General features: G+C 42.4%; 103 protein-coding genes, 1 tRNA gene, 1 other RNA gene, 4 pseudogenes and 2 riboswitches (1 of these 111 running past the window's edge). Of the genes and pseudogenes, 26 read left to right on the top strand and 83 right to left on the bottom strand.

The window, feature by feature from the left end; genetic code table 11:
* Together ACQYAD_RS00735 and ACQYAD_RS00730 are read right to left on the bottom strand one after the other, a co-directional pair.
* A protein-coding gene (locus ACQYAD_RS00735; protein ID WP_430234581.1) for a cation diffusion facilitator family transporter crosses the window boundary here: on the bottom strand, positions 1-536 show its 5' portion. Its footprint begins 385 nt before the window's first position; only the first 536 of its 921 coding nucleotides appear in the window; it begins with the start codon at positions 534-536; its stop codon lies off the left edge, out of view.
* Between the two features lie 218 nt (positions 537-754).
* A complete protein-coding gene (locus ACQYAD_RS00730) occupies positions 755-2,083 on the bottom strand; it encodes an MATE family efflux transporter (RefSeq protein WP_430234579.1) in 1,329 nt (442 codons plus the stop codon).
* A gap of 191 nt (positions 2,084-2,274) precedes the next feature.
* On the opposite strand from ACQYAD_RS00730, the gene ACQYAD_RS00725 reads away from it, so the two are divergent.
* Complete coding sequence (locus ACQYAD_RS00725) at positions 2,275-2,595, top strand: ArsR/SmtB family transcription factor (protein ID WP_430234577.1); 321 nt, start codon at positions 2,275-2,277, stop codon at positions 2,593-2,595.
* A gap of 193 nt (positions 2,596-2,788) precedes the next feature.
* Here ACQYAD_RS00725 and ACQYAD_RS00720 read toward each other — a convergent pair whose 3' ends face one another.
* Entirely contained in the window at positions 2,789-3,031 is a 243-nt protein-coding gene (locus ACQYAD_RS00720; protein WP_430234575.1) for a hypothetical protein, read from the bottom strand.
* Positions 3,032-3,335: 304 nt separating this feature from the next.
* On the opposite strand from ACQYAD_RS00720, the gene ACQYAD_RS00715 reads away from it, so the two are divergent.
* On the top strand, positions 3,336-5,747 hold the full coding sequence (locus ACQYAD_RS00715) for a heavy metal translocating P-type ATPase (RefSeq protein ID WP_430234573.1): 2,412 nt from the start codon (positions 3,336-3,338) through the stop codon (positions 5,745-5,747).
* A 98-nt stretch (positions 5,748-5,845) separates the two neighbouring features.
* Here ACQYAD_RS00715 and ACQYAD_RS00710 read toward each other — a convergent pair whose 3' ends face one another.
* The 7 genes from ACQYAD_RS00710 to tnpA form a co-directional block, all read right to left on the bottom strand.
* A complete protein-coding gene (locus tag ACQYAD_RS00710; protein ID WP_430234571.1) occupies positions 5,846-6,706 on the bottom strand; it encodes a COX15/CtaA family protein in 861 nt (286 codons plus the stop codon).
* Between the two features lie 79 nt (positions 6,707-6,785).
* The gene (locus ACQYAD_RS00705) at positions 6,786-7,136 is read right to left on the bottom strand and encodes a hypothetical protein (protein WP_430234569.1); all 351 of its coding nucleotides are present in this window, start codon (positions 7,134-7,136) and stop codon (positions 6,786-6,788) included.
* A gap of 99 nt (positions 7,137-7,235) precedes the next feature.
* Positions 7,236-7,535, bottom strand: a complete 300-nt coding sequence (locus ACQYAD_RS00700; protein ID WP_430234567.1) for a cytochrome o ubiquinol oxidase subunit IV — start codon at positions 7,533-7,535, stop codon at positions 7,236-7,238.
* 1 nt (position 7,536) lies between these two features.
* Positions 7,537-8,148: a cytochrome o ubiquinol oxidase subunit III gene (gene cyoC, locus ACQYAD_RS00695; RefSeq protein WP_430234565.1), complete on the bottom strand. Its 612-nt coding sequence runs from the start codon at positions 8,146-8,148 to the stop codon at positions 7,537-7,539.
* Positions 8,148-10,109: a cbb3-type cytochrome c oxidase subunit I gene (locus tag ACQYAD_RS00690; protein WP_430234563.1), complete on the bottom strand. Its 1,962-nt coding sequence runs from the start codon at positions 10,107-10,109 to the stop codon at positions 8,148-8,150. The genes cyoC and ACQYAD_RS00690 overlap by 1 nt, the downstream gene beginning before the upstream one ends.
* A 19-nt stretch (positions 10,110-10,128) precedes the next feature.
* Positions 10,129-11,022, bottom strand: a complete 894-nt coding sequence (gene qoxA / locus ACQYAD_RS00685; protein ID WP_430234561.1) for a cytochrome aa3 quinol oxidase subunit II — start codon at positions 11,020-11,022, stop codon at positions 10,129-10,131.
* Positions 11,023-11,600: 578 nt separating this feature from the next.
* Positions 11,601-12,032: an IS200/IS605 family transposase gene (gene tnpA / locus ACQYAD_RS00680; RefSeq protein ID WP_430234559.1), complete on the bottom strand. Its 432-nt coding sequence runs from the start codon at positions 12,030-12,032 to the stop codon at positions 11,601-11,603.
* Between the two features lie 92 nt (positions 12,033-12,124).
* On the opposite strand from tnpA, the pseudogene ACQYAD_RS00675 reads away from it, so the two are divergent.
* The 4 genes and pseudogenes from ACQYAD_RS00675 to ACQYAD_RS00660 all read left to right on the top strand — a co-directional run.
* Positions 12,125-12,475 (top strand): annotated as a pseudogene (locus tag ACQYAD_RS00675) (cation diffusion facilitator family transporter); the annotation flags it as partial.
* Positions 12,476-12,586: 111 nt separating this feature from the next.
* Positions 12,587-13,996, top strand: a complete 1,410-nt coding sequence (locus ACQYAD_RS00670; protein ID WP_430234557.1) for an ISLre2 family transposase — start codon at positions 12,587-12,589, stop codon at positions 13,994-13,996.
* Between the two features lie 144 nt (positions 13,997-14,140).
* Positions 14,141-14,641 (top strand): annotated as a pseudogene (locus tag ACQYAD_RS00665) (cation diffusion facilitator family transporter); the annotation flags it as partial.
* A gap of 84 nt (positions 14,642-14,725) precedes the next feature.
* A protein-coding gene (locus tag ACQYAD_RS00660) for an IS3 family transposase (protein ID WP_430234555.1) occupies positions 14,726-15,875 on the top strand; the annotation gives its coding sequence in 2 pieces (ribosomal slippage) (positions 14,726-15,000 and positions 14,999-15,875; 1,152 coding nt in all).
* Between the two features lie 512 nt (positions 15,876-16,387).
* On the opposite strand, the gene ACQYAD_RS00655 is transcribed toward ACQYAD_RS00660, so the two are convergent.
* A complete protein-coding gene (locus ACQYAD_RS00655; protein ID WP_430234553.1) occupies positions 16,388-18,523 on the bottom strand; it encodes a heavy metal translocating P-type ATPase in 2,136 nt (711 codons plus the stop codon).
* A complete protein-coding gene (locus tag ACQYAD_RS00650) occupies positions 18,516-18,884 on the bottom strand; it encodes an ArsR/SmtB family transcription factor (protein WP_430234551.1) in 369 nt (122 codons plus the stop codon). The genes ACQYAD_RS00655 and ACQYAD_RS00650 overlap by 8 nt, the downstream gene beginning before the upstream one ends.
* 161 nt (positions 18,885-19,045) lie before the next feature.
* Here ACQYAD_RS00650 and ACQYAD_RS00645 point away from each other — a divergent pair, with 161 nt between their 5' ends.
* The 5 genes from ACQYAD_RS00645 (at position 19,046) to ACQYAD_RS00625 (ending at position 23,565) form a co-directional block, all read left to right on the top strand.
* Positions 19,046-20,464, top strand: a complete 1,419-nt coding sequence (locus ACQYAD_RS00645) for a Na+/H+ antiporter NhaC family protein (protein ID WP_430234549.1) — start codon at positions 19,046-19,048, stop codon at positions 20,462-20,464.
* Between the two features lie 117 nt (positions 20,465-20,581).
* The gene (locus ACQYAD_RS00640; RefSeq protein WP_430234547.1) at positions 20,582-21,499 is read left to right on the top strand and encodes a YIEGIA domain-containing protein; all 918 of its coding nucleotides are present in this window, start codon (positions 20,582-20,584) and stop codon (positions 21,497-21,499) included.
* Positions 21,486-21,686 carry a capping complex subunit for YIEGIA gene (locus tag ACQYAD_RS00635; RefSeq protein WP_430234545.1) on the top strand — a complete coding sequence of 67 codons (201 nt, stop codon included), beginning with the start codon at positions 21,486-21,488 and terminating at the stop codon, positions 21,684-21,686. Before ACQYAD_RS00640 ends, ACQYAD_RS00635 begins: the two co-directional genes overlap by 14 nt.
* Before the next feature lie 181 nt (positions 21,687-21,867).
* Positions 21,868-22,788 (top strand): DUF1002 domain-containing protein, encoded by a 921-nt coding sequence (locus tag ACQYAD_RS00630; protein WP_430234543.1) that lies wholly within the window; start codon positions 21,868-21,870, stop codon positions 22,786-22,788.
* A gap of 126 nt (positions 22,789-22,914) precedes the next feature.
* Positions 22,915-23,565, top strand: a complete 651-nt coding sequence (locus tag ACQYAD_RS00625) for a spore coat protein (protein ID WP_430234541.1) — start codon at positions 22,915-22,917, stop codon at positions 23,563-23,565.
* 1,115 nt (positions 23,566-24,680) lie between these two features.
* Here the strand turns inward: ACQYAD_RS00625 and ssrA are convergent.
* The 14 genes from ssrA to ACQYAD_RS00555 all read right to left on the bottom strand — a co-directional run bounded on the left by ssrA (position 24,681) and on the right by ACQYAD_RS00555 (position 39,519).
* Positions 24,681-25,039, bottom strand: a transfer-messenger RNA (tmRNA) gene (gene ssrA / locus ACQYAD_RS00620).
* Between the two features lie 180 nt (positions 25,040-25,219).
* Positions 25,220-25,687 (bottom strand): SsrA-binding protein SmpB, encoded by a 468-nt coding sequence (smpB, locus tag ACQYAD_RS00615; protein WP_430234539.1) that lies wholly within the window; start codon positions 25,685-25,687, stop codon positions 25,220-25,222.
* 119 nt (positions 25,688-25,806) lie between these two features.
* Positions 25,807-28,104 (bottom strand): ribonuclease R, encoded by a 2,298-nt coding sequence (rnr, locus tag ACQYAD_RS00610; protein ID WP_430234673.1) that lies wholly within the window; start codon positions 28,102-28,104, stop codon positions 25,807-25,809.
* Between the two features lie 286 nt (positions 28,105-28,390).
* Complete coding sequence (locus tag ACQYAD_RS00605; protein WP_430234538.1) at positions 28,391-29,131, bottom strand: alpha/beta hydrolase; 741 nt, start codon at positions 29,129-29,131, stop codon at positions 28,391-28,393.
* Positions 29,132-29,276: 145 nt separating this feature from the next.
* The gene (gene secG, locus ACQYAD_RS00600) at positions 29,277-29,510 is read right to left on the bottom strand and encodes a preprotein translocase subunit SecG (protein ID WP_430234536.1); all 234 of its coding nucleotides are present in this window, start codon (positions 29,508-29,510) and stop codon (positions 29,277-29,279) included.
* 670 nt (positions 29,511-30,180) lie between these two features.
* Positions 30,181-31,476 carry a phosphopyruvate hydratase gene (gene eno, locus ACQYAD_RS00595; RefSeq protein ID WP_430234534.1) on the bottom strand — a complete coding sequence of 432 codons (1,296 nt, stop codon included), beginning with the start codon at positions 31,474-31,476 and terminating at the stop codon, positions 30,181-30,183.
* Between the two features lie 26 nt (positions 31,477-31,502).
* Positions 31,503-33,038, bottom strand: a complete 1,536-nt coding sequence (gene gpmI / locus ACQYAD_RS00590; protein WP_430234532.1) for a 2,3-bisphosphoglycerate-independent phosphoglycerate mutase — start codon at positions 33,036-33,038, stop codon at positions 31,503-31,505.
* On the bottom strand, positions 33,031-33,792 hold the full coding sequence (gene tpiA, locus ACQYAD_RS00585; RefSeq protein ID WP_430234530.1) for a triose-phosphate isomerase: 762 nt from the start codon (positions 33,790-33,792) through the stop codon (positions 33,031-33,033). The genes gpmI and tpiA overlap by 8 nt, the downstream gene beginning before the upstream one ends.
* Positions 33,793-33,816: 24 nt before the next feature.
* On the bottom strand, positions 33,817-35,001 hold the full coding sequence (locus tag ACQYAD_RS00580; protein WP_430234528.1) for a phosphoglycerate kinase: 1,185 nt from the start codon (positions 34,999-35,001) through the stop codon (positions 33,817-33,819).
* A 141-nt stretch (positions 35,002-35,142) separates the two neighbouring features.
* Complete coding sequence (gap, locus tag ACQYAD_RS00575) at positions 35,143-36,150, bottom strand: type I glyceraldehyde-3-phosphate dehydrogenase (protein WP_430234526.1); 1,008 nt, start codon at positions 36,148-36,150, stop codon at positions 35,143-35,145.
* Between the two features lie 53 nt (positions 36,151-36,203).
* Positions 36,204-37,226, bottom strand: a complete 1,023-nt coding sequence (locus ACQYAD_RS00570; RefSeq protein ID WP_430234524.1) for a sugar-binding transcriptional regulator — start codon at positions 37,224-37,226, stop codon at positions 36,204-36,206.
* A 151-nt stretch (positions 37,227-37,377) separates the two neighbouring features.
* A complete protein-coding gene (locus ACQYAD_RS00565; RefSeq protein ID WP_430234522.1) occupies positions 37,378-37,611 on the bottom strand; it encodes a glutaredoxin family protein in 234 nt (77 codons plus the stop codon).
* A gap of 21 nt (positions 37,612-37,632) precedes the next feature.
* Entirely contained in the window at positions 37,633-38,928 is a 1,296-nt protein-coding gene (rpoN, locus tag ACQYAD_RS00560) for an RNA polymerase factor sigma-54 (protein ID WP_430234521.1), read from the bottom strand.
* A gap of 519 nt (positions 38,929-39,447) precedes the next feature.
* Positions 39,448-39,519, bottom strand: a tRNA-Arg gene (locus ACQYAD_RS00555).
* A 227-nt stretch (positions 39,520-39,746) separates the two neighbouring features.
* Between ACQYAD_RS00555 and clpP the strand changes: the two genes are divergently transcribed.
* A complete protein-coding gene (clpP, locus tag ACQYAD_RS00550) occupies positions 39,747-40,406 on the top strand; it encodes an ATP-dependent Clp endopeptidase proteolytic subunit ClpP (protein WP_430234519.1) in 660 nt (219 codons plus the stop codon).
* A gap of 48 nt (positions 40,407-40,454) precedes the next feature.
* On the opposite strand, the gene ACQYAD_RS00545 is transcribed toward clpP, so the two are convergent.
* The 15 genes and pseudogenes from ACQYAD_RS00545 to ACQYAD_RS00475 form a co-directional block, all read right to left on the bottom strand.
* On the bottom strand, positions 40,455-40,712 hold the full coding sequence (locus tag ACQYAD_RS00545) for an HPr family phosphocarrier protein (protein ID WP_430234517.1): 258 nt from the start codon (positions 40,710-40,712) through the stop codon (positions 40,455-40,457).
* Between the two features lie 30 nt (positions 40,713-40,742).
* Complete coding sequence (whiA, locus tag ACQYAD_RS00540) at positions 40,743-41,693, bottom strand: DNA-binding protein WhiA (RefSeq protein ID WP_430234515.1); 951 nt, start codon at positions 41,691-41,693, stop codon at positions 40,743-40,745.
* Positions 41,694-41,778: 85 nt separating this feature from the next.
* Complete coding sequence (locus ACQYAD_RS00535; protein ID WP_430234513.1) at positions 41,779-42,765, bottom strand: gluconeogenesis factor YvcK family protein; 987 nt, start codon at positions 42,763-42,765, stop codon at positions 41,779-41,781.
* Complete coding sequence (rapZ, locus tag ACQYAD_RS00530) at positions 42,762-43,655, bottom strand: RNase adapter RapZ (protein WP_430234511.1); 894 nt, start codon at positions 43,653-43,655, stop codon at positions 42,762-42,764. Before rapZ ends, ACQYAD_RS00535 begins: the two co-directional genes overlap by 4 nt.
* A gap of 19 nt (positions 43,656-43,674) precedes the next feature.
* Positions 43,675-44,133 carry an NUDIX hydrolase gene (locus ACQYAD_RS00525; RefSeq protein ID WP_430234509.1) on the bottom strand — a complete coding sequence of 153 codons (459 nt, stop codon included), beginning with the start codon at positions 44,131-44,133 and terminating at the stop codon, positions 43,675-43,677.
* Positions 44,134-44,587: 454 nt separating this feature from the next.
* Positions 44,588-45,547 carry a thioredoxin-disulfide reductase gene (trxB, locus tag ACQYAD_RS00520; protein WP_430234507.1) on the bottom strand — a complete coding sequence of 320 codons (960 nt, stop codon included), beginning with the start codon at positions 45,545-45,547 and terminating at the stop codon, positions 44,588-44,590.
* Positions 45,548-45,630: 83 nt separating this feature from the next.
* Entirely contained in the window at positions 45,631-47,100 is a 1,470-nt protein-coding gene (locus ACQYAD_RS00515; RefSeq protein ID WP_430234505.1) for a tetratricopeptide repeat protein, read from the bottom strand.
* 202 nt (positions 47,101-47,302) lie between these two features.
* Positions 47,303-47,918 (bottom strand): annotated as a pseudogene (gene hisIE / locus ACQYAD_RS00510) (bifunctional phosphoribosyl-AMP cyclohydrolase/phosphoribosyl-ATP diphosphatase HisIE).
* Positions 47,915-48,673 (bottom strand): imidazole glycerol phosphate synthase subunit HisF, encoded by a 759-nt coding sequence (gene hisF / locus ACQYAD_RS00505; protein ID WP_430234503.1) that lies wholly within the window; start codon positions 48,671-48,673, stop codon positions 47,915-47,917. The pseudogene hisIE and the gene hisF overlap by 4 nt, the downstream one beginning before the upstream one ends.
* Positions 48,667-49,404 carry a 1-(5-phosphoribosyl)-5-[(5-phosphoribosylamino)methylideneamino]imidazole-4-carboxamide isomerase gene (gene hisA, locus ACQYAD_RS00500; RefSeq protein WP_430234501.1) on the bottom strand — a complete coding sequence of 246 codons (738 nt, stop codon included), beginning with the start codon at positions 49,402-49,404 and terminating at the stop codon, positions 48,667-48,669. Before hisA ends, hisF begins: the two co-directional genes overlap by 7 nt.
* Complete coding sequence (gene hisH / locus ACQYAD_RS00495) at positions 49,401-50,024, bottom strand: imidazole glycerol phosphate synthase subunit HisH (RefSeq protein ID WP_430234499.1); 624 nt, start codon at positions 50,022-50,024, stop codon at positions 49,401-49,403. The genes hisA and hisH overlap by 4 nt, the downstream gene beginning before the upstream one ends.
* Positions 50,025-50,062: 38 nt before the next feature.
* Positions 50,063-50,650, bottom strand: coding sequence for an imidazoleglycerol-phosphate dehydratase HisB (gene hisB, locus ACQYAD_RS00490; protein ID WP_430234497.1), 588 nt, complete (start codon positions 50,648-50,650; stop codon positions 50,063-50,065).
* A 13-nt stretch (positions 50,651-50,663) separates the two neighbouring features.
* The gene (hisD, locus tag ACQYAD_RS00485) at positions 50,664-51,932 is read right to left on the bottom strand and encodes a histidinol dehydrogenase (RefSeq protein WP_430234495.1); all 1,269 of its coding nucleotides are present in this window, start codon (positions 51,930-51,932) and stop codon (positions 50,664-50,666) included.
* A 4-nt stretch (positions 51,933-51,936) separates the two neighbouring features.
* Complete coding sequence (gene hisG / locus ACQYAD_RS00480; RefSeq protein WP_430234493.1) at positions 51,937-52,569, bottom strand: ATP phosphoribosyltransferase; 633 nt, start codon at positions 52,567-52,569, stop codon at positions 51,937-51,939.
* Complete coding sequence (locus tag ACQYAD_RS00475) at positions 52,562-53,746, bottom strand: ATP phosphoribosyltransferase regulatory subunit (RefSeq protein WP_430234491.1); 1,185 nt, start codon at positions 53,744-53,746, stop codon at positions 52,562-52,564. Before ACQYAD_RS00475 ends, hisG begins: the two co-directional genes overlap by 8 nt.
* A gap of 238 nt (positions 53,747-53,984) precedes the next feature.
* On the opposite strand from ACQYAD_RS00475, the gene ACQYAD_RS00470 reads away from it, so the two are divergent.
* Complete coding sequence (locus tag ACQYAD_RS00470) at positions 53,985-54,155, top strand: hypothetical protein (protein WP_430234489.1); 171 nt, start codon at positions 53,985-53,987, stop codon at positions 54,153-54,155.
* Positions 54,156-54,235: 80 nt separating this feature from the next.
* On the opposite strand, the gene ACQYAD_RS00465 is transcribed toward ACQYAD_RS00470, so the two are convergent.
* The 4 genes from ACQYAD_RS00465 to hprK all read right to left on the bottom strand — a co-directional run bounded on the left by ACQYAD_RS00465 (position 54,236) and on the right by hprK (position 57,365).
* Complete coding sequence (locus ACQYAD_RS00465; RefSeq protein WP_430234487.1) at positions 54,236-54,766, bottom strand: acyltransferase; 531 nt, start codon at positions 54,764-54,766, stop codon at positions 54,236-54,238.
* Positions 54,767-54,775: 9 nt separating this feature from the next.
* On the bottom strand, positions 54,776-55,420 hold the full coding sequence (gene ppaX, locus ACQYAD_RS00460; protein ID WP_430234485.1) for a pyrophosphatase PpaX: 645 nt from the start codon (positions 55,418-55,420) through the stop codon (positions 54,776-54,778).
* Positions 55,404-56,357 carry a nucleoside recognition domain-containing protein gene (locus ACQYAD_RS00455; protein ID WP_430234483.1) on the bottom strand — a complete coding sequence of 318 codons (954 nt, stop codon included), beginning with the start codon at positions 56,355-56,357 and terminating at the stop codon, positions 55,404-55,406. Before ACQYAD_RS00455 ends, ppaX begins: the two co-directional genes overlap by 17 nt.
* Before the next feature lie 72 nt (positions 56,358-56,429).
* Positions 56,430-57,365, bottom strand: a complete 936-nt coding sequence (hprK, locus tag ACQYAD_RS00450) for an HPr(Ser) kinase/phosphatase (RefSeq protein WP_430234481.1) — start codon at positions 57,363-57,365, stop codon at positions 56,430-56,432.
* A gap of 213 nt (positions 57,366-57,578) precedes the next feature.
* Between hprK and ACQYAD_RS00445 the strand changes: the two genes are divergently transcribed.
* On the top strand, positions 57,579-58,283 hold the full coding sequence (locus ACQYAD_RS00445) for an N-acetylmuramoyl-L-alanine amidase (protein WP_430234479.1): 705 nt from the start codon (positions 57,579-57,581) through the stop codon (positions 58,281-58,283).
* Between the two features lie 69 nt (positions 58,284-58,352).
* On the opposite strand, the gene ACQYAD_RS00440 is transcribed toward ACQYAD_RS00445, so the two are convergent.
* The 3 genes from ACQYAD_RS00440 to uvrB form a co-directional block, all read right to left on the bottom strand.
* Positions 58,353-59,474, bottom strand: a complete 1,122-nt coding sequence (locus ACQYAD_RS00440; protein WP_430234477.1) for a DUF4097 family beta strand repeat-containing protein — start codon at positions 59,472-59,474, stop codon at positions 58,353-58,355.
* Between the two features lie 102 nt (positions 59,475-59,576).
* Positions 59,577-62,453, bottom strand: coding sequence for an excinuclease ABC subunit UvrA (gene uvrA, locus ACQYAD_RS00435; RefSeq protein WP_430234475.1), 2,877 nt, complete (start codon positions 62,451-62,453; stop codon positions 59,577-59,579).
* A 7-nt stretch (positions 62,454-62,460) separates the two neighbouring features.
* Complete coding sequence (gene uvrB / locus ACQYAD_RS00430) at positions 62,461-64,440, bottom strand: excinuclease ABC subunit UvrB (RefSeq protein ID WP_430234473.1); 1,980 nt, start codon at positions 64,438-64,440, stop codon at positions 62,461-62,463.
* 391 nt (positions 64,441-64,831) lie between these two features.
* Here uvrB and ACQYAD_RS00425 point away from each other — a divergent pair, with 391 nt between their 5' ends.
* The gene (locus tag ACQYAD_RS00425; protein ID WP_430234471.1) at positions 64,832-65,767 is read left to right on the top strand and encodes a cation diffusion facilitator family transporter; all 936 of its coding nucleotides are present in this window, start codon (positions 64,832-64,834) and stop codon (positions 65,765-65,767) included.
* A 290-nt stretch (positions 65,768-66,057) separates the two neighbouring features.
* Here the strand turns inward: ACQYAD_RS00425 and ACQYAD_RS00420 are convergent, their stop codons facing one another.
* Positions 66,058-66,288, bottom strand: coding sequence for a DUF2198 family protein (locus ACQYAD_RS00420; protein WP_430234469.1), 231 nt, complete (start codon positions 66,286-66,288; stop codon positions 66,058-66,060).
* 187 nt (positions 66,289-66,475) lie between these two features.
* Here ACQYAD_RS00420 and ACQYAD_RS00415 point away from each other — a divergent pair, with 187 nt between their 5' ends.
* The 7 genes from ACQYAD_RS00415 to ACQYAD_RS00385 all read left to right on the top strand — a co-directional run bounded on the left by ACQYAD_RS00415 (position 66,476) and on the right by ACQYAD_RS00385 (position 73,568).
* Positions 66,476-67,207, top strand: coding sequence for a YqjF family protein (locus tag ACQYAD_RS00415; protein WP_430234467.1), 732 nt, complete (start codon positions 66,476-66,478; stop codon positions 67,205-67,207).
* A 212-nt stretch (positions 67,208-67,419) separates the two neighbouring features.
* Positions 67,420-68,520: a glycosyltransferase gene (locus tag ACQYAD_RS00410; RefSeq protein ID WP_430234465.1), complete on the top strand. Its 1,101-nt coding sequence runs from the start codon at positions 67,420-67,422 to the stop codon at positions 68,518-68,520.
* Positions 68,510-69,205 (top strand): lysophospholipid acyltransferase family protein, encoded by a 696-nt coding sequence (locus tag ACQYAD_RS00405; RefSeq protein ID WP_430234463.1) that lies wholly within the window; start codon positions 68,510-68,512, stop codon positions 69,203-69,205. The genes ACQYAD_RS00410 and ACQYAD_RS00405 overlap by 11 nt, the downstream gene beginning before the upstream one ends.
* A 192-nt stretch (positions 69,206-69,397) precedes the next feature.
* Positions 69,398-71,038, top strand: a complete 1,641-nt coding sequence (locus ACQYAD_RS00400) for a LytS/YhcK type 5TM receptor domain-containing protein (RefSeq protein ID WP_430234461.1) — start codon at positions 69,398-69,400, stop codon at positions 71,036-71,038.
* Positions 71,010-71,738: a LytR/AlgR family response regulator transcription factor gene (locus tag ACQYAD_RS00395; protein WP_430234459.1), complete on the top strand. Its 729-nt coding sequence runs from the start codon at positions 71,010-71,012 to the stop codon at positions 71,736-71,738. Before ACQYAD_RS00400 ends, ACQYAD_RS00395 begins: the two co-directional genes overlap by 29 nt.
* A gap of 103 nt (positions 71,739-71,841) precedes the next feature.
* On the top strand, positions 71,842-72,072 hold the full coding sequence (locus ACQYAD_RS00390; RefSeq protein WP_430234457.1) for a DUF3311 domain-containing protein: 231 nt from the start codon (positions 71,842-71,844) through the stop codon (positions 72,070-72,072).
* Positions 72,069-73,568: a sodium:solute symporter family protein gene (locus ACQYAD_RS00385; protein ID WP_430234455.1), complete on the top strand. Its 1,500-nt coding sequence runs from the start codon at positions 72,069-72,071 to the stop codon at positions 73,566-73,568. Before ACQYAD_RS00390 ends, ACQYAD_RS00385 begins: the two co-directional genes overlap by 4 nt.
* Positions 73,569-74,671: 1,103 nt before the next feature.
* Here ACQYAD_RS00385 and ACQYAD_RS00380 read toward each other — a convergent pair.
* From ACQYAD_RS00380 to selD, 9 genes are all read right to left on the bottom strand, one after another.
* Entirely contained in the window at positions 74,672-75,145 is a 474-nt protein-coding gene (locus ACQYAD_RS00380) for a divergent PAP2 family protein (protein ID WP_430234453.1), read from the bottom strand.
* A 36-nt stretch (positions 75,146-75,181) separates the two neighbouring features.
* Positions 75,182-76,903, bottom strand: coding sequence for a DUF6044 family protein (locus ACQYAD_RS00375; RefSeq protein WP_430234451.1), 1,722 nt, complete (start codon positions 76,901-76,903; stop codon positions 75,182-75,184).
* A gap of 302 nt (positions 76,904-77,205) precedes the next feature.
* Complete coding sequence (locus ACQYAD_RS00370; protein ID WP_430234449.1) at positions 77,206-78,432, bottom strand: MFS transporter; 1,227 nt, start codon at positions 78,430-78,432, stop codon at positions 77,206-77,208.
* Between the two features lie 48 nt (positions 78,433-78,480).
* Positions 78,481-79,134, bottom strand: coding sequence for an ArsR/SmtB family transcription factor (locus ACQYAD_RS00365; protein WP_430234447.1), 654 nt, complete (start codon positions 79,132-79,134; stop codon positions 78,481-78,483).
* A 133-nt stretch (positions 79,135-79,267) separates the two neighbouring features.
* A complete protein-coding gene (locus tag ACQYAD_RS00360; protein WP_430234445.1) occupies positions 79,268-80,404 on the bottom strand; it encodes a cysteine desulfurase family protein in 1,137 nt (378 codons plus the stop codon).
* Positions 80,358-81,086, bottom strand: a complete 729-nt coding sequence (locus ACQYAD_RS00355; RefSeq protein ID WP_430234443.1) for a class I SAM-dependent methyltransferase — start codon at positions 81,084-81,086, stop codon at positions 80,358-80,360. Before ACQYAD_RS00355 ends, ACQYAD_RS00360 begins: the two co-directional genes overlap by 47 nt.
* 85 nt (positions 81,087-81,171) lie before the next feature.
* Positions 81,172-81,522, bottom strand: coding sequence for a DsrE/DsrF/TusD sulfur relay family protein (locus ACQYAD_RS00350; protein WP_430234441.1), 351 nt, complete (start codon positions 81,520-81,522; stop codon positions 81,172-81,174).
* A gap of 29 nt (positions 81,523-81,551) precedes the next feature.
* Positions 81,552-82,709: a selenoprotein TsoY gene (gene tsoY / locus ACQYAD_RS00345; protein ID WP_430234439.1), complete on the bottom strand. Its 1,158-nt coding sequence runs from the start codon at positions 82,707-82,709 to the stop codon at positions 81,552-81,554.
* Positions 82,710-82,911: 202 nt separating this feature from the next.
* Positions 82,912-83,898 (bottom strand): selenide, water dikinase SelD, encoded by a 987-nt coding sequence (selD, locus tag ACQYAD_RS00340; RefSeq protein ID WP_430234671.1) that lies wholly within the window; start codon positions 83,896-83,898, stop codon positions 82,912-82,914.
* A gap of 113 nt (positions 83,899-84,011) precedes the next feature.
* On the opposite strand from selD, the gene ACQYAD_RS00335 reads away from it, so the two are divergent.
* The gene (locus tag ACQYAD_RS00335) at positions 84,012-84,899 is read left to right on the top strand and encodes a LysR family transcriptional regulator (protein WP_430234437.1); all 888 of its coding nucleotides are present in this window, start codon (positions 84,012-84,014) and stop codon (positions 84,897-84,899) included.
* 80 nt (positions 84,900-84,979) lie between these two features.
* Positions 84,980-85,068: riboswitch (cyclic di-GMP riboswitch) on the top strand.
* A 253-nt stretch (positions 85,069-85,321) separates the two neighbouring features.
* Here the strand turns inward: ACQYAD_RS00335 and ACQYAD_RS00330 are convergent.
* From ACQYAD_RS00330 to ACQYAD_RS00315, 4 genes are all read right to left on the bottom strand, one after another.
* Positions 85,322-86,521, bottom strand: coding sequence for a phenylacetate--CoA ligase family protein (locus ACQYAD_RS00330; protein ID WP_430234435.1), 1,200 nt, complete (start codon positions 86,519-86,521; stop codon positions 85,322-85,324).
* 28 nt (positions 86,522-86,549) lie between these two features.
* A complete protein-coding gene (locus tag ACQYAD_RS00325) occupies positions 86,550-87,632 on the bottom strand; it encodes a methyl-accepting chemotaxis protein (RefSeq protein WP_430234433.1) in 1,083 nt (360 codons plus the stop codon).
* 127 nt (positions 87,633-87,759) lie between these two features.
* A riboswitch (cyclic di-GMP riboswitch) is annotated at positions 87,760-87,852 on the bottom strand.
* Positions 87,853-87,981: 129 nt separating this feature from the next.
* Entirely contained in the window at positions 87,982-88,455 is a 474-nt protein-coding gene (locus ACQYAD_RS00320) for a DinB family protein (RefSeq protein WP_430234431.1), read from the bottom strand.
* A gap of 304 nt (positions 88,456-88,759) precedes the next feature.
* On the bottom strand, positions 88,760-89,239 hold the full coding sequence (locus ACQYAD_RS00315; RefSeq protein ID WP_430234429.1) for a hypothetical protein: 480 nt from the start codon (positions 89,237-89,239) through the stop codon (positions 88,760-88,762).
* Between the two features lie 168 nt (positions 89,240-89,407).
* Here ACQYAD_RS00315 and ACQYAD_RS00310 point away from each other — a divergent pair, with 168 nt between their 5' ends.
* The gene (locus ACQYAD_RS00310) at positions 89,408-89,845 is read left to right on the top strand and encodes a VOC family protein (protein WP_430234427.1); all 438 of its coding nucleotides are present in this window, start codon (positions 89,408-89,410) and stop codon (positions 89,843-89,845) included.
* A 91-nt stretch (positions 89,846-89,936) separates the two neighbouring features.
* Here the strand turns inward: ACQYAD_RS00310 and ACQYAD_RS00305 are convergent.
* Together ACQYAD_RS00305 and ACQYAD_RS00300 are read right to left on the bottom strand one after the other, a co-directional pair.
* Positions 89,937-90,215: pseudogene (locus ACQYAD_RS00305) on the bottom strand (SRPBCC family protein); the annotation flags it as partial.
* Between the two features lie 77 nt (positions 90,216-90,292).
* Positions 90,293-90,883, bottom strand: coding sequence for a TetR/AcrR family transcriptional regulator (locus ACQYAD_RS00300; protein WP_430234425.1), 591 nt, complete (start codon positions 90,881-90,883; stop codon positions 90,293-90,295).
* 145 nt (positions 90,884-91,028) lie between these two features.
* On the opposite strand from ACQYAD_RS00300, the gene ACQYAD_RS00295 reads away from it, so the two are divergent.
* Positions 91,029-91,916 carry an ABC transporter ATP-binding protein gene (locus ACQYAD_RS00295; RefSeq protein ID WP_430234423.1) on the top strand — a complete coding sequence of 296 codons (888 nt, stop codon included), beginning with the start codon at positions 91,029-91,031 and terminating at the stop codon, positions 91,914-91,916.
* Entirely contained in the window at positions 91,913-92,725 is an 813-nt protein-coding gene (locus tag ACQYAD_RS00290) for an ABC transporter permease subunit (RefSeq protein WP_430234421.1), read from the top strand. The genes ACQYAD_RS00295 and ACQYAD_RS00290 overlap by 4 nt, the downstream gene beginning before the upstream one ends.
* Before the next feature lie 556 nt (positions 92,726-93,281).
* Here ACQYAD_RS00290 and ACQYAD_RS00285 read toward each other — a convergent pair.
* The 19 genes from ACQYAD_RS00285 to ACQYAD_RS00195 all read right to left on the bottom strand — a co-directional run bounded on the left by ACQYAD_RS00285 (position 93,282) and on the right by ACQYAD_RS00195 (position 115,209).
* On the bottom strand, positions 93,282-94,475 hold the full coding sequence (locus ACQYAD_RS00285) for a PDZ domain-containing protein (protein ID WP_430234419.1): 1,194 nt from the start codon (positions 94,473-94,475) through the stop codon (positions 93,282-93,284).
* Positions 94,476-94,580: 105 nt separating this feature from the next.
* The gene (locus ACQYAD_RS00280) at positions 94,581-94,703 is read right to left on the bottom strand and encodes a hypothetical protein (RefSeq protein ID WP_430234417.1); all 123 of its coding nucleotides are present in this window, start codon (positions 94,701-94,703) and stop codon (positions 94,581-94,583) included.
* A 5-nt stretch (positions 94,704-94,708) separates the two neighbouring features.
* Entirely contained in the window at positions 94,709-96,169 is a 1,461-nt protein-coding gene (locus ACQYAD_RS00275; RefSeq protein WP_430234415.1) for a S41 family peptidase, read from the bottom strand.
* 240 nt (positions 96,170-96,409) lie between these two features.
* A complete protein-coding gene (locus tag ACQYAD_RS00270) occupies positions 96,410-97,702 on the bottom strand; it encodes a murein hydrolase activator EnvC family protein (protein ID WP_430234414.1) in 1,293 nt (430 codons plus the stop codon).
* A 109-nt stretch (positions 97,703-97,811) separates the two neighbouring features.
* Positions 97,812-98,705, bottom strand: a complete 894-nt coding sequence (ftsX, locus tag ACQYAD_RS00265; protein WP_430234412.1) for a permease-like cell division protein FtsX — start codon at positions 98,703-98,705, stop codon at positions 97,812-97,814.
* Positions 98,695-99,381 carry a cell division ATP-binding protein FtsE gene (ftsE, locus tag ACQYAD_RS00260; protein WP_430234410.1) on the bottom strand — a complete coding sequence of 229 codons (687 nt, stop codon included), beginning with the start codon at positions 99,379-99,381 and terminating at the stop codon, positions 98,695-98,697. Before ftsE ends, ftsX begins: the two co-directional genes overlap by 11 nt.
* Positions 99,382-99,611: 230 nt before the next feature.
* The gene (cccB, locus tag ACQYAD_RS00255; RefSeq protein WP_430234408.1) at positions 99,612-99,932 is read right to left on the bottom strand and encodes a cytochrome c551; all 321 of its coding nucleotides are present in this window, start codon (positions 99,930-99,932) and stop codon (positions 99,612-99,614) included.
* Positions 99,933-100,634: 702 nt separating this feature from the next.
* Positions 100,635-101,736, bottom strand: a protein-coding gene (gene prfB, locus ACQYAD_RS00250) for a peptide chain release factor 2 (RefSeq protein WP_430234406.1) whose coding sequence is annotated in 2 segments (ribosomal slippage) — positions 100,635-101,663 and positions 101,665-101,736 — 1,101 coding nt in all. Because the reading frame shifts where the segments join, the coding sequence is not laid out codon by codon here.
* A 219-nt stretch (positions 101,737-101,955) separates the two neighbouring features.
* A complete protein-coding gene (gene secA / locus ACQYAD_RS00245) occupies positions 101,956-104,466 on the bottom strand; it encodes a preprotein translocase subunit SecA (RefSeq protein ID WP_430234404.1) in 2,511 nt (836 codons plus the stop codon).
* Positions 104,467-104,802: 336 nt separating this feature from the next.
* The gene (locus ACQYAD_RS00240) at positions 104,803-106,737 is read right to left on the bottom strand and encodes an SEC-C metal-binding domain-containing protein (RefSeq protein ID WP_430234402.1); all 1,935 of its coding nucleotides are present in this window, start codon (positions 106,735-106,737) and stop codon (positions 104,803-104,805) included.
* Positions 106,734-107,132, bottom strand: a complete 399-nt coding sequence (locus ACQYAD_RS00235) for a UPF0158 family protein (protein WP_430234400.1) — start codon at positions 107,130-107,132, stop codon at positions 106,734-106,736. The genes ACQYAD_RS00240 and ACQYAD_RS00235 overlap by 4 nt, the downstream gene beginning before the upstream one ends.
* Before the next feature lie 81 nt (positions 107,133-107,213).
* Positions 107,214-107,789 carry a Uma2 family endonuclease gene (locus ACQYAD_RS00230; protein WP_430234398.1) on the bottom strand — a complete coding sequence of 192 codons (576 nt, stop codon included), beginning with the start codon at positions 107,787-107,789 and terminating at the stop codon, positions 107,214-107,216.
* Positions 107,790-107,878: 89 nt separating this feature from the next.
* A complete protein-coding gene (gene hpf, locus ACQYAD_RS00225; protein WP_430234396.1) occupies positions 107,879-108,424 on the bottom strand; it encodes a ribosome hibernation-promoting factor, HPF/YfiA family in 546 nt (181 codons plus the stop codon).
* Positions 108,425-108,955: 531 nt separating this feature from the next.
* On the bottom strand, positions 108,956-109,330 hold the full coding sequence (gene flaG / locus ACQYAD_RS00220; protein ID WP_430234395.1) for a flagellar protein FlaG: 375 nt from the start codon (positions 109,328-109,330) through the stop codon (positions 108,956-108,958).
* Between the two features lie 95 nt (positions 109,331-109,425).
* The gene (locus ACQYAD_RS00215) at positions 109,426-109,863 is read right to left on the bottom strand and encodes a YaaR family protein (RefSeq protein WP_430234393.1); all 438 of its coding nucleotides are present in this window, start codon (positions 109,861-109,863) and stop codon (positions 109,426-109,428) included.
* Positions 109,864-109,891: 28 nt separating this feature from the next.
* Positions 109,892-110,188, bottom strand: coding sequence for an EscU/YscU/HrcU family type III secretion system export apparatus switch protein (locus tag ACQYAD_RS00210; protein WP_430234391.1), 297 nt, complete (start codon positions 110,186-110,188; stop codon positions 109,892-109,894).
* Positions 110,185-111,921: a hypothetical protein gene (locus tag ACQYAD_RS00205; RefSeq protein WP_430234390.1), complete on the bottom strand. Its 1,737-nt coding sequence runs from the start codon at positions 111,919-111,921 to the stop codon at positions 110,185-110,187. Before ACQYAD_RS00205 ends, ACQYAD_RS00210 begins: the two co-directional genes overlap by 4 nt.
* Before the next feature lie 191 nt (positions 111,922-112,112).
* Positions 112,113-113,255, bottom strand: a complete 1,143-nt coding sequence (locus ACQYAD_RS00200) for an acyl-CoA dehydrogenase family protein (protein WP_430234388.1) — start codon at positions 113,253-113,255, stop codon at positions 112,113-112,115.
* Positions 113,256-113,769: 514 nt separating this feature from the next.
* Positions 113,770-115,209: an IS6 family transposase gene (locus ACQYAD_RS00195; protein WP_430234386.1), complete on the bottom strand. Its 1,440-nt coding sequence runs from the start codon at positions 115,207-115,209 to the stop codon at positions 113,770-113,772.
* Positions 115,210-115,343: the final 134 nt, after the last annotated feature.

Raw genomic sequence — 115,343 nt, 5'->3', positions numbered from 1 at the left:
ATGATAAATCCGGCTATAACGACCCCTAAAGAAACGAGTGCATCTGCAGCCATATGCAAAAAGGCACCACGAATATTTAAATCATTTTTCCTGCCAGCCATAAAAAGCACGGCTGTAAGAGAATTGATGAGGATTCCAATTAGAGCGACAAGAATAACCGTTTTACCAGCAACCGGCTGGGGAGAGGAAAAACGTTGAATCGCTTCCCAAGCAATTGCTCCAATCGCAACTAACAAGAATACAGCATTGAACAACGCTGCTAGAATAGAACTCCGTTTGAATCCATAAGTTCTTTTTTGGGATGGAGCTTTTTTCCCAAGCCAAACAGCAATCCATGCAATCACTAAACCGAGCACATCACTGATATTATGGCCGGCATCGGCTAAAAGCGCTAGGGAATCTGCAAGGATCCCATAAGTAATTTCAACGATAATAAAGATTGTGTTTAAAATAATGCCAAATCCAAAGGCAAAGCCATAATTTGCTGGGGCATGGCTGTGACCATGGCTATGGTTATGGCTATGATTATGTACCATGAAACCCTCTCCTTTTTGGTTGATTATAGACTACATGATCAATTACATTGGTTTATCTTTTAATACCTTATAAGATTGTTGATTTGATTTGACTCTGTACAATAGTTTTCCCTCTTCTTCTGTATTCATTTCTAAAAATAAATCATATGAAACATCTATAAGTTAATATATGATAATATATTCATATTGTCAATAAAACACTAAATCTTTAAAAAAGATTATGCTAATACTTCTACAATGTTTCGCTTTTTTCGATACCAAACAAATAAGCTTGCACGCAAAGCATTATCAGCCGCAATGGAAATCCATACCGCCGGCAAACCATAACCAAGTTTCCATGCGAAGAGATAAACTCCCAAAGTACGCACCACCCAAATGCCGGTTATTGTAACGAACATAGGGAATGTACTATTTCCCCCCGCCTGTACAGCTGAAGTATCAACTAATACTGAAGCCAAAAATGGTTGAGATACCATATCAATCATTAAAACAATCATCAATAAATGTAAGACAGTACCATCGGTTGTAAATAGTTTACCGATCCATGGACTTGAAAAAGCTAAAACAGCAGTTATTACCGTCATAGAAATGGCGGATTGAATATAACTCCATTTGCGGTATTCCTTTACATCTTCCATGTTTTTCTCACCAATAGCTTGCCCAATAAGAGTGCTTGCTGCTATTGCAAAACCACCACCAACAGTAGAGGCAAATGTCGTTAAAGTACCCGCAATATTATGTGCTGCATAGGATTCTGTTCCCATTCTTACAATTAATCCAAAATAAACGACTTGACCCAGCCTCATTGATAGTCTTTCTAACGTTGCAGGTACTGCAAATTTGGTCATACTACCTGCCAATTTCCCGTTTAGCGTAAAATCATCTAATTTAAGACTAATCGACGGGATATGTTGTGATTTTATGAATAGACGCACAAATCCATATATTCTGGCCAATATCATGGCAATAGCCGCTCCAGCCAATCCAAAACCAGGAAATAACCCTATTCCAAAGATTAAAACATAATCAAGAATGACATGAACAATATTCATCTCAATGCCAATTCGCAGGGGGGTTTTTGTATCTCCTATTGCACGAAAAGTTGCAGACTGTGCGGTGAATAGGGCAACGAATGGCGTTAGTCCAAGAACAACTTTAAAATAGATGATTGCCTGATCCTTCAGTTCCGCGTTTGCACCAACTAAATCTAACAATGGTTCCGCGAAAAGAACGGAAGCAACAGAAAATAGCAAGCCAACCAATATAGAGATGAAAAGACCATGAAAAATAACTGATTTACTTCTTTCCTTGTCCTTTGCTCCAAAGGCTCTTGATAAAAATACTGAAAGTGTAGCTGATAAAGCAGTAAATACTCCCACATATGTCATACTATAAATATTTGTAACACCTACAGCGTTAATTGCAAGCAATCCTAATTTAGCAATAAAGAATGAGTCTATTACCCCAAGTAAACTTTGCAAATAGGATTCACCTATAGCCGGCATAGCAATTTTGTATACTTTTTTAGCTTGATACGGAATGTGCATTTGTTAATCCCCTATTTATCGAATAAATTTATCAATAGCATTATGTAGCTTCTCTATAACTGATTCATTACCCTCTTTGACTGCTTCGACAACACCTCCTTTAAGATGGTCTTTTTAGAATCAATTTGCCGCAGCTTTTTATTTTGGTTTTTTATGATTGTCGTTATAATGAAATAAGGAGGTCGATTTTTTTGGATCAGAATCATCAGGATAGAAAAGTAAACGAATTGGATGAAGAAACTTTGTTTATTGTCTCTCAAACCTTTAAAGCATTATCAGATCCCACCAGGCTAAAAATACTTTACTTATTATTTCAAGGAGAGCGGTCTGTGAATGAAATCGCAGAAAGTCTTTCATTGCTTCAATCAACTGTTTCACATCAACTGCGTTTCTTAAAAAACCTTCGACTCGTAACATTTAGACGGGAGGGGACAACACTTTATTATCGCCATGATGATGAACACATCATGAGCATATTAAATCAAACCATCGAACATGCAAACCATCATTAGTCCTACTAAGGCTTTCGCTTAAATCTTCATCATCCATTGCAGCTAATGGAAAACTCACAATAAATAAATTGTCTTTAATAGCCCATGTAAGATGACAAACAATTGTTTATTTTGCCATTCGCACTATAAGCGAAAGCCCCCTGGTATTGACCCAGTGGGCTTTTCCGCAATGGGGCGTGATGAGAACTTCTAGCTAGATGAAAAGTTTTGAAATGGCAAATACGACGAAACTTGCTCCACCAATCATTAGAGCAAAAACATGAAGACATCCCCCATGATGTTTGTGGTGACTGCTATGATGATGGCTTAAATGGCTATTTTCTTGATGATGCTCATGATGGTCATCGTGATGATGTCCGTGGCTGCTGTGATGGTGCCCATGATGATCGTCGTGATGATGGCCATGATGTCCGTGGTGATCATTGTGATGTGACATTCAATTCCCTCCAATTTGTTTTTATACTACGCTGTCTCCCCTATTTTCTATTCATTCACAGAAAAAAGAATGACATTCGCCTTCTATGTTTTTATCAACACCTTTCGATTATCATTTGGTTTTAATTTGAAAATATTTAATACATGGAAATATTCTCACATTTACATATAAACTGCAATATTTTGCTTTGAACCTATTTGTTATTTTCATTGACGAAATTGATGCATGAACATATAATAATTATATGAGTAATTGCTCATATACACAATTATATAGACCAATTTGAAAAGAGAGGAGAATCAACATGGGAAAATCAATTGCAAAAGTCAGACGAGAAATTATCCTTGAAGGACTCGACTGCGCCAACTGTGCCATGAAAATTGAAAATGGCGTAAAAAAAATAGATGGCGTTTCTTCAGCTTCTGTAAACTTTGTCAATAAGACGCTAACAGTAGAAACTGAATCAACCCAAGAAACAGAAGTTGTCTCTGAAGTAAAGAAAAAAGTGAAAAAGTTAGAGCCGGCCATTACGCTAGTGGAAAAAACAAATTCAAAAAGAGGTACTGCTACTCGCAGTTTTCTGCTGAATGGCCTGGATTGCGCGAACTGTGCAGCAAAAATTGAACGTGGAGTCGGAAAGATTGAAGGTGTCAAATCCTCAACAGTTGATTTTGTTTCCAACAAGCTCGTCTTGGTTACAAACAATCCAGAAGCATTGGATCAAATTGAAGATGAGGCTAAAAAAGTAATCAAACGGCTGGAACCGGAGGTAGAGGTCATTCCCGAATCAACAGCCAGCCATACCCATACCGACAATCAAGGTCACGATCATGATCATAGCCATGGGCATAGTCACGCGCATAGCAGTAATGATACAAATAATTTGGTCATACGCTTAGGGATAGGCGCTATTTTTGGCGCAGCCGGCCTCCTTGCTCCTGTATCTGGAATGATGGAATTAGGGCTGTTTGTGATTTCCTATTTGCTAATCGGCGGAGATATTGTTTTACGCGCCATAAAAAATATAATTAGAGGGCAAGTATTTGATGAGAACTTCTTAATGGCACTTGCAACAGTTGGTGCCTTTGCCATTCAACAATACCCTGAAGGTGTAGCGGTTATGCTGTTCTACCAAATCGGAGAACTATTTCAAAGCATTGCCGTGAATCGTTCGCGTAAATCAATCAGTGCCTTGATGGATATTCGCCCCGATTCTGCAAATGTCAAGCGCGGATCGGAAGTCATAAAGGTATCTCCAGAAGAAGTGAAAATAGGAGATTTTATTATCATTAAACCCGGCGAAAAGATTCCATTAGATGGAAAGGTGATCGAAGGCAGTTCAATGGTCGATACTTCTGCTTTAACAGGTGAATCCGTACCGCGTGAAGTGGAAGTCGGCAACGATGTGTTAAGCGGCTGTATTAACAAAAACGGTGTATTAACCGTTGAAGTGACCAAGGAATTCGGCGAGTCCACTGTCTCAAAAATTCTTGAATTAGTTCAAAATGCCAGCAGCCGGAAAGCGCCAACGGAAAATTTCATCACAAAGTTTGCCCGTTACTACACACCAGTTGTTGTCATTGTTGCAGCGGCATTGGCGTTTATTCCACCACTGGTTATTAGTGGTGCTACCTTCTCAGAATGGATTTACCGAGCACTTGTATTTTTAGTTATTTCATGTCCGTGCGCTCTTGTGGTCTCAATCCCATTAGGATTCTTTGGGGGAATTGGCGCATCTTCAAAATCGGGAATTCTTGTAAAAGGCAGTAATTATTTAGAAGCATTAAATGATGTCAAATACATTGTTTTTGACAAAACAGGGACTTTGACAAAAGGTGTTTTTGAAGTCACAAACATCAAACCAAAAGAGCCATTTACCAACGAAGAATTAGTACAATACGCAGCACTTGCTGAATTCCATTCAAACCACCCAATTGCCCTTTCCATTCGGAAGGCATATGGGAAAGAGCTTAATGAAGAGTGGATCGAAGACTACAATGAAATCTCTGGGCACGGGATCAAAGTTACAGTTGCAGGCAAAACGGTTCTAGCTGGAAATGCCAAGCTTATGAGCAAAGAAAAGATTGTCTTTGATATGCCTTATGAGATTGGAACCGTTGTTCATGTAGCTGTTGATAAACAATATGGCGGATATATTGTTATTTCTGACCAGGTTAAGGAAGATTCTGAAGCAGCCATTCGCACGCTCAAAGGACTCGGTATCAAGAAGACTATCATGCTAACTGGAGATGCGCAGGCTGTTGGCGATTTTGTTGGTCAAAAATTAGGCGTTGACGAAGTCCATGCAGAGTTACTGCCACAAAATAAAGTAGAAGAAATTGAAAAGCTCGATGCCCAAAAACTTCCAAAGGAAAAGATCATCTTCGTAGGGGATGGTATTAATGATACTCCAGTACTCGCCCGTGCAGATGTCGGAATGGCAATGGGCGGATTAGGTTCAGATGCAGCGATTGAAGCTGCTGATATTGTGATTATGACAGATGAACCTTCAAAAATACCGACAGCAATTAACATCGCCAAACGAACTCGTCGAATTGTCTGGCAAAACATTGTTTTTGCTCTTGGCGTAAAAGGTATCGTACTATTGTTCGGGGCATTTGGTTTCGCTACAATGTGGGAAGCAGTCTTTTCTGATGTAGGAGTTACCCTTCTTGCTGTCCTAAACGCAATGAGGGTATTGCAGGTTAAAAACTAAATAGATAGATTAGCAGAAGTTTGATTCTCTAAACAGAAAAGCCCCTGGATTGTACCAGGGGCTTTCACCTATTGAAAAAAAATCTAAACATTCACAACTTACACTCTTAGCCGTTCCCGTGCAGAAATTGAGGCAGCAATCGAAATACTGATGATCGTAAAAATCATATGAAAAGAAGATGCTGCCGGGCTTAATTGAAGCGCATTGGTCAAAAAGCCAAAAAACGTGGTAATAACTAAGGCCGCCACTAATAAAGACAATCTAAATCGATACTGATTGGTTTTAAACGCCAAGAACATTAGATAGGCAGTCGTGAGCACCAAAGCCAACCCTAAGAAACCATGAACAAAGTAAAGAAATTGCGCCAACACCCGGCTGTTAATCAATACTTCGCCAGTATAATTGCCATAAAGAAGTTTACTAAATCTCGGATGTTTGAAAATTGCACCAATCAAGGTCTCCAGCATTATAAAGAGCAAGATAAAATTAGCCGATTTAAAAAAGCTTGATTTCCCCTGTTTGATCGCTGCCACACCATCTTGATTTACTAACGCATAATGAAGATCTATGACTGAAATCAGCAAAAGAAGACTAACGGTCACATCGAAAAAGGTAAATCCAACCGGTGTGCCTAAGAGAACGTTTAATCCACCCACGATCGACTGCAATCCCAGGAGGAAGAAAGATAAGACTGCCAGCCATTTCGTTTTTTTCTTTCTTAGCTGAAACCACGCAAAAATGGCATTGAGAAGAATAACAAATCCAAGCAGCGTGGTGAAAATTCGATGCGAGTATTCAACTAATATTTGACCATTTGTAATATTAGGAAAAAACGTGCCATTACACTTTGGCCAATCAGAACCACATGCATCACCGGAATTTGTCGCAACGACTAAATTTCCAATAATCAGTGCCACGATTGTCATAAGGACAGTAAACAAGGAAAACTTATTTTTCATAAACGTATCATCCTATCATTTTGTCAAAGTTACCATGCTCTTGCCGAACTGTTTCAGTAATGTAAGAAATATTGTTATTTTAATGGTAGCCCGCCGCAGACCTTAAAAAAAAGTAAATAGCTCCCATAGACAAAAACCCGATGATGAGCATAATGGAAGCAACTGATAAAAATTTCCGCTGATAACGCAAATCCTCGGCTGATTGCCCTTTAACAAGCAAATCTTTTACTTGCTTTGTTAACTTTTGAATTCGAACAACAACAAGGATGATCAAAATTCCAAGAGCAATCATGATATATAAAAAAACAGAATACGTATTTTTGGAAATTTCAATTGCTCCGGCATGGTTAGCAAAAACAGGATTTTGAAACCCTATTAAACCAATAAAAGTGAAAAATAGATAAAGAAGGGATCTCCTTCGCTTGATCATTTAAAACACCTACCTCTCTAGTTCTGCTAGTTTCCTATTTTTTATTAAAAAGGCAAATGCGAGGGAGACGACCCAGCGCATTGCCTATTTTTCCAACCTTTAATAATTCATGACCCATACAGACCCGCCAATAACAGTAACCACGATAAAAATACCAACCGTCAAAGCTAATATGATATAGACCCTGTTTTTGTTCTCTTTTAAGTGCATAAAATAATAAATTTGAACGACAAATTGGAAACAAGCGGCCACCAATATAAAAACAATTAGGTACACTTTTTCCAACATATGATTTAAAACGAGTACAAGAGGAATAATGGTTAACAAGATGGAAATCACATATCCAGTCACATATGACTTTTCTAACGAATGATGTTCTTGCTTATTTTCCACTTTCACTTTACATCACCCCCATCAGATAAACTACCGTAAAGATAAAGATCCAAACTACATCGAGGAAGTGCCAGTATAAGCTTACGATTGTAATCTTCCGGCTAGTTACTTCATTGATTCCGTTTCGCATTAATTGTATTGTTGCACTTGCCATCCACACAATGCCTGCAGATACGTGAATTCCATGCGTACCAACCAAAACAAAGAAAGCTGATAGAAATGCACTCGTTGAAATCGTAGCACCCTCATTCACAAAACTAGCAAATTCTCTTATTTCTAAACCAATAAATCCTAATCCAAAGATAATGGTAACAATCAACCATCCGATAACACTTTGCTTATGTCCTTTCTTTAAAGCCGAGATGGCAAGGCCGCTTGTAAAACTGCTTGTCAAAAGAAGAAAGGTCTCCGCGACAAAGATCGGAACCTCAAATAATTCTTGACCAGTAGGTCCCCCATTAAATCGGTTCTTCAATATCGCATACGTAGCAAACAAAACGGAAAATAAAATTAGGTCGGTAATCAGAAAAATCCAAAATCCAAAAATTCTTAGTGAACCTTCATCATGTCCATGTTCTTCATGGCTATGAGAGTTCGGATGGGACAGTGTCTGTTCCATTAATGGGCACCCCCCGCGATGGCTTCTGTTTTTTCTACTTCTTCAGCAGAAATATAGTAATCTGTATCATTTTGAAAATAACGCACAAGTAAGGAAACAACTACACCCATCAATCCTGGAATCGCCAGCCAATTCCACTCAAATACGAAACCAAATCCGGCAATAAACCAGAAGGCACCCATAATAAACGGAATGCCAGAATCCTTTGGCATATGAATAGGTTTATATTTCTCCTCTTTTTTATAGGTCTTAATTCCATTTTGCTTCTTATACCACCAATCATCTTGTTCCTCTACTTGAGGAATGACAGCAAAATTATAAGCTGGTGCAGGTGAAGGAATCGACCATTCTAATGTACGTCCATTCCAAGGATCTCCCGTAGTATCCTTTTTCCCATACTTTATACCATGGAGAATTTGATACACTTGGAATAAGAAACCAACTCCCATAAGGAAAGACCCAATTGTTGAAATGAGATTTAACGGAGCCCAGCCCATATCCCAGCTATATGTGTAAACACGGCGCGGCATCCCCATGAACCCCAATGCATATTGCGGCATAAAGGTACCATAAAAACCGATAACCCAGAACCAGAAAGCCCATTTTCCAATTTTCTCACTTAATTTAAAACCAAAGATTTTCGGCCACCAATAATAAACACCCGAAAAGAAACCAAATACGACTCCTCCGATTAATACTTGGTGAAAATGAGCAATTAGAAAATAGCTATTGTGGTATTGAAAGTCTGCAGGTGCAACCGCTAGCATTACCCCTGTCGCCCCACCAACCAGAAAAGTTGGAATGAATGCAAACGTCCAAAGCATTGGTGTTTTAAATTCCACACGGCCTTTGTACATTGTAAATATCCAGTTAAAAACCTTCACTCCTGTTGGAATCGCAACAGCCATTGTGGTTACGGCAAAAAATGCATCCACTGTCGAAGAAGCCATCGTAAAGAAATGATGAACCCATGTTAAAAATGAAAGAATACTAATGCTTAGCAAGGCAAACACCATTGATTTATAGCCAAAAATTTTCTTTTTGGCAAACGTACTTACAACCTCAGAAAAGACTCCAAATGCTGGAAGAATGACAATATACACTTCAGGGTGGCCCCACATCCAAATTAGGTTGATATAATACATGGGATTTCCACCCCCATCAATCGTAAAGAAATGAGCACCAAAATAGCGATCCACAAACAATAAAGCAAGCGTGACCGTTAAAATCGGAAAGGCAAAAATGATAATAATGCAACTCGAAAGAACAGACCAGCTAAACATCGGCATTTTCATCAATTTCATTCCAGGCGCGCGCATTTTTAAAATGGTGACCAAAAAGTTAATTCCCGTTGCTAAACTTCCAATACCGGAAATTTGAATTCCCCAGATGTAGAAGTTTTGTCCCGGACCCGGGCTGTATTGATTCTCTGATAACGGAGTATAACTAAGCCAACCGGCATCAGGAGAACCACCGATCACAAACGATAAGTTGAACAGCATCGCGCCAAAAAAGAACAGCCAAAAACTAACCGCATTTAAAAATGGATAGGCTACGTCCCTTGCACCGATTTGAAGTGGAACAACCATATTAAACAAGGCGAACATCAAAGGCATCGCCATAAAAAGAATCATAATCGTACCATGGGTAGTAAAAATTTGATTGTAATGCTCAGAATTTAAAAGCTTCATATTCGGAGCTGCCAGCTGAGTTCGCATTAACAGTGCATCAATTCCCCCACGAAATAACATTAATAAAGAGGCAATAAAATACATGATCCCTATTTTCTTGTGATCAACAGTCGTTAGCCACTCTCTCCATAGCCAACCCCATTTTTTAAAATAAGTAAGCAAAAAAACAATCGCGATCAGCGTTAAAGCAATTGATACATCAGCACCATATATCATCGGATTTCCAGTCACAAAAAAATCCGATGCAAATGCTTGAATCTTTTCCAACATTTTTTCTCCTCCCCCAAAACTATGGATTACTCATCTTTTCTGATTCTCTTTGATTGCTTTGATAATAGCGACCGCCATTTTTGTTCATAATTATGGTAAACAAATCTTTTGGATAGGCCGCAAATTCTTGTCTTTCTTCAATACCTGGTTTACTCAATTTTGCATAACCATCCATTGTTAATGCTTTGGATCCAGCTTTCACTTCTTTTACCCATTTATTGAACTCCTTGTCTGCTTTGGCAACTACGGTAAATTTCATATCGGTAAAGCCTTCACCACTAAAGTTATTAGCCGTCCCGTAATAGGTGCCCGCCTTATCTGCTTCTAACCAAAGCTGCAACTTTTTGCCTGGCAAAGTGTATTTTTGACCACCTAATTGCGGAATCCAAAACGAATTAATTGGAGCATCCGCAGTTAATTCAAATTGGATCGGCCGATCCGTCGGTATCTCGATATAGTTAACCGTAGCAATCCCTTCTTCCGGGTACAAAAACAACCATTTCCAATCGAGTGAAGTAACTTGAATGGTCATCGGTTTTTTTTCTGGTGACGGTGATTTAGCGAGGGCAAACGTATCTCTAACTGCATACGCACTAAGAACTACGATGACGAGAATGGGAATCCCCCACCAGACTATTTCTAACCACTTATTGTCATCCCACTCTGGTTTGTATGCAGCTTTGTTACCTTTTTTGTCACGATAGCGAAAAATAACATAAAAGAAGAACAACAGTACCGGGACAATAAAAACCCCTAAAATAATTGTTGAGAGAACAATCAAATTTAGCTGAGTATCGCCAACAGGTCCTTTTGGATTTAAGACGACATAACTTTCGCTGCATCCTGATAAAACGCCGATTAATACTACTAGTAAACTTATAACTGAGAGTTTTTTCCAAGAAATCAACTTCATTTTTTACACTCCTTTCCCTTTTCGATATAAAAGGTTATATCGCTTGCCTAACAATAACTTTTCGCTTATAAAGTTTTTACCACAACCTTTTCTAAAGACGTTTACACAATAATTTAGTAAGGCATTGCTTTCATTCTATTTTGAATGCAACCTACTGAAAAGCCTTCCAAAACAATTTTTCTTCCAGTTCACAAAACGTTCGAATTTTAGACACATTATTGTAAAATTTAAATTCGCATTATGTTAGTTTTTTAGTTGAAATTACTTTCTTTTTATGTTAAAGATTTTCTACTTAATGGGTGTGTATTTTCCCTCAGGAAACTATTTTTTATTTAGCTTCTTAATATAGAATACTGCAAAAAGGTTGCCATAGACCCACCCGTATATTGGCTGCTATTCTATTTAAGTACCAAGAAATTCGGGGGTGAAAAGGATGGAAGCGCAAAAATATATGGATCTTAAACAACCACCTGCTAAAGCAGGTGGATTTTGACATAAATGCCGGCGACTAAAGTCGCTAATATAGACTGAAGTCCACTTAAAGAGCCTAGGCTTAAGCATACTAAATTAGACTAAACTCATTCTTCAATCTTGAATATTTCGTTCTTTTCTTCATTGAATTGGTTTGCTATATAGTTTCTTATTATTTCTTCCGTCACTGTTCCAACTGTGGCACAGAAATAGCCTCTCGCCCACAAATGTTGCCCCCAATATCTTTTTTTCAATTCTGCAAATTCGTCCTGCAAAAGTCTTGATGATCGTCCTTTTAAGTACTGCAGAATTTTACTAGGTGCAAGACTTGGAGGACATGACAATAATAAATGAATATGGTCTTTCCCTACGCTTCCCTGCAAGATCGTAATGCCTCTTGCTTCACACCCTTGCCTTATTAGTTCCCTCGTTCTTATTGCAATGGGTCCATATAAGATTTTATATCGATATTTTGTTACCCATATGACATGATACTTGATGTTGTAAACATCATGACTACTTTTTTTATATCCATCCATACTCTCACCTCATTTTCAAGTATGGACATGGAATGGGAAGGCTAAAAGCGTATACCGTCTAAAGACGGTGGAGTTGGACCACGCATTTGTAAATTAAATTAGGTGAACGTGGGGCAATCATTAGTATTACTGCTTACGTGGCTCTTTCAATAATAAAATTAGTGATTGGTTATATTAGTTATTCTACAGCTTTAAAAGCAGATGGTTTAAACAATACAACCGATATCATCGCCTCTTTTGCGGTACTCATCGGACTGAAACTTTCACAAAGGCCACCTGATCATGACCATGGCTATGGCCATTGGAAGAGCGAAACAATCGCATCAATGGTTGCCTCTTTTATTATGTTAGCTGTTGGTTTGCAAGTCTTGATTGACGCCGTTGTATCGATATTTCAAGGTGGAAAAGAATCACCAGACATCGTTGCTGCCTATGTTGGCATTTTTCTATGTGTAAAATATTTCTCGGGACCAATTGCTGGTAAAAAAAGAGAAGGCACTCTATCATAAATGTACGCTGACCAAGGCGAAATACATTTAGAAAGAGGCCTTCTCATGGAAAAAATTATAACAAAAATATACAAATTAATAAAGGAAAGTGAAAATCTAATAATCCTTGAAGAACGTCTTCAGCTTTTGATGTATGAGGTTTTTTCTCAACTCCTAGGGGAAGTATTTAATCATATGAACCAGGCAATTGTGAAGGAAAAACAGAAAGCGGATTGGAAAGTCGAACGAAATGATCCAAAGACTGTTCAGTTCACTTTTGGAACGATCCGATTTAATCATACGTTAATGCATGATAATGAAGGTCATCCAGTCTATCCTTTTGATGAATTATTGGGTTTGCGAAAACATCAGCGTTATAGTCCTCTGGTTGAGGTTAAGGTAGCTGAATTAGCCAGTCAAAACGCCTATAGGGAAGTGGCTCGAACCCTAAAAGAATGGACCGCTGTGACAATCAGCCATCAAACAGTGGGAAAGATGGTTAAGTCTGTGGGAGGAGCACAAGCGAAGGCGGATGAAGAATTAGTATTGGATTTGGAGGAAGCGGCCAGCTTACCAGAGGCAAAGAAAGTGGATTTTTTAATGGCTGAGGCGGATGGGGTATTTGTCCGAAGTACAAAGCGTAGAAAGAATATAGAGGTTCATCACGCCATTACATATGAGGGCTGGGATATCAATGGAAAACGTGTATCTTTGAGAGAGCCAAAGGTTATCATGACCACTCAGCGCACAGATGTGTTTTGGAGCCAAGTACAGGCCACTACGGCTCACCGCTATAGCTTGGAGAATACTCAAGTAGTGACCAATAGTGACGGAGGTCTGGGCTATACAGCTGACAAATTCCAAGGAGCCTTTTCACAATCTCGTTATAAGGTGTGGAATCAACTGGACTCTTACCATATTTCGCAATCACTAAATCGGACATTCGGGGTAAAAAGCGACTGGAAAGACAAGGTGAAAAAAGCCATTGACGATCATGATATGGATGCATTTACAGTGTGTTTAGACACATACGAAAGCACGCTTGAGGATTCAAAACAACTTGAGAAATTAAAAGCATTCCGTTGGTATATTGGTGGAAATTGGGATCGAATTTTTGATTGGAGAAATAAGGTTAAGAATCTGCCAGAGAATGCGAGAAACCTAGGAGCGATGGAGTCGAATCAGCGCCACGTCTCTTTTCGGATGAAAAAGAGAGGGATGCATTGGAGCTATGAGGGGGCTGAGGCAATGGTTAAAATTAAACAAGGTATTCTTAATCAAACCTTGAGAGAGGTATACCTTAAGCACCAGCATAAAAGCGCTAGAAAGCAGCGTGAAGTGAAGAAAGCGGTGAGAATGTCCCAGATTCTTCACCAGGCTACCCGGCCATCTATAGGAGCCAAAAACGGGAGAATCAGCTTACATGCCCCCCATTCGACCGCTATGGGGCAATTAGTTAAGAGTATGAGTTTATAACCTGCATGTTTTCATAAGGTTCGTGAGAACGTTATGAAAATGTGCAGGCCACCAAGCGGTAGCGCGGTAGGGAAGTCAGCGTACAAAAAGTGAGTGCCAGAAACCACGTGTCCAGAGCACTACCGAGAAAAACTTGACACATACGGCATTTTTGCAGCAATTGCGATGTATTTTGTTTATCGATACAATAAAAAATTGGCTATAAAAATAAACAGTAAAGCTGTGATGGCATCTGCAAAAGATAACATTTCCGATGCATGGGTAAGTATTGGAACCGCCGCAGGCATTTTTGGTTCTCAGTTAAATATGCCGTGGTTAGACCCGCTAACCGCTATTATTGTGGGATTATTAATATGCAAAACAGCTTGGGAGATTTTTAAGCAGGCATCCCATGAACTTTCCGATGGTTTTGATGAAAATAAAATCAAACAATACCGGGATGCAATGATAAAAATAAATGGAGTAAAGGGGATAAAGGAAATCAAAGGGAGAAACTACGGAAATAATGAAGTGTTAGACGTTGTAATCCTTGTAAATTCTACCTTAACAATCAATGAAGCTCATGACATTACGACCTCAATTGAAAAAGTCATGTTAAAAGATTACGGTGTATACCATGTTCATGTCCATGTAGAGCCAGATTAGGTCTGTCAAAAATGTTTGCAGAACAATACAATAAGTATAATGCTACATATAAACTAGACAATAAAAAAGGAGTTTCTTAGTTGTATGTCAACCACTCGAAGAAAGTTTAACCCAGAAGAAAAAGCGCAAATTGTACTGGAAATCCTAAAGGAAGAAAAGTCAGTTTCACAGCTCGCTTCTGAGCATGGGATCCATACCAATGTCCTCAACCGGTGGAAATCCGAGGTGGTACAAAACCTCTCACAGCTGTTTGTTGATGATCGTAAAGGTATCACCAAAATGAAAAAAGAATATGAACAACAAATCAATGAACTCTACGCCGAGGTTGGTAAGTTAACCACCCAATTGTCGTGGCTTAAAAAAAAATCTGGCCTCTAACTTTACTCGTGAAGAGCGTATTGATCTCATAGAATGGGATTGCTCCGAACACTCCATCCTCGTACAAGCGGATTTACTTAATCTAAACCGCACCAGTCTTTACTATAAGCCGGTCCCTCCCTCTCCGGAGGAAATTCGCCTCAAGCACCGGATTGATGAGCTATACACAAAGCATTCTTTTCTGGGCTATCGAAAGATAGCTGCCATTATGAATCGAGAAGGGGATCTTATTCACGAAAATACAGTAAGAAAGTACATGCGAGAGATGGGTATTATGGCTATCTATCCCGGTCCGAACCTTAGCAAACGGGATCTCCAGCACCGGATCTACCCCTACCTACTTCGAGGGCTAAACATTACTCAGCCCGACCAGGTTTGGAGTGTGGATATCACGTATATCCGGATGAAGCAAGGCTGGATGTACCTCTACGCCATCATGGATTGGTATTCTCGCTTCATTGTGGATTGGCAATTGGATCAAAGCCTTGAAATCGGGTTCGTATTAGAGACTATGAGAAGGGCGCTAGCCAAACGCAAACCCGCCATTATTAACAGTGATCAAGGGAGCCACTTTACCAGCCCACAGTACACAGATTTGCTAAAGGAGAACGAAATCCGCATCAGCATGGATGGCAAAGGCCGTGCAAAGGACAACATCGTTATAGAACGGTTCTGGCGTAGCCTGAAGTACAATGAGATTTATATCAACGACTATACTAGCCCGCGAGAAACGAGGCAAGGTGTGGAACGCTATATCCATCTACACAACCACTACTTACCACACCAGTCATTGGATAACCATACACCAGCTGCTGTGTATAACCGGGATGTTGTACTGTTATCCACATGTGAATAACAGTAGCGGTGTTCGTCAAGAAAGTTGTCTTATATTTATATCTAAACTTAAAAAATCCTACCGCGCTTCGCTTGCTGCCCTCTTCATAAAAGATTCGTTCTAACGAACCAATCTTTTATGAAGAGGATGAAATTTTACCAACATTTCAGCGCTTTGGGGTGATCTTGGGTGTAGGAGGAAACCATTTCTCCCACGCCTTCGCTTATACTATGTCCTCCACCTGTGGACAATATCTAATTGGCGCTATTCCCCTCAATTTCCATACAGGAAGAGGAGATCAAGACCCTTGTATTATAGAAATATCTAAGTAATTTAATCTTGTATACACCTTAATTTTTCAAAAAAACTGTCTTGACTTCTTGTAGCACCATAAAGTATCATAAAATTCACATAAATAGACATCAACAAAAAGATTATTAAATTTGATTTATTACATTTATGCACAGGTAGTTCATAAAGAGGCTTAGTAATCAATGCAAAACAAGATGTTGCCTCTTTATGAAACCCTATTTTTATTCGTTAACTTTTAGTAACCGCAGGCTATTTAAAGTTACAAGCAAAGTTGCTCCCATATCGGCAAATATTGCTATCCACAAAGTTAACCAACCAGGTATGACGAACAATAAGGCTATTAATTTAATAGCAAGTGAAAAAGTAATGTTTTGCTTTATGATCGCCAAAGCCCTACGGCTCAACTTAATTGTATACGGCAATTTACTTAGATCATCGGACATTAAAGCGATATCTGCTGTCTCTAATGCTGTATCTGTTCCTGCACCACCCATTGCCACACCAACAGTAGAAGCTGCAAGTGCCGGTGCATCGTTCACTCCATCTCCAACCATCGCCACACTATGATGGGTGGTACGAAGCTCTTTAATAAGGGTTAACTTATCTTCAGGAAGCAAATCCGCTTTTATGTCGGAAACGCCAATTTCGTTTCCAATCACTTCTGCGGTTCGTTGATTATCACCTGTCAACATCACAGTTTTTTCAATTCCGAGTTGATGAAGTTTGCTTATTACCTCTTTTGATGATTCCCGAATTTCATCAGCTACGGCTATAAAAGAAAGGATTTCCTTTTCTGTTCCTAACACCATGACCGTTTTTCCTTGTGTCTGAAACTCTGTGATTTTTTGTTTTCGATCACTAGTCATCTTTCCATGTAGTTCTTCAAACAAATTTGGACTTCCAACATAATACAATTGGTTATTGATTGTTGCTTTTACACCTTTACCTGTAATTGATTGAAAATCCTTTACTGATACATCATTAAAATTTAATCCCTTTTCTTCGGCTTTTTTCATAATCGCTGAGGCAAGGGGATGCTGTGATCCTTTCTCAATGGCTGCTGTAATGGCCAGTAATTCATTTTCATGACCACCATACGATAGGATGTCGGTTACAGCCGGAACCCCTTTTGTTACTGTTCCTGTTTTATCAAAAGCAATAACCTTTAAGGCACCTGCATCTTCCAAGTAAATACCACCTTTAATTAGAACCCCATTTCTAGCAGCATTTCCTATTGCCGTTACAACTGTAACAGGAGTGGAAACCACCAATGCACATGGACAACCCACCACTAATACAGCTAACCCTTCATAAATCCATTTGTTCCAGTCCCCTCCAAAAAACAGTGGAGGAACAACAACAATTAGTAAAGCGAATACGATAATCACTGGCGTATAATATTTCGCAAATTTATCAACAAATGCCTGAGAGGGTGCTCGTTCTGCTTGGGCTTCTTCGACTAAATGAATGATTTTTGAAATCGTTGTGTCTTCTACTCGTTTTGTTACTTTTACTTCTAATAATCCTTCTTCATTTAACGTGCCAGCAAAGACTTCATCCTCTATCGTCTTTGTTACTGGAACACTTTCTCCTGTAATGGCAGCCTGATTTAACGTGGATGTACCTTTTATGATGATTCCGTCCATCGCTAATTTTTGACCTGGTTTAACAAGCATAATATCGCCAACTTGGATTTCTTCAACGTGAACCATTTTTTCTTCATTTCCGCGGCGAATTAGCGCTTCTTTTGGAGCAATATCGATCAATGTTTCGATGGATTGACGAGCTTTATCCAATGAATAGCGTTCCAACGCTTCACTAATGGCAAATAAGATCACTACAGTTGCCCCTTCGCCCCATTGGCCGATGATTGCAGCACCTAAAATTGCAATTGTCATAAGGGTGTTCATATCAAAATTTAAACGAGTTACATTTTTGAGACCTTTGATGAAGAGAGAATGTCCGCCAATGAAAATGGATGCTGCATAACCAATCGTCGGAAGAACATGTTCCTCGCCATATTGTTTGCCCATGAACCAACTAAACAAAAGCAATACAGCCGAAAGATACACTTTTCTATTTTCTTTTTGTTTCCAGAATGCTTCTCGCTCGACCTTTTGCTCATTTTCTTCTCGTATTTTCAAGTTTTCAAAAGCACCTGCTTTTTCAAGTGCTTCTATAGTTGTATTTCCAGTAACCGTTATTTTAGAAGCACCAAAATTAACTTTTGCATCGAAAACACCATCCAGGTGTTTCACGTTCGTTTCGAACGTTTTTGCGCAGCCAGCTCAAGTGAATCCTTGGACACGATATGTTTTTGTTTCGTGTTCATCCATTAATGCAGTTTGTTCAGACATTAACTTTCACTTCCTTTTTATGGGCTAATGCAATTGTCATGAGTTGCTTGATTTGTTCATCCTCTAACGAATAAAACGCCAATTTTCCCTGTTTTCTATACTTTACTACCCCTTGCTTATAAAGAGATCGCAAGTGGTGGGAAGCATTTGCAACGGTAACACCTAAAATATTGGCCAGATCACAAACACATAGCTCTTCATTTTTACACAATGCATAGGTAATTTTTGCCCTATTTTCATCAGCAATCACTTTAAACAATTGGGCAACATTCGAGATATCTACAGTTTTTAAATCGCCTTGTATTCGTTTTACCTTTTCCTCATCGTAACAATAAATCTCACAAGTATCATTTCGGTTCATTTTCTCACTCCATTTTCATTCAAGTGTAAATTTGAGTATAGTATATCCTTTTGAAAATTATTATTCAAGTCAACACTTGAATGAAAATGAAAAATGGGTGAATCCCCAATACATAACATTTTTCATATGAAGCAAAATAAAGGTAAAAAGGTGGTAATAGAATGGAGAATTGGTTTTCCATCATCCCGTTTCTTGTTGCTGTATTTGTGTCAATGGCTACTCGGCAAGTACTTGTGGGTCTTGGATTAGGGCTTTTAATAGGCTCATATTCATTAAAACCAGGGATTTTTAATTCCATATCAAAAATGAGTCAATATGTGATTACGGCCATTTCCGATAAAGACAATTTACGGATCATTGTGTTTTTGTTCGTTTTTGGCGGTCTTGTAGGAATGATGCAAATTGCTGGGGGAATTAAAGGATTTGCAAAAACGGTAGAAAAGCGAATCAAGTCGGAACGAAGCGCTTTAATCGTTACTTGGGCTACCATTCTTGTTACCTTTATGGACTGTGAATTCAGAATTATGACGACAGGACCTGTTATGAAAGCTGTAAAATCTTCAGTAAATGTTGTGAGGTCAAAACTTGCTTATACAATTGACGTTTCAACCGTACCAATTATTGTCCTTATACCTGTAGCCACCACTTATGCCGGATATATGGTCTCCGTTGTAGGAGGTGCTTTGAATCAGGCTAATATCCAGCGCTCCCCTTATCAATTGTTTTTAGCGAGTATCCCTTTCAATTTTTGGGCAATATCGATTGTTGCAATTGGTTTATTTTCAGTTATAACAGGGAGATATATTGGCAAAGGAATGGAGTTATCGAATGGGCATGCAGAATTGAACGATGAAGAGGATGTACATAGAGAAAGCATTGAGGCGGAATTAGAGAATGTAAATCCAAAAGCTTTAAACCTAATTTTACCTTTATTGCTGTTGTTAATTAGCACTTTTTATTTAATATGGAAAGATGGCCTTGATAAAGGTGCCAAATCGTTTATTGATGCGTTTCAACAAGCTGATGCAACTCAAGCAATGTTAATTGCCCTTTTTTTGACAATCATTTTTGCATTAGTTTTATTTCTTTTACGAAAAGAAAAACTTTCGGAACTAATGTTTCACTTTGTTGATGGCGGCAATCAATTAATTATGGCCATTATTCTGCTCGTCCTCGTTTGGGCACTGGCAAATATGGCAGAAGACCTTGGTTTTTCAAAATTTATAACAGGAACAGCTGGGACTTTTCTTCCAAAATCATTTGTACCTGTATCGATTTTTTTATTTGGATCCCTCATAGCCTACTTTATCGGATCTTCATGGGGTACATGGGGACTATTGATGCCGCTTGCAATATCTTTAGCAGATGCCACAGGAGCCTCCTTACCCATTGCAGTAGCCGCAGTGTTTGCCGCTGGTTCTTTTGGAGATTTCACTTCACCGTTAGGCGAGACAACGGTGACAACTGCATCTGTTTTTGATTTACCTGTCGTAGACTACGCAAAAGCTAAATTTACTTCTTCCATAACAGCTGTAGGTATTTCAGCTATTCTATTTGTCATTGTAGGTTTTCTTTTTTAAAGCTTTAGCCATTTTCGATGGTTTTTGCTAAATTTCACACATTTAAAGCATAAGAATAATTTTTGTATAAGCGCTTTATTCTTACTTCTTTTAATTTGTATACAAGGTAGGTTATGTATGAGAGGACAACTTTTGTCGACACCGCATCTACTGTTAATTATTTTTGCCGTCATTGGTGGAATATCCGCTCGTTTAGTCATTTTAAAAGAAGATTACCGGCAATATCCAACCTATCCAAATGGATATCTTAGCCAATTGGCTTTGGGAGTTGTTGCAGCTACTTTGGGGGCCGTTTTTGTCCCCGCAATTGTCACAAATAATTTGACGGCAGCGACATTCCTGGCACTTGCTATTACTCAGTTTCAAGGGGTACGAAGATTAGAACAAGATAGTTTAAAATCGTTAGATGAAACCGAGTATACAAAACGTGGAAGTGCCTATATTGATGGGATTGCTAAAACTTTTGAGGCAAGAAATTATATCGCATTATTTGTTGCGCTGACAATCAGCATTATTATGGAAGCGCTCGAGTACTTTCCTGTTTACATTCGGATTGGTTTAGGCTTACTTGGAGGTGGATCAATCTTTTTCGCTTTGGTTCGGTTCTCTAAAGGTAAAACCATTTCTGCTATTGCTGATGTACATCCTGCAAAAATACACATCAAAAATAACGAGCTATATGCGGATGATATCTTTGTATCGAACAGAATAGGAATTAGCCGAGGACAAGATATGATTTTACAAGAAGGACTAGCCGTTATTTTAACACCAAAGGAAAATCACTACCGGATAACGCTTGATAATTATGGACAAAGACAAGCGATATTATTTGAAATTACCCGCACTTTGGGGTTAAAAAGATATCATTTCACCCGTAAGGATTATGAAGATGGAAGAATTGCTTTTGTAGTTGTACCGATTATTCGTGATATAGACAGCATGATGTTATCAATTCTCCGTACGCCAATTCTTGAAACCGTTCAAAAGAATCATCAATTCATAAAAAATCGGGAGAAAACAAATGGGAGACATTAATATTTACGCCATCATTGCAACAAATGAACATACAAATGACCAAGTAAACGCCGGTAATGCCATTTTGCTTCGCGCAAAAGATGAAACAGAACAGCAGGCTTTAATGAGAGAAGTTGCCCTGGCTGTGCGAGGAGATGTCATTAAGTTAAGCAATGGCCTATTTATGATCTTAACTGCTGATCGGTAATCCTATTTAAATCAGAATAACCCCCTGCTGACTGAAGCAGGGGTTATTCTCCTTTACTTGATAAGGGATGACATCTGATATTTGAATTTCACCAGTATTTATGAGTATAATACTCATGTTTTAGTCACTTAACGCATACAAAACGATACGATATGTTCAAATGAAAAGGGGAGAATTTTTCATGATGTTGAAGCAGTTTTGTAAATGGTTGGTTATGTCAACTTTATTGATTTTCGCCCTAAGCAGCAGCCGCCTTGCTTTTGCTGCAAGCAATAACAGTAACGATCAAAGCATCAATGAAAAATATGGACTTCCGATTGTCGTTTATGGGGCAGCGCTTTCTCCTGCGCAAAAGGAGGAAGTGCGAAAGTTGCTCGGTGTGACGGATACAAGCAAAGTGACGGAAATCACCGTTACTGGACAAGATGCGGTCACCTATATAAAAGGCGATCCGCGTTCCAATATGTATTCTTCTGCCAAAATCACCCGCCAAGACCCGGGAACCGGGGTAATGATTAAGCAGGCGACCCCGGAGAATATCACGGAAGTAACTAATCAAATGTACGCGAACGCCCTCATCACCGCTGGAATAAAGGATGCCATCGTTGAGGTAGCTTCCCCTGTAAAAGTAAGCGGCCATTCGGCGCTTGTCGGCATCTACAAAGCGTATGATAGTGGAAAAGGGGCAGATTTAAACAAAGATCGAACGGAAGTGGCCAATGAAGAATTGAACTTGGCCACGAATTTGGCAAAAAAGGAAGGTTTGAATCAAGACAAAGTCAGTGAATTGTTAACCGAGATCAAAAAGGAAATTGCCGCAAAAAATCCGGCTACAAAAGACGAGATTGCCCAAATTGTTGATACTCAATTAAAGACGCTTTCGATTCAATTAAGTCCGCAAGACCGGCAGCTATTGATTGATTTGTTTGATAAAATGCGCCAATTGAACATCAATTTTTCCAATGTCCAGTCCCAGCTTGCCGATCTATCCAAAAACATTGAAAATCGTATTTCTCAAGCAGTAGGAGATAAAGGCTTTTTACAAGCGGTATCCGATTTCTTTAAACAATTAATCGACAGCATTAAACGTTTGTTTTCGTAAAGCAGGGAGCTCCCTGCTTTTTTTATCGCCGAAAAAAATTTTAAAAATGAAATAAATGAATAGCTCCTTTTTCTTGATGAATAATAATGTTGGCTGTGCCAAAGTTACTTGAAGGAGGACGATGAAATGCAAAACCAACAAGAGCCAATGCATCAAAATATGCATACAGGGGCTGTACCGCAGCAGTTGAACCATGGGGGACATGAGGTATTTGATGTTCACGAAGTACTGTCAGGATCAATCGGAACCCTTAATCAATATATGATGCTGCGGCAACACATTAAGGATCCGGAATTACGAGACATTCTTGATCGCCAATATCAATTCATTCAGGACGAATACACGAGTACAGTTGAGTGTTTCCAAACCGGAAAGGATCCTTCCAAGCCAACCCAAAGCTATAAAATGAACCAGGGAAATGACTTTGTGTATGGTTTAACGCCTTCACAGCCGAAAAAACCGATGCAATCGATGGCGGAAATCTCCGATGAATTCATTTCCGGCGCCATGCTTGCCGCGTGCAAATCAAGTGCTTCGCATAAAACAATGGCTGCCCTGGAAACGACCAATCCGGTTGTGCGCCGCGTTTTGGCCGATTCGGTTCCAAATTGTATTGAAATGGCCTATGAGCTTTCGATTTATCAAAACAAACACCATTATTACCAAGTACCGCAACTTGCCCAGCAAGACATGATCCAAATGGTCAACTCATACGCACCTGCCCAAGGCATGCCGCAAACTTCGAACACGAATATGGGCATGAATATGAAGCATTAACAAGATTTTAAAAGAAGGACGCGAGGAGCGTCCTTTTTTTCTTACTTTGCGGTCAACATGTGTAAAAGTACTATTTTACCCTTTCTTACGGTAGAGCAAAAGAAACGCAGATGCAATCCAAAGGTCGATGAGGAGGGGCTTCAAGGCCCGTCAACCGCAAAAAACCCGTCCCAAGGTCGATAAGAAGCCCCTTCAAGGCCCGTCAACCGCAAAAAACCCGTCCCAAGGTCGATAAGAAGCCCCTTTAAAGCCCATTAACCGCAAAAAACCCGCCCCAAGGTCGATAAGAAGCCCCTTTAAAGCCCATCAACCGCAAAAAACCCGTCCCATGGTCGATAAGGAGCCTCTTCAAGGCCCGTCAACCGCAAAAAACCCGTCCCATGGTCGATAAGGAGTCCCTTTAAAGCCCATTAACCGCAAAAAACCCGCCCCAAGGTCGATAAGAAGCCCCTTTAAAGCCCATCAACCGCAAAAAACCCGTCCCAAGGTCGATAAGAAGCCCCTATAAAGCCCGTCAACCGCAAAAAACCCGTCCCAAGGTCGATAAGAAGCCCCTATAAAGCCCATCAACCGCAAAAAACCCGTCCCAAGGTCGATAAGAAGCCCCTTTAAAGCCCATCAACCGCAAAAAACCCGTCCCAAGGTCGATAAGAAGCCCCTTTAAAGCCCGTCAACCGTGGAAAACCCGTCCCAAGGTCGATAAGAAGCCCCTATAAAGCCCGTCAACCGCAAAAAACCCGTCCCAAGGTCGATAAGAAGCCCCTTCAAGGCCCGTCAACCGCAAAAAACCCGTCCCAAGGTCGATAAGAAGCCCCTTTAAAGCCCATTAACCGCAAAAAACCCGCCCCAAGGTCGATAAGAAGCCCCTTTAAAGCCCATCAACCGCAAAAAACCCGCCCAAAGGTCGATGAGAAAGCTCTTTTTCGAAAATGAATTTTTTAAAATATAAAAAGACTAACAACCAAGTTGCTAGTCTTTTTCCACCTATGTATGGTGGAGACGGTGGGACGTGCTCTTCCATGCTTTCGTCATGGCACTGACTATATCTTATTTCAATCCACATACCTATTTAGAATATGACAATGACTGTAAATAAAAACCACCAAATATGTATTTGGTGGAGACGGTGGGAATCGAACCCACGTCCAAAGATATCGGCACTTAAGCTTCTACGAGTGTAGTCGACATATTCGCGCTTCGCTGAGCCATATGCCTGTCGACAGGCGTCCGGTCAGCTAGCCTGGTTGTTCTCTTCCTTCATCCTCAGGCGGTGGAATCCGGCGTAGCCCACTATCGTTGAGTCCGCTACCCTACCACATGGGCGATGGAGGGGCGAACCGCTAAAGTGCTATTAGGCAGCTAAAGCGAAAGAGTTTTGTTGTTTGCCAGTTATGGCTTTGACGTTTTAACGAGGCCGATCCCCTCGACTCGCAACCTAAGCTCGAACTACCCCTGTCGAATCCGTAGCGTCCCCATTTTAAAATGGCAAGCCGCTTCTTCAGCATGCTTGACGTTCGGAAACTCAAGAATACTTGAGCTATAAGGCATTTGCCGCAACCCTTGCGACAGTTATTATTATAGCACAGTCACAAAAAAATTCAATTGTAAGTTTTTGTAAACCACGATGTTATCCTCTTTCCTGTGAGCACTGTGGTTACATCTTCTGCCGTTCGCGAAATGCCCGCTCGATTTCACGTTTCGCTTCTTTTTTCTTCAAATCTTCGCGCTTGTCGTAGTTCTTTTTACCCCTTGCCAAGCCAAGCAAAACCTTAGCATAGCCATTTTTTAAATAAACTTTTAACGGAACAAGGGCATAGCCGGTTTCTTTCGCTTCGCCAAATAGTTTGGAAATTTCCTTTTTGTGCAGCAGCAGCTTCCTTGGCCGTAACGGATCATGGTTATAACGGTTTCCCTGCTCATACGGGCTTACATGCATGCTGTACACAAACGCTTCACCATTTTGGATTCTCGCATACGAATCCTTTAAATTAACCCGACCCGCTCGGATCGATTTGATTTCCGTTCCTTGCAAAACAATTCCGGCTTCATACGTTTCTTCGATAAAATAATCGTGGTACGCCTTTTTGTTTTGAGCAACAGTTTTCCCCTCACCTTTTGGCATGATGTTTCTCACCTCTCGTTCCATTGTAGCAGATTTGCGTTTCAGCCGAAAGAGAGCCTTGCTTAAAAAGGCTCCCCGTGCATCAATTTACGGAATTTGGTGTTCCTTTCATTTTGCGCTTATCGCCGTTTTTTCCGCTTCGTGCTTTTTGCTTTCGGCACATTTTCGTAAAACTTCCGCTTCTTTTTCTTTGGTTTTTCTATCGAAGAGGAATCGCCATTCCGCTTGCGGCTTTCCTCCTGCTTGCCGCGTCGCGGTTTTTTCACATTGCTTCCTGTTTTAAACACTTTTGGCGCTTCCGTACGCTCTCTTCTGCGGGTGCCTTTCATGCCAACAATTTCAAAATCAATCGAGCGCTCATCTTTATTTACTTTGACAACTCGAACCGTAATTTCGTCGCCAATGCGGAAGACGTTGCCTGTCCGCTCGCCGATCATCGCATAGAGGCGCTCATCGAAACGGTAGTAATCATCGGTCATATAACTGACGTGAACAAGACCTTCAATCGTATTCGGCAGTTCAACAAACATGCCAAAGTTGGTGACCGAGCTGATAATCCCGTCATATTCTTCACCAATTTTATCTTCCATGTATTCCGCTTTTTTCAGCTCGTCCGTTTCCCGCTCGGCATCCACGGCACGGCGTTCCATTTTAGACGAGTGCTCGGCAATCTCCGGCAGACGTGCATTCCATTTTTCTCGTGTTGCCTCATCAAGCTTGCCTTCGATTAAATACGTCCGAATCAAGCGGTGCACAATCGTGTCCGGATAGCGGCGGATCGGCGATGTAAAATGCGTGTAGAATTCCGTCGACAAACCAAAATGCCCCAAGCTTTCAGGATCATATTTGGCCTGCTGCATCGAACGAAGCATCACCGTTGAAACAACCATTTCTTCCGGCTTCCCCTGAACTTCCTCGATGATTTCTTGAAGTGCCCTTGGATGAACCTCATTTGCTGTACCTTTGACAATATAGCCGAAATTGGTGATAAACTCGAAGAATCTCCTTAATTTGTCCTCTTTCGGATCTTCGTGAATCCGGTAAATAAACGGCACATCCATCCAGTGAAAATGCTCGGCAACCGTTTCGTTTGCCGCCAACATGAATTCCTCAATCAGCCGCTCCGCTACCGACCGTTCGCGCAAGACAACATCTGTCGGCTTCCCCTCTTCATCGACTAAAACCTTTGATTCTTTAAAATCAAAGTCGATTGCCCCGCGTTTCATCCGCTTTGCCCGTAAAATCGCTGCCAACTCTTCCATCAATTCAAACATCGGTACAAGCGATTCATACCGTTTGCGAGTTTCTTCCTCTTGATCGACCAAAATTTTATTCACATCCGCATACGTCATCCGCTCCGTTGTTTTTATGACACTTTGAAAAATTTCATGATCGACAACGGTACCATCTGGCGTAATTTCCATTGTGCAGGACAGGGTCAAGCGGTCGACCTTTGGATTCAACGAACAAATCCCATTGGATAAACGGTGCGGAATCATTGGGATGACTCTGTCAACCAAGTAAACACTCGTCGCTCTTTCTTCCGCTTCCCGGTCGATTGGCGTTCCTTCTTTTACATAATAACTGACATCCGCGATATGTACGCCAAGCGTATAATTGCCATTTTCAAGCTTTGTGACCGTTACGGCGTCATCCAAGTCTTTCGCGTCTGCACCGTCAATTGTGACAATGACTTCATTGCGTAGATCGCGTCGATTGGCCATTTCGCTTTCATCTATCGTATCAGGCGTTTCATTTGCCTGCTGGAGCACTTCTTCTGGAAATGCAAGCGGCAGCCCATGTTTATGGATCACAGAAAGAATATCGACGCCCGGGTCATTTTTATGACCAAGGATCTCAATAATTTCTCCTTCAGCACTTTTTCTTCCTTCTGGGTAGGTGGTCAGCTTGACGACAACTTTATGACCCTCAACAGCTCCCATTGCAGCGGATTTTGGTATAAAAATGTCGCTTGCAAATTTTTTATCATCGGGAATCACAAAGCCGAAATGCTTGCTCTCCACATATGTTCCAACAATCTGTTGAATCCCCCGTTCCAGGATGCGAATAATGCTTCCTTCGCGGCGCTGGCCGGAGCTCTCTCCTGAAACGCGAACCAATACTGTATCGCCATGCATAGCATTGTTCGTTTCGGTTGGCGGGATAAAAATATCATCCATCCCCGGCTCGTCCGGAACGACAAAGGCAAACCCCTTAGCGTGCCCAGTCAGGTTGCCGCGGATTAAATTCATTTTTTGCGGCAGGCCATAACGGTTGCTGCGCGTCCGGACAACGAGCCCTTTTTCTTCCATATATACAAGTGCTTTGACAAAATCTTTGAAATCACTCGAGTCCTCGATTTCAAACGCCTGCTCTAACTCTTGAACGGTTAATGGCTTGTATGCCTCATCTTTCATATAGTGCAAAAGTTTCTCTACATGGCCTTTTATTGCTTCCTCCAAGCGTATCCCTCCTCAGGATGCTTTTTTAGCGAATCAAACATGAATATGGACAAATTCTGAACGCCCAATGAACAGGATAAGGAATTCTTCGGAAGCTTCATCATCGCACGAAGGAAAAGCGACACCTTTTCGAGGACGTCCTAGTAAGAAGAGTGCCACAGGATGCGGCGTCAACGAGCGTGATCCATTCAACTACGTCTCATGAACCGTCCAAAGGGCTTGCCAATCGGCGAATTATCGGTTATACGGTCCAGTCGAGTCTTTCCAAAAATGCATAGACATCCTCGTGAAGCTGGTCTCGCTCCTTATCCAGTGTAATGACATGTCCAGATTCTTCGTACCATTTGATTTCTTTCAAATCTGATTCAACTTCATTGTAAATAATAGTGGCACTGTCCGGATTGATCATTTGATCATGGCGGGCCTGGACGACAAAGATCGGTGCATAAACATGGTCCACATGTTCACGGACGTCCGCAATCAATTTCTGCAATGCTTTTAATGTATTCATCGGTTGAAAAGCATCCATTTCGTTTTCGATTTCATCCGGTGTTTTCCCTTCCCGTTTTTTAAATTCGCGGGCATATTCCAAAACTCCTTGATACATCACGTCTTCACTTTTGATATACATCGGTGCACACATGGGGATAATTCCCTTTATAGGTACAGTGTAACCTAATTTCAAGGAAAATACGCCGCCTAATGAGAGGCCGGCGACTGCTATTTCATCATACCCTTTATTTTTTAAAAAATGATAGCCGTTTATGACGTCCTGCCACCAATCTTCCGGTCCGGTATGAACAAGTTCTTCCGGCGGAACTCCGTGTCCTTTGTAATGAGGCGCATGGCTTGTGTAGCCCTTTTTTTCTAAAAAACGGCCCAGCATCCTGACGTCCGCAGAGTTTCCAGTAAATCCATGCAATAACAAGACGGCCCGTTTTCCTGCCTCAAATGTAAATGGCTGTGGTGTTGTGACTTTCATTGCAAAAATTCCCCTTTCTGTCCTACTTTAGTTTTAGCAAACGGGCGGGGAACAATCCAGAAATACGGCTTGGAGTGGCGCCTGAATGTGTTTTGTCCATACAAAAAACCCGGCTCTTATGGATAGCCAGGTTTTACAGTCACTATTAAATTTTAAAATAAGTAACAGCTAGCGCCAGCAAGAAGAACAGCACGGATAAAACAACGGTAATTCGGTGCAGAATCAAATCGATTCCCCGTGCCTTTTGTTTTCCAAACAACTGCTCCGCGCCCCCAGAAATCGCTCCGGATAATCCAGCGCTTTTACCAGACTGAAGAAGTACAATCACAATAAGGGCAACACTTACGATGACTAATAATGTAACAAATAATGCATGCATGTAGGACACCTCCTGTTACAACGTACATTTCGCATTATTTTAAATGTACCATAATCCGTGCTTTTTCACAATAGAAGGAATCGGTTTCGTATCATTCCGCTGTTTTTTCATGCTCTGGAAGTAAGTATTATCCAACAACGCCTCTTTTGGTGCGGGGCAGACATTTCTACAACCTGATCGATCGAGAATCAATATTCAAATCAACAGATTTTTCGACAATCGCGTCGAATCCGCCTCCATTTGCGTCGAATTCCTCCTAAATCATGTCGAATCCGCCTCCGATTGCGTCGAATTCCTCTATAACCACGTCGATTCCGTCTCCATTTGCGTCGAATCCTCTGAAATTACGTCGAATCTACCTCCTTTTGCGTCGAATCCCTCTGAAATCACGTCGAATCCGCCTCCATTTGCGTCGAATCCCTCTGAAATCACGTCGAATCCGCCTCCATTTGCGTCGAATCCACCTGAAATCACGTCGAATCTGCCCCCATTTGCGTCGAATCCCTCTGAAATCACGTCGAATCCGCCTCCATTCGCGTCGAATTCTTCTATAACCACGTCGAATCGGTTCAAAATCGCTTACGAGCAAAAAAACAAGGCGCTCATACGTCTATGAGCGCCTGATTTCGGAAACGGGCCGCATTCAATCCCCGCAGCCTTTTCGCAAAAATTACTTGCTTAAGTTGTAGAAAGATTTAATTCCGTTAAAAATAGCTGTTTCGCCAAGATTATCTTCGATGCGAAGCAATTGGTTGTATTTCGCGATCCGGTCAGTACGGGAAGCGGAGCCTGTTTTGATTTGGCCAGCGTTTGTCGCCACGGCGATATCAGCGATTGTGCTGTCTTCTGTTTCACCGGAACGGTGAGAAATAACCGCTGTGTAACCTGCGCGCTTCGCCATTTCAATGGCATCAAACGTTTCAGTAAGGGTACCGATTTGGTTTACTTTGATTAGGATTGAGTTTGCTATGCCTTTTTCAATCCCTTCAGCAAGCTTCTTCGTGTTTGTTACGAATAAGTCGTCGCCAACTAATTGAACTTTTTTGCCAAGGCGCTCGGTTAAAAGCTTGTGGCCTTCCCAGTCGTTTTCGTCTAAGCCGTCTTCGATTGAAATGATTGGGTATTTTGCAACAAGCTGCTCGTACCAGTCCACCATTTCAGCAGACGTTTTGACAACACCCTCACCAGCAAGATGGTATTTACCGTCTTCTTTGTTGTAAAACTCAGAAGACGCAGCGTCCATTGCCAACATTACTTCTTCACCAGGCTTGTAGCCGGCTTTTTCAATTGCTTCGACAATGGTTTGCAGAGCTTCTTCGTTCGATCCTAGGTTTGGTGCAAAACCGCCTTCGTCGCCAACAGCGGTGTTATAACCTTTTGCTTTAAGAACGGATTTTAAGTTATGGAAAATTTCTGCTCCCATGCGCAATGCTTCTTTGAAACTTGGAGCGCCAACAGGCATAACCATGAATTCTTGGATGTCAACGTTGTTGTCAGCATGTTCGCCGCCGTTTACAATGTTCATCATTGGAACTGGAAGCTGCTTCGCGTTGAAACCGCCAAGGTATTGATATAAAGGAATGTCAAGGTAATCTGCGGCAGCGCGGGCAACAGCCATGGAAACACCAAGGATCGCATTTGCACCTAATTTTCCTTTGTTTTCTGTTCCATCAAGTGCGATCAGCGCATTATCTACGCCTACTTGATCAAGGACACTGTACTCACCGATCAGTTCTGGAGCAATTACGTCGTTTACGTTTTCTACTGCTTTTAATACACCTTTGCCAAGATAGCGTTCTTTGTCGCCATCGCGAAGCTCAACTGCTTCGTATTCGCCAGTAGAAGCGCCGCTTGGAACAAGGGCGCGTCCGAAAGCGCCGGACTCAGTCGTTACTTCAACCTCAACAGTCGGATTACCGCGGGAATCTAATACTTCACGTGCATATACATCAACAATAAATGGCATTTGTATCTCTCCTTATTTTCAAAAAATTATTTTTCGATAATGGTTTTTCCAGTCATTTCAACCGGCTGCTGAATCCCTAATAGATCAAGCATCGTAGGGGCTAGGTCGGCTAAAATGCCGCCATTACGCAATTCAATTCCCTTCTTCGTTACAATGACAGGAACTGGATTTGTCGTGTGTGCGGTCATTGGATTCCCTTCAAGGGTTACCACTTCATCCGCATTTCCGTGATCGGCTGTGATGATCGCTACACCGTCTTTTCCAAGAATGGCATCAATGACTTTTCCTAAGCACTCATCCACTGCTTCAATCGCTTTAATGGTCGGCTCAAGCATACCGGAGTGCCCCACCATATCCGGGTTTGCAAAGTTCAAAATGATCGCATCGAATTGATCTTCGCTGATTGCTTTTAAAAGTGCATCGGTTACTTCATACGCACTCATTTCCGGTTTCAAATCATAAGTGGCAACCTTTGGCGAATTGATTAAAATCCGTTCTTCACCAGGAAACTTATCTTCGCGACCGCCGCTCATAAAAAATGTAACATGCGGATATTTTTCCGTTTCGGCAATGCGCAACTGCTTTAAACCATTTTGCGATAAAACTTCTCCAAGTGTATTGTCCAAGTTGGTTGGTTTAAAGGCAACATAGCCTTTCACCGTTTCGCTGAAATGCGTTAAGCAGACAAAGTAAAGATCTTTCGGATGTTTTGGTCCGCGGTCAAACGAGCGGAAGTCGTCATTCGTAAATGTATTGGAAATTTGAATCGCTCTATCCGGGCGGAAATTGTAAAAAATAACGGAATCATTATCTTGAATCGTTGCAACAGGTTGTCCATCATCTCTTGTGATAACAGACGGAATTACGAATTCGTCAAAAATTCCGTGTTCATATGAATCTTTTATCAAATCATGTGGATTGGTGTAAGCAGGGCCTTCGCCGTATACCATTGCGCGATAAGACTTCTCAACGCGCTCCCAGCGCTTGTCGCGATCCATGGAATAATAGCGGCCAGAAATCGTTGCAAACTCGCCAACACCGTACTCTTTCATTTTGTCCAGCGTTTGCTGAATATATGTTTCAGCCGTTTGCGGACCTACATCGCGGCCGTCAAGAAAAGCATGGACATACACTTTCTTCAAACCATGATCGGCTGCAAGCTTCAGCAAGGCAAACATATGGCTAATATGGCTATGTACCCCGCCATCTGACAGCAATCCAAAAAGATGCAGTGCTGTATCATGCGTTTTCACATGATCAATCGCTCCAAGGAACGTTTCATTTTTTTGGAATTCCCCTTCACGAATCGCAATGCTGACACGCGTTAAGTTTTGGTAAACAATTCTTCCAGCTCCGATATTGGTGTGGCCCACCTCGGAGTTGCCCATTTGCCCGTCCGGCAGGCCAACTGCCTCACCGCTGGCAAACATTTGCGCATGCGGGAACTCGTTCCAATACCGGTCAAAATTCGGTTTTTTCGCTTGAGCTACTGCATTGCCTTTTGTTTCATTTCTGCAGCCAAAACCATCTAGGATGATCAAGGCAACTGGAGATTTACTCATAACGACCTGCCTCCACTAATTGTAAAAATGATTGTGCCTCAAGGCTTGCGCCGCCAACAAGAGCACCATCAATATCCGGCTGTGCCATGTATTCTTTAATATTTCCCGGCTTTACACTGCCGCCATATTGAATGCGAACCGCCTCTGCCACATCCGGTGAACAAACTTCTGCAACAACTTGGCGAATATGGGCACAGACTTCATTTGCATCAGCAGCTGTTGATGATTTCCCAGTGCCAATTGCCCAGATCGGTTCGTATGCAATGACCGTTTGTTTTACTTGTTCATCGGTTAAACCAGCTAATGCGTTTTTGATTTGGCCGGCGACGAACTCATTTGTTTCACCATTTTCGCGCTGTTCAAGTGTTTCACCGCAGCAAATAATCGGTGTTAAATGATGCTTAAAAGCAGCTTTCGCTTTTTTATTTACGGATTCATCGGTCTCATTGAACATTTCGCGGCGTTCGGAATGGCCAATAATCACATACTGAACGCCAAGATCTGCTAAAGCAACAGGGCTGATCTCTCCTGTAAAGGCTCCGCTTTCTTCAAAGTGCATATTTTGCGCGCCAATTGCTACATCTGTTCCTTTTACCGTTTCTACAAGAGCAGGCAAGAACAATGCTGGAGCACAAATGACCGATTCCACTTCCGTCTTGCTTGGAACAGAATTTTTGACTTCTTCCGCGAAGCTTTTTGCTTCCGCAAGTGTTTTGTTCATTTTCCAGTTACCTGCAATAATCGGTTTTCTCATTCTGGCACATCCTTTCTGTAAAAATTATTTATCGTTTAAAGCGACAACGCCTGGAAGTTCTTTTCCTTCCATGAATTCAAGCGATGCACCGCCGCCAGTCGAAATATGACTCATCTTATCTGCTAAGTGGAATTTTTCAACAGCTGCAGCTGAATCCCCGCCGCCAATGACTGAATAGGTACCTTCAGCATCAGCCAGTGCCTGAGCAACAGCTTTCGTCCCTTTTGCAAAAGCATCTAATTCAAATACGCCCATTGGTCCATTCCAAATCACCAATTTCGATTTTTGGATGACATCACGGTAAATTTCTTGCGTTTTTGGTCCAATATCAAGAGCTTCCCAATCGGCAGGAATTTCTTCGATGGATACAACTTTTTTATTCGCATCTTCTGAAAAATCATCAGCAACGATGACATCGACAGGCATGTAAAAATTCACGCCTTTTGCCTTTGCCTTTTCCATAAATGAATGGGCCAGATCGATTTTATCCGCTTCAAGAAGCGACTTGCCTACTTCATGGCCTTGTGCTTTAACGAATGTATAGGCCAATCCGCCGCCAATAATTAAATTATCCACTTTATCAAGAAGGTTCTCAATCACGCCGATTTTGTCTTTCACCTTTGCACCGCCAATGATGGCTGTAAACGGACGATCAGGATTCGAGAGAGCTTTCCCCAATACATCCAATTCTTTTTCCATTAAAAATCCTGCTACAGCTGGCAGATGGTGGGCAATTCCTTCTGTTGAAGCGTGAGCGCGGTGGGCAGCACCAAAGGCATCATTCACATAGACATCGGCAAGCTCTGCAAATGCTTTTGCCAATTCCGGATCATTCTTTTCTTCACCAGGGTAGAAGCGAACGTTTTCCAAAAGAAGTACATCCCCGTTTGCCATTGTGTCAATCAGTGCCTTGACGGAGTTGCCGTACGCTTCATCCGCTTTTTTTACTTCTTTGCCAAGCAGTTCTCCAAGGCGGGCAGCTACAGGGGTTAAGCGCATTTCTTCGACCACTTTTCCTTTTGGACGGCCAAGGTGGCTTGCCAAAATCACTTTTGCTCCTTGCTCTGTCAAGTATTGAATCGTTGGCAAAGCGGCGCGAATTCTTGTTTCGTCAGTGATTTTCCCATCCTGCATCGGTACATTGAAATCAACACGGCAAAATACACGTTTTCCACTTACTTCAACATCTTTTAAGGTTTTCTTATTCATCTGAAAAAGGACCTCCTCAATTTAGGGGAAAATGGAAAGGGGAGAGGGGAATCCTCCCCGCTCCCCTTTTAAAAGCATTCTAATCACGATTATCATTATAGATGTTCTTGGATATGAATTCCAAGCCCATTCTTTGAAAAATTAAAGTCCTTTTGAAGCGATATAGTCAACAAGGTCAACAACACGGTTTGAGTAACCAACCTCGTTATCATACCAAGACAATACTTTTACCATGTTTCCTTCGATCACCATTGTTGATAATGCATCGATTGTAGAAGATGCTGTGCAGCCATTGTAGTCACGAGAAACCAATGGAAGGTCGCTGTAATTTAAGATCCCTTTTAACGGGCCTTCTGCAGCTTCTTTTAGCGCAGTGTTTACTTCTTCAACTGTAACGTCTTTGTCCAATTCAGCAACTAAGTCAACGATTGACACGTTTGGTGTTGGAACGCGCATTGCCATACCGTTTAATTTTCCTTTTAATTCAGGAAGAACCAATGCAACAGCTTTTGCAGCACCAGTAGAAGTAGGAATCATGTTCTCAGCAGCAGCACGGGCGCGACGGTAGTCTTTGTGTGGCAGGTCAAGGATTTGCTGGTCATTTGTATAAGAGTGAACAGTTGTCATCATACCGCGTTTGATGCCGAACTGGTCGTTTAACACTTTTGCAAATGGTGCCAAGCAGTTTGTTGTACAAGATGCATTCGAAATCACATGATGGTTTGCAGCATCGTATTTGTCTTCGTTAACACCCATAACAATGGTAATGTCTTCGTTGTTTGCAGGTGCAGAGATAATGACTTTCTTCGCGCCAGCTTCCAAGTGCTTTGCAGCATCTTCGCGTTTTGTAAAGCGGCCGGTAGATTCAACGACTACTTCTACGCCAAGGTCTCCCCAGCCAAGTTGTGCAGGATCGCGCTCTGCGATAACTTTTACTTTTTGGCCGCCAACAACCAAATATTCACCATCAACGGTAACATCTTCTGCAAGAGTCCCATGAACGGAATCATATTTTAAAAGATGTGCAAGCATCTTTGCATCTGTTAAATCATTGATTGCAACGATTTCAACATTTGAATTTTTAAGAGCTGCACGGAACACATTGCGTCCGATACGTCCAAATCCATTAATACCTACTTTAACTGTCATGAGAAATTTCCTCCTTTTTTGTGATGCAGAATTAAAATTTATTTAAAAAGGGGTTACCCTTTTAATAACTGGTTTGCCGCACCTTCATCGGTGATTAAAATCGTGGATGAAGGAGCTTGCTTCAGATAGGCGCGGATCGCTTTTGCCTTCGACTTCCCGCCTGCGACCGCAATCACATTTGGAATGCGTTCGAGATCATCGAGCTGCAGGCCAATGGTTGCGACTTTATGGACAATTTCGCCCGCTTCGTTGAAGTAATAACCAAACGCTTCCCCGGTTGCTTTTTCCTTTTTGATTTTTTCCAAATCTTCAGGGCTCGTTTTTCGGCGTCTGGCCATTGTCATAGCATCTCCAATCCCGTGCAAAACCATGCTTGCCGACTGGATCAGACCGAGTACTTCATGAATGGCTGGCTCTCTGATCAATGATTCATAAATGTCCGGGCTGACCTGATCAGGGACATAGAGAACCCGATGCCTGGAGTTGGTATGTGCCGCCATATTGGAGCAAATCGTGTTTGCCTGATTCTGGACGTCTTCGCCGATTCCGCCGCGTGCCGGGACAAAAAGCAATTTCTTTTCGCCAAGTTCAGGGGTAAGCATTTCAGCAACGGCAGCCATCGTGGAGCCGCCAGTCACAGCGATGATATTTTCTCCGTTTAGCAGCACTTTCATGCAGGATGCACAAGCCTTCCCAAGCTCATTTTTAACCATTGGAGACTCATCTACATCGCCCGGCACAATCATTACCCTATGGATCCCGAGCCGATGCTTTAGTTCCATTTCCATTACGTCTATACCCTTAATTTCCCGCATAATGCCTTCAAGATCTTCCAGCAAGTTCTTTCCTTCAAGCGTTAACCGCATTCCGGCACTGCCTGCTGTAAGTAAGTTTTGATCCTTAAGGAATTCTACCTCACTCCGAAGTGTTCTTTCTGTAAAACCAAGGCTTGCAGCAAGGCTTCGTCGGCCAACAGGTTGCATCAAACCTATGTACCTTAGAATGGAGTAGCGTTTCTGAATAACTTGTAAAAGATCGGGTAATAATTTTCGTTGAATATCAATAAATTCCCGCATGAATTCATGCCCCTTTAATTACATGTAGTTGGTCGGTTCACATCCCGCGTAGACGTATTATGTCCCACTACAATCAAAAAAAATTACCCCTGGCACATTTTTCATTCTAGCAGGAGTACTATGCGATTTCAACTATTATCCTTTGGGTTTTTCACTGCAAACGTTTACTTATGTCAAACTTGTTAACAAATCCATATGTGACCACATCCCCGTCAATTACAACAACGGGAATCATCAAACCATATTGCTCTGTGAGCTCATCACTTTGCGCGATATTTTTTTCTTCAAATGAAAAAGAAAGTTCGTTTTTCAATTCCATTAAGTCTTGTTTTGCTTTTTTACATAAATGGCAGCCGTCACGGGTGTACAAAATAATATGGTGCATCGCCCACATTCCTTTCGATCGTTAATACCGTTTCCGTTTGGCGGAAGATGGAATTCCTAACTGATCGCGGTATTTAGCAACCGTCCTCCGCGATAGCAGAATCCCGTCGCGATCTTTTAGTAAATCAACCAGCTCTTGATCTGAATAGGGCTTTTGCTTATCTTCGCGATCTACAAGGCGCGCAATCAAATTTTTCACCTGAGAAGATGAAGTGCTTTCATCTGAAACAGTCTGAACCGTACTTGTAAAAAAGAATTTTAACGGGAAAGTTCCATTTGGGGTCTGCACATATTTTTCCCTTACAGCACGGCTGATTGTCGATTCATGAACGGCCAGCTCGTTCGCCATTTCCTTCATTGTCATTGGCTGCAAAAATTCCGGGCCTTTTCGAAAAAAATCCAGCTGTTTTTCAACGATTTTTAAAACGACTTTCTTCACCGTTTCTTTTCGTTGTTCAATGCTCTTGGCAATCCATTGATAGTCTTGATACTTTTCCTGCAAAAATTGCTGCACGTGCCGATCACCTTGAGCCGAAAACTTTTGATAATATTGGGTATTGAACTCGATTTTCGGCAATGCTGCCTCCCACAAACGGACGGAAAAATCGCTACCATCCCATTCAATCACTGCATCCGGAATCAGGTATGGTGGTGAAGCAGCCGTATATCCCGCGCACGGTTTCGGATTAAGTTTCTGGATAAAGTCCGAGACCGCCTGGATCTCCTTTAATGTAACCTGCAATTCTTTCGCAATCATTTTCCACTTCTTTTCAGCGAACGGAAAAAAATAATTCTCAAGAATCGTGATCGCCAGTTCATTTTCCGGTTCCTTCCGTTTTACCTGCAGCAGCAGGCATTCTTGTAGACAAGTTGCTCCAATTCCGGCTGGTTCAAGCGTTTGAATGATGGCAATGCTTCTTTCGACCATCGCCTGAGGGACATGCAATTTTTCCGCAAGTTCCTGTACTCTCCCTCTAAAGTAACCGTTTTCATCTAAGTCTCTAATCACCATCCGAATGAGAGCCAATTGCTCAATCGAATACTTTTTGACGTCTAATTGGTCAATCAAATCGTCTTCAAGGGAAAAAGGGGTATCCGCAATTTGCTCCACCCAATCGGTTTGTTGTTTATCGGTTTTTACTCGTTTTGCCCGCTGGCGTCTTTCGATTGTGAAAAGGGGATTTTCCAACGCCTTCGCTTCCAAAAACTCGGTCAGTTCCTGTGTTGAGTATTGCAGCAGCGCAATCGCCTGCGTCAATTCTTGTGTCATCGCCAATTTCAATGTCTGCTGCTGCCATAAACCAGTCTTTAAATCCATCTTCGCACCCCCTTTCTCTATTTTACATGACGATGATGATTTGGTGTAGGGGGGAAAAGAAAGGGGTATTGGTTGGGGGTAATTCAGCATGGATTAATTTCTAAGATATGTATTTCATTTTTTTTGAATTAGAGATCTGCTACTTTATAAACCATGTCTTTTAAGAAATAATCTATTTTTTCATGATCTTCTTTTAACCTCTGCCCGAACTGCTTATAAGAAGAAAAGAAACATGTAAAATCTTCAATTAAGTGAGGATTTACTTTCGATATTTGCAACAATTTCATCCATTGTCCTTCCCTTTTATCTATTTATTTCAAGACTTTTTGTGAATTGACTTTGATTGTACCATTTTTAATCAATAGTATTGCAATAAAAGATCTTCATCATTTTAACAATTTTTGCATTTTGTTCACAGATAAAATGATAGCTATCAAAAATGCAAAAGAATACAAAGAAAAAAAGTTCCTATGCCTGTACAAAACTCTTACAAACATAGGAACTTATTTGTTTTTCGTACGCCCTCGTCAGGACTCGAACCCGAATTTCAAGAACCGGAATCTTGCGTGCTATCCGTTGCACCACGAGGGCAAATAATGCAAGCGACTTTTATATTATATGCGATGTTTGTCCGTTTTGCAAGGGGGGAAATGTTTAAAACCTGTAAACTTGGATATGATGAATTTGAGGTCTTTTTACTAATTAAAAATTTGTGGCAGTCTTCCTTTTTGGTCAAGCGCTTTAAGCTTACGAAATTCTTCAAAGTTTGTCGAGCGAAACAAGAGCTGATTTGTTTGACCTTTATTGACCATTAGTGTATGATTACAGTACGAACGATTTTCAAAACAAGTTACATATTAAAGGAGGAACAGGCAATGAATTTGATCCCTACCGTAATCGAACAAACCAACCGGGGTGAAAGAGCCTACGATATTTATTCCCGTTTGTTAAAAGACCGCATCATTATGCTCGGCAGCGCAATTGATGATAATGTTTCCAACTCGATTGTAGCACAATTATTGTTTCTAGAGGCGGAAAACCCGGAAAAGGATATCACCCTATATATTAATAGCCCAGGCGGCAGCATTACTGCCGGGATGGCGATCTACGACACGATGCAGTATATTAAACCGCAAGTTTCAACCGTTTGCATCGGTATGGCTGCATCCATGGGGGCCTTCCTTCTTGCAGCTGGTGAAAAAGGCAAGCGCTATGCCCTTCCAAACGCGGAAGTGATGATCCACCAACCACTTGGCGGCGCACAAGGCCAGGCGACTGAAATCGAAATTGCGGCAAAACGGATTCTTTTCCTTCGTGAAAAATTAAATACGATTTTAGCAGAACGCACAGGCCAGCCGCTTGAAGTCATCCAAAAAGATACGGATCGCGACAATTTCATGACCGCTGAACGTGCTCTTGAATACGGCTTGATCGACCACATTATTACCCGGAATGAACAGTCAAAAGAAAAGAAATAAGTTTTGACTAAGAAAAAGAGTTTGACAAATCTTTGTCAAACTCTTTTTTTAATTTTCTTTTTGAATATAATCGCTTAAAGCTGCGATGGCAGCCTGTTCGTCATCACCATTGGCAATAATGCTAACCATTGACCCGGAACCAACCGCAAGGCTCATTAACCCCATAATGCTTTTCGCATTTACCTTTTTTCCATCCTTTTCAAGAAATAGTTCAGCTGAAAAACGGTTTGCTTCCTGAACAAACAGGGCAGCCGGACGGGCTTGAAGTCCGGTTTTTAATCTTACTTCCACTTGTTTTACGACCATTTTTTCCAAAACCTCCTCAATTTTTTCTATCTATTTTTTCGGAACCGTTTCACCGGCTCTGATTTTCTCCGCAATTTCATCGATTTTTCGCAAACGGTGATTGATTCCCGACTTGCTGATCGCACCCCCGGAAACCATTTCCCCTAACTCCTTCAATGTTACATCCTGATACGTTACTCGGAGTTCGGCAATTTCCCGCAATTTTTCGGGCAGCACCTGCAGCCCGACTGTCTGCTCGATAAACCGAATATTTTCAACCTGTCTGAGCGACGCGCCAATCGTCTTATTTAAGTTGGCCGTCTCGCAATTGACAAGGCGGTTCACCGAGTTGCGCATATCCCTGACAATTCGGACGTCTTCAAAGCGGAGCAGTGCATGATGGGCACCAATCACGTTTAAAAATTCCGTAATTTTTTCGGCTTCTTTCAAATACGTGATATAGCCTTTTTTTCGTTCAAGCGTCTTGCTGTTCAGCCCAAACATATTCATTAATTCACATAAAGAGTCATTATGCTCCTTATAAAGTGAAAAAATTTCCAAATGGTACGATGACGTCTCCGGGTTGTTAACGGAACCGCCGGCAAGAAAAGCACCCCTTAAATAAGAACGCTTACAACATTTCTTTTTGATTAAATCTGTTGAAATATCGTGGATGAAGGTAAATCCTTCGCCAAGGATTTTTAAATCCTCCAAAATTTCTCTTGCCTGCTGGGCGAGGCGGACAATGTAGACATTGTTTTTCTTTAGCCGCATTTTCTTGCGTACGAGCAGTTCTACTTGCACATCATAGCTTTTTTTAATGAGGGTATAAATTCTTCTGGCAATCGCCGCGTTTTCCGTTTGAATATCGACTACCAGCTTGCGATTCGAGAAGGATAGCGATCCATTCATGCGAATTAATGCGGAAAGCTCGGCGCGGCTGCAGCAGGATTTAACCTCAAGCGTCGTTAATTCTTTTTTCGTTTCCGAAGCGAAAGACATCCTTTCACCCCCCTACTTGCTGGCACTATTGCCATTCATCCGCTTCTCTTACTGCATTTTTTGAAAAAAATCAGCCAGCCATCTATTAATACGCTTCAAACCGATTTTTGGTTTCAGCAATTAGTAAATTATATAAAATTTCGGCCACCTTTTTTGGGTCATGTCTCAGTGCTCCATGCTCCAAAATAGCAATATCACCATGGACAACTTCCAAGCCTAACTCAAATAGTCGCGGAAGATCGTACTGAACTGGGTGTGCCAGTTCTTTTTTATACCGAAGCACAACATCGGCTGGAATCTCTTCATTGTTGACTAAGATCGTATCGATAAAGGGACAATCCAGATGGTCAAAAATGGCCTTAACGTGGTCGCTTGCTGTGAATCCAAGTGTTTCACCCGCTTGTGTCATCAAATTGCAAATATAGACTTTTTTCGCGCGTGAGCGGCAAACTTCTTTCCCTAGCATGGGAACAAGCAGGTTTGGAAGAATACTTGTATACAAACTTCCTGGGCCAATAATAATCAAGTCAGCCTGGCGAATCGCCTGTATCGTTTCCGGAAGCGGCTCAATGTCGTTAGGCGTTAAAAACACCCTGTGGATTTTTTTACCCGAATAGGGAATTTTCGATTCACCGGACACAACCGTCCCATCTTCAAACTGGGCATTTAAGACAACACTTTGATTCGCTGCCGGCAATACCTTGCCACGCACATTCAACACTTTGCTCATTTCTTGTATCGCATGAACAAAGTTCCCTGTTATCGATGTCATCGCAGCCAAGATCAAATTTCCTAATGAATGGCCGGATAGTTCATTGGATGTTTTGAACCGATGCTGGAACATCTCTTCAATCAAGGGTTCCACATCCGATAAAGCAGCTAAAACATTGCGAATATCACCTGGAGGAGGAATATGCAAATCATCGCGCAATCTTCCTGAACTGCCGCCATCATCTGCAACCGTTACAATTGCGGTAATATCAACAGGGTACTTCTTCATCCCTCTTAATAAGACAGGGAGGCCTGTTCCACCGCCAATGATGACAATTCTAGGCTGTTCCAATTGACTCATTTTGTCGTGTCCTTTCTCCTCTCAATGTCACGGTGCGTAATTTGGGTATGGTAATCTTTTTCAAAATGGCGACCAATATATTCCGCCAGAGCGACAGAGCGATGCTGCCCTCCGGTACACCCAATCGCAATTACAAGCTGGGCTTTCCCTTCTCTCATATAATGAGGAAGCATAAAACTGAGGAGCTCTGTCACTTTTTCCAGAAATTTTTGTGTTTCACTCCATTTTAACACATAGCTGGATACATCTTCATCCAAGCCCGTTTTTGGCCGCATATGCTCAATATAATGCGGATTGGGTAAAAAACGCACATCGAATACAAGATCAGCATCGATCGGAAGTCCGTATTTAAAGCCAAACGACATGACATTGACGGTAAAAATGGTTTTCTTGTTCAACGAAAATTCGTTTAAAATCTTTTCACGAAGTTCGCGGGGCTTCATTTGCGATGTATTGTAAATCAGCTGGGCTCTTCCTTTTAACTCCTCAAGCAGTTCCCGCTCCAGCTGTATTCCTTCAAGCGGAAGGCCTGACGGTGCAAGGGGATGGGTTCTCCGTGTTTCTTTGTAGCGCCGAACAAGCGTTGAGTCGTCTGCATCCAAAAACAAAATTTGCGGTGTCACCCATGAAGTTTCTGCCAAATCATCCAATGCTTTAAAAAGGTGATCAAAAAATTCCCGACCGCGCAAATCCATTACAAGCGCTACTTTATTCATCTTATTCCCGGATTCCTTCATCAGTTCTAAAAATTTCGGCAGCAAAGTTGGCGGTAAATTGTCAACACAAAAGAAGCCCAAATCTTCAAAGCTTTGAATGGCTACGGTTTTTCCCGCTCCGGACATCCCTGTAATGATGACCATTTGCGTATCGCTTGTCGAACCGGTACTCATTTTAATTCCTCCTATTTAATCAGCTCGGATCCAATCGATAGCTTATTAGTTCAAAATCGTGTGTATACGTAAACGTTCCATAGATGATCCCTTTTCCGTGAACCATGTAATCAAGAATATGGTGATCGCCCGGTGCCATTGGCAAAGAAGCAATTTGATCAATCGGCTGCCAAGCCAGTTTACCCTCAACACTTTCCTCAAAACGCACTCCATCCGAGTCCGTCGCCATGAAGGTAAACATCATCCACTCGGAAGTGACTTGATTGTTTTCTTTCATAATAAAGGTAAAAACGCCTTTTAGTTGTGGATTTTTCAGATAAATTCCTGTTTCTTCCCGGAACTCCCGAACACAGGAATCGCGTACGGATTCCCCAGGTTCCATCTTGCCGCCTGGAGCCACCCACCAGCCGCGCCGGGGCTTTTGAAGCAACAACACTTGATTATCCCGCAACAAGACACAATTGGTGACACGCTGCATCTTCCTCACCTCAACCGCTATGTACAACTTTTTCGTAAAATAAGCTTATTGATTCTTTTCATTATACTATTTTTCAAATTCAGTCACAATGAATAACAAATTTGTTGTTTTTGTTACTAACGGTGCTGACCTGCAATTTTTGATTGGCTAAAAAAAGAACACAGGTGGTTCACCTGTGCGAAAAGGATTATATTTTAAAGGGGGTCAATTACTAATATTATCATACCCTGCCAATATTTCACTCTTGTTACAAAAGAATTAAAAGCCGGTAACGTTTTTGTGAAGTTTTTGTAGTTAGCCCCGTAACTGGGGTGAGGAAGGGGCCCCAATGACCAATTTGTCGAAAAATCTTGTGAAACGGGCGTTTGAAAGGTACTCTAACGGCCGGTTTGTCGAAACAAAATTGAGAAACGGGCGTTAGGATGGTACTCTAACGCCCGTTTTGCTGAAAAACCTATTTTGCTTTCGCCGCTTCTTTTAGCTCTTCAACATAGTGCTGAGCACTTTGCGCGGCGATGCTGCCATCACCTGTAGCGGTCACGATCTGGCGCAACGTTTTTTCGCGGATATCGCCGGCAGCAAAAATGCCGGGAACTTTTGTTTCCATTTGCTCATTCGTTTCAATATAGCCGTTTTCATTGGTAATTCCAAGGCTTACAAACGGCTTTGACAACGGCAGCATGCCGACATAGATAAAAACCCCGTCTGCTGGGAATTCCTGTTCAGAACCATCCACGGTTGATACAAGGGTTAAGCTTCCCACTTTGCCCTCTTTCGCATGAATTTCTTTTACAGTGTGATTCCAAATAAAATCGACCTTTTCATTGGCAAATGCCCGATCCTGCAAAATCTTTTGGGCGCGCAGCTGATCGCGGCGATGCACGATGGTAACTTTTGAAGCAAAGCGTGTTAAGTAAACTCCTTCTTCAACCGCAGAATCACCGCCTCCGACAACAACCAGCTCTTTGCCTTTAAAAAACGCTCCGTCACAGACTGCGCAATAAGAAACACCGCGTCCGCCCAGTTCTTTTTCACCGGGAACGCCTAATTTTTTGTATTCTGCGCCTGTTGCAATAATAACAGAATACGCTTTGTATTCTTTTGAACCGGCAACGACCGTTTTGTATTCACCGTTATCAACGATTTCTTTAATATCGCCGTACGCGTATTCCGCGCCAAATTTCTTCGCATGGTCAAACATTTTTGTTGATAAATCCGGCCCTAAAATACTTTCATACCCTGGATAGTTTTCCACTTCTTCCGTATTGGCCATTTGGCCACCTGGAACGCCGCGCTCGATCATCAGGGTGCTTAAGTTTGCACGTGATGTATAGACAGCCGCAGTCATGCCGGCAGGTCCTGCCCCTGCGATGATGACATCATAAATTTTTTCATCGGACATGGTTTTGTTCACTCCTTTTGAAACTTGCCTAAACGATATTATTTCCTTGATAATCCTATCCTATAAAACAAAGATTCCTTCGTCCAAATATCTGCTCATTGTAAACAACTGTTCACCAATTTTACATATTTGCCAACTGTCGCAGCAGAAAGACCATACCGGTCGGCCAGTTCCTGCTGGGAGCTTTTTTCATTGCGTAATTTTTTCCACGTATATTCGGTAGCCGCAGCCCAGGCATGGGTGTTTTTTAAATCAAGCCCTTGGTACACAGCTTCTGGCAAAATGGAAAACCACATTAAAAACAAGCCCGACTCCAGTGTCCCAATTGGCTGATAAAATTGGTAAAGACATTTCGCAATTTCATGGCCCGGCAAAGAGAGTGAAGAATCTTGGTTCATCACGAATGCTGCATATTCCCGCTCCATATCATCCAGTTGATCGATCGGAACGGAAGCAAGCATTTTCTCCCGCTGGTCGGATACGGAAATCAGAAAAAGGGAAAACAACCGTTCCTCCGTTTGCCCGCTTTTCAGCTTTTCAGAAATGTAATGCGGGCGGTTTTCAAACTCATCGTCTTGCCAAGGTTCGCTCCCTGCTTTATCCGGATTCATTTCGATGACTTTTTTCCAAATTGTTTTGGCGAAAACGGTATTCCCTGTTCGATAGCTAGCAAAAGACAGCCAGTAATAGAAAGGGCCTTCTCCATCAAAACCGTATTTATAAAGCTTTTTTAGCCAAAAATAAGCAAGATCAAACTCGCCGACTAATGCGAAGGTCGCTCCCAGTTTGAACTGATGCTCGGTGGCAAGCGGCTGAATTTTTTTAAGCATTTTCAACAGCTTTGCGGCCTTTTTCGATTGCTTGCGGTAATGGGCAAAAACAAGCAGGTTGCACAATGCGTGTAGGTTTCCGGGGTTTTGCTCCAATACGTCGTGCAAAATAGCTTCGGCTTTCTTTACTTCGCCCAAATAAAAATAGGCAAGCGCGAGATTATTGTAAGCTGACCAATATTCCGGGTACTCTTTGATAACGGTTTGAAGGAGCTCAATCGCTTTTGGGAAATAGCCGGATTCCAGCAGTTCACGAGCTTGTTCCTGCTTGACAATTAAATCGTCTTCCTCGTACAGCTCTTCATCCAGTTCGTCCGACTCTAAGGCCAATAACTCCAATAATTCCTCGCTGTCATCGGCAAAATCCCCATCCGGCTCCAATGCCAAATAGCGCTTTGCTTGTTGAAATGCATCTTTAAATAAGCCTAAAAAGGCATAGTTGTTTGCTAAAAAGTAATGGCATTCCACCATTTCTTGGTCCAGTTCTTCCAGGATATGCTGCAGGAGTTTGTTCGAATCTTCATACTCACCCATTTCGGTTAAAACAATCGCCAGTTGACAGGTAATCATCGGTTCCATCGGCTCTAGCTGCATTGCTCGTTGAAGGTATTTTTTCGCTTTACTTAGGTCCTGGCGATGATAAGCCTTTAACCCTTTTTTAAAGTAATATTCCCCATTCGGAAGAAAGGTCAAAACTTTACCATTCTGTATGGTTGCTTTCGCATCTTTACTCATGCAGTCCTCCATTTTTTTATCCAACATACCTAAAGTAGTATAACATATGTACCAGCTGGCAGAGAAGAAATTGAACCGCTTTTTTAAAAAGGAATACGTGGGGGTTGCAAGGTGGTTGTAAATTGTAGGGAGAGGGACGGCAATTGAATTAGTCAAACGAACCCAAAAACGCCGACATCCCTGTGCCAGCGTTTTTTCAGCCTTATGATCTTGCATTGTGGCGTTCTTCCAGTGTTTTCAACACTTCTGTAAATGGCAGTTCCTGCTCCACGAGCAGTACCATTAAATGATACAGCAAGTCAGCTGCTTCCCATTTCAATTCCTCGTGGCTGCGGTTTTTTGCGGCGATGATGACCTCGGCCGATTCTTCACCGACTTTTTTCAAAATTTTATCGACGCCTTTTTCAAATAAATACGTCGTATAGGCACCCTCTGGCCGTTCTTTTTCCCGTTCACTAATCACTTGTTCCAGCTTTTTTAAAATCTCATAGTTTTCCATCTTCAAATTCTCCCTCCTTAAAACAGCTTACGGCTCCTGTGTGGCATGCTGGTCCCTTCGGATGAACCAGCACGACTAACGCATCGCGGTCACAGTCGACTTTCAAACCCACCACCATCTGGGTGTTGCCGCTTGTTGCTCCCTTATGCCATAATTCCTGGCGGGAACGGCTGTAAAACCATGTTTCTTTCGTCTCAAGCGTTTTGGCAAAAGACTCGCGGTTCATATAGGCAAGGGTCAGCACTTCTTTCGTTTCCGCATCCTGGACAATGGCCGGAATCAACCCTTTTTCATCAAACTTTAACTCATCAGCCGTCAACGTACCGCCACCCCTTTGTCTTTCAATTCGCTTTTCACTTCATGAACCGATGTTTCTTTGTAATGGAAAATCGAGGCTGCCAGGGCTGCATCCGCTTTTCCAGCCACAAACGCATCAACAAAATGATCGGCATTTCCGGCACCGCCAGAAGCAATTACTGGGATCGAAACCGCCTCACTGACAGCCCTGGTCAGTTCCAAATCAAAGCCATTTTTTTCACCATCGCTGTCCATGCTCGTTAATAAAATTTCTCCGGCGCCGAGTTTTTCCGCTTCCCGTGCCCATTCAACGACTACCTTTTCAGTTGGTTTCCGGCCGCCATGCGTATAGACTCTCCAAGTTCCGACCGAATCATCGTACTTTGCATCAATGGCGACAACCATACACTGTGAGCCAAAAAAGCCGGCCCCTTCCGTAATCAATTCCGGGTTCAGCACAGCGGCAGTATTCAATGAAACTTTATCAGCCCCGGCGCGCAGGATTTTTTTCATATCATCAAGCGAGTTGATCCCGCCGCCTACCGTAAAGGGGATCGCCAGCTCGGATGCAACAGCTTTGACGACCTCAACCATTGTTTTCCGGCCCTCATGGGAAGCCGATATATCAAGAAAAACAAGCTCGTCCGCCCCTTCTTCATCATATACCTTTGCCAGTTCAACCGGGTCGCCGGCATCGCGGAGCTGGACGAATTGAATGCCTTTTACTACCCGGCCGTCCTTTACATCTAGGCACGGTATAATGCGTTTTGTTAACATCCTTTCGCCCCCTCTTCCAGCGCTTCTTTCAGCGTAAACCGTTTTTCATAAAGGGCCTTGCCAACAATTGCACCGCTGACCCCTTTTCCGGCAACGGAACGCAATGCGTTCAAATCGTCAAGGCTACTGATTCCACCGGAAGCGATCACACTCTTTCCAGTCACTTCGGCCATTTGGCAAACAGCGGCAAGATTCGGACCCGATAGCGTGCCATCTGTTGCAATATCAGTAAAAATAAACGTTTCGGCTCCTGCTTCGGCAAAGCGCTTGCCAAGCTCTACCGCTTTCACTGTTGATGTGTCAAGCCAGCCGTGGGTGGCAACAAATCCGTCTTTGGCATCAATTCCAACCGCAATCCGGCTGCCGTATTTCCGAATCATGTCACTTGCAAACTCTGGGTTTGAAACCGCAACACTGCCAATAATCACGCGATCTACACCGTTTTCCAAATAATGCACGATGTCTTGCTCGGTTCGAATACCGCCGCCAATCTGCACGTTCACGGATAATTCTTTTGCCGCCTGAATGACAAAACGGTCATTGACGCGTTTGCCATCTTTCGCTCCGTCCAAATCGACCATATGAATCCATTCGGCGCCGTCTTCGGCAAATTTTTGCGCCATATCAAACGGCGAATCCCCGTAAATCGTTTCCTTATTATAATCTCCTTGCAGAAGGCGGACGCAGTTTCCGCCTCTCATATCGATTGCCGGGTAAATCGTGATGTTCATTGCTCCGCCTTCCTTTCATCAACCATTTTCAAAAAATTCGCTAATAAACTCATGCCAAGCTTGCTGCTTTTTTCCGGATGGAACTGCATGCCATAAATCGTGCCGCGGCCGACGATCGCCGACACTTCTTCATTGTAATTCGCCTTTGCAAGCAGCACTGGTGAATCCTTGGCATCGACAAAGTAAGAATGAACAAAATACACATAGTCCTCCGACAAACCTTCAAAGAGCGGCGAAGACTTTACAAATTCAAGGCGGTTCCAGCCCATATGCGGAACCTTGTATTCCCCGCCCGGAAAGCGGCGAACCACCCCTGGCAGCAGGCCAAGCCCGTCTGTCAGTCCATTTTCTTCACTTTTTTCAAAAAGAAGCTGCATGCCGAGGCAAATTCCAAGCAACGGTCTTCCAGACTCGGTATACTCGCGAAGAAATGGAGTCAGCCCATCTTCATTCAACCGTACCATCGCATCCCGGAAAGCACCGACACCAGGTAAAAGCAGGGCATCGGCACCTGCTAATTCCTCTTTTTTTCCGGAAATAAAGTAATCAGCACCAAGCCGTTCAAGCGCTTTGCTGACGCTAAACAAATTCCCCATTCCATAATCCACAATGCCAATCATTCAAAACACCCTTTCTATACAGCTCAGGCACAAAAAATTTATAGCATCCCTTTCGTCGACGGAACGCCTTTAATCCTCGGGTCAACCGTTGTCGCCTCATCCAATGCCCGGCCAAGCGCTTTAAATACCGCTTCAATCATATGATGGGTATTGTGTCCATAATGGACGATGACATGAAGATTCATCCGCGCCTCAAGCGCCAGCTTCCATAAAAATTCATGAACCAATTCCGTATCAAACGTTCCCACTCTCGGAGCCGGGAACTCAGCGCGCATTTCAAAATGCGGGCGGTTGCTCAAATCCACAACGACTTGGGCAAGCGTTTCATCCATTGGCACAAACGCATTGCCATATCGTTTGATGCCGCGCTTATCGCCAAGTGCTTCCCTTAGTGCCTGTCCAAGGCAAATGCCGATATCTTCGGTCGTGTGATGATCATCTACCTCTGTATCCCCGTTTGCAGCCACATCAAGATTAAACTGACCGTGTTTTGTAAACAAATCAAGCATATGTGTCAAAAACGGCACGCCTGTATCAAGATTCGCCTGTCCTTCGCCATCAACAGCAAACACCAGCTTGATCTTTGTTTCATTTGTATTACGCTCAATCTTTGCTTTTCTCTCCATGCCACTAACTCCTTTATTTTTTCAACCTTGCTTCAACCGCTCTTGCATGCGCCTCAAGTCCTTCCATCCGCGCAAATGTTGCAATTTTCTCAGCATTCTGCTTTAATGCCTTTTCACTATATAGAATCACACTCGACTTTTTCTGAAAGTCGTCAACATTCAATGGGCTAGAAAACCGGGCCGTTCCGTTTGTCGGCAGCACATGATTCGGCCCAGCAAAATAATCGCCCACCGGTTCCGAACTGTAGCGTCCGACAAAAATCGCTCCTGCATGACGGATTTTCCCGATCACTTCTATCGCATTTTCGGTCACAACTTCCAAATGTTCCGGTGCAAGCGCATTGACCGTCGCAATCGCCTCATCCATACTTGAAGCCACATAAATCGCTCCATAATCCTCGATTGAACGGGAAGCAATTTCTTTTCTTGGCAACTCTTCAAGTTGATTCTTTACTTCTGCCAAAACAGCTTCAGCCAGTTTGGATGACGGTGTGACAAGTACAGCGCAGGCGCGGGGATCATGTTCTGCCTGCGATAACAAATCGGCTGCCACTTCATCCGCGAAGGCCGTGTCATCTGCCAGCACCACAATTTCACTTGGACCGGCAATCATATCAATGGCCACGTCACCAAACACTTCTTTTTTCGCCAATGCGACAAAAATATTGCCCGGACCCGTTATTTTATCAACGGTAGAAATCGATTCTGTTCCATAGGCAAGCGCTGCAATTGCCTGTGCCCCGCCCACTTTATAGATTTCCTTCACGCCCGCTTCCTTTGCAGCAACGAGTACTGCCGGCGGAAGTTTTCCATTTTCGTTCGGCGGCGATACCATCACAATTCGCTCTACCCCGGCAACCTTGGCCGGAATCACGTTCATTAGCACAGATGATGGGTATGCCGCGGTTCCCCCAGGAACGTACACGCCAACAGAATCAAGCGGGATGATTTTTTGCCCGAGAATCGTTCCGTTTTCTTCAGTTGTCATCCAGGAGGACCGCAGCTGTTTTGCATGGAAAATGCGAATGTTTTCCGCCGCTTCTTTTACGACTTCAACAAAATTTGAATCGACCTGATCATACGCTTCGGCTAGTTCTGTTTCGCTAACTACCAATGATTCAAGGGCAACCCGGTCAAACTTTTCGGTGTAGTTTTTTAATGCCTGATCGCCGTTTTTACGAACGTCGGCAATAATGCTTTGGACAACGGCCAGCTGTTCCGCTGTACCGGATTCAATCGAGCGTTTAATCGATTGCACGTCTTTTACTTGAAAAATTTTCATTCGATTACCCCTCCGCCACTACTTTACTTAGGCGCGAAACGAGTTCGCTGATTCGGTCATCATTCATCCGGTAGCTGACAGGGTTGACAATCAATCTTGAGGTAACATCAACAATCCGTTCGTACTCGACAAGTCCGTTTTCCTTTAATGTCCTTCCCGTTGAAACAATGTCAACAATCCGGTCAGATAATCCGATCATCGGAGCAAGCTCAATCGACCCATTCAGCTTGATAATTTCCACTTGCTCTCCCTGCTCGCGAAAATATGCTGCCGCAACGTTCGGATACTTCGTTGCCACCCTTGGCGCCACATCGCTCATCTTCGTTTCTGGCATTCCGGCAACCGCCAAGTAGCAGGCGCTGATTTTCAAATCAAGCAGTTCGTACACATCGCGCTCTTCTTCCAGCATTACATCTTTTCCGGCAATCCCCAAATCGGCGACACCGTGTTCCACATAGGTCGGAACATCCATCGGCTTTGCTAAAATAAACCGCAGTCCTTCTTCTTCTACATCAATGATCAATTTTCGGTTTTCATCGAATTCCGGCGGTAATTGATAACCGGCTTTCCGTAAAAGATCGGCTGCTTCTTCAAAAATGCGCCCTTTTGGCATCGCAATCGTCAGCACTTTAGTCATTTGCAGGCTCCTTTCCTGCTTTTCCTAAAAGATAAATCGTATCTGCAAATTTCTTGGAATAAGCATCAATATTTTTTACACCGTTAATGTCCTGTAAAACGGTTCGTTTTCCTTCATTATGCATTTTTTTAGCTAATTGGAATGCCTCTTTGCGCCGTTCCTGACTGAAAAGAATGCAATGAAAAGAAGCACTGTCAGCCGTTTCTCCAAGAGCCTCAAGCAGCCAATCAAGCCGGATTGCAAACCCCGTTGCACTTGCTGACTTGCCAAATTTCTCAAGCAACCCATACCGCCCGCCATTGCCAAGTGCAAATCCGACACGGCCGGCATAGACCTCAAATAAAATACCTGTGTAATAGCTCATATGGCTGATGAGCGTTAAATCGAACTTCACCTTGTCTTGTTCCCCGTAATCATTGATAGCATCCCACAATTCTTTTAATTGTAAAATTGCTTCTTTACCTTTCCCGTTTTCTATCAATTCAAGCGCCTTTTCGATGACTTCCTCCCCGCCTCGCAAGTCAAGCAGCCCGAGCAGTCTTTGCTTGTCGATGGAAGACAATGACAAAGTGTTCACATGGTCACGGTATCCGACATAATTTTTTTCATATAGAAAACGCTGCAAAGCATTCGCCCTGTCTTCGTTCCCCAATATTTGCAAAAATAGTTCTTGGACAAAGGCGATCTGTCCGATCGATATCCGGAAGTCGTTTAATCCAGTTTCTTTTAAGGAAGAGACCATAAGAGCAATGACTTCTGCATCGCTTGAAACCGTTTCATCATTCATGAATTCGACGCCGATTTGCTCAAATTCAGCCGGTCTGCCGCCTTCCCGCTGCTGGGCGCGAAATACGTTAGCGGAATAGGCGATTCTTAAGGGCAGATCTTCTTTTAACAGTTTTGAGGCAGCGACCCTTGCAATCGGCGCTGTCATATCTGGCCGCAATACAAGCGTATGGCCTTCACGGTCTAGCAATTTAAAAAGCTGCTGATCGAGAATCGCGGATGCGGCACCAACTGTTTCATAATATTCCAAGGTAGGCGTTTCAATAAACGAATAGCCCCACCGTTTAATCGCTTCTTCCATTACCGATCGAAGGCGATGTTTTCTTTCATGTAGGTCTGGAAGTGTGTCTCTCATACCAAGAGGCTTTTCAAACATAAACAAGCGGCTCATCCTATCAATCCTTTTTCAAGACTTTTGTTTTTTGTTTCAAACTATCATTATTAAACCATATTTGCTTGTCAATTGTGAACATTGCTTCGATTTTGGAATTTATTCGTATGGGTTGGTGTCATCCTTTTGCTTTAGTTCGCTAATATGCTAATAAATTAAAGTTTACCGCTCATTTGCCAGCCCGTCAACCAATTACTCTTTAAAATTGGGAACCTTTTTGGAGATTTTTTGAAAATGGATGGGGGGAATCCCGCTTATCCGCGAATTTTTATTCGTTATCCGTGAGATTACTGCTTCTATCCGGGGGATTTTCCTGTTTATCCGCGGGTTTTCTGCTTTTATCCGCGGGTTTTCTGCTTTTATCCGCGGGATTTTTCCATTTATCCGTATTTCCATTTTATCCCATTAAATCAACCCCACTTTTTATAAAAAAATAATTCAAATCCGCTATTTTCCCCAAAACGAAACGCCTGGCTTTTTCACCAGGCGTTAGTTTTTCCCATGGATTGGATCGTCGGCCCACCGCTGTGCCAATTCTTCTTTTGTATAAATCACCCGCATCGGGTTGCCACCGACAAATGCGCCGGGCGGGACATCTTTATGAACAAGGGTTCCAGCTGAAACAACCGCCCCGTCGCCAATGGTTACGCCTGGCAAGATCGTGGAATTTGCACCAATCATGACCTCATCACCAATCACAATCTCGCCGAGCCGATACTCGCGAATTAAGTATTCATGGGCCAAAATGGTCGTATTGTAGCCAATAACCGTATTGCGACCGACGCTGATTTTTTCCGGAAACATGATATCAAGCATGACCATTAAAGCAAAGGATGTTTGCTCGCCCACCTCCATCCGCAAAAACGTACGATAAAGCCAATTTTTCATTCCCAAAAAAGGGGTATAGCGCGCAAGCTCAATGACAATAAAATTTTTGACAACTTTCCAAAACGGCACGGTTTTGTACACATGCCACAACGAGTTTGCTCCCTCGACGGGATAACGGGTCGTCCTTCTCATCTTGCAGGATCACACTCCAAGGATCGGCAGCAGATCGGCCATGTTGTCCAGCATATAATCCGGTTCAAATTGAGCAAGATACGCTCTTCCTTTGGCGGACCAAGCAACGCCCGCTGTTTTCGTCCCGGCATTTTTTCCGGCCAAAATATCGTGGTAATTGTCGCCGACCATGATCGCTTCAGCCGGATGAGAATCCAAGAGATCAAGCGCCTTTAAAACGGGCTCCGGATCCGGTTTTGCCTTTGTCACATGATCCAATGCCACTACAACCTCAAAAAAACGATCAAGCCTTGACAGCTTGAGACCTTTTTCAACGACATCGTGAAGCTTCGTTGTCACAATCCCCAGTTTAAAACCTGATTCATACAGCGTTTTGATCGTTTCGAACACACCTTCAAATTCCGTCACAAGCAAATCATGCTGGGCTAAATTATAAGTGCGGTACTCCCGGATCATTTCATCCACCCTTGATGGATCAATGGATGAAAATGTCTCTTGCAGGGATGGCCCCATAAAGGGCAGCACATCTTCACGCTGATACTGATTAGGATAAAATTTCCCCAGCGTATGCAAAAAGCTGTTGATAATCAGCTCATTCGTGTTTATAAGTGTTCCATCCAAATCAAACAAAGCAGTTTTAAGATTCGTTTTCATAGATTGCTTCCTTTCTTTTCAAAAAGCCGGAACGTTTCCATACATTGCCGACAATTAACGTGATCATGACCGCCACACCCAGCCGGATTAAAAATAGCGGCCAAACCGGAATGCCGAGCGGCAAAAAGATGAGCGTATCCTCGATAACCGCATGGCAGGCTACGAGAAAAATAAACGCGAGCGTTAAATCCTTTTGGCTGACCCCATCCTCTTTTACCGCCTGAATCATCACACCTGCTCCATAGGCGAGCCCAAAAAATAAGCCGGCAGCCATAGTCGTTGACGTATTCTCCCTCATCCCAAGCGACCGAATAACCGGTCCCATCGCCTTCGAAAATTTTGTCAACCACTGCAAATCTTTTAAAATCTGAATGACCAGCATCAGCGGTATGACAATCAATGCAAGCTGAAAAATTCCAAGGCCTGCTTTTTGCACGGCTTCAAGTAAAATCGCTCCGAATCCGTTCGGTTGAGCTGCAGCTGAATCCACCAACATCATCTTTGCGAGGTCGCCTCCACCTTGCCAAACAAGGTTAAGGATAAATGCAGAAAGCACCGAAAGTCCAAGCCGAACCGTTAAGACAACCCAAAGTTTCACCCCTGTCTTGACGGCAACACTCGACTCAACAAGCAGATTATGGCAAAAAGAAAGCATAACGGCCAAAATAAACACTTCTTTTACCGTTAGATGGAGGGTTAAAATCGCTCCAATTGCTGCATAAAGATTTAAAAAATACCCCAGTACGAGCGGGATTGCTGCATCCCCCGACAATCCGAGCAGCTTCATGGCAGGAGAGATCGCCTTCATGAGCCAAGGCAAAACAGGTGTATACTGCAAAAACGTAACAATCAGTGTAATAGGAAAAATAATCTTCCCGAGTGTCCATGTTGTTTTCAAGCCCACAACTAAACCCTTTTTCATCGAGTCAGCCACCATCCCCCGAATTTCCCCCTTTTGAATCGATCACAATTTTTTTCTTTCAAACCCTTTGCCTGCTGCAATCAGAGTTTACAGTTCTTCGTGATCGCCGTCTTCAATAACCTCAGAGAGCCGCTCCGTAAATTGCCGGGCAGCATTGACGCCCATTCGTTTCAACCGGAAATTCATTGCGGCCACTTCAATGATGATAGCCAAGTTTCGCCCTGGGCGTACGGGAATCGTCAATTTTGGAATCTCCGTATCGATAACTTTCATTTTTTCTTCGTCGAGACCAAGACGATCGTATTGCCGTTTTGAATCCCAGATTTCCAAATCGATGACGAAGGAAATCCGTTTGTTGCTTCTGACGGCTCCTGCACCGAACAGCGTCATCACATTAATAATGCCAAGTCCGCGAATTTCCAGCAAATGTTCGATTAACTCCGGCGATGTTCCAACAAGGGTATCTTGATCCTCTTGGCGAATTTCGACACAATCATCGGCCACCAAGCGATGGCCGCGCTTCACAAGCTCCAGGGCCGTTTCACTTTTTCCAACACCGCTCTTTCCAGTAATCAGCACACCTACACCATAAATATCAACCAGCACACCATGCACTGCCGTCGTAGGTGCCAAACGGCTTTCCAAATAATTCGTCAGCCGGCTTGAAAAGCGTGTCGTTTTCATTCCTGCTCGCAGCACGGGAACCGATTCCCGCTCTGAAGCTTCGATCAGCTCGGCCGGTATATCCAAGCCTCTTGTCACGATGATGGCCGGGGTAATATCTGTGCACAATCGTTCCATCCGTGAGGCACGGGCACTTTTCGGCAATTCATTGAAAAAAGAAAGTTCTGTTTTTCCGAGAAGTTGAATCCGTTCTGCCGGATAATACTTAAAATATCCCGCTATTTCAATTCCAGGGCGGGAAATATCGCTCATCGTAATCGGGCGATTAATCCCTTCTTCACCGCTAATCAATTCGAGATTAAATTTTTCTACTATGTCCTTGGTGCGTACTTTAGGCAAGCAGGCTTCCCCCTTTTACTTTCATAAAACACTCATTTCTCCCTATTTTAACATTTTTCAGTCAAGAACCAAATCACGATATCAATCGATTGTGCAAAAGCGGTCAGATTTGTCCGAATCTCGCACACACCCTGTCCTTTTTGAAGGCTTGTTCATATTCTATTTGTGAGAAGTCAAACCTTATTTGTCGGGGAAAAGGAGGTGAGGTTTACCATGAAGATCATGCTTGATGCCGGACATGGCTATAACACCCCGGGAAAGCGCAGTCCAGATGGGCTTCAGGAATACGCGTTTAACCGCAAAGTGGCAGCCTTTGCAAAAGAACTTCTTGAAACTTATGAAAACGTCACGGTGTATTTCGCCCACTCTGACCAGCAAGATGTTCCGTTGAAAGAACGAACAGACTCGGCCAATCAATTAAAGGTGGATGCCTATGTTTCTATCCATGCAAATGCCTATGGAAACACGTGGAATGATGCCGGCGGAATCGAAACATATGTATACTTGTCCAAACCAAAAGATGCATATGAGCTGGCGAAAAAAATTCAAAACCATTTGATTGCGGAAACAGGTTTGAAAAATCGCGGGGTGAAGACTGCAGACTTCCATGTAGTAAGGGAAACCACTATGACTGCTGTACTTGCTGAATGCGGTTTTATGACCAATCAAACTGAAGCAAACCAGATGCGCACCGAAGACTTTCAGCGAGCATGTGCCAGTGCCATTACAAAGGGACTGGCGGAACAATATCAATTAACGAAAAAAACAGCACCCGTCCCCACCCCTGCTGAAAAATCTGTATCCATACTCTATAAAGTACAAGCAGGTGCTTTTACCGACAAAAAGAATGCTGAATCCCTCGTTAACCGTCTAAAAGCTGCCGGCTTTGAAGCGTTTATCGTTAAGGAGAAAAAATAGCGCACCACTGGTTGCGCTATTTTTTCAGAAATGATTTTGGATTCGGGCAATGGCTAAGTTTTACACAACCTACTTAAATGGATGGACAGCGCCCGATTTCCGAACCGTTACCGATCCGGTTTTTGTTTCAGCGAATAGATTGAGGATGGTTTCCTCTGTGCGAACGGAACGGAAACGAAGCAGTTTTTGAATGACTTCATTTTTTTCTTCTAAAATTTGAATTCCATCAAGCAGTACTTCGTATCCACCCAAGCTTGATCGGACTTCACCGCTCACAATCCGATTTTCCGGAATGAACAAATCAATGCTGCCCGTTGTTGCTTGTGCTTTCAGCGAATCGCAGCGATTTCCGCTTAGGTTGACCGCCAAATTGCCATTAAAGCTTTGCGTTTCGACACGGCGAAAATCGCCGTCAAGCTTAATCGCCCCGTTTATTGTTTCAGCCTCGAGATCATCAACCAGACTGTTTACGATTTTAATATGGCCATTCGCTGTTTCTGCTTCAACCCGTTTCGCGTTGATTCCGGTGAAATCAATCTTTCCATTGGCGGTTTTCATTCGAACATGATTGGTCTCTAGCTGCCCGCCGGAAATGGGGCCATTGAACATACGCAACCGAATTTTCTCATATTGGATCTGCGGGATGTACGCGACCGCTTCAACCTTCATCCACTTTAACTGTGTCGAAAACTTCAGCCGCCCTCCCTCAACCGCGAAAATCGTATCCTTTAAAAAGCTTTGCCGCGCCTGATCTTGGTTCTCTACCCGGTAAACTTTCGCTTTGCATTCAATCCGCACATCCTTTTGATCCCATGGCACAAGCTGAATGGCACCATTTGCTACATCCATGTCGATATCGCTAAAATCGGCATCCGCTTGAAAAAAGATGTGAGAAATTTCAACAGAGTGGCCGAAATTTAAATCAAGATCAAAATCTTTTATTTTTTTCAAGGTCATATCGACAAATTCAAAGATTTTTTCTTTTGTAGACTGGAATTTTTGATGTACGGTTTCTTCTTTTTGCGCTTCCTCAAATTTGACAGCAGTTGACAATTCATTGACGATTTCCGCCTCTTTTTGTTCGGCAGTTTGTGATGCTTTTTCTAAATTTTCCAGGAGTGACAAGGCTTCATCAACGCTGAGTTTCCCTTCCTCGACCAACTTTAAGATCCGCATTCTTTCCTCTTTCATTCCGAAATCCTCCTTGAATGAAAAATTTCCTCTCCTATACTTATTCATCTTCACGAAGGTTTACTCCTGCTGAGTGGAAAAACAAGGCAGTACTCAGCCGTGTTAGTGGTTTGTCACGGTTTCATTCATTTCGACTTGGTTCTTCATTCGCTGTCGGTCCCGCTCAAGGATTGGCTTTAAGTATTTCCCTGTGTAGGATTCCGGTACTTCCGCCACCTTTTCCGGCGTACCGGAGGCAATGATTGTACCGCCCTTATCGCCGCCTTCCGGACCAAGATCGACAATATAATCGGCTGCTTTAATCACATCGAGATTGTGTTCAATCACAAGCACCGTGTCCCCATTTTCGACAAGCCGCTGCAGCACAACCAATAAGCGGGAAATATCATCTACATGGAGACCGGTTGTCGGCTCATCAAGGATATAGAAGGATCTTCCAGTCGATCGTCGGTGCAATTCTGACGCAAGCTTCACGCGCTGGGCTTCCCCGCCGGAAAGGGTTGTCGCCGGCTGGCCGAGCGTAATATAGCCAAGCCCCACATCTGCAATGGTTTGCAGCTTCCGGCTGATTTTTGGGATATTGGCAAAAAACTCGAGTGCATCCTCTACCGTCATATCAAGAATATCGGCAATATTTTTTCCCTTATACTTGACCTCGAGCGTTTCCCGGTTGTAGCGCTTGCCATGGCATACTTCACATGGAACATACACATCCGGTAAAAAGTGCATTTCAATTTTAATAATTCCGTCGCCGCGGCATGCTTCACAACGGCCGCCTTTCACATTAAAACTAAATCGGCCTTTTTTATAACCGCGCACTTTCGCTTCATTGGTTGCCGCAAATACATCGCGAATATCATCGAAAACGCCCGTATAGGTTGCAGGGTTCGAACGCGGTGTTCTGCCGATCGGCGACTGGTCAATGTCAATAACCTTATCAAGATAATCGATCCCTTTTACACTTTTATGCTCGCCAGGCCTTGTTTTTGCGTGATGCAGCTTCTGAGCTAGCGATTTATGAAGAATTTCGTTAATCAGCGTACTTTTACCCGACCCTGAAACCCCTGTAACGGCAATAAAAACACCAAGGGGCAACTTCACATTGACATTTTTCAAATTGTTTTCCGAAGCGCCCTTGATTTCAATATAGCGCCCATCTGGTTTGCGGCGCTCAAGTGGCAGGGGAATAAATTTTTTCCCGGAAAGGTATTGGCCTGTCAGCGAATTCGGATCTGCCATCACTTCCTTCGGCGTCCCGGCTGAAACAATTTCTCCTCCATGAACCCCTGCACCCGGACCGACGTCAATCAAGTAGTCGGCTGCAAGCATCGTATCTTCATCGTGTTCGACCACGATCAAAGTATTGCCGATTTCGCGCATATTTTTTAGTGTATCAATCAGCCTGTCATTGTCGCGCTGGTGCAGACCGATGGACGGTTCATCCAAAATGTACAGCACACCTGTCAGCCGCGAACCGATCTGGGTCGCAAGGCGAATTCGCTGCGCTTCTCCACCCGAAAGCGTCCCTGCTGCCCGGCTCAGTGTTAAATAATCAAGGCCAACATTGATTAAAAAGCCAAGGCGTTCAAGAATTTCCCGCAAAATCAGGCGTGCAATCTGCATTTCCTTTTCCGTTAACTGCAATTCATTGAAAAAGTGGTGTGCTTCTTCAATTGAAAGATCGGTTACTTCAGAAATATGCCGACCGGAGACAAGCACTGCAAGGCTTTCCTTCTTAAGCCTGTAGCCTTTACATGTCGGACATGGCTGATGAGCCATGTATTTTTCCATCTGGTCACGGATATAGTCGGAGCTTGTCTCTTTAAAACGACGCTCGACATTGCGCAAAACCCCTTCGAATTCAATATAGCCATCGCGAATTTGCCCAAAGTCATTTTGGTAGCGAAAATAAATTTTCTCGCCGTCTGATCCGTACAAAATTTTATCAAGCAGATGCTTCGGTATCTCTTTCACGGGTGTGTCCATATCGATCCCGTAGTGGCCGCAAACTGCTTCAAGGAGCTGCGGATAGTATTGCGAACTTGTCGGTTCCCACGGGGCAATCGCATGCTGTCTTAAAGTAAGATCCTTATTCGGAATAACCAGCTCGACATCCACTTCCAGTTTTGAACCGAGGCCATCGCACTCCGGACAGGCTCCGAACGGGCTGTTAAACGAAAACATCCTTGGCTCCAGCTCACCAATTGAAAAACCGCAAAGAGGACACGCATGGTTTTCACTAAACAGCAGCTCCTCCTTTCCAATAACATCAACAATGACCTTTCCTTCTCCAAGCTTTAATGCTGTTTCCAGTGAGTCCGCCACGCGTGATGACACGCCTTCTTTTACGACAATTCGGTCAACAACCACTTCAATGGAGTGCTTTTTGTTTTTCTCAAGCTCGATCTCTTCGCCAAGATCCAGCATTTCACCGTCAATGCGCACGCGAACATACCCTTGTTTTTTGATGTCCTCAAGCACCTTGGCGTGCGTTCCTTTTCGTCCGGAAACGATCGGGGCAAGGATTTGCATTTTTGTGCGTTCCGGGTATTCCAAAATCCGATCAACCATTTGCTCAATCGTTTGCGAGGAAATTTCAATCTTGTGAACCGGACATGTCGGCCGCCCGACCCTTGCAAACAAAAGCCGTAAATAATCGTAGATTTCTGTCACTGTCCCAACGGTCGACCGTGGATTGCGGCTTGTTGTTTTTTGGTCAATTGAAATGGCAGGGGACAGACCTTCAATCGCATCGACATCCGGCTTGTCCATTTGCCCCAAAAACTGCCGTGCATAGGCAGACAGCGACTCGACATAGCGCCGCTGTCCTTCGGCATAAATTGTATCAAAGGCAAGGGACGACTTCCCTGAACCCGATAGTCCTGTTAAGACAACAAGCTGGTCACGCGGAATGGTGACATCGATATTTTTCAAATTATGTGCCCTGGCGCCTTTAACAACTAACTTATCCATCGCCATCGTATCGTCATCCTTCCGCTTTTATCTCTAAAATAAGATCCCGAAGCTCAGCCGCCCGTTCAAAATCAAGCGCTTTGGCCGCTTCTTTCATTTCTTTTTCCATATTGGCAATCGTGCGTTCCCGCTCTTTTTTCGACATTTTGCCAAACGCAGCCGCCGGTTTGTACTCTTCCGGTTCCTCTGCTGCATGAGTGGCGCGAATCGCATCGCGAATATCTTTTTGAATTGTCATTGGTGTAATCCCATGCTCTTCATTGTATGCTTCCTGAATCGCACGGCGGCGCTTCGTTTCAGTAATCGCCACTTCCATTGAATTCGTGATCCGGTCCGCATACATGATAACCTTTCCATTCGCGTTCCTTGCCGCCCGCCCGATTGTCTGTATCAGCGACCGTTCGGAGCGGAGGAACCCTTCTTTATCCGCGTCAAGGATGGCGACAAGCGATACCTCGGGGATATCGAGCCCTTCCCTTAACAGATTGATTCCAACTAAAACATCATATTTTCCGAGCCTTAGTTCACGGATGATTTCAATTCGCTCAAGCGTTTTGACCTCCGAATGCAAATACTGAACTTTGATGCCGATTTCCTTTAAATAATCGGTTAAGTCTTCTGACATTTTCTTCGTCAACGTTGTGATAAGAACGCGTTCATTGCGGTTGACTCGATCTTGAATTTCGCCGATCAAGTCATCAATCTGGCCTTCAATTGGCCGAACTTCAATAATCGGATCCAACAGTCCTGTCGGCCGGATAATTTGTTCAATCATCTCCGGTGTGTGTTCTAATTCATATGACCCCGGTGTCGCCGAGACATAAATAATGTTCTGAATATGCTTCTCAAATTCCTCAAAGGTAAGCGGCCGGTTGTCGAGCGCTGACGGCAGGCGAAAACCGTGATCCACCAATACTTCCTTGCGCGCTTTGTCGCCGTTGAACATCCCCCTGATTTGCGGCAGGGTGACGTGTGACTCATCGATGACGATCATAAAATCTTCCGGGAAATAGTCCAGAAGGGTATAGGGAGTGGAACCGGCTGGCCTTAACGTAAGATGGCGCGAATAGTTTTCGATCCCTGAGCAAAAGCCCACTTCCCGCATCATTTCCAAATCATAGCGGGTGCGTTGTTCCAAGCGTTGTGCTTCAAGCAATTTATCCTCGGAGCGCAGGACGGCAAGCCGTTCCTCCAGCTCTTTTTCAATATTTTGAATCGCAATTTGCATCTTCTCTTCTCTCGTTACGAAGTGGGATGCTGGAAAAATGGCAACATGATCACGGTCACCGATAATTTCACCTGTTAAAGCATCGACTTCCCGAATCCGATCGACTTCATCACCGAAAAATTCGACGCGGATGCAATGCTCGTCGCGCGAAACCGGAAAAACCTCAACAACATCGCCGCGTACCCGGAACGTTCCGCGCTTAAAATCAATATCATTCCGTTCATATTGGATATCGACCAAGCGGTGCAACAATTGATTTCGCTCAATTTCCATTCCGGTTCGTAATGATAAGACCAATTCCCGGTATTCTTCCGGAGAACCGAGTCCGTAGATGCAGGAGACACTGGCAATAATGATCACGTCTTTGCGTTCAAACAAAGAGGATGTTGCCGAGTGCCTTAGTTTGTCAATTTCATCATTGATGCTGGCGTCCTTCTCGATGAAGGTGTCAGTCTGCGGTACATACGCTTCGGGCTGATAGTAATCATAGTAGCTGACAAAGTATTCAACCGCATTGTTAGGAAAAAATTCTTTAAATTCACTGTAAAGTTGACCGGCCAGCGTTTTATTATGGGCAATGATCAGTGTCGGTTTGTTTACTTCCTTAATCACATTGGATATGGTGAACGTTTTTCCCGTCCCTGTTGCACCGAGCAAAGTCTGATGCCGTTTGTTTTCCTTGATTCCCTGCACAAGTTTCCGAATCGCTTCGGGCTGGTCGCCTTGCGGGGAGTACTTTGAGACTAATTCGAATTGATCCTTCATACTAATCCTCCTGCAAAAATGGATCCTTGGTGTCACGTCTGCTTTAGTTCCATTCTACCACAACACCATCAAAACAAACCAATCATATGCGAACGAGTATTCGTTTTTTAAATGACATTTCTGATATAATTCATTCTACATATTTCATCCAAACAAACATACACTTCTTTCAAATTAATGATGGTTCTCTCCAATATCTGTACCATCCATCCTATTTTATACAATTGTAGCACAAATTAAATTATAATTATTACAAATAATCAACCTATATATTTTATAAAAATATGATTAATTTTGATTATTATTCTCAATTATATAATTATTTTCTCATTTAGAATTGACAACTACTTTTTCTCAAGAATATAATCAGGTTAAGAAGGGAGAAATTTGGATGAATAAAAACGATTATCATCATTTAAATCATGTAAAACAACAACATAAGTCAAGGAAAACTTTATGGATTACATTATGGTTAACATTGTTCTTTGCTCTTGTTGAAGTACTAGGGGGTTTGGTATCCCACTCACTTGCCCTATTATCAGATTCTGCTCATATGTTGTCAGATGTCGTTGCTTTAGCACTTAGTATGACAGCCATCTATATGGCTTCCCGGGATTCCAACCAAAAATACACGTTTGGTTTTTTAAGATTTGAGATTATTGCCTCTTTTCTTAACGGACTTGCTCTTATGATTATTTCAATTGGAATTTTTGTCGAAGGATTTCGGAGGATTATTACTCCTCGGGAAGTAAATCTTCCAATAATGTTAACCATTGCAATGATTGGTCTGATTGTTAACATTGTTCTCACATTGGTACTAAGTCGAACTACAAAAGAAGAAGAGAATTTAAATATTCAAAGTGCACTTTGGCACTATATAGGGGACCTATTGAATTCGGTTGGAGTGATTATTTCCGCGATTTTAATCTATTTTACAGGTATTTCAATTATTGATCCTTTAATTAGTATGGTTATTGGTGTCATTATCTTCATTGGTGGTGCAAAAATTATTCATGAATCATACCTAATTCTTATGGAGACTGTACCTAAACAATTTAATTTAGATTCTATTCGACAAGATCTCCAAAAGATTGAGGGAGTGATTGATGTACATGAAATTCATCTTTGGGCTGTATCTACTGACCACTATTCATTTTCAGCCCATATATTGGCATATAATGAAATTCAATATTCAATAATTATATCCAACACAACAAAACTCTTAAAAGAAAAATATGGTCTGACACATTCAACAATCCAAATTGAAAACCCATCCATGCATGATCATGGAATATACGGGGAGAAATTTTTACTTAACCACGGATAAATCAGAACAGACAAAGGATTTGACCTAATTTTTTTTTTGTAATTTGATTGTTAGATCCTTCAATTCCACTTTGTAAAAATGTCGTCCTCTTTTCTATATATTGACTCTCGCCATTCGCCAAGTTTATGTTAGGTTTAAAACTGGCATACTGTGAACGGTCAATTTTTTTATACGCTTGTTTAAGACTAGTGTTAGGATGGTACCCTAATCATACAAACAAACGAAGCAGCATTTATGCAAAAACAGCCAAAAAAAAAACGGCATAGGTGATTAATCATGCCGTCTGCCGTTTAACTTTTTTTTACCACTCTTTGTTTAAGCCTGACTGCAAAGCCAAAACCGGCAGTCAATGAAAAAGCATCCAAAATCATAATCGGCCATGTATGCGTGTAGCCTTTATAGACAGATGCTGTAATAAGGCCAACCGTTAGAATCAGCCCAATTACCCGATTGTAAGTGACCCTTGTGAAAAGCAAAACCAGCAAACCGGGCAAAATGAGCGCTGATAAGAATTCAATCATCAACGGGTTCACCTCTCCATTCCTTTCTTTACCGTTATTCTAAAAAGAACGGTATGAAAAAGCAACACAAACTTCACATTATAAAAGAGGGACGCCTACAGTTCGTCTAGCTGTTTTAATCAAGATAGAATCGGTAATCCGATTACGTTGTAGTTGTATGGTTAAAACCGAAACGGAGGAAGCATTTATGGAAAAAGAGTTGTTGCCATCAAGTCATCGCCCCGATCCTCTTCCATCGTCCCCATGGCTGATAACGCAAACGTGGGAGCATATCCTTTTCATGCACTGGGAGCTTCCAGCAAGTTCATTGCAGGCACTGATTCCTTCCGAGCTCGAATTGGATATGTTCGATGGATCAGCATGGCTTAGCATTCTTCCCTTTCGCGTTGTTCACCAGCGGATCAGAGGACTGCCGGAAATTCCATTATTCCGAACCTATCTTGAATTAAATGTACGAACCTATGTCAAACACAACGGGTACAATGGGGTCTATTTTTTCTTATTGGATGCCAATCACCCCTTAGCGGTTCTCGGTGCAAAGGCTCTGTCACTGCCCTACCGATACGCTACAATGGAAATGCAGCAATCGCTGGATAAAGTGAATTACAAAAGCAAACGGATTTTTGAAAGTGGGCAGCAAGGGGAGTTTACAGCCAGCTATAAACCAACTTCACCTGCTTCAGCAACCACTCCCGGCAGCCTTGACCATTGGCTGCTTGAGCGGTACTGCTTGTTCACAAAATGGGGGAATCAAATTCTCCGCGGCGACATCCATCATCAAAAATGGGAAGTCAGCCAGGCTGAGGCGGAAGTGGCAATCAATACTGCTGCACCGTTTTCGATCCCCAACAAGAAACCGCTGCTCCACTATGCCCCCCTTAAAAAAGCCTTTATTGGGTCATTAAAAAAGATGGGGTAATGTGGCTTATCCCCCCTTTTTAACCGTATTGCGTTATACCAGTCACCATTTCGTCAAATTTACACCTAGTCCTACTTAATTGTTCTTTTTTGCCAGAATCGGTATGATAACATTAAAAAGAAAAACATTCATAAACACTCTTCTTTTCAGAATAAGCTAGTAATAGACGAAATGTCGGGGGTTTCACCTTACCGCCGAAAGGAGACATGGTTATGTTTAATGTTGCAATCATTATTCCTGCCCTTAATCCGACGCCAAGTTTAATTGAATATGTAAAAGCTTTACTGACTGAAGGAGCTGCGCAAGTTATTGTGGTAAATGACGGGAGCAGGGCAGAGTTAACCCCCATTTTTACAATGTGCAGTCAATTAAACAATTGCACCGTTTTAACGCATGAGATCAATAAAGGGAAAGGACGAGCTTTAAAAACGGCTTTTACCTATTTTTTAAAAAATATGAATCACCTGGCTGGTGTTATTACAGCCGATGCAGACGGACAGCATGCAGTCGAAGATGTCTGCAAACTGGCAAAAGGACTCACAGACATGCAAACAGGCATTCTTTTGGGGGTACGGGATTTTAGCCAAAGCAATGTTCCGTTTCGCAGCAAGTTTGGCAACCGAGCCACAAGCCTTATCTTTCGTTTTTTGTATGGATATAAACTGGAAGACACCCAAACGGGTTTACGCGGGATTCCGATAAAGGAATTGCCCCAGATTGCCACGTTAAAAGGTGAACGTTATGAATACGAAATCAATATGCTGATTTTTGCACGCAAGATGAATATCCTGATGAAGGAAATTCCGATTCAAACGTTATACTTCAACCAAAATGATGGTTCCCATTATAATTCAATTATTGATTCCATCCGCGTCTTTCGCAAGCTGATTTCCGGGCTGCTCCGCTATTCGTTTTCAACGATTGCATCAGGTGTGATTGATATTCTCTGTTTTATTTTACTAGCGAATGTTTTTTTCATTGAGTTCCCGCTGAAAACAAGGGTGTTTTTTGCTACATTGCTGGCAAGAGCTTTCTCTTCCTCTTGCAATTTCTATATGAATCGGAAACTCGTATTTCAATCAGGAAATCAGTTGACCGGCTCGATCATGAAATACTATTCTTTAGTAATCGGGCAAATTATCGTTTCATATGCACTGGTTGTCTCTGCAAATCTATCATTTGGGGCAAACATCGTTCTTGTAAAAATCATCGTCGATACCTTGATGGGAATCATCAGCTATCAGCTCCAGCTTCATTGGGTTTTTAAAAAAAATCATCCTGAACAGATGGCAGGCGAAAGTCATGGCAGATAATTTTTATGGAAAGGGATTTCGGCTCATACGAGGTATGGTGCGGGTTGTCTATCCCTCTTATTCTTTGAAACAAGCAAAACTTCCCGACACACCGGTTGTGTTCGTGTCCCATCACCAAAATTTGTTTGGTCCATTTATCATTTTGCTTTGGTTTCCGCGGAGCTTGCATGCTTGGATTCTGCACGTTTTCCTTGATCAAAAGGCCTGTTACCGGCAATATGTCGATTTTACATTCACGAAGCGGTTTGGATTCCATAAGTTGGTGGCAAAAGGGTTGGCCTATCCCATTTCCTTTTTTATTTCCAAACTGTTGAATTCAGGAAAAGGCATCCCTGTTTACAGGGGATCGCGGAAAATTCTGCACACGTTTCAGCAAAGCGTTGCAGCCCTTAAAAACGGCGAAAGCCTTATCATTTTTCCGGATACCCATTATCAGGATTCCTCTGCAGGTACAAACGAAATGTACGACGGATTCCTCTTTTTAGAAAAATATTATTACAAAGAAACCGGTAAACATGTCTGTTTTGTTCCCCTTTATGCCAGCAAAAAGAAAAAAACGATCATTGCCGGCAGTCCGGTCTATTTCCCAGGTCGAGAGGATTTCCAATCAGAGCGCAAATTCGTCCTTGGTAAAATTCACGACCATTTAAATGAGTTGGCAAGACGGTGCGGCGATCTTTCATAATTGATTCGAAGAATGCCAAAGGGCGGATCTGTCCTTTGGCATTTCGCGCTTTTCGGACCGCCTTTTTGGGTGCTTCACTCCCCTTTAAGACGTTCCATCATGCAAAATAAGCAAGATAGGGTAAAATAGACTTGCTGATTTTTCTTTCTTTTGAAGAGGACAGTTTTTTTGACAACAGGAGGTTTTTAAACGATGCTGTTTCTTCTGGCTGAGCAAGTGGAGCGCGTTGGCTTTTTGATTGCGATGGCGTTCCTGTTTTCGAGGCAGCAGAAGCTGCGCCATTTTATGCAATATCAAGATGACAATCGCAATCTTTTTTATTTTATTTCCCTTTTCAGCTTCTTTGCGATTTTAGGGACGTTTTCTGGCCTCCCGGTAACAGGGGTTGGCTACCATGAAACACCGTGGATTCAACAAATTGCCGGCTGGGAAGCCATTGCCACTTCACGAACCATTGGGGTGGTGATCGCCGGGTTGTTTGGTGGAGTCAAAGCAGGTTTCGCTGTCGGTTTGATTGCTGGTATTCACCGTTATTTATTAGGAGGTTTTGTCGCTTTGCCCACCATGATTGCCCCGATTCTTCAGGGGATGTTTGCCGGATTGATGCGAAATTCGCTTAAAAAGCGGTACCGTCACGTTGCTTCCATCCAAATGTCGTTTATCGTGGGCTTTCTGGCTGAAACGATGCAGATGCTGTTAATCTTGCTTCTGGCAAAGCCCTTTGATCAAGCACTTTCACTTGTCAAGTTGATTGGAATTCCGCAAATTCTTTCAAACAGTCTCGGTGTTGCCGTGTTTTTCATTATTCTCATGCAGGTGGCCATTGAAGAAGAAAGAATTGGCGCTCATTATGCCCAAAAAGCGCTGCAAATCGCAGAAAGAACCTTGTCGTATTGGCGCAAGCCGCTCGATCAGGCGGTAGGAGAAATCGGACATGTTCTCCTCCAAGAGACAGAAGCAGTCGGCGTCACGTTTCATCAACAAGAAAAACTCCTTTTTCAAAGAGGGGATATTACCCCGTTTGGAGTCAACTTGCCGATCGAATACGGCAGCCAAAAGTTGGGATTATTCCAAATTTTTTACGAAAAAAAGCAGCAGCAGCAAACAGCGGAAGTAACTGCGATTTTAAACGGATTGGCCCAGCTGTTTAGCCAGCAATATGCGTTGGCGGAAGCCGAACGGCAGGCACACTTGGTCACCAATGCCGAAATTAAAGCACTACAGGCGCAAATGGATCCGCATTTTTTATTTAATGTTTTAAACACGATTAAATCATTGATTCGGACTGCGCCGGAGGAATCGCGAAAAATGATTACCCAGCTCGCGAAATATTTGCGAAAAAACATGCAAAGTATCAATCAAGATTTAATCCCCATCAAAGAGGAACTGGATCATGTCAGAATCTATCTCAACTTGGTCAAAGCCCGCCTTGGCGAAAGACTAGAGATTGAATGGGAAATAGACGAAAGCAGTTTGGACTATACGATTCCATCGTTAACCATTCAGCCAATTGTTGAAAATGCGATTGTACATGGGATTCGCAAAATGAGCAAAGATGGACGTGTAATCATTAGCATCACCAGACGGAAAAATGACATTCATATCAGCGTCTGCGACAATGGTTACGGGATGGATACGGATGTAGTCCCGAAAAATAATGACGACCATATGGGTTTTGCTTTGGCCAATATTCGCCAGCGCTTATCCTATCATTTTGGAGAAAAAACAAATTTTACAATTCAATCGCAGAAAGGACAAGGAACCGTTGTTTCTTTTGTCAGGCCGATTGACGAAGGGGTGCTGAATGATGGCGATTCGCGTCATGATTGTTGATGACGAACAGCCCGCGCGTGAAGAGCTTGCCTTTATGCTCGGGGAAATAGCCGGCGTCGAGGTAATCGGCGAGGCCGCTTCCGGGATGGAAGCAGTAAAAAAAGCAAAAGATCAAAAACCAGACCTGCTGTTTCTTGACATTCAGCTCCCTGATTTAACCGGCTTACAGGTTGCTGAAATTTTAAACGAGTTCGATTTTCCAATCCAGGTCGTTTTTTTAACAGCATATGACCATTTCGCGATCGAGGCGTTTAAACTGCGGGCATTCCATTACGTATTAAAACCGTATGATTCAGAGGATTTGCAGGAAGTGTTCGAGAACTACGCAAATAGGCTCAAGGAAAATCATCTCAAGACAGAACAGACAAAAACCAAATTGGCGATCGAAACGGAAAACGGGATTACCTATTTGTCGCCGAAAGAAATTTATTTTATCGAAAAGCAAGGACGCGAAGTAATCATTCATACCAAAACGGAGAAACTGAAAGCCTTGTTTACCCTTAGTGAACTGTTGGACAAACTGGAACGGTTCGGCTTTTTCCGGACGCATAAAAGCTATTTGGTCAATTTGGAACATATTAAGGAACTTCGAACATGGTTTAACGGCTCTTACAATTTGATTATGAATGATCAAACCCATTCGGAAGTTCCCGTCAGCCGCAATTATGTCAAAAGTTTACGCGAAAAAGTCGAATTATGACATTTTGCGCACAATTTTATACATGATAGGACAAAAGTGATCGCTTCCAAAATGCAAGCCGATATAATAAAGCACAAGCGGATGGACATATTAATACCGCTGAATGAAAACGCATTCAAAGGAGGCGTCACAGTTGAAACCACTTATTTTTTTATTAGTCCTAATTCCTTTTCTCGCTCAATTGGTAGCGCTGCCACTAGTTAACAAGATCAACCCGATCCTTTTCGGATTTCCTTTGTTTCACTTTTGGCTGCTAATCTGGATGATTTTAACTCCCATTTTCACATGGGCCATTTACAAAATTCAGAAGTCTAGGGGGGAGATTGAAGGATGAAAGGGAATCTAACCGCACTGATGGTTACATCCATCATCGTTTTAATTGTAATCGGCATCGGATTTTTGGCCGGTCGAAGCAAAGAATCACGCAGCTCTGTTGAGGAATGGTCTGTTGGCGGACGCCGGCTGGGAAGCCTATTCGTCTGGTTTCTCATTGGGGCGGACGTTTACACAGCCTATACTTTTTTAGGCTTAACCAGTTCCGCTTATACAGGCGGAAGCATCGCCTTTTTTGCAACGCCATACGTTGTCCTGGCATACCCGCTTGCTTACTTCTTTTTACCTAAAATTTGGAAAGTTGGCAAGACTCACAATTTTACAACACTAGCCGATTATATTAAAGGCCGGTTTGACAGCAAATTGTTTTCCGTATTGATTGCAATTAACGGCGTGTTAATGCTGATTCCGTATATTGACTTACAATTAAGCGGAATCCAGGATACATTAAGAATAGCCGGTACAGGTTATATTAACATTACTTTTGTTGTCGTCGTCTCGTTCTTGCTCGTTGCTTTCTATACGTTCTTTGCCGGAATTAAAGCGCCAACCTATACGGCGATTATTAAGGATATTTTAGTTTGGGTCATTATGTTGTATATGGTTGTGACCATTCCGATGATTCATTTTGGCAGCTGGGGCTCCATGATGCAAGCAGCCGTTTCGCACGCACCTGCCAAACTGATCTTACCGACTTCAGGTCCAAAAGGCATGCTCTGGTTCTCGACTGCTGCGCTGATTTCGGCAATGGCCTTGTTCATGTGGCCGCATACAGCAACAGGTGTGTTTAGTTCAAAAAGCGGCGAGTCATTGCGGAAAAACGCGATTGTTCTGCCATTCTATAATATTGTGTTAATGCTTGTGACCTTTTTAGGGATTACTGCCTTTTTGGTCATTCCTAAAGGAACCGATCCACGCTTTGCTTTCTTGGAATTGATTCATATGTCTTATGGCGGCACGATGCAAGGCTTGGCCTATTCGACGATTGCATTAGCCTCATTGGTGCCATGTTCCATTATGGCCATCGGTGCATCAAGCCTTTTTGCCAATAATATTTACCGTGATGTCATCAATCCAAAAGCTTCTTCAAAGCGGATGACATTGGTTACACGATACATGGTGTTTGTAGTCATTGGTCTGGCATTATTATTCGGCTTGCTATTCCCGAATGCCCTTATTTCCTTGCAGTTAATGGGCGTGTCGGGTATCGTGCAAATTTTCCCGGCCGTCGTCTTCAGCCTCTACTGGAGAAAGCTTTCAAAAGAAGCGGCATTTTCCGGATTTATCGCCGGGATGGTTGTCGTCTTCACGCTTTATGCGACCCATCAATCGTTTGGCGTGTATGAAGGTTTCTGGGGACTTGTCGTCAACATTCTCGTTCTAGTCGCGTTAAATCCGCTCTTTGCCAAAAAAGCAGAAGGACGAAACAACGCCGTTATCGAAACATTGTTTGGCAAAAACAATGTTAAATCAGCAATTGAACGGAAAGTTGGGTAAGAAAAACCGGGCAAAACCGCCCGTTCCTTTTTAGTTTGGTGGATAAACGGGGTCTGTTGATTTCCGCTCCAGGCACTCGCTTTCCGGGGGGCGTTCCGGTGAAGCCAGTAGTGACCGGTTTGGCCTGAAAAATTGGAGAAGCGGGCATTAGGGAAGCTAGTAATGACCGGTTTGGCCTGAAAAATAGGAGGATCGGGCATTACGGGAGCTAGTAATGACCGGTTTACCCTAAAAAATTGGTGAATCGGGCATTACGGGAGCTAGTAATGACCGCTTAGGCCTGAAAAATAGGAGGATCGGGCATTACGGGAGCTAGTAATGACCGGTTTACCCTAAAAAATTGGTGAATCGGGCATTACGGGAGCTAGTAATGACCGCTTAGGCCTGAAAAATAGGAGGATCGGGCATTACGGGAGCTAGTAATGACCGGTTTACCCTAAAAAATTGGTGAATCGGGCATTACGGGAGCTAGCAATGACCGGTTTACCCTAAAAAATTGGTGAATCGGGCATTAGGGAAGCTAGTAATGACCGCTTAGGCCTGAAAAATGGGAGAAGCGGGCATTACGGGAGCTAGTAATGACCGGTTTACCCTAAAAAATTGGAGAAGCGGGCATTACGGGAACTAGTAATGACCGCTTAGGCCTGAAAAATTGGAACATTGGGCACTACGGGAGCTAGTAATGACCGATTAGACCTGAAAAATAGGAACATTGGGCATTAGAGAAGCTAGCAATGACCGGTTTACCCTAAAAAATTATAAGAAAAACCGGGCAAAAGCCGCCGCCCGTCCCTTTTTAGTTTGGCCGTTATGGAATAAATTCCTTGCATGTATACTTTTCATGTCACAGATTCCTGATTTTGGTCAAAAAAGGTCAACATATAAATTCTGATATTATAAATGAAAACTCGCCGACTGACGAGTCCTTTGGACGAAGACAGAGGTGTAGTTGAATTTACACGCTCGTATACCTGCCACATCCTGTGGCACTCGCCTGACTAGGACGTCCTGTCCATCGTCCGTTCAGAATTTATCCATATAAATACTGATTAGCTAAAAAACAAAAGGATGTAAAATCGGCACTTCGATTTTACATCCTTTTTTCAGGAAAATGGATAGAAATAAAAGGTCAATTCCCCAACGATAATCCCTGTGATCATGCCGAAAAATACTTCAACTGGCTTATGCCCAAGCAACTCTTTCAATTTTTTCCTTGACTCCGCGTTTGTTGGGTGCGGGTCTTTTAATGCTTCCATTAAACGGTTAAAATCCGCCAGTAATTGATTTAAAATTTCCGCATGAAATCCTGCCTGTCTTCGTACACCAGTAGCATCATACATCACGATCGTCGACAGGACCGCACTAATGGCAAACTCATTTGAAGAAAATCCCGATGTCAAACCGATGGCTGTCGCAAGCGCCACAATCGTTGCAGTATGTGAGCTTGGCATGCCGCCTGTACTGAACATCAATCTCCAATTAAATTCTCTCGTTGCAAAGAAATGAATCGGTATTTTGACTACTTGAGCAATCAGCATGCCCAATAGCGCCGCAAACAGTGGATACGATAAAACCATGTTGTCCTCCCCTTGATCGTACAAAAATTTATAGTTTTATTTTACTTTGTATAAATAAATCCGCCAATATGCATCCTTTGAATCAAAAACCTTTTGCAGTTCCAGTTGGTTTTCTGCTGCGTTTAGAATCGGAACAGAAGAAAGAACATAATCCCCGCCCATTTGCTTAAGAACAGCTGTCTTTAGTTCCAAATGGGTAATTACCTTTTTCGAATGCTTGGAAAACTGGTAATGTTGCCCTAATTCGCTGGAAAACACATAAAGCCGGCCGCCCCAATCGTCAAAATAGGTTTGCAGCGATTTGCTTTTCGCAAGTTCTGAAGCGATAATCTCCCGAAATTGATGCTTATAGGACAGCGGGTAAAAATTATTATACGTATCAAGAGTATACATCCCGTTATACTGTGCAATGGCCGGATGCAGACCGATGCTGACAACCCGGTAGTCCTGAACCGGTTTGCCAATAAATTTTTTGATCGCATCAAATTCCTTAACCGCATAAAATTGGCCAAATGACGGCGAATTGCGGTAATAAATTTGTTCGTTTGACGGGATTAAGACCGCAAGCTGCAAAACCACCAACATTCCGATCAGCAGGCGCCAGCGTTTCTTCCCTACCAACCGCCAAACGATTTGCATTGACACAGCAAACAAAATGTAAATCACCATCGGGTGCAAATAATGGTAACGCGAAAAATTAAAGGTGTTTAATATACTGATTTTTTGTTTTAGCGGTACCCAGCCTTCATACCACCAAAAGGCATACCAAACGGACAGCAAAAAGTTGGCAAGATGCAAGCCGATAAACAGTTTCTCCTGCTTCCATCTTTTTTGAACAAGCACAATGACGAGCACAATGAGTGATAAAGGCAAAATAATATACTGATAGAGCGTTGGGTCTTGGTAGTGCCCGACCACATAGTTTTTGAAAATTAACCGGATGGTGGCAACGAGGCTATTTTTCGATTCCAAAAACTCCGAGCGATTTGTTTTTTCCGTTGAAAAAATAAGCGAGACAAACTGCCGGTATTCAATGAGTAAATAAATCAGGGTCATATAGGCAATCGAAAAAAACAAGCGCCACTGCGGTTTTTTTGTGCGGATGACATCCACAAGCCAAAAAACACCCATTGCACTGAGAAAAAAGAAAAAGCCCAGCATGAATGTTGAATAAAAAGGCAAAAGGGTCAGCGTTAATACGCTTCTGCGGAGCTGCCGCCGATTGTAGATATTCAAAAAGGCCCATAACGCAAACGGCATTCCCAATGTGCTTGCCATTCCATTTGCCCAAAAAGGGGTCAAGGCAAACGTTACGGCGGCGCCGACACGGATGATGCCCTGATTTTCATCTTTGACCACATATCGTTTTAATACTAAATACATTCCCCAAAAAGCGAGTAAGCGAGAAATCGCCTGATTTAGTCCATAAGCCGTTTCTGCAGGGAAAAAGTGAAACAACTGCACAATGCCATAAAATTCAGAGTAAATCGCATTTCGCGATAACTGTCCGTTGATAATCTGCGGAATGTTCGCATCAATCGAACCAAACAGCTGGCCGCTGTCCATCAGCACTTTGTACCAGGCAATATTGGAGTCCATATTGTCTAGAACCCGCATATGGGCCTGTTCCCCGAGGATAAAGTACGGGGCAACCCAAAGTGCAATAATCAGCAGCGCCAGGGTAATATACATTTTCTCGTTTTTCCATAATCCTATCAATCTAGATCGTCCCATAATTACCTCGATTCCTTTGTTCATACTCTATACCCATGCACTTCGACCGATTTTGCTGACGATTCACCTAGTTTAACGACTGATTTCTTCGCTTTTCACAGTAACTCCGCCCGATTTGATGACTATTCCGCGACTTTCACAATTGATTCCGCGGCTGTAACAATTTGTTCGCATATCCAGTCTACCAAAAACCCGCCTTTATTACTAAAAAGACCCAACCATTCGACAAAAAGTTCATTTTTTCCTTGTCACACGCAAAAAAACCTTGGCTCTCTTTAAATCGAACCAAGGTGTTCACTTCCATTGTTATCGTACCATTTTATTTCTCACGATTCAATTGTTTCGTGCAGCCGAATCTTTGCTACCAATCCGGATAAAAACGGCAGCATGGCAACGAGTCCGATGGCCCAGCCAACACCAAGAAAATCGGCGAATATTCCTGCAAGCAATGCCCCAAAGGCATAGCCGCTGTCACGCCAAAACCGGTAAACACCCATCGCGGAAGCCCGCCACTCCGGTGCTGCGACATCGCTGACCGCTGCTTGTAAGGTTGGATAGACCATTGCAGTACCGATCCCTAAAAGAATAGCGGCAAAAATCCATAAACTAAATTGGTGAACAACTAAGATCAGCCAAAGCGCAATGGCTTGTGTCCACATTCCATATACGATAAGCACCTTCCTGCCGATTTTATCACTTAATGCACCCGTAACTAATTGAAACAATCCCCACGCAGCGGGGTAAACCGCAACAATGGTACCGATTTGGCCAACCGACAACCCCGCGGCGGAAAAATAAAATGGAAACAATCCCCAGGCCATCCCATCTTTTAAATTAGTTGACAAACCGGCAAAACTGATGCTCGATAAGCTCCGATTGTTCCAAGTCGCAAGCGCGAACACTTTTTTCGAAGATAATTCATTGACAGCCTTGCTATTTCCGCTCGTTTGAATTTGCAGTTTCAAATGCTCTCCCGTGTCTTTGGCAATCAAGGAAAGGAAAATGCCGATGATCACAATGCCAATTCCGACATAAAACGGCTCGGGTCTTAAAGAGTAAACAGAGGCAATATAACCTGACACTGCCGCCATAATGGCAACACCGGAATAGCCGGCAAATTCATTTAACCCGACCGCCGTCCCCCGCTGATTTGCTTTTGAAAGGTCAATCTTCATATTCACGGTCATCGACCAGGTCAGGCCTTGATTGATCCCAAGGAAAATGTTCGCCACAATAATCACCCACCAAGCACGGGCATAAATAATAAGAATTGGCACAAAAAATCCAACAAACCAGCCTAATATTAATACTTTTTTTCGGCCAAGCCGGTCCGCAATCTGGCCGGCGAAATAGTTCACGATTGCCTTTGAAAAACCAAAGCTAATAATGAACGACAATGCGGCACTGGCAGATGCCAGCCCAAATTGCTTTTCGCCAAGCAAAGGAAGGACTGTTCGCTCAATCCCCACCATCGAACCAACAAATAAATTCGTCACAACCAATAAAATGAACTGAACCAAATTCTCTTTAATGCCAATTTTCGGTTGTTCCATGACTTCCTCCCGTATCTAATTATTGACGAAAAATCATCCTCTTTCCTCCTAAATTGAATGGTGAATTTGTTTCCATTCATTGATGCCTGCTTCGAGCAAGGATGCTTGATACCCCTTGGAACGCAAGAGTTCAACCGCTTCTGTCGCATAGACGCAATATGGCCCCCGGCAGTATGCAACGAACTCTTTATCATTCGGCAGCGAATCAAGTTTCTCTTCCAGTTCAGAAATGGGAATGGATAAGGCATTTGGCAAATGTTCTGTTTCATACTCTTCCGCCGGTCTCACATCCAGCAGCATAACCCCGTTGTTTCTTAGCTTTTCTGTCAATTCTGCAAAGGAAATCGGCTTTACTGTATTTTTCCTTAAAATAAAATCTTCTCTTATGTGGCTGACATCGGAAATCCGATCTTCTGCTGTTCCTCTTAAAGCGAAAACAAAAGCCAGCACCTGTTCACTTGCAAGACGATAAATCACATAGTTTTTATCCTTTGAAAAAATCACCAGCTTTGCTTCGAGCAATGTTTGCAAATGCTTTGAAGTATTGGCAATACTCATTTTTGTATCCAAAGCCAGGGCTTCCACCGATTTAGGCCCTTGTGTTAAAAGGTCAAGCAGTTCAATTCTTTTTGGACTCGAGATCGCCTTCCCGATTCGGGAAAACTCCCCATAAATAAAGTCCTTAAACTCACGCGTTTCCAAACAAACACCTCGCTTTGTATTCAACTATTAAACTAATTAGTTGAATAGTATCATATGAATCGGTTATTGTAAAGTAACTTTTACTCAATAAAAAACCATGCCTTCGTTTGACCTTTTGGCATGGAATACATGTTTATATCAATTCTTTTAACCAGCTGATCACTTGATCGATTTCTTCCTTCGTTGTCGGTCTCCCAAGGCTGAACCGGATAGCGCCCATTCCGATGTTTTCCGGGACACCCATTTCTTTTAACACAGGGGATAGGTCTATTCTGCCTGAATGACAGGCCGAGCCAGTCGAGGCCGCTAACAATGGCATTGCCGATAAAAGATCTTGACCGATTTTACGGACAAAACTTACATTCAACGTATTCGGCAAACGTTTTTCTTCATGGCCGTTCAACACGACCCGTTGGTCAAATTCCTTTTTTAACTGCTGCCAAAAATAGTTTGTCAGTTCCTTAACCTTCGAAGAATGCACATGTTTTTTGGCCAGCTCACAGGCTTTCCCCAACCCTACTGCAAGCAGCGTATTCTCTGTCCCGGCACGGACACCGAATTCATGTCCAGCCCCATGGATAAGCGGTTCAACAACCGTGCCTTTTCGCAGATACAACGCCCCGATGCCCTTTGGTCCATACAGTTTGTGGCCGGCAATTGTCAGCATATCTACATTCAGTTCATTTACGTCAATCGGTATTTTCCCTGCAGACTGGGAGGCATCGGTATGAAATGCAATACCGTGTTTTTGAGCTATTTTCCCGATTTCAGCTATCGGCTGAATCGTTCCCACTTCATTATTCGCATGCATGATCGTAATCAGGATCGTCTCTTCCGTTATTGCAGCTTCGATCTCATCAGGTGAAACCATTCCGTGCTCATCCACATCGACCAGCGTAATCTTGGCACCCATACGCTCCAAAAATTTCAACGGATTTAAAATGGCCGGATGCTCCATTTTGGAAGAAATAATATGGGTTCCTTTTTGCTGATGCTGAAAATAATACCCCTTCAGCGCAAGATTGTTTGCTTCACTGCCACCGCTTGTCAAAATCATTTCTTCAGCTGAACAGGAAAGAAGATCTGCCACTTGCTGTCGCGCCCTAAAGAGCAGCTCTTTTACCGGCCGTCCTGCCCAATGAAGTGCAGAAGGATTTCCATAAAAATCGGTTAATAGTGGCTGCATCGCCTCCACTACTTCAGGAGCCAACGGGGTACTTGCATTATAATCGAGATAAATTTTCTCCAACTTCGCTTCCATTCCCTTCATTTTTATTCCAGCAAACCCCAAAGTATCCAGCTTCATTTTCTTTTGGCCGTTTGGCTCGTTCTATCTCGAGAGCCATTGCCTGATCCTTGGTGATGAACTCATCAGCTGTAAAAAATAATCCGAGTTGAATTATATCTGGTGGCAGCAATGTTTCGCTGACCGTTGTTGGTGAAAAGAAGGCAGCATTGGCAAACACACTTCCGGGTTTTTCCTGTCCTTGCGTTTGATATTTTTTCCCCCACGGGCTGTCTTTGCCAATAAACCCGCAGACAAATCTGCCTCCCTTTTTCAATACGCGCAACCCTTCTTGCAAAACTTTGTTTGGATTTCCGACAAATTCTAAAACAATATTGGCGACAACTAAGTCAAACGTTTCATCTTCAAACGGAAGCTGCTGAATATCTGATCGAACAAAAGCAATTGGGAGCGACAATGAAGCTGCTTTTTCTTTGGCTCTATCAAGCATATTCGCAGAGAGGTCAACACCGGTAACATTTAATCCGTTTCGCGCCAGCCAAATGGAATAAATCCCGGTTCCACATCCTAAATCAAGCGCCTTTTCTCCCATTTGTGGCATGGCCAACTGAAAAACAATCTCTTTTTCCAAATGATCGACAAAGGAGCCAATTTCCGTTAAACACCAGGAATCATACGTTGCTGCCGAATCATCAAACTGTGCCATGGAACATCCCCCCTTACTAATAGTTGCTTTAATTATACCAAAATTGAAAAAAGAACCCCGCAAATGCGGAGTTATCCGAATAAATTTAATACGAGATCATTTTATCAGCCCAAATCGACCAATCAGCCAGTTCATCCATCGTGCTTTTATGTGCGCTTTCATGAAGCTCCTCTTCCGAAATTCCCCTGGCATCCATGCAACTGCCGCATACGCCAATCACAACCCCTTTGCGTTTTGCAACCGTAAGCATTTTTTCCAAATTGTAATAGCCATTTGGCGTTTTTTGGTTGACCTTTGCACATGCAGCTGCATCAGCAATCAAGAAAACACGGACTTCTGTATCCTCTTTTCCGGCAATGGCGTTTGCTTGCCGGAATGCATTATAGGCTTTTTCCGTTCCGTATGGAGGATCGTTCACAATCACTAAAAATTTCATTTTCTTCACCCTTCTTTTTATGTTTAAACTCAGCCGGAAATTTTCCCGGTTGTAACCGGCAATACAACCTCTGCCTTATTCGCCTGGTGGAATTTTACAAAAATCAATCCGTAAAGAATTGCACCAAGAATTGTGCTCACGTAATTTGCAATCGACAATGCTGCTCCAGGATAATAGATTCCTTGAACGTAAACTCCCAAAACTTGGGAGCCAACAAACGCTCAAACCATCCCCCATTGCGTTGGAGAAAATGAGCTTTTGAAAAAATCTTTCTTTAGATAGTCCATCAGTAAATAAACGGTAAAGAGACCCCAGCCAACCGTAATAACATAGGAAACGGTTATCAAGAAATAGGAAAGAATGCTACTATCAAACGAAAACGAATGCTGAAGATAACTCATCATCCGGTAAAAACTCAATCCTAGCAAACACGTTATCGGAATAACTAGAAAATAGGCTGGAAGGATTGGCTGATCCGGCAGCTTGGCGTTCTTTATTTGCATGTACAATAAAAAGGCAAGCTTTGCGAGAAACAGGAAGATCCCGATGCTTAAGACAAACAATGAGCCAACCGATGCGATTGTTGCAATGCTGCTGTTTTTTGCCATCGAAGTGATACCTGTTCCCGTCAAGCTGACTAGACCGAAAGCGAAAACGTCAAGTAGCCACACAAAATTTAATTTGTTTACTTCTATTTGTTTCGAAAACCAGCTTTTCGCTACGTTGAATTCAAGAAAGAATAGCGATACCCATAAGATTCCAAAGAAGATCAGCGAAGGCATCATCATGGACTGGGTTGACAGTTTGGGAAAATAAAAAGCCATCGGCCCCCATATCACATTTGCTGTCATCGATAATGACGCAATGGGGACAAAAATCGTAATGTTCATAAGCGGGTTTTCAACAAAAGCTGTAAATTGATGTCGTTTTCCGAGCCACTGAAATAGACCTTTTAAGAAAACAACAGTCAAAAAGAAGTTGGTAGCTGTAAAAATCAGCATAAGGACTACCAGTACAAGGTACATCGCTGTTTGACTACTGCTTAGCCGGGACCAATCAATTTGCGTGAATTTCAGCAATCCTTCCCCATGTGGGATGGCAAATTGCAAATAATTGAAAGCCATCAGGGAGACGCCCCCGGCTGCAAGAGCCGCTTGAAATTTAATCGGTGCAAATTTTATTTTCACTTTTTTCCCTCCGTTTCACAGGTGATTTTGCCCAAACCGTTCTTCGTCCTTCTTTCTAAAACGAATCTTTCTTACTTTCATTATAAGAACGTTCATTTTATAAAGGAAATGCATTATAATTATATTATCATTACAATTTTGCATACTTGTTTTCAGCCTATAAAAAAACTAAGAATCGTTCAGATCCTTAGCTTACATACAATTATCTCAATTTGTTTTTTGTTTCAATTGCAACATCTTTTTTTTCAATGGCCATTCCAATTGGATATACAGGAACATTTCTTTGGTTCAGCTCCCTTATCAAGGAATCGGTTTTGGCCTGGGGAACAAAAATGAGCAAGCCGCCCGAAGTCTGCGGGTCATAGAGCAAATATTCCTCATCTCTTGTCAACTTCGCAGTATGGCTGACATTTTTATGAAAGGAATAATGGTTTTTGAGAATCCCCTCCGATACGGCCCCTTGTTCAAGCAACTGAAAGGCATCTTGAAGGAAGGGAATGGTTTCATTGAAAAGCTCAATTGAAACACCGCTTTTTTCAGCCACTTCTGAAAGATGCCCGATCAAGCCGAAGCCGGTCACATCTGTGCATGCCGTCGCATCAGCCGCAATCATCGCCTCAGAGGCATTTCGGTTCAACGTCGTCATCTGGCTGACCACTTCGGTTACTTGCTCTTCAGTGGCCAGTTTTTCATCAATGGCCGTTGTATAAATTCCGATGCCAAGTGGTTTTGTTAAAAAAATGCGGTCTCCCGGCTTGGCTCCCGATTTGCTGATGAATTTCCCGTTTTCAGGAAGAAATCCTGTGACCGAGACGCCATATTTGGGAGAATCATCGATTGTGTGGCCGCCCACAATCGCTACTCCAGCCTCAAGCGCTTTATCGGTCCCACCTTTGATCATTTCTTCTAAGTAGCTTAATGGCAGGGAAGAAACCGGAAACTCAATGATGTTCAGCGCATATTTCGGGATCCCGCCCTTTGCATAAATATCGCTTAGGGCATTTGCAACCGCAATCGCGCCAAATTGGTACGGGTCATCCACAATCGGCGTAATCATATCGACCGTTTGCAGGATCGTTCCATTATTGTGATCGTACGCGAAAACATCTTCCCCGATGCCTGCTTTTATCTTTTGATCATTTGTTGCAGGTATATTGCGCAAAACTTGCGCAAGATCCGAAGATCGTATTTTGCATGCTCAGCCAGAGCCCGAAGAATAAGAAGTCAAAGCAATCATAGGGTTATGCATACGGTTCTCCTTTTTGAGTTACAATTTTTCCACTTTTTAAAAGAGGTGTAAACATGGATTTCCATCAACTGAAAAGCTTTTATTATGTAGCAAACTACCTTAATTTTTCCAAAGCAGCCGAAAAAGTTGCGTTAAGCCAGCCGGCGGTCTCACGGCAAATCGAAGCATTGGAAGCCCATTATCAGCTTTCCCTCTTTAAACGAACCGGGAGAAAAGTCGAACTGACTGATGCGGGCAGACGTCTGCTTCAATACGCTGAGAAAATCTTGCTTTTAACCGAAGAAACAGAAAAAGCCATGAATGCGTTAAACAATCTCGAAGCCGGTGAAATAAAGGTCGGCGCTGGGACAACCATTGGTAATTATCTTTTGCCTTCTTTAATTGTAGACTTTCAGCAAAAATATGCAACTATCGCGATTGACTTGTCTATTGATAAAACAGAAGTGATTATAGAAAAGTTAAAAAAAGGGGAATTGGATGTTGCCATTGCCGCAAAGTCAAGTAAGGACCCCGACTTTAACTATAAAGCGCTTTTAAACGAAGAAGTCCTCCTGATCGCCGGGAAAACTGGCAAATGGAATCTCGAAGAAATCACCACGATTCATCAGTTAAAAGATGAGACTTTTTTTCTCAGAAAGGCTGGCTCCAACACGAGAGAGAAAATCGATACTTTCTTTCAAACCCATCAATTTAAACCGAAAAAACAAATCGAATTTGATACAAACGAAGCCATCAAGCAAGCAATCATCAAACACCAAGGAATTGGCTTTTTATCGGAACAGGTGATTGCAAATGAAAGGAAACTCGGCTTGGTTGAGCCATTTAAACTAGCGGAGCGGTGCCAGCGAAACTTTTCGTTGATTTTTCCAAAAGAAAAATTCGCCACCCCCGCTCTGCTCATTTTTAATCAATTTATAAAGAAAAACATTTATAAACGATAATGCGCTCCTATACTTTCCATTTTAACGGATTAATTGTTTTTTGCACCATCTATTTTCCCCAAATTCTTAAATATGTTATGATTAAATCTGGGCAAATTTTACGAAAGTAAAAGACGCAAAGCCACGGGCCTAACGTAATTTCGATTACCATGGCAGCCGGGTTGCATATCATAAGCGCTTTTCTACCATTTTGCCTAAAAATACACATACGAGAGAAGGCAAATTGTGTACTTTCCAACGGTTCAAATTCAAGAAACAAAGCAAATTCATATTGTGAAAAATAAAAATCTCTGCGGGTGCGGCCTCGTTTATAATCCTTTTCCTACCTTGACAAGAAAAGACCTGAAAATGATTCAAATGAGACCGGTAGATCAAATAACGTGTGAAAAATGCAAAACCCTATTGAAAGAAGGAGATTAAGATTATTTTATCCATTCCCATTCTTTTGTCTCCCGCTCGATATGCGCATACTTCGCATATGCCGGCTTTTCGGTCAACTTTTGCAAAGAAAAAATCTCGGTGAACACTACTTCTACAGCCAATCCCAGCTTTGTTGAGATTTCTTCTTCTAGCGTTTTTCTTGATGGCTTCATTCTAGTGGTGTATTGGAACATAAATTGCACATGATCTGTTAAAACCTTTACTTTCCACATAAATGGGACGTTTTTTAAAGAATACACAACCTCTTGTAAGTCATAAAACGTAATTTCCCTATCGTTCGGCATACGGATGAGATCCTCTTTTCGTCCGTAATGAATCATAATAGGTTTGGTTTGTCCGCAACCACATGTACTTCCTGCTCTCAACTCAATGATATCCTGGTTTGCGTAACGAAGCAGCGGCATTCCTTCCCTTGCTGTTGAGATGACACAATTACCCTTTAATCCCTCTTTTGCCGGTTTTCCATTTTCATCAACTGATTCGACGAAGGCATTTGCATGATTCAAATGGTAATGGCCATTTTCACAACTCATAAACAACCCGCCTGTTTCCGTACTTCCAAATAGTAAATAAACGGGGACACCCCATACGTTTTCAAGATGTTTTTTCCTAGATGGTGTCATCAGTTCCCCGGCCAGAACGAAAGCGCGAAGATTTGGATTTGGAAGCAAGACACCCATTTGTTTTCCGACCTCATATAATTTCTCCGCTTCAGACGGCAGCATTGTGAGAATGGATGGATTCGTCCGCTCAATGATTTCCACAACACGTCTGTCTGGCGTAATCATACTGGCTTTATCTACAGCAATATGACCAGCTCCTACTCTGGCCGCAGACCAATAAAAGATAAAAGAAGGGATGGCCATGGCAAACGGAAACCGATTCAACACAAGGTCTTTTTCATTAAGCTGGAGGCTTGAGTTCAATACGACATTTACCTCTTGTTCAATATCCTTATGAGTAAACCAGCTTGGCGTTGGTGTTCCGGTTGTTCCACTTGTCTCATGATAGGTTGCGATTTGATCAATGGCTGTGCCGATAAGATCATAAGCATCCGCATTTCTTAATTCCGTTTTTGTCGTAAACGGGATACCCAGCCAATTTTCAAAATGCTGACCTGCTAATTTTTCCTGATAAAATCGAGATTTGAGTGCAGCGTCGATAAAAGGTCTATATTGCATGAATTCATTCCCCTTTCGTTTTATCTGATCATTCCTTTGCCTTCTCAATCAGAATCGCCATTTCCTCTATCTGTTGCTGAATGGTTTTTGTTAATTCATTGATTTTTTGGACACCGCCCATTTGAACCTTTTCTGTATACTCAGTCAAGCGACTGATCTCCTGTGATCCAGCTGAGAGCTGCTGAACAGCCGCAGATACATCAAGAATCTGCTGGGAGACATGATTAATTTCCCGCTGAATCACTTCAAAAGAGTGTTTAGCCTCATTTACCGCCTTTGCCCCATTCTCGGTTTCTTTTTTTCCTTCCTTTGTAAGTTGTACTGATTTGGAGACCTTGTCTTGAATGGCTGAAACAATATTTGTGATTTTCTTCGTTGAATTGGTTGCTTCTTCTGAAAGTTTGCGCACCTCATGGGCGACAACGGCAAATCCTTTTCCATGTTCGCCTGCTCGTGCTGCCTCAATTGCGGCATTTAACGCCAAAAGATTGGTATTTGCCGAAATCTCCGTTATTGTATTGACAATTTGGCTAATTTCACTTGAGTGACTCGATAAATCCATAATCGTTTCGGATAATTGATCAACTTTTTGATGGATTGATTCCATTTGCCCGATTACCGTTTCAATTCGCTTGAAGCCTTCTAGTGCCTCTTCCGAAGAAACTTTAGACAAGTGGGAGACCTTTGTGGCGCTTACGGCAATTTGCTCAATACCGCTAGACATATCAGTAATGGCAGCAGTGCTTTTTTCAACATTTTGCGACTGGATCCTAGCACCCTTTAATACATCTTCTGATATATTCATCAGTTTGCTCATGTTTTGCTTAAAAGCAATTAAGGAAGAGACAAGTTCGGAAAATTTCTTTTTTGTCTCTGCCTCCAAAAAAGACGGGGCTTCACTTGCTGCTGCTGTTTCCGTCACTGCTATTAGATTTTCAACAGGTACCTTTTTAACCTTTAAAATAGTTAAAATGAAAAATATAAGGGAAAATAGGACAACAAGTCCGAGTTCCCATGTAAAATCTTTTACGCCAATATAGGCAATGAACAGACTGTTCGGTATAAAAAATAAGACAGAAACCGTAAGAAATAATTGATTTTTTACCTTCATTCGATCGTTTCCTTTCTTTCTATTTCAAAATGGTGTCATTCATGATCGTGATTCTGCTGTCCCTCCTTAGGGAAAAACACAAAAATAAAGCCCCTACAACAGTTTGTAAGGGATGTGATAGAACCGCTGCTGCAACTGGCTGACATGATCGATCGTATGACCGACTTTAGTCCCTTTAGTTTTGTGCCACTTTGTTTCCAAAGTTTTACCCTTGTATTCATTTACTTTTTTTATCGTCAAAACATAAGAAAGAATAAATAGTACTTTTGACTCAATCGTTTGGTAGTTTGGTTTAAACGCAAAGAAACTGAGACACGAGATACGCCTCAGTTTGATTCGATTGCCAATGCTACTGCTTGTTTTGTGCTTCAAAACGTTTTTTCACCCGTCTGATTTGCTCGATATGACCTTCAACATGTTCAATAGAATGTTCCAAAATCTCTTTAAATGTAAGCGGGCCAGCAACAGTATGGGTTCCAGTCCGAAAATAATCTTGTTCTGTTAATTGCTGGAGAATTGGCAGAAAGCTTTCGCGCATCGATTTGAATAGCTGAAGATACAATTGGTGATCTAGTTGTTGGGAATGCAGGCGATCTGTCCATAATTCTTGATCAAAGGCAGTCAGAATCGGGTTCTCTTCTGCCAAAACCGCCTTCATCCGATGGATATGTACCAGCTCTGCATCTGAAACATGAATAATAATTTCCGTGATGCTCCAACTAGTTTCGGATGGTTTAAACAATAGCAGTTCTTTGGAAAGGCCATCGACTTCATTTAAAAGCTTTGAATACCCTTTTTGGTATTGCTCCATTAACAATTCCATTCTAAATCACTCCCCTTTGCTCATGATTATAACAGACTTGGAATCACAGCTTGCTCATTTAGCCAATCTTTTATAAGATCGTCTGCCGTTCTTTTCTGAAATACAATGGGAAGTTGTCTGCTGAATGGGGAAATAGATTGTACAGATGTCGGATTCACAGGGGGAAGTTCTTTATTTAAAAGCAGGTTACAGTAGTTTTAAGGGCTAAAACAAACACTCATCATCAGGGGACTCTTCAGGAATTAAATTTTCTGTTTCATAAAAAACAAAGGCCATCAACGCTCCAAAAATGCGATCAATTAGTTCAAAGCTGAAGATGACCTCTAACTTGAGCCAGTTCTCTTTCATTTTTCACTGTCTTTTCACAAGTATGGTCTTGATCCCATTTCATAAAAGTGAGCATTTTCTGCATTTCTGAAAATTGTTTTTCACTTTCATTACGTGAAATAAATTGTTCATCTTTTACCTCTTGTAGATCCGATTTCATTTCTTGCAGGTCAATCTTCATTTCTTGCTGATCTATCTTCATATCTTGGAAGTCGGCCTTCATATCCTTGATTTCAGCCTTCATATCCTGGATGTCAGTCTTCATATCCTGGATGTCAGCCTTCATATCCTGGATTTCTCTTTTCATTTCTTGCTGATCTGTCTTCATATCCTTGATTTCAGCCTTCATACCCTGCAATTCACTTTTCATTTCCTGCTGTTGACGATTTAAACTGCCTACCATTGTTATTAACGTGGTTAACATTTCTTCCAATCTGTCAAGCCTTTTTTCGAGCATGTCCATTCACCTCCTTCTCTTCACATTATACTATAATTTCTTTCTGAAAAAATACAATCGGAAGAATTTATAAAAGAAGGGTATTTCCCTGTTTTAAGCGAATTAGAATTTCAAACAAACCGTACACGAAACGGTATTAAAATAACAGGAACATAGGAGGTATGAGAAATGAAGATCAATAGAATCGATCATGTGAGTATAAACGTAAATGATCTTTTAGAGGCTAAAGCGTTTTTTCTTGAGTTAGGACTTGAAGTGCAGGCGGAATGGGAATTGGCTGGAGAACAGTTGGACAGAATTGTTGGGCTTAATGATGTTAAAACGGCATGTGTAGGCTTGGGGATGCCAGATGGTCAAGTATGGATAGAGCTAGTCAAATTTTATTCGCCGTCAGATGAAAAAGTTATTCAGCAACCTTTAGCAAATACGCTGGGGATCCGACATATTTGCTTTGCTGTTGAAGATATTGAAGCCATTGTTGAAAAATTGAAAAAGAGGGGTACGGAAATCTTTAGTGAGATCCAGCAATATGAAGAAAGGTATAAGTTATGTTACGTTCGTGGCCCAGAGGGAATTATTTTAGAGTTGGCGGAGAAAATCAAGTAAATATCAGAACAAAATAGGGTACAGAATCGCAATGGTTCTCATACCCTATTTTTTATTCCTGTTATGCGGAGCGCAGAGCATTACGGAAAATCTACTTCAGCGACTCCACTAGCTCGCTCAAACGATCCCAAGTTTCAGTGATTCCCTGCAGCATGCCCATGTCCATGACGGTGTTGAGAGCCTCTTCAGAAACATATTCAGCACGGTTAATCAGCTTTGTTTTTCCACCCAAATCGATGAAATCCAATGTGATTTCGGTGGACGGCATGGAATCATTCAAATTCCCTTCGGCATCCGAAAAGTAATCAGTATAGACGATCTTATCCAGCTCGATAATCTTCTTATAGACCCCTTTGCCCCATGATTCCATACATCAATTGACGTAGCCGTATAATCCTGAGAAGCACATAATAAGACAGCACAAAAACGCAATTTCAGTTGAGGATCCTATTCTTTCCCACAAATTCCGTATAAAAAAATATGGAGCATTTCATTCATTAAATTCATGTTCCCAGTTTGCTGAATTGAATCGTAAAGCTCATTGGTATACTTCATACTGAAATTAATAAAAACAAAAAGACCTTCGTTTGAAATCTTATCTGAAATTTTCCCATTTTTTCTCCCTTCTTCAATTAATTGAAGGAAGGCCGGGAGAATCCTCTCATTGTACTCTTTTTCCATAAATTGAGCGATTTCTTGATCTTCTTTAACAAGCCGCATAAAAAAAGGAGTTAAAGAGCTTAGTGAGGATTCTCTTTCTTGTAAGATGATGGATTCAATTTTTTCTTTAAAAGTATAATCCCCGTTCATATTTTCTAAAAAATCATTAAATGAGTCTTCAATATATTTCTTTACGGCCTCTCGTAACAAAGCTTCTTTATTTCCAAAATAATTGTAAATGGTAACCTGAGAGACATTAGCAGTTTTGGCAATGTCCGCTATTCGAATTTTACTAGAATCCCATGTTTTGAGCATTTCTAATGTTGTTTGGATAATATTTCCTTTTATTTGGAAGGCTCGTCTTTCAAAACCATTCATTTTCATCATCCTACATGCAATTTATTAATAATGAAATTATAACACAAAGATATTTCATCATTCTATTGACAATAGTTATGCCCAAACGTAATATAAATTATGAAATAAGAAAAGATAAATATTTCATAATTTTGGAGGTGGAAAAATGCTGGAGGTTCAACATTTAACAAAAAAATTTAAAAATGGAAAAGGGATCTTTGATGTTACTTTTTCAATAAAGAAGGGGGAAGTCTTCGGCTTTCTGGGACCTAATGGGGCTGGAAAATCCACGACTATTCGCCATATCATGGGGTTTATGAAACCTGAGAGTGGATTTGTCAAAATTGATGGATTAGATACATGGACAAAACAAGGAGAAGCACAAAAATATATTGGTTATTTGCCGGGTGAAATTGCTTTTATTGAAGGAATGACCGGAAAAAGTTTTTTGGACTTTATGACAGAAATGCAAGGAGCAAAAGGTTTCGCAAAACGAGATGAATTAATTGAACGATTTCAATTTGATGTCAACACCCCCATTCGAAAGATGTCAAAAGGAATGAAACAAAAGGTAGGAATCGTGGCAGCCTTTATGCATGACCCTGAAGTCATTATTTTAGATGAGCCAACATCTGGTTTGGATCCGTTAATGCAAAAAGTATTTATTGAACTTGTCCTCGAAGAAAAGGCAAAAGGAAAAACATTTTTAATGTCTTCACATAGTTTCCCTGAAATTGAAAGGACATGTGACCGGGCGGCAATTATTAAGGATGGAGTGGTCATTGCGGTAAAGGATATACACGAGCTACAATCCATGCAGAGAAAGCTCTTTGAAGTGACATTTCAAAACCAATCAGATGTGAAAGCGTTCTTGAAATCTAATCTGCAAATTGAGTCTTATGAAGGAAATCGAGTGAGGGTGTCGATCCAAGGGAATTATGATGCTTTTATAGAAGAAACCGCAAAATATCACGTACGGAACATTGATATCTTTACACAAAACTTAGAGGAAATCTTTATGAATTATTATGATAGAATGGGGGCTTCAAAATGAATTTATCACTCTATAAACAGATGATGAAAGTGAATATAAAAGGAGTGATGAATTACGCCATTGGTGCTGCTTTTTATATCTTAATTGTCGTATGGATTTATCCAAGTATGGAAAAAACAGCCAAACCCTTAAACGATTTGTTAAAAGTAATGCCGGCTGGAATGACTAAGGCTTTTAATTTGCAAAATGGTTTCGGAAGCTTCGAATCGTTTATGTCAGGTGAATTTTATGGAGTATTATTTACTTTAATCGTTTCCATTTTTTGTGTCACAGTGCCTATACAATTAATGGCGAAATTGGTGAACCAAGGATCGATGGCATATTTATTATCTACTCCAACGACAAGAGGAAAGGTTGCATTTACACAAGCAAGTGTTTTCATAACAGGATTATTTTTAATTTCGGCTATTACAACCATTTTTGGTATTGTTGGTGTTCGTATTTTTGCTGATGACACTAGTTCTTTTCATGTAGAGCGATTTATTCAGTTGAATGTAGCAGCTTTTGCCCTGTTCTTTGCATTAGGAGGAATTTCATTTTTGGTTTCGTCCCTATCTAATGATGAAAAGAAGGGCCTTGGAATTTCAGGGATGATTATTTTTGGTTTCTTTAGCTTGGATTTCATTAGAAAAATTAGTGACAAAGTGGACTGGTTAAAAAATTTTACTCTTTTTACATTATATAAACCTTCTGAAGTTGTAGTGGGCAAAGGAAATCTCATACAGGACTGTGTTATTCTATTTGCCATTGGCCTCATTGCATTTATCATAAGTATTTTGACATTTAAAAAGAGAGATTTGCCATTATAATTTAGGGGAATCAGGAAACAAGGCTGCTTTTTTAGAAAAAGAGCCTTGTTTTTTATTTGATTTTGTTAAATTTGTAATTTCTTTAAATAGGATTGATCTGGTACCATCAGCCAATTACTTGACTATTAAATTTAAAAATTGGAACCGGTTTATTGCTGTACTGGCAAAAGGGAGAATTTACATAATTGGAAGTAAATATTAATCTTATCAAGTCATCTAAAGAGTAGCTTATGAGTCCACTTAATCTCTCCATATTATCAATAAATGAATTTAATAAATTTCCGTTTTCACTTCTCCATTTTACAATTTCCTACAAGTATTACAAAAGATAGATATGGCTAACTTTTTCATAAAAATTTGCTACAGTTAACCTCAATAAGTATCCAGCCAAGCTTTCGTCTGCAAATGGCTTTGGAGTTATTAATAATTTTTGATTCTTAGTCATGTCACCAACCACCATTCCCTTATATAAAAATAACGCCTTAAAGAATACCTTCAAGGCGTTATTTTTTATATTTTCCACATGATTCTAACTAATTATGAATAATCACAAAAACTACCCAATCTTCTCTCCATAATCTTTCTCGTCCTGAACGAACAAAATGCCAAGTTCATGGTGGTCGCCTTCGTAAAGCGCCCGCTGGACAAAGCGGACCTCCCCATTTGTATCGATCACTTCCAACTTGCAATGAGCACGGTTTTTTTGCAATGCCTCGTAAAAGGCAACTGGATCATGCACAGTGTGTCCATTCGCTTTCGTAATGAGTTCGCCAACCTCAAGCGCCATTTTATCAGCAGGTGAACCAGGTATAATTCCGAGAATCAGTAAACCATTATTTTTTTTCGAAAAATAAAACGGCAGGCCTTCGTCTTGAATACGCTGAATCAGCGTTAACAGTTCGCGGCCGATAATGGCCAAAGCGACTGCAGCAATCGATGCAAGCGGATACCAATAACCGGCAGCTGCTGCAAGCGTCGTAAAAATCCCGAGAGCAATGATACGTTTGCCAAGCATGCTGATAGCCTCTTTTGGCAGCATACCTTGGATTTGCTGCTGGAATCCGACAGCAAATGGCACAAGCAAAAGGCCGAAGTTTTCTGCACCCATGTGGAAAACCGGCCACCATGGAAATGGCAGGTGGAGAGCGTCGCCTGGCACAAGCATGAAAATCGGCAAAAGCCATAGGCGCTTTACTTCATGAATCCCTACTCGCTGGCCGCGCTTGCTGCGAACCAGTTTTGGCGAAGTGCCGAAACTGCCGTTTTTTAAAATCAGAACCCCTTCCGCAATCAGCAGGATGGTTAGCAAAACAGCCACAGAAGGATAAATTTTTTCATCCAATGCTTGAAAGTCCCGTTGAAATAGCGGTATCGGCCAGTTGTTTCCGGCTGCTGCCACAAGGGTAAAAAAAGCCCCACCCACCGTATAGGCAGGCCCCATCAGTCGGACATTCATCGTTAAGCTCCACAAAAAAGTAAAGGCAGCAATGAGAAGGATGGCCGCAAACGGAACAGTTACTCCTGCTCCAATGACAATAATGGATAGAATCAGTCCAACAAGAATTCCGAGCGGAAACAATTGCCGCAATTCAAAATAGGCATTGAATGCACGGACATGGAAGTTTTTCCGCTCCCGTTTCACTCGAAGGACGCCTAAAATACCAGCCAGAAAAACAAGGTAATAGAAAACAGGGTGAAGAAAGAATTTTCCGATTCCTTTTAACACCTCAATGATCCAAATTTGCACCACATCTCACCCCAACCCTTAACTTCATCTCTTTTCTATCTATTTTATCAAATTGCCGCTATAAAACCTATTACTAGTTTTTTGAAAAATAGAAAGGATTGAGCAGACTTATCGGTTAAAATTCCACCCTGTGACAGGATGATGCCATCTACAATCGGTTATTCCACCGAGCCGGAATGTGTTCCGCCAAACCGCAAAAATGGACAAGGTTTTCTCCCCTTGTCCATCCATCTACATCACTCCTGATTGGCCACGAGCTGCAAGGCAATGCGCAACTGCAAATCATTCGTTTCTTTCTTCATTGCATTCATTGCGGCTTCTTCCAACAGCGCTGCCGTTTTGGCATCAATTTTTCCGGTAACATCAAGATTCTTTTCCTGCTGGAATGCTTTTACTGCACCGGCAGTTTCTGTGCTGAAATAGCCATCTGTCCGTCCTGGAACATAGCCGAGACCCTTTAAAATTTCCTGAGCATTTTTCACTTGCTCATTGTTCATATCCTTCTCAAGCGGCTTATCCACTTGCAGTGGATGCGTCTGAAAAATTGCTGGCTGTTTCACTGGAACATCCGGCTGAATCCCTTTCTTATGGATCCAATGGCCATCTGGTGTAAGCCACTTAAACAGTGTCAATTTAATATTGCTGCCATCACCCATTGGAACCGCCTGCTGTACCGTCCCTTTGCCAAACGTTTTTTCCCCAACTAGCGGATATCCTTCCGCTTCTTTTAATGCCCCTGCTAAAATTTCCGAAGCAGATGCGCTTCCTTTATCAACAAGAACTGCAACCGGATACTCTTTTTTCTTTGCCAGTGTTGAATAAACACGTTGTTTTTCACCATTTCGATTTTCAATCTGAATCAGCGGTTTATCTTTTGTCACAAACTCACCTAAAATTTCTTCTACACTCGGGAGCAGGCCGCCTGGGTTGCCGCGGACATCAAGGACCAGTCCTTTAATGTTTTCGTCCTCAAGTGCCTTTAACTGCTTTTTGAAATCGGAAGCCGTTTTCTCCGCAAAAGATGTTAGCTCAATATAGCCAATCTTTTTGCCATTTTGATATTTTATGGCCGAATGAACGGTTTCCAACGGAATTTCACCCCGTTTCACCGATATGGTCATCGGGTCTTTTAGTCCTTTTCTTGCAATCTCCAGTTTAACAGTCGTTCCTTTTTTGCCGCGAATCTTGAGCGTTGCTTTGCTGAGATCCAACCCTTCCACACTTTCTCCGTTCACTTTTAAAATTTGGTCATTTGCTTTCAATCCCGCTTTTTCGGCGGGTGAATTTTTAAACGGTGAAACAATGACGATTTTGCCATCGACCATTCCAACTTCAGCTCCGATTCCTTCGAACGAGGATTCAAGAGTCTGAGTGAATTGCTGCGCCGTATCCTTGTCCATATAAACAGAATAAGGATCCTTCAATACAGCAAGCATCCCTTGTACCGCACCTTCCACCAGCTTTTGGCGGTCCACTTTTTCAACATACCGGCTTAAAATTAGATCGTAAGCCTGGTTTACTTTTTCCAGATTAACCGAATCGCTCTGCTGCAAGTTGGCAGTGCCGGGATTTGTCGCCTGCAGCTTTTCCAGGGCGGTGCTTTCTTTACCGTTGAGCAGCTGCATTCCGGCATAGGTGCCGCCTGCTCCTGTCAGCAGCGATCCGGTCATCAAAAGGGCAATCCATTTCCGATTCATCCCCATCCTCCTCTGTTTTCACATATTGATGTCCAGCCAGCGGCGTTTTGTAAAAAGACTCACTCTTTCTGCATCGGTGAAATGCTTGCCGGTCAAGATTAATTCGTTTCAAGCTTGTCTATTAACATATATGTAGGGAAGGGACAGGTTATGTACACGAAATCCCGAATTGCCTGACGAGCGGTTTCAAAAAAAAAAATAGAAGAAGCGATCGCCTCCTCTATTTATTGAAATTTGTTATTAATACGGCACGATACCTGCCGGGTTGATGGCACTATGGTACGCCCATGGGCCTTTGTACAATTCAAAGTGCAAATGCTGACCCGTTGATTCGCCGGTGTTGCCCATAATACCAATTTGCTGGCCTTTTCTGACGGACTGCCCGTTGCTGACCAAGCTTCTTTCCATATGAGCATAGACGGTCGTATAAACCTGGCCATTGATCGAATGGGCGATATATACCACATTTCCGTAACTGCTTGAATAATGCGAAGTAACGACTACGCCATCGGCGGCAGCCACAATCGGTACATTGGAACCGCTGTTGGCAAAATCAACGCCGTAATGGAAAGTCCCCCAGCGCGGACCATAGGTGGAACTAATTACTCCGGATGCCGGTCTTGTAAAGGCTCCTCCTGAAATAGGCGGTGCCGATACGGACGGTGCGGCCGCTGCGGAAGATGTACTGTTTCCGCCCGAAGAACTCTTTGCAGCGGCGGCTGCGGCTGCAGCTTGGCGTGCTTGCTCCGCCTGGCGATCCTGCTCATCTTTTATTGCCTTTTGGATCGCTGAATTTTGGGCAGCAAGAACTTGTGCCTGCTCCTGCATGCTCATTTTTTCCTCAGTCACTTGTTTTTCCTGAACTTGCAAGGACGCTAACAACTTGTCCTTTTCAGCTCTTTGTGCGCTCAATTGATTATTCATTGTTTGCAAATCATCTAGCAGTTTTTGCAAGCTGGCAAGATCTTTTTTCACTTGGGCTTGTTTTTGCTCAAGTTCCTGCTTGTCTGCCTCTGCTTGTTTTAAAATATCTTGATCGGCCTGCATAATCGTTGCAACCGCACTGGCGCGGTCCACGAAATCACTAAAACTGGATGAACCCATTAATACATCAAGATAATTGACCATTCCGCCGTTTTCCTGATAGTTTCGGGCACGGTCTTTTAGCAAAAGATTTCGTTTTTGGATGCGGTCTTGAATAACTTTTATTTCATCTTGCAATTTGGAAATTTGTGCTTTTGTTTCATCAACTTTTGCCGATTTGTCACGGATTTTGGCGTTTGTATCGCCGATTGCCAGGTCAATTCGTTCCATTTCAGATTGAACATCTGCCTGCTGTCCTTGTAAATTACTAATCTTTTGATTAGCATCATTAATGCTCGAGTTAATATTCGACTGTTGACTCTTCACTTCATCCTGCTTTTTTTTCAAACTTGAGAGCGATTCCGCCTCCGCTTTGGAAGTAAAACCTCCAAGCATGCTGCCAATTCCGACAGTTGTAGCAAAAGCGAGGGATATAAATGGTTTCTTCACTTTTCCGATTTCTCCTTCCACTGCCAAACCTATGTATAGGCAAATCGTTTTTCTATTAAACATTGTAATTAGGATAGAAAGCTAGGGGGCAACCCCCCAAGCTAAATCCCTAGATTTTCAAGAATTTACGGACGGACATGACGCTTCCCCAAATACCGATCAGTGCACCCATGAGAACAAGCAACACACTGACTTGATAGATAAATGGTTCATAAGGAAGAACTTGAATAAAATTACCTTTTAGCTTTGGCTCAATATAAGCATAAGCATTATAGTAAGCAATCGATATCAGTATAATTGGCAATATCGACCCCAGTATCCCAAGCCATAAACCTTCAAGGAAAAATGGCCAGCGAATAAACGAATTGGTTGCGCCTACTAGTCTCATAATCTTAATTTCCCGCCTGCGCGCAATAATTGTAATTTTAATCGTGTTTGAAATGAGGAAAATAGCGGTAAATAATAAACCGATAATCAATACAACACCAACATTTCGGCTTGCCTTGATAAATTTAAACAATTTTTCAACTTGGCCTTGGCCATATTTGACCTTTGCGACAAAGTTCATTTTTTCAATTTTCTTTGCTGCTTTCATCGTATCTGTCGGATTTTTAGTTTTTACGATAAATACATCGTTCAATGGATTATCTTGCTCGAAAAGCTTGAACGCTTTTCCTTCGCTTCCAAGGCTATCAATTAAGTTTTTCAATTCATCTTGTTTGGAAGAAAACTTGATTGATTTTACTTCAGGAAGCTGCTTAATTTGTTGCTGTAAAGTTTGCACATCTTGCTTGTTCGCAGCAACATCGATATGGACACGGATTTCGACATCCTCTTCAATCGTTTGTGCCACTTTGTTGAGATTCATCATAATGACGAAAAAGACGCCGACAAGTATTAACGTAACGGTAACAGCACTTACGGATGCAAAGGTCATCCAGCCATTTCGGCTGATGCTTTTCAGACTTTCTCGTGCGTGACGGCCAATTGTTCTAGCCTTCATAACCGTATTCACCTCTTTGCTCATCACGAACGATTTTTCCACTTTCAATGGCAATGACGCGATGTTTGATCGTGTTGACAATGTCTCTGTTGTGGGTGGCCATCACAACGGTTGTCCCGCTAGTGTTGATTTCATCAAAAATATTCATGATTTCCCACGATGTATCCGGGTCAAGATTTCCCGTCGGCTCATCCGCAATAACGACTTTCGGCGAGTTAACAATCGAGCGGGCGATCGAAACACGCTGTTGCTCGCCGCCTGATAATTCTGTTGGCAGCATCCGGGCTTTATGTTTTAAATTAACGAGATCCAGCACTTCCATCACACGTTTTTTGATAAACTTTGGCTGCGCCTCAATCACTTCCAAAGCAAATGCAACATTTTCATAGACTGTTAGCATTGGCAGAAGTTTGAAGTCTTGAAAGACAACGCCAATATTCCTTCGAAAGATGGGAACTTTACTATTTTTTAATTTTGCCAGATTCACGCCATTAATTAGGATCGTTCCGGATGTTGGAACTTCCTCTCGATACATCATTTTAATAAATGTCGATTTTCCGGCACCGCTTGGTCCGACGACATAGACGAATTCACCTTGATTAATCCGCACATCTATACCATTCACGGCAGTAACGCCATTTGGATACTTTTTATATACATCTTGCATTTCAATCATTCTTATCACCTGATCGTTTAAATTCTCGGGTCTATGTGAAAGGGGTCAATTAATCATTCATTTAGTACTCAATTTTCGCATAGATTCATTATAACATCATAATCCGACAAAAAAAGCGGTAAAAATATTACAGTTTCTTTTCAAATAAAGACAAAATCCCCTATAAAATGCCATTTTTTCACAAATTAAAAACGCTCTGCTTAATTTACAGAACGTTTTTCCCATGCCTATCATTTTTTTGCGGCAAGCCATTCGGCAACCTTTTCTGCATCTTTGCCGGAGATTACCCCTGCCGGCATTCCGCCTTTGCCGTTTTTAATGATGTTTAAAATTTCATCTTTCGAATACTTTGAGCCAATTTTCTGCAGATTTGGACCAACAGAACCCTCCAGATTGCCGCCATGGCAGGTAGAGCATTTTTGTGAAACAATTTTTTGCGGATCGCCTGCTTGTGCTCCGCCGTTTTGAGAAGTGTCTGTGCCGCCTCCGCAAGCAGCCAATACCGTTACAAGGGCAGTGCCAATTGCGAATGCCAACAGCTTTCTTTTCATTACAAATCTCCTTTCGGGTAAATTCCAACACTTACTAGTATACCTATTTTTTGAAACGTTTGAAACCTTCCTCAAGAACCTCCGTTCCTCCATACTAATTACAAAAGCAGTTGGATCAATGGTTTGACCCATTGTTTCAGTTTTGTGAATTCAGCTTGGTTGGCAACACATATCCGCATTGTCCATTCTGATCCGTTTACCCGCCGTATGCAGATAGTTTTGTCACACGAAGGTCAATTTTATTCAGCATCCCTTGCCATATTTCCTCCAGTTTGCCCGTGTTGATCCTCGCCATTTTCAAACGGCCAAAACGAAATCAAGCGTCCTGCTTTGGGACATATAAAGCAATTAACGCAAGTAAGCTGGGGCCGCGGTTAATGTCAAAAACTTAAGTGGCAGTGATTGCGCTCATTCAGTGAGTATTTCAAAATATACTTTCGAACACATGTACTATCCTAATAAATAAGAAATTTTGGCGAGAATCGCCCTCCGAACATAGCTATTCTCCTAATATCAGGGAAACCTCGGCACGAATCCGCCCTCCGAACATACCCACCCTCCTAATACCTGGTAAAAACCGTCACGAATGCGCTCATGGAAAATAATGTACCTAAAATCAAAACCAGCAGACAAGGTTCATGCAACAATCAAAAAGAGGATGCCCCCTAAAAGTAATACTTTTGGAACACCCTCCACGCAAAATTATTGAATTCTCGATCTTAAATAAGCATCAATAAATGGATCCAGCTCCCCGTCCATCACAGCTTGAACATTCCCGACCTCTGTGTTGGTTCGGTGATCCTTCACCATCGAATACGGATGGAACACATACGAGCGAATCTGACTTCCCCAGCCAATTTCCTTCTGCTCGCCGCGAATCTCCAATAGCTGCTTCTCTTTCTCTTCCATCTCGCGCTGATACAACTTTGCCTTTAGCATATTCATCGCATGCTCACGGTTTTGAATCTGCGAGCGCTCCGTCTGACATGCCACAACAATCCCCGTCGGCAAATGCGTAATCCTGACAGCCGACTCCGTTTTATTAATATGCTGCCCCCCCGCACCGCTCGCACGATACGTATCCACCTTCAAATCCTCCGTACGGATCTCAACCTCAATATCCCCATCAAGTTCCGGCATCACTTCACACGACACAAACGAAGTATGGCGGCGCCCCGACGCATCAAACGGCGAAATCCGCACCAACCGATGCACCCCTTTTTCCGCCTTCAAATAGCCATATGCATTATGGCCTTTAATCAACAGCGTCACACTCTTAATCCCCGCTTCATCACCAGGCAGATAATCAAGCGTCTCCACTTTAAACCCGTGCTTCTCTGCCCAGCGCGTATACATCCGCAAAAGCATCGAGCCCCAATCCTGCGACTCCGTCCCCCCCGCACCGGGATGAAGCTCTAAGATCGCATTATTTTTATCATATGGCTCGTTTAAAAGCTGCTGCAACTCGAACTCATCCAGCCGCTTAATCAACCCCTCAAGCTCCTCTTCAAGCTCTTCCTGAAGCTCCGCATCCTGCTCTTCCTTCACAAGCTCATACGTCACTTCCACATTCTCAAGCGCCTCAGCCATCTCATAAAAACCATGCACCTGATCCTTCAAGCCATTCGACTCATTAATCACCTTCTGCGCAGCCTGCTGATCATTCCAAAAATCAGGCTGCAACATCACATCATCCAGCTCAGCAATCCGAGCCTCCTTATTCTCCAGGTCAAAGAGACCCCCTAAAACCCGCTAAACGCTTAGCTGTCTTCTCAAGCTCATTCCGAATATCCGCTAATTCCATAACCTTCACCTCAAAAATAGTATATGCAAAATCATAGGAAAGAGAGTCGGCCCTGAGGCCGGCCCCCTTCTTTTTTTAAAAATGAACGCAATTGCCCATTCGCTCCGAAAAACAAATCAAACCAAAGCGCTACACGAACATCGTTCGCAGCGCTCACTTTCCAAGCATATCAAACCGTCACAGCGCCCTTCCTGTACAACAGAAGCGGCCGCTAAAAATTTACTTCCCGGCCCCGTGGCAGTTCTTGTACTTTTTACCGCTGCCGCAGAAACACGGATCATTGCGCCCAATGTCCATCTTCTTCACAACCGGCTTCTTCTTGACGGTTTCACCGTCTTCCTTCGGATTCACCGCCTGGCCCTTCGCCACTTCCTGCCGCTCCAAATTACTGCGGATTTCCGCCTTCATAATATATAACGAAACTTCTTCTTCAATCGACGCAATCATTGTTTCAAACATCGCAAATCCTTCATGCTGGTACTCGCGAAGCGGATCAATCTGGCCGTAAGCGCGCAAATGGATACCATCGCGCAGCTGATCCATTGCATCAATATGATCAATCCATTTCGAGTCAACCGAGCGAAGCACAATGACTTTCTCGAATTCACGCATTTGCTCAGGCGTTAAAATGGCTTCTTTTTCATCATAGCGCTCCTTCACTTTCGCAAAAATCAGTTCAATGATCTCTTCCGACTCCTTGCCGCGGAGCTGATCAATGACAATATCGCCTTCGTGGAGCAGGTTGGCATTTACAAAATCGATAATTCCATTAAGATTCCAGTCTTCTTCTGCCTCAGTTGCAGGAGTATGGGCCATCACATTGCGTTCAATCGTCGATAAAATCATCTTTTCGACAATTTCACGCAAGTTTTCCGATTCAAGCACCTCATCGCGCTGCTTATAAATAATTTCCCGCTGCTGGCGAAGAACATCGTCATATTGAAGCAGCTGTTTCCGGGCGTCGAAGTTATTGCCTTCCACCCGCTTCTGAGCGGACTCAACTGCTTTTGAAACCATTTTGCTCTGGATCGGCTGGGAATCATCCATGCCAAGCCGCTCCATCATCGATTTCATATTGTCGGAACCAAAGCGGCGCATCAATTCGTCTTCCATCGACAAATAGAACTGCGTAACCCCAGGATCCCCTTGCCGGCCGGAACGTCCGCGCAACTGGTTGTCGATCCGCCGGCTTTCATGGCGCTCTGTCCCAATTACAGCAAGGCCGCCCAAGTCTTTTACGCCTTCGCCAAGCTTGATGTCCGTACCGCGGCCAGCCATGTTTGTTGCAATCGTAACTGCGCCTTTTTGGCCCGCTTCCGCAATGATTTCTGCTTCACGGCCATGGTTTTTCGCATTTAATACATTGTGGCGGACACCTTTTCGCGATAACAGTTTCGAAATCAATTCAGACGTTTCAATCGCAACCGTACCAACAAGCACAGGCTGTCCATTTTGATGGCGTTCCACAATATCCTCTACGACAGCTCTGAACTTCCCTTCCATTGAAGCATAGATCAAATCAGGGCGGTCATCACGAATAATCGGCATATTGGTCGGAATGACGATGACGTTCATATTGTAAATATTTCTGAACTCTTCTTCTTCCGTTTTAGCCGTACCGGTCATACCCGCTAATTTTTCATACATCCGGAAGTAGTTCTGGAACGTGATCGTTGCCATTGTCATGCTTTCATTTTGCACTTCCAGGCCTTCTTTTGCTTCAATCGCCTGGTGCAGTCCTTCACTGTAGCGGCGGCCCTTCATTAAGCGGCCGGTAAATTGGTCGACGATGACAATTTCCCCGTCCTGTACAACATAGTCGACATCCAAATGCATGCTGACATTGGCACGTAAAGCTTGATTAATATGGTGATTCAAAGAAACATGCGAAATATCAAATAAGTTGTCGATGCCAAACGCGCGCTCCGCTTTGCTGATGCCTTCTTCCGTCAGCATGACGCCCTTTGTTTTTTCATCGTATGTGTAATCAACATCTCTCGTGAGCGTACGCACAAACGCATTCGCCTGAATATAAAGAACAGTCGATTTTTCAGCTGTACCGGAAATAATCAAAGGTGTCCGTGCTTCATCGATTAAAATCGAGTCAACCTCGTCGATCACAGCATAATACAGCGGGCGCTGAACCTTTTGCTCTTTATAAAGAACCATGTTGTCCCGCAAGTAGTCGAAACCAAATTCGTTGTTCGTTCCATACGTAATATCAGCAGCGTACGCTTCCTGTTTTTCTTCTGGTGACATGCTGTTAAGGTTTAACCCGACAGTCAGTCCCAAAAATTCATATAACTGACCCATTTCCGTGGCATCGCGGCTTGCCAAGTATTCATTGACTGTGACAACATGAACGCCTTTTCCGGAAAGGGCGTTCAAGTATACAGGCATGGTCGCTGTCAGCGTTTTTCCTTCGCCTGTTTTCATCTCAGAAATATTTCCTTCATGAAGCGAAATACCGCCCATCAGCTGAACATGATAGGGATATAGGCCAAGCACGCGGCGCGCTCCCTCGCGAACAACCGCAAACGCTTCAACAAGCAAATCATCCAGCGATTCGCCTTTTTGGTAGCGGGCTTTGAACTCCTCCGTTTTTTCCCGAAGCTGTTCATCGGTCATTCTTTCCATATCCGGCGCCAATTCTTCAATTTCATTTGCCAGTTTGTCAAGACGTTTCAATTCCCGTTTATTCAAATCAAAAATTTTATTTAAAATCCCCATTACGATGAACGCTCCTTTGTCATCCTTCTAGTACGAAAAGCGCTTGCCCCGTCCAAAACCAATCCATTAAAAAAGATTCGCTTTTTAAAGGCTGAATCCTTTCTCAATTCTTTACTAAATCTCTATTAATATTACCACTTCCACTATACAGTGACAACTTCTGAACCATTCCAAACGGTTCACCTGCACAAACAATTGGCCTATTAAATTGTAAACCTTCCAAACAAATATCGACTTTTTTTCGTTGCTTCGACAATTTCCAAGGAAATATTCCAGCAATCTTCCTTGAGTCGGAAACTCTCACAGGAAGAAGCCGGGAGTCTGCTTTCTCCCGAATTATAGCTTCTCCAACCAAGCGATAAGGCCAGGTATTTCCCGCCAAATGTGCAGGTGCTCATCTGCATAAATGATCGCTTCGCTTTCATCGCCCATTGAATAATAGGAAGGTTGTTCGGATGGAAGGCGTTTTTTCCCTAGAAGATACGGAATGATATGTTTATTTTCCTTCTTACCTTCTTTGACTAATTTCGCCGCTTCCGGTGTAAAGCCATTTTCAAGGACTTCTATCAATGCTCGATTAAACATTCCTCTGGCAAACCCTTCATTAAATTCATCCAGCAGTTTTCGTGCTTTTTCGAGCTCTCCATTATCCACATAGGCAATAAATAGGAAAAAACGTACTCCTTGGTTGTCCATTGGGTTTAATTCAAGCAGCTCGACCATTTGCTTGATTGCCTCTTCCCTTTTTTCCAAATGCAAAAGAGCTTGGGCATAACTAAACTTGGCGCGCATAAACGGCCTTGTCTCATATAGCCCCCAAAAGTGCCCCCTGTGTTTTTTGAAGTAATTTTCACCAAATTCCTTTTGTCCAATCTCCATCCCTTTTTTATACAAACTTGCAGACTTTTCCATATTCGGAGCACCTTCAGCCAATATAGTGTACGCATCAACGCAGTTCGGGTCGAGTTTCAGCGCATCTTTTGCAAGTTTGAACCGTAACGGCCCGTCTGCCTCAAATGCATCGTACACCATCTCTTGGGCACGTTCTTTACTTGTTTGCGGAGCCTTTTTGGGAGCATTCAGCTTTTGATTGATTACCCTATTGGCTTCTTCCAAACTTTCAAACTGCAAATGATCCAGTTCTCCTAACGCTTCTCTCATCACTCGTTCAGTCAGGATCGGATTTGGGAACGGTCTAGCTTCCCCCATTGACTCATGGCCATCGAACATATCCATATCGAACATTTCCTCCTGCAAAAACGAAGCCAATTCCTGATAGATAGGTGAAATCGATCCCGGTGAAACCCCATAATGATCTGCTAATTCTTTTTGCGTCATCTCAACTTCCATTGGCGCAATCGTTGACACTAGGTAATGCAGTGCCGCAGCATAAAGATTCGGGTTCTTGATTCGCTTCTGCCGTACCATGCAAAATCGATACCAAACCAAGACTCCGGTTTCAATTACGTCAGAATCCTCATCGAAGGTTTCAAGCGACTCAATGAACGTTTCCGCCACTTTCTTATGGACGAGTGAAGGCCACTCGAGAGCCTCCAGATCCATTTCTCTGTTTCTCAACATCATTAAATCATTCATAAGCTCAACGAAAAATTCTTGTACATACTCTTGTGGATCTTCAAACCCGATCTCTTTACTATCTCTGTAAATGTATTCCATTACCATTTCCAGCGAAACATCTGGAATCGTAAACGGACCAGCAAAAAATACTTCTTTTTGTTCATATGGAAGAAGAAAACCTAAAAACACTTCATCTTCGTCAATTAGAAATTCACTGTTAACAACAACCGTATCAATGACATTGCCGGTGATTCCTTCTGCAATGGTAAGGTTGTTGCCATTTCTTTGACGGACGATCCCTACAATCGCCCGGGCGTTCGTCCATGTCTGTAAAATTTGCCGGAGCTTCGGCCGCTGAATTCTTTTTCCCTCAGAAGCAATAAATTTTTCAAGAATCGTTTTTCCATCTTCAAACCTTTCAAACAAGGTAAACCAAGTAGCTAAGAGGAAGAAATAGAATTCTCTTATGACATCGTCTTGGATTAGAATTTCTTCCTCTAAACCTTCAAAGTTGTCTTCTAATTCAACGTCATAGTGGATGAGAGCAAAATGAAGAATTTGCTTTTGCAGATCATCCATTTCTTTTTCCAACAGATGAGTAATGCCAACAGCTTCGTTTGCCCCGCAGCACTTTTTGTACTTTTTGCCGCTGCCGCATGGACATGGGTCATTGCGGTTGATTTTTTCGTTCATTCCTTCTCCACTTCCTTTAACCACTCTTCGATTCGTTTTTTGCCATATTGATATTCAAAATCGTACCATTGATCGCGCATATCCAATTTAAAGAGAGCATCTTGGAATTGGCGAAATGGCCTGGGGCGATCCAATGCAGCAAATAATTTGTCACTTTTTCGATCGTCCTCAACACTCACGGCAAATTTCTCCATTAACTGGAACGCTTCGAAGGATTCGATAGTCGGGATCCCCAAGTACCGCTCTTCGCTTCCTACCTCATCCCAGTCAATACCCGGCTCACCGGTTTCGGCTTCATTCCAATCATTTACGATTCCTTTCGTTTTCAAGTCATAAAAAGCTGTATCTCGTTCATTTGTTAAAAAAATATCTATTAATTCATCTAGTAAGTTCACGCTTCTCACACTCCACTCTAATAGTAACATGTTTGCCAGATTGGTAGGAAAAAATACGCTAAAAAAGGTGAACTGTGGGGTTCACCTTTGGAAAATAGTGTCTAACGAGATTTTCACTGATTCCGGGAAAATGGCAGAAGTAAAATAATCATTTTCATTAAAAATCACTGGGAGTTCGTATTGGCCATTTTCATTAAGCTGGTACTGCTCAACGATTTTCTCATTTGGATAAATCAGGACGTATTCGTTTACTCCATATTTTTGATAAAGATTTAACTTTTCAATTCGATCTCTTTTCCATGTAGATGGTGACAAAACTTCAACAATTAGTTCAGGTGCACCTTTACATCCTCTTTCATCAAGTTTTTTATTGTCACAAATCACGGAAATGTCCGGCTGAACCACCTGAAATTCTTCTTCATCCTTTGCTGCTGCCGATAAGCGAACATCAAAAGGAGCAGGGTAAACCTCGCAATTTCTTTCTTTAAAAATAGCATGTAATGCAACGAGTAAACGAGTAAGAATTTGCTGATGCTGTCGTACAGGCGCAGCATGCAAAAAGGGGATCCCATTAATGATTTCATAGCGTGGTTCTTCTGGCCAAGACAAGTATTCTTGATAGGATACTTTTTTGGAGTGGGGCTGATTTAGGCTCATTTACAAAGGACACCTCCTTTGGTTGTATTTTACCACAATTATGCAAAGAGCGCAGACCCTTTCATCAGGACTGCGCTTCTTGTTCTTGCTTAATGGGCTTCGATCAAACCATAGCGGCCGTCTTTTCGTTTGTACACGACGTTTGTACGGTTGGTTTCAGCGTTTGTAAAAACATAGAAATTGTGGCCAAGCATGTTCATTTGCAAAATCGCTTCTTCGCTGTCCATTGGCTTTAAGTCAAAGCGCTTAGTTCGGACAACTTCCAATTCATCTTCCTCTGCCTCGACAGGCTCAGCAGCCGGTGTTGTAAACATGGCCGGGATACTTCCTTTTTCACGGAATTTGCGGTTGACCTTTGTTTTGTGCTTGCGGATTTGACGCTCAAGCTTATCGACAATCAGGTCAATCGCAGCATACATGTCAGCGTTTGTTTCCTCGGCACGCAACACAAGCTGCGGCATTGGGATGGTTATTTCAACTTTTGATGTTTTATCCTGATTAAAGCGTAAGTTCACATTCACCGTTGCTTCCGGTGCTTCGGTAAAGTAGCGTTCCAATTTGGCTACTTTCTTTTCTACATACTCTCGAATTGCTGGAGTTACCTCAATGTTTTCACCACGAACGTTATAATTCATAAGTGAACTCCTCCTTTTGTTAAGACTATGTAAATACATTTCTATTTTACCCCTAAACATTCCTGCTAATCCAGCAAGAAAATTTTGTCGAATTGTTGACAAAAACAATAAAGGGATAGTGGGAAACTGGAAAAACTTCCACGTGAACGTTAAACAACTATTTAGGGTAAACCATTAGAGAATTCTTTAGAAATTAGTAACGCTATTACTCAACGACTGATGAATTTCGTTAACTTTACGGGCTGATTCGACGACTTTCAATTTGAATTCTGCCTCTTTCGGGTACAAATTGATACCCTTGGAGTTGTATTCGATGACGATGTGGCTGAATTCGGCACATTTGCGGACTTATTCGACGTCCTTTGAGCACAATCCGACGTATTTGCAGTGTGAATTCGACGCATTTCAATCACAATTCGACGTCTTTACCAGAACCATCACCAAATATACTCCTTTTTCTCCCAAAACCAATTACCGCTCGTCCAACGTGAGCGGCCTCTATTGTTGTTATTAATTTTTTTGTATCATTGATTATACTTTTTTATCAACAATAATACCTAGGCGCTTTGCAATATCAGCATACATATCAAGCATTTTTTTGGGCGGAATCTCTCGAATGACTTCATTGGTATCATCATTTATGAGTGTAACATAATACTCATTCAGCTTCTCATGAAGCTTGAATTTAAGGGAAGTATGAGCAGGCTTTAAAAATTCATTTAAGCTCTTAACAACTTCCTCAACTTTTTGCCTTTTTTGCTGATCATTTTGTTTCACCTGGTTGTCATCATTTTGTTTAGGTAAGACATAATTTTTATCTTGCTCTTTCTCGTCTGCTTTAACCCCTTCGTTGGCTGAAATTCTTAGTTGATTAGGGATAGGCGCTGTTGAAATACGTTCCAACATTGTTATCTCCCCTTGTTTTATCTTTATTTATATATCGGTACCATACTAGCATTTTTTAACCCAAACCTGAAACATCGAAAAAAATAGCCAAAATATTATGTATAAAGATTAATCAGCATTCCTTTGATTTCGCCGACCATTCCAAGTAGATCGAGTCCTTTCACTTCCTTATTTAGCACGGTATCGGTTAAGTCGATAAGTTTCTTATCGACCTCTTTTACAAGCTTGTACAGACGGGATGATCCATATTGATTAAACCCCCGCTCTTCTTTCAGCTGCAGGCCATTTTTAACTACGTCGTTCAAAAAATCTTTCACTAACTTCTTATAATTACGTAAATTTTCAACTGTTCTTGATTCCACCAGCTTGCTGCCCTGGCTTTCGATTTCCTTCATTTTCTGATTTAGGCTTTCAAGCGTTAAATCCGCCCGTTTTTTATCCATCACCGCGTCAAACGAAATGGAATCCTTTGCAACAGTTTCTCTGAAGCCGGTTCTTGATAGAGAAGTTTTATTCACGCGATTTACTTCCATCTTTTTCACCTTTTCTTCATGATAATTTCTACTCTTGATAAGATTTCTCTATTTTTTCTAGCAATAGAAAGACTTCAGCTATAACGGCATACAATTGCGTTGGGACTGAGGTTCCTAGGTCAACTTGAAGGAGCATCTCCATCAAAGCCGAATCCTTCTGCAAAGGAATATCATTTTGCTGTGCTGCTTCGATCATTTTCTCCGCCACATAACCCGAACCATGGGCAATGACAGTTGGTGCTGCTCCTTCATTGTATTTTAATACAGCTGCCGATGGACCATTCAACTGCTTGCGCTTTTTCAGATTTAAAAATTGGCTGGTCATACGGTCAAATCAAATCCCCTCTCCCTTTTTTGGGTTGGCTTCCCTTTCGGTACGTCTTTTACTTCCGGTGTGAACCGTTTAAACTGAACGGAACCAATGTTGTAGCCGATCTCCTCCAGTTTCTCCTTCATATCATCGGTAAGCGGTTTGGCGATTTCCTTTACAGCTTTCTGGTCACTTTTAATGGTGATTGCCAATTGGCGATTCACCGCGGATAAGGAAATTCCAATCTCCCCGAGCTTCTTTGTTTCAAGAATAAAATAAAGATTGCAATTTTCCCAATCAATTTTTTCTCCGTTCCTTTTTGAGTTAACGAGCACTCGGACATTCTCAATCTGCTTGTTCAAAAGAAGTGGCAGCTGTATAAATAAATTCTGGACTCCTGATGGATCCTGCCTGCTCAACAGTTGCTGCCCGGTAATTGCCGCTAATGCTTTTGCTACATTTGGCTGTTGATTCCCGCTTTCCTCCAAATGCAGTAAAAAGGATTTTAGGTTTGCCACTACATCTTTTTTTTCGGACAGAGCTTCAGCCGTGTCGGTCTCATGAGTATATCCCATCGTTTTAACTAGTTCAAAAATAGACCTGGCGCCAGATTTGGGTGCTGGAATGGTTTCTGCCAACAGCTCTTCTGCTGCTTTTGGCTGCTGTTGGGAGGTAAAACGCAGAACTTTCTGTTCGGACGGCTGAAAGCGAAGCTGTTCAAACTTGGCTTTCACCTCATTGACAATACGGCTTCCTTGTTCAGTGTACCCTTTGCTAAGCAAGCTGCGTGCTTCAGCAAGCTTCGAACTGGCTCTAAGCAGTTCCTTTTCCGTCGATAAATCGGCATACAGCATGAAGTCGCCCTTTAAAATTGTTTTATCTAGTTTGGTAATCGTTGCTTCAAGGCTTTGATTGGCGTTTGGCAGGTTTTTCACTTCGATCAGTTTTGCAACCGTATCCAGACTCCAGCCGATTTCCTTTCTTGCTTTGGAAAAATCAATCGCAAGCTGCGAAAGTTTTTCAGAAACTTTCGTGACTAGCACATTTTGCGAAGAAAGCGGCGGAAGCGGTGAAATGCTCTCTTCCATCGTGCTTGGATTTTTTTGATTTACCATTGTGATAGGACTTGCTATACTTTTGCTATCAATCTCTACCTTTTTGCTATCAATTGTAGCTTGTTGGCTTGATTTATTCAGCACTTCCGTTACAAATCCGCTAACAGACTCAAATTCCTGCAGTGCTGCATGCACTGATCGTAGCGGTGTATGGGCAAACTCAATCCCTCTTTGCTGGGCAAGTTTTAAGGTTTCCACTTTTTCCTCCACCGCACCCGTTTCCTTTTTCAAAAATTCTTGAATTCCGGCGAGCGATTCTTTCGACAGCTTGCCGCCCCTTGAAAGAATTTGGTTCACCGCCTCCTTTAATTCCGGATCGAGAAACAGATCGAATCCTGCTTTTTGAAGCATGACTTTGGAATCCTGCCTGCCCTTTTCAATAGAGGAAATCGTCTTTAAAATGATTTTTCCATCTGGCGTTTGCCCTTTCACTTCCACCAGTATCTTCTCTTCGCTTGGAATAGGATCATCAAACTTTACGGTAACTTCTTGTCCTTTTAAAACGACCTTTGCTTCGTTTTTACCCGTTCTCTCTTTTATCGTAATCGAGTGAACTTCCCCTGCTTTGGCAGCCGGTGCTCCGTTTACTTTATTCGTGATTTGCGAAGAGAATTGGGAACTGTTTATTTCCATTTGCCACACTCCGTACCGGTTCTTACTCTTTTTATCGGCAGAGTTAGGGAATTTTCAAATGCAAATGAAAACTTGCCGATTGGCGAGTCCCTAAGGACGAAGACAGAGGCGTAGTTGAATTTATGCGTTCAGAATTTATGGATCCCTAAATTCTGATTAGCTAAAAAATGGATGGCCCGATAAGCCACCCATTACTTAAATTCTGCTAATGCGTTTTCTGCGAGCATTTTAAACGTAATATCATCCATTGGCGGATTGTGCAGACCGGCTCGGACATTTTGATAATAGCGGTGTAGCGGATTTTGCTGTGACAGGCTTCTCGCGCCAACAATCCGCATCGCCAAATCAACAATATCAATGGCATTGTTTGTTACAACTGTTTTCACTGCAGCCATTTCCGTTTTAAAATCATTTTCTGGATTTTTTTCGTATTTTTTGGCAATAGCATACAAAAATTCCCTTGATGAAACGAGTTTCAATTCTAGTTCACCCATTTGCTGCTGAATCGCCGGCAGTGTGCCAATTGGCTTTCCAAGGCTTGTTGGCACATATTCTGCTGCAAACCGAACAGCATAATCGCGGGCCGCCCCGGCAATGCCAAGATAGCAGGCTGGAATATGCAGCATCCAGCCTTTTCGGCGGTTTTTGCTGCCTGTTGTTGCTGTCTCCAAGACATAATTTGCGGGAATTTCAACATTTTCCAAAATCAAATCATGGCTTGCCGTCCCTCTCATGGCAACACTATCCCATGTTTCCCGGATGGAAACGCCCTTTAACTTTCGAGAAACCACAAACGTTGCTGCTTCGCCATCCTCCATCGTGGCTGTGACAAAAATAAAGTCGAGAACCGGTGAAGCGGAAGTGAATGTTTTTTCACCGTTTAAAATATAAGACTGCCGATCCGGTGATAAAACAGCGGTTGTTCTCGGCTTGGCCCCTCTTAGTGGACTTCCGGCATTGCGCTCGCTAGCGGCGGTATTCAGTAATGCCCCGTTTCGAATCGCCTCACTGAGGAGCGGCACGAGCTCTGGATTCCAGTGCCGATGCTCGGCAAATTCCAGAATCGTCCCCATATGCCAACCGATTGACAAGGCCGTCGACCCGCAGCCTTTGGCAATTTGTTCTTGAAAGGCGAGGAAATCGGTAAGAGAAATTCCGGCACCGCCAAGGTCGATTGGAAGGGTTAGAGTGGTATAGCCTACTTTCTTGAGATCGTCTATATTTTCGTATGGAAAGGAATTTAATTGATCCAATTCACTTTCACGATTTTGAAATGTAGGGGTGAGCGATTGCAATTGTGCAAGCAGTTGATTCCGTAATGATGTGGTTGACATGGATCCTCCTCCTTTTAAGTATAATTATATCAGAATAGTTGGATTTAATGAAAAAAGAAGAGATACTTGGATCGATCTCTTCTTTTTCCATATGGCAAGGAGCATGTTTTCAATAATAAGCTAATTCGCTTACCGTTAACTATATACACGACTTTAATAATTTGACTTGATATAATAAAGAGTAGGAAATAACATGTCGGTACCCGCTTTTGTTTAAGATATATAAACAGTAGAAATAACTAAGAATAAAAAACTTTAGGTAGTGTCAAAAGTTCTATGAAAACTACCTAGCGATTTAATATTTCTTCCATTTACTGGGCGGGTATGCCCCCGCAACCGCTCTTGACAAACACGCCAATGGTTTGCGTTTACTTTACCAAGGGCGACGGGGACAAAAAGAAGGCATGCTAAATAGCCCTTGGTTTTTCCATTTTAAACCATTGGCTAGTTCGGTTTGTCAAGAGTTCGCTTCGCCGGATGCTAGTTTTATTCAAGGGCTCTGCTAAACAAAAAGTTAGGTAGACCGCTGCTGGATAATCCAGCGTTGAGCTAATTCCATTAACTTTGTCCATCGCGCGGGCATTGTAGGAAGCCCTGATAGTTCTGGATTCACTACCGGGACTTTGCCCTCTAAACTTGCATGTGGACGAAGGAAATTAAAGTACGCCACAAACAACGTGACAAAAGAAACTGAACCATGTTCCGACCCAAAGCCATGAGTGGAACGATAGTTGCCCTTAAAAGTGCGGTTAAGTCTCTCGATAATTTGCTTAAGAGGTCTGTATTCCGTCGAAACAGGATCGTCGTTTGTCAGCCCAATCACTTGCTTCACATCAAAGGAAATGCCGTGCTGTGCGAAGAAATGTTGGGCTAGCAGATAGATCGGATTTCCGTCTACCACAAAGGTTAAATCTTTTGGAATCTCTTTCATCTTCAATAAGACATCATCCATTGCACGAATAGCGGAAACCGTATCTCGATTCGGTGAGACCGGATAAGAAAGGATGATTTTCTTCACCGCATCGAAAAAGAAAAATAAGTAATGCCAGTGACCATTCACTCGAATATAGGTTTCATCGCCACAAAATTGATCGGAAAGCTCGTAAGGGTAATGATCAATATATGGCTTAAGCAAAAGAGCGACGCTGTTTTCGTAGTTCAAAATCGTTTGATGTGAAATGGATACACCATGGACATCCTGCATAATGGCAGCTGTTTTACGAGCTGAAAGGCCATAGTTGACATGGTAAGTTAGAATCAACCCCAATGTATGTGGAGATGCGTAAATCTTTGACAAATCCACTACTGGAAGTTCAGGTGATTCCTTGGAAAGAGGCTTAAAATCAAGGTGAAACCGGCGAAAAATGTATCGTAATTTAAATGCCTGCGGATCCTTTTTAAACCGTTTCTTTTCTTTGGAAGACATGCCGTTTAGTTTCTTTTGGTAATAGGGACAATCGTTATTTTTGCACTTGAACACGTCAAAATCTTGTCGCTCCTTAACTTTTTCAAGGGTTTTTGAACAATGAGGGCACTTAAGAATAGCCTCTTTCAAATAACGACTCTTATTGTTAAAAAGGCAGGAACATACCTTACATTGATACTGTCCTTTGCCTCCATTATTGGCATAAAGATAATCCGATGGAGCACCACACGCTGGACAGTTCATTGACTTAGGTACAATTGCTTTTGTATTTGAACGTCTTTGAACCGGTTTTAAGGGTTTACCGTTTTTCTCAAGATAATCGGTGAGGAGTTTTTGATAATCAAGTTTTTCAAAGGTTTCGATGATAGGAAGTTCATCGACTTGAAGTTTTCGATAAGGTTTATTAACAGGCGTTTCTTCAGGTTTTTCAAACATACCCTTTCCAACGAGAAGTGTAAGTAATGTTCGAATTACCTGATCTTGATGCTTGATAAATTCCATTAAATAAGTTAATAATTGAGGGTACAAACTTGTCACTTCCAATCTGGGATGTTGTGTGTGGGGTAACCTCAATTATCCTTAGATTTTAGGGGGTGGCAAGTTTTTTGCATTTTAAAGCCCACTAAATCAAGGATTTATTAACTTTTTAATATATAACTTTT

Origin of the sequence: Neobacillus sp. SM06 (assembly GCF_050496765.1) — a bacterium.
Taxonomy (GTDB): Bacteria; Bacillota; Bacilli; order Bacillales; family Cytobacillaceae; genus JAEVLT01.
The sequence above is the reverse complement of the archived record's forward strand: the minus strand, read 5'-3'. Positions and strand labels throughout refer to the sequence as shown.

Excerpts from the sequence above, each read along its gene's own strand:
- ACQYAD_RS00730 (WP_430234579.1), bottom strand. The coding sequence starts at position 2,083 with ATGCACATTCCGTATCAAGCTAAAAAAGTATACAAAATTGCTATGCCG.
- ACQYAD_RS00720 (WP_430234575.1), bottom strand. The coding sequence starts at position 3,031 with ATGTCACATCACAATGATCACCACGGACATCATGGCCATCATCACGAC.
- ACQYAD_RS00715 (WP_430234573.1), top strand. The coding sequence starts at position 3,336 with ATGGGAAAATCAATTGCAAAAGTCAGACGAGAAATTATCCTTGAAGGA.
- ACQYAD_RS00710 (WP_430234571.1), bottom strand. The coding sequence starts at position 6,706 with ATGAAAAATAAGTTTTCCTTGTTTACTGTCCTTATGACAATCGTGGCA.
- ACQYAD_RS00705 (WP_430234569.1), bottom strand. The coding sequence starts at position 7,136 with ATGATCAAGCGAAGGAGATCCCTTCTTTATCTATTTTTCACTTTTATT.
- cyoC (WP_430234565.1), bottom strand. The coding sequence starts at position 8,148 with ATGGAACAGACACTGTCCCATCCGAACTCTCATAGCCATGAAGAACAT.
- ACQYAD_RS00690 (WP_430234563.1), bottom strand. The coding sequence starts at position 10,109 with ATGTTGGAAAAGATTCAAGCATTTGCATCGGATTTTTTTGTGACTGGA.
- qoxA (WP_430234561.1), bottom strand. The coding sequence starts at position 11,022 with ATGAAGTTGATTTCTTGGAAAAAACTCTCAGTTATAAGTTTACTAGTA.
- tnpA (WP_430234559.1), bottom strand. The coding sequence starts at position 12,032 with ATGGATGGATATAAAAAAAGTAGTCATGATGTTTACAACATCAAGTAT.
- ACQYAD_RS00670 (WP_430234557.1), top strand. The coding sequence starts at position 12,587 with ATGGAAAAAATTATAACAAAAATATACAAATTAATAAAGGAAAGTGAA.
- ACQYAD_RS00650 (WP_430234551.1), bottom strand. The coding sequence starts at position 18,884 with ATGAACCGAAATGATACTTGTGAGATTTATTGTTACGATGAGGAAAAG.
- ACQYAD_RS00645 (WP_430234549.1), top strand. The coding sequence starts at position 19,046 with ATGGAGAATTGGTTTTCCATCATCCCGTTTCTTGTTGCTGTATTTGTG.
- ACQYAD_RS00640 (WP_430234547.1), top strand. The coding sequence starts at position 20,582 with ATGAGAGGACAACTTTTGTCGACACCGCATCTACTGTTAATTATTTTT.
- ACQYAD_RS00635 (WP_430234545.1), top strand. The coding sequence starts at position 21,486 with ATGGGAGACATTAATATTTACGCCATCATTGCAACAAATGAACATACA.
- ACQYAD_RS00630 (WP_430234543.1), top strand. The coding sequence starts at position 21,868 with ATGATGTTGAAGCAGTTTTGTAAATGGTTGGTTATGTCAACTTTATTG.
- ACQYAD_RS00625 (WP_430234541.1), top strand. The coding sequence starts at position 22,915 with ATGCAAAACCAACAAGAGCCAATGCATCAAAATATGCATACAGGGGCT.
- smpB (WP_430234539.1), bottom strand. The coding sequence starts at position 25,687 with ATGCCAAAAGGTGAGGGGAAAACTGTTGCTCAAAACAAAAAGGCGTAC.
- rnr (WP_430234673.1), bottom strand. The coding sequence starts at position 28,104 with ATGAAAGATGAGGCATACAAGCCATTAACCGTTCAAGAGTTAGAGCAG.
- ACQYAD_RS00605 (WP_430234538.1), bottom strand. The coding sequence starts at position 29,131 with ATGAAAGTCACAACACCACAGCCATTTACATTTGAGGCAGGAAAACGG.
- secG (WP_430234536.1), bottom strand. The coding sequence starts at position 29,510 with ATGCATGCATTATTTGTTACATTATTAGTCATCGTAAGTGTTGCCCTT.
- eno (WP_430234534.1), bottom strand. The coding sequence starts at position 31,476 with ATGCCATTTATTGTTGATGTATATGCACGTGAAGTATTAGATTCCCGC.
- gpmI (WP_430234532.1), bottom strand. The coding sequence starts at position 33,038 with ATGAGTAAATCTCCAGTTGCCTTGATCATCCTAGATGGTTTTGGCTGC.
- tpiA (WP_430234530.1), bottom strand. The coding sequence starts at position 33,792 with ATGAGAAAACCGATTATTGCAGGTAACTGGAAAATGAACAAAACACTT.
- ACQYAD_RS00580 (WP_430234528.1), bottom strand. The coding sequence starts at position 35,001 with ATGAATAAGAAAACCTTAAAAGATGTTGAAGTAAGTGGAAAACGTGTA.
- gap (WP_430234526.1), bottom strand. The coding sequence starts at position 36,150 with ATGACAGTTAAAGTAGGTATTAATGGATTTGGACGTATCGGACGCAAT.
- ACQYAD_RS00570 (WP_430234524.1), bottom strand. The coding sequence starts at position 37,226 with ATGCGGGAATTTATTGATATTCAACGAAAATTATTACCCGATCTTTTA.
- ACQYAD_RS00565 (WP_430234522.1), bottom strand. The coding sequence starts at position 37,611 with ATGCACCATATTATTTTGTACACCCGTGACGGCTGCCATTTATGTAAA.
- rpoN (WP_430234521.1), bottom strand. The coding sequence starts at position 38,928 with ATGGATTTAAAGACTGGTTTATGGCAGCAGCAGACATTGAAATTGGCG.
- clpP (WP_430234519.1), top strand. The coding sequence starts at position 39,747 with ATGATTACAGTACGAACGATTTTCAAAACAAGTTACATATTAAAGGAG.
- ACQYAD_RS00545 (WP_430234517.1), bottom strand. The coding sequence starts at position 40,712 with ATGGTCGTAAAACAAGTGGAAGTAAGATTAAAAACCGGACTTCAAGCC.
- whiA (WP_430234515.1), bottom strand. The coding sequence starts at position 41,693 with ATGTCTTTCGCTTCGGAAACGAAAAAAGAATTAACGACGCTTGAGGTT.
- ACQYAD_RS00535 (WP_430234513.1), bottom strand. The coding sequence starts at position 42,765 with ATGAGTCAATTGGAACAGCCTAGAATTGTCATCATTGGCGGTGGAACA.
- rapZ (WP_430234511.1), bottom strand. The coding sequence starts at position 43,655 with ATGAGTACCGGTTCGACAAGCGATACGCAAATGGTCATCATTACAGGG.
- ACQYAD_RS00525 (WP_430234509.1), bottom strand. The coding sequence starts at position 44,133 with ATGCAGCGTGTCACCAATTGTGTCTTGTTGCGGGATAATCAAGTGTTG.
- ACQYAD_RS00515 (WP_430234505.1), bottom strand. The coding sequence starts at position 47,100 with ATGAGTAAAGATGCGAAAGCAACCATACAGAATGGTAAAGTTTTGACC.
- hisF (WP_430234503.1), bottom strand. The coding sequence starts at position 48,673 with ATGTTAACAAAACGCATTATACCGTGCCTAGATGTAAAGGACGGCCGG.
- hisA (WP_430234501.1), bottom strand. The coding sequence starts at position 49,404 with ATGAACATCACGATTTACCCGGCAATCGATATGAGAGGCGGAAACTGC.
- hisH (WP_430234499.1), bottom strand. The coding sequence starts at position 50,024 with ATGATTGGCATTGTGGATTATGGAATGGGGAATTTGTTTAGCGTCAGC.
- hisB (WP_430234497.1), bottom strand. The coding sequence starts at position 50,650 with ATGGAGAGAAAAGCAAAGATTGAGCGTAATACAAATGAAACAAAGATC.
- hisD (WP_430234495.1), bottom strand. The coding sequence starts at position 51,932 with ATGAAAATTTTTCAAGTAAAAGACGTGCAATCGATTAAACGCTCGATT.
- hisG (WP_430234493.1), bottom strand. The coding sequence starts at position 52,569 with ATGACTAAAGTGCTGACGATTGCGATGCCAAAAGGGCGCATTTTTGAA.
- ACQYAD_RS00475 (WP_430234491.1), bottom strand. The coding sequence starts at position 53,746 with ATGAGCCGCTTGTTTATGTTTGAAAAGCCTCTTGGTATGAGAGACACA.
- ACQYAD_RS00470 (WP_430234489.1), top strand. The coding sequence starts at position 53,985 with ATGGGGGGAATCCCGCTTATCCGCGAATTTTTATTCGTTATCCGTGAG.
- ACQYAD_RS00465 (WP_430234487.1), bottom strand. The coding sequence starts at position 54,766 with ATGAGAAGGACGACCCGTTATCCCGTCGAGGGAGCAAACTCGTTGTGG.
- ppaX (WP_430234485.1), bottom strand. The coding sequence starts at position 55,420 with ATGAAAACGAATCTTAAAACTGCTTTGTTTGATTTGGATGGAACACTT.
- ACQYAD_RS00455 (WP_430234483.1), bottom strand. The coding sequence starts at position 56,357 with ATGGTGGCTGACTCGATGAAAAAGGGTTTAGTTGTGGGCTTGAAAACA.
- ACQYAD_RS00445 (WP_430234479.1), top strand. The coding sequence starts at position 57,579 with ATGAAGATCATGCTTGATGCCGGACATGGCTATAACACCCCGGGAAAG.
- ACQYAD_RS00440 (WP_430234477.1), bottom strand. The coding sequence starts at position 59,474 with ATGAAAGAGGAAAGAATGCGGATCTTAAAGTTGGTCGAGGAAGGGAAA.
- uvrA (WP_430234475.1), bottom strand. The coding sequence starts at position 62,453 with ATGGCGATGGATAAGTTAGTTGTTAAAGGCGCCAGGGCACATAATTTG.
- uvrB (WP_430234473.1), bottom strand. The coding sequence starts at position 64,440 with ATGAAGGATCAATTCGAATTAGTCTCAAAGTACTCCCCGCAAGGCGAC.
- ACQYAD_RS00425 (WP_430234471.1), top strand. The coding sequence starts at position 64,832 with ATGAATAAAAACGATTATCATCATTTAAATCATGTAAAACAACAACAT.
- ACQYAD_RS00420 (WP_430234469.1), bottom strand. The coding sequence starts at position 66,288 with ATGATTGAATTCTTATCAGCGCTCATTTTGCCCGGTTTGCTGGTTTTG.
- ACQYAD_RS00415 (WP_430234467.1), top strand. The coding sequence starts at position 66,476 with ATGGAAAAAGAGTTGTTGCCATCAAGTCATCGCCCCGATCCTCTTCCA.
- ACQYAD_RS00410 (WP_430234465.1), top strand. The coding sequence starts at position 67,420 with ATGTTTAATGTTGCAATCATTATTCCTGCCCTTAATCCGACGCCAAGT.
- ACQYAD_RS00405 (WP_430234463.1), top strand. The coding sequence starts at position 68,510 with ATGGCAGATAATTTTTATGGAAAGGGATTTCGGCTCATACGAGGTATG.
- ACQYAD_RS00400 (WP_430234461.1), top strand. The coding sequence starts at position 69,398 with ATGCTGTTTCTTCTGGCTGAGCAAGTGGAGCGCGTTGGCTTTTTGATT.
- ACQYAD_RS00395 (WP_430234459.1), top strand. The coding sequence starts at position 71,010 with ATGATGGCGATTCGCGTCATGATTGTTGATGACGAACAGCCCGCGCGT.
- ACQYAD_RS00390 (WP_430234457.1), top strand. The coding sequence starts at position 71,842 with ATGAAAACGCATTCAAAGGAGGCGTCACAGTTGAAACCACTTATTTTT.
- ACQYAD_RS00385 (WP_430234455.1), top strand. The coding sequence starts at position 72,069 with ATGAAAGGGAATCTAACCGCACTGATGGTTACATCCATCATCGTTTTA.
- ACQYAD_RS00380 (WP_430234453.1), bottom strand. The coding sequence starts at position 75,145 with ATGGTTTTATCGTATCCACTGTTTGCGGCGCTATTGGGCATGCTGATT.
- ACQYAD_RS00375 (WP_430234451.1), bottom strand. The coding sequence starts at position 76,903 with ATGAACAAAGGAATCGAGGTAATTATGGGACGATCTAGATTGATAGGA.
- ACQYAD_RS00370 (WP_430234449.1), bottom strand. The coding sequence starts at position 78,432 with ATGGAACAACCGAAAATTGGCATTAAAGAGAATTTGGTTCAGTTCATT.
- ACQYAD_RS00360 (WP_430234445.1), bottom strand. The coding sequence starts at position 80,404 with ATGAAGGGAATGGAAGCGAAGTTGGAGAAAATTTATCTCGATTATAAT.
- ACQYAD_RS00355 (WP_430234443.1), bottom strand. The coding sequence starts at position 81,086 with ATGGCACAGTTTGATGATTCGGCAGCAACGTATGATTCCTGGTGTTTA.
- ACQYAD_RS00350 (WP_430234441.1), bottom strand. The coding sequence starts at position 81,522 with ATGAAATTTTTAGTGATTGTGAACGATCCTCCATACGGAACGGAAAAA.
- ACQYAD_RS00335 (WP_430234437.1), top strand. The coding sequence starts at position 84,012 with ATGGATTTCCATCAACTGAAAAGCTTTTATTATGTAGCAAACTACCTT.
- ACQYAD_RS00330 (WP_430234435.1), bottom strand. The coding sequence starts at position 86,521 with ATGCAATATAGACCTTTTATCGACGCTGCACTCAAATCTCGATTTTAT.
- ACQYAD_RS00325 (WP_430234433.1), bottom strand. The coding sequence starts at position 87,632 with ATGAAGGTAAAAAATCAATTATTTCTTACGGTTTCTGTCTTATTTTTT.
- ACQYAD_RS00320 (WP_430234431.1), bottom strand. The coding sequence starts at position 88,455 with ATGGAATTGTTAATGGAGCAATACCAAAAAGGGTATTCAAAGCTTTTA.
- ACQYAD_RS00315 (WP_430234429.1), bottom strand. The coding sequence starts at position 89,239 with ATGCTCGAAAAAAGGCTTGACAGATTGGAAGAAATGTTAACCACGTTA.
- ACQYAD_RS00310 (WP_430234427.1), top strand. The coding sequence starts at position 89,408 with ATGAAGATCAATAGAATCGATCATGTGAGTATAAACGTAAATGATCTT.
- ACQYAD_RS00300 (WP_430234425.1), bottom strand. The coding sequence starts at position 90,883 with ATGAATGGTTTTGAAAGACGAGCCTTCCAAATAAAAGGAAATATTATC.
- ACQYAD_RS00295 (WP_430234423.1), top strand. The coding sequence starts at position 91,029 with ATGCTGGAGGTTCAACATTTAACAAAAAAATTTAAAAATGGAAAAGGG.
- ACQYAD_RS00290 (WP_430234421.1), top strand. The coding sequence starts at position 91,913 with ATGAATTTATCACTCTATAAACAGATGATGAAAGTGAATATAAAAGGA.
- ACQYAD_RS00280 (WP_430234417.1), bottom strand. The coding sequence starts at position 94,703 with ATGGATGGACAAGGGGAGAAAACCTTGTCCATTTTTGCGGTTTGGCGG.
- ACQYAD_RS00275 (WP_430234415.1), bottom strand. The coding sequence starts at position 96,169 with ATGAATCGGAAATGGATTGCCCTTTTGATGACCGGATCGCTGCTGACA.
- ftsX (WP_430234412.1), bottom strand. The coding sequence starts at position 98,705 with ATGAAGGCTAGAACAATTGGCCGTCACGCACGAGAAAGTCTGAAAAGC.
- ftsE (WP_430234410.1), bottom strand. The coding sequence starts at position 99,381 with ATGATTGAAATGCAAGATGTATATAAAAAGTATCCAAATGGCGTTACT.
- cccB (WP_430234408.1), bottom strand. The coding sequence starts at position 99,932 with ATGAAAAGAAAGCTGTTGGCATTCGCAATTGGCACTGCCCTTGTAACG.
- secA (WP_430234404.1), bottom strand. The coding sequence starts at position 104,466 with ATGGGGATTTTAAATAAAATTTTTGATTTGAATAAACGGGAATTGAAA.
- ACQYAD_RS00240 (WP_430234402.1), bottom strand. The coding sequence starts at position 106,737 with ATGAACGAAAAAATCAACCGCAATGACCCATGTCCATGCGGCAGCGGC.
- ACQYAD_RS00230 (WP_430234398.1), bottom strand. The coding sequence starts at position 107,789 with ATGAGCCTAAATCAGCCCCACTCCAAAAAAGTATCCTATCAAGAATAC.
- hpf (WP_430234396.1), bottom strand. The coding sequence starts at position 108,424 with ATGAATTATAACGTTCGTGGTGAAAACATTGAGGTAACTCCAGCAATT.
- flaG (WP_430234395.1), bottom strand. The coding sequence starts at position 109,330 with ATGTTGGAACGTATTTCAACAGCGCCTATCCCTAATCAACTAAGAATT.
- ACQYAD_RS00215 (WP_430234393.1), bottom strand. The coding sequence starts at position 109,863 with ATGGAAGTAAATCGCGTGAATAAAACTTCTCTATCAAGAACCGGCTTC.
- ACQYAD_RS00210 (WP_430234391.1), bottom strand. The coding sequence starts at position 110,188 with ATGACCAGCCAATTTTTAAATCTGAAAAAGCGCAAGCAGTTGAATGGT.
- ACQYAD_RS00205 (WP_430234390.1), bottom strand. The coding sequence starts at position 111,921 with ATGGAAATAAACAGTTCCCAATTCTCTTCGCAAATCACGAATAAAGTA.
- ACQYAD_RS00200 (WP_430234388.1), bottom strand. The coding sequence starts at position 113,255 with ATGTCAACCACATCATTACGGAATCAACTGCTTGCACAATTGCAATCG.